The 112,750-nt window shown below is 67.5% G+C and carries 102 protein-coding genes, 3 tRNA genes and 1 pseudogene (1 of these 106 only partly in view); 51 read left to right on the top strand and 55 right to left on the bottom strand.

Annotated elements, in window-relative coordinates; genetic code table 11:
- Positions 1-126: 126 nt before the first annotated feature.
- A complete protein-coding gene (locus HWX09_RS16610; RefSeq protein WP_027784669.1) occupies positions 127-2,268 on the top strand; it encodes a hypothetical protein in 2,142 nt (713 codons plus the stop codon).
- A gap of 97 nt (positions 2,269-2,365) precedes the next feature.
- On the opposite strand, the gene HWX09_RS16605 is transcribed toward HWX09_RS16610, so the two are convergent.
- From HWX09_RS16605 to HWX09_RS16585, 5 genes are all read right to left on the bottom strand, one after another.
- Positions 2,366-3,766, bottom strand: a complete 1,401-nt coding sequence (locus tag HWX09_RS16605; protein WP_027784670.1) for a sensor domain-containing diguanylate cyclase — start codon at positions 3,764-3,766, stop codon at positions 2,366-2,368.
- Between the two features lie 258 nt (positions 3,767-4,024).
- Positions 4,025-5,203, bottom strand: coding sequence for an acetyl-CoA C-acyltransferase (locus HWX09_RS16600; RefSeq protein WP_027784671.1), 1,179 nt, complete (start codon positions 5,201-5,203; stop codon positions 4,025-4,027).
- Between the two features lie 50 nt (positions 5,204-5,253).
- On the bottom strand, positions 5,254-5,886 hold the full coding sequence (pncA, locus tag HWX09_RS16595) for a bifunctional nicotinamidase/pyrazinamidase (RefSeq protein ID WP_027784672.1): 633 nt from the start codon (positions 5,884-5,886) through the stop codon (positions 5,254-5,256).
- A 44-nt stretch (positions 5,887-5,930) separates the two neighbouring features.
- Positions 5,931-8,015, bottom strand: a complete 2,085-nt coding sequence (locus tag HWX09_RS16590; protein ID WP_027784673.1) for a 3-hydroxyacyl-CoA dehydrogenase NAD-binding domain-containing protein — start codon at positions 8,013-8,015, stop codon at positions 5,931-5,933.
- Positions 8,016-8,206: 191 nt separating this feature from the next.
- Positions 8,207-9,850, bottom strand: coding sequence for a 3-(methylthio)propionyl-CoA ligase (locus HWX09_RS16585; RefSeq protein ID WP_027784674.1), 1,644 nt, complete (start codon positions 9,848-9,850; stop codon positions 8,207-8,209).
- A gap of 178 nt (positions 9,851-10,028) precedes the next feature.
- Here HWX09_RS16585 and HWX09_RS16580 point away from each other — a divergent pair, with 178 nt between their 5' ends.
- The 5 genes from HWX09_RS16580 (at position 10,029) to HWX09_RS16560 (ending at position 13,844) form a co-directional block, all read left to right on the top strand.
- The gene (locus HWX09_RS16580; RefSeq protein ID WP_027784675.1) at positions 10,029-11,597 is read left to right on the top strand and encodes a protein adenylyltransferase SelO; all 1,569 of its coding nucleotides are present in this window, start codon (positions 10,029-10,031) and stop codon (positions 11,595-11,597) included.
- 43 nt (positions 11,598-11,640) lie between these two features.
- Positions 11,641-12,072: a peptide-methionine (R)-S-oxide reductase MsrB gene (gene msrB / locus HWX09_RS16575; protein ID WP_027784676.1), complete on the top strand. Its 432-nt coding sequence runs from the start codon at positions 11,641-11,643 to the stop codon at positions 12,070-12,072.
- A gap of 130 nt (positions 12,073-12,202) precedes the next feature.
- The gene (locus tag HWX09_RS16570; RefSeq protein WP_027784677.1) at positions 12,203-12,733 is read left to right on the top strand and encodes a septation protein A; all 531 of its coding nucleotides are present in this window, start codon (positions 12,203-12,205) and stop codon (positions 12,731-12,733) included.
- A gap of 1 nt (position 12,734) precedes the next feature.
- A complete protein-coding gene (locus tag HWX09_RS16565; RefSeq protein ID WP_027784678.1) occupies positions 12,735-13,043 on the top strand; it encodes a BolA family protein in 309 nt (102 codons plus the stop codon).
- Positions 13,044-13,061: 18 nt separating this feature from the next.
- Positions 13,062-13,844, top strand: coding sequence for a peptidylprolyl isomerase (locus HWX09_RS16560; RefSeq protein ID WP_027784679.1), 783 nt, complete (start codon positions 13,062-13,064; stop codon positions 13,842-13,844).
- Positions 13,845-14,015: 171 nt separating this feature from the next.
- Here the strand turns inward: HWX09_RS16560 and HWX09_RS16555 are convergent, their stop codons facing one another.
- Both HWX09_RS16555 and purL read right to left on the bottom strand, forming a co-directional pair.
- Positions 14,016-14,561, bottom strand: a complete 546-nt coding sequence (locus HWX09_RS16555) for an N-acetyltransferase (protein ID WP_034185421.1) — start codon at positions 14,559-14,561, stop codon at positions 14,016-14,018.
- 5 nt (positions 14,562-14,566) lie between these two features.
- Entirely contained in the window at positions 14,567-18,631 is a 4,065-nt protein-coding gene (gene purL / locus HWX09_RS16550) for a phosphoribosylformylglycinamidine synthase (RefSeq protein ID WP_027784681.1), read from the bottom strand.
- A gap of 329 nt (positions 18,632-18,960) precedes the next feature.
- On the opposite strand from purL, the gene HWX09_RS16545 reads away from it, so the two are divergent.
- From HWX09_RS16545 to pgi, 3 genes are all read left to right on the top strand, one after another.
- On the top strand, positions 18,961-20,262 hold the full coding sequence (locus tag HWX09_RS16545) for an FAD-dependent oxidoreductase (RefSeq protein WP_027784682.1): 1,302 nt from the start codon (positions 18,961-18,963) through the stop codon (positions 20,260-20,262).
- 52 nt (positions 20,263-20,314) lie between these two features.
- Positions 20,315-21,859 carry an NAD(P)H-hydrate dehydratase gene (locus HWX09_RS16540; protein WP_027784683.1) on the top strand — a complete coding sequence of 515 codons (1,545 nt, stop codon included), beginning with the start codon at positions 20,315-20,317 and terminating at the stop codon, positions 21,857-21,859.
- A gap of 111 nt (positions 21,860-21,970) precedes the next feature.
- Positions 21,971-23,593: a glucose-6-phosphate isomerase gene (pgi, locus tag HWX09_RS16535; RefSeq protein WP_027784684.1), complete on the top strand. Its 1,623-nt coding sequence runs from the start codon at positions 21,971-21,973 to the stop codon at positions 23,591-23,593.
- 116 nt (positions 23,594-23,709) lie between these two features.
- Here pgi and HWX09_RS16530 read toward each other — a convergent pair whose 3' ends face one another.
- Positions 23,710-24,411 (bottom strand): ABC transporter ATP-binding protein, encoded by a 702-nt coding sequence (locus HWX09_RS16530; protein ID WP_027784685.1) that lies wholly within the window; start codon positions 24,409-24,411, stop codon positions 23,710-23,712.
- Here HWX09_RS16530 and HWX09_RS16525 point away from each other — a divergent pair.
- The gene (locus tag HWX09_RS16525; RefSeq protein WP_027784686.1) at positions 24,410-25,084 is read left to right on the top strand and encodes an arylesterase; all 675 of its coding nucleotides are present in this window, start codon (positions 24,410-24,412) and stop codon (positions 25,082-25,084) included. The two genes, HWX09_RS16530 and HWX09_RS16525, sit on opposite strands and share 2 nt — an antisense overlap.
- A 71-nt stretch (positions 25,085-25,155) precedes the next feature.
- Here HWX09_RS16525 and HWX09_RS16520 read toward each other — a convergent pair whose 3' ends face one another.
- From HWX09_RS16520 to tig, 7 genes are all read right to left on the bottom strand, one after another.
- Positions 25,156-27,093 (bottom strand): SurA N-terminal domain-containing protein, encoded by a 1,938-nt coding sequence (locus HWX09_RS16520; RefSeq protein WP_027784687.1) that lies wholly within the window; start codon positions 27,091-27,093, stop codon positions 25,156-25,158.
- Positions 27,094-27,276: 183 nt separating this feature from the next.
- Positions 27,277-27,353: transfer RNA gene (locus HWX09_RS16515), tRNA-Asp, on the bottom strand.
- Positions 27,354-27,376: 23 nt separating this feature from the next.
- Positions 27,377-27,452, bottom strand: a tRNA-Val gene (locus HWX09_RS16510).
- A 220-nt stretch (positions 27,453-27,672) separates the two neighbouring features.
- Positions 27,673-30,096 (bottom strand): endopeptidase La, encoded by a 2,424-nt coding sequence (lon, locus tag HWX09_RS16505; RefSeq protein WP_006489349.1) that lies wholly within the window; start codon positions 30,094-30,096, stop codon positions 27,673-27,675.
- 197 nt (positions 30,097-30,293) lie between these two features.
- Positions 30,294-31,565, bottom strand: coding sequence for an ATP-dependent Clp protease ATP-binding subunit ClpX (gene clpX / locus HWX09_RS16500; RefSeq protein ID WP_027784688.1), 1,272 nt, complete (start codon positions 31,563-31,565; stop codon positions 30,294-30,296).
- 164 nt (positions 31,566-31,729) lie between these two features.
- The gene (clpP, locus tag HWX09_RS16495; protein ID WP_006496351.1) at positions 31,730-32,383 is read right to left on the bottom strand and encodes an ATP-dependent Clp endopeptidase proteolytic subunit ClpP; all 654 of its coding nucleotides are present in this window, start codon (positions 32,381-32,383) and stop codon (positions 31,730-31,732) included.
- 140 nt (positions 32,384-32,523) lie between these two features.
- A complete protein-coding gene (gene tig / locus HWX09_RS16490; protein ID WP_027784689.1) occupies positions 32,524-33,870 on the bottom strand; it encodes a trigger factor in 1,347 nt (448 codons plus the stop codon).
- Positions 33,871-34,261: 391 nt separating this feature from the next.
- Here tig and HWX09_RS16485 point away from each other — a divergent pair, with 391 nt between their 5' ends.
- Positions 34,262-35,407 (top strand): glycerate kinase, encoded by a 1,146-nt coding sequence (locus tag HWX09_RS16485; RefSeq protein WP_027784690.1) that lies wholly within the window; start codon positions 34,262-34,264, stop codon positions 35,405-35,407.
- Positions 35,408-35,469: 62 nt separating this feature from the next.
- Positions 35,470-35,919 carry a MarR family transcriptional regulator gene (locus tag HWX09_RS16480; protein ID WP_027784691.1) on the top strand — a complete coding sequence of 150 codons (450 nt, stop codon included), beginning with the start codon at positions 35,470-35,472 and terminating at the stop codon, positions 35,917-35,919.
- 206 nt (positions 35,920-36,125) lie between these two features.
- Here the strand turns inward: HWX09_RS16480 and HWX09_RS16475 are convergent, their stop codons facing one another.
- Positions 36,126-37,124, bottom strand: a complete 999-nt coding sequence (locus tag HWX09_RS16475; protein WP_027784692.1) for a 2-dehydropantoate 2-reductase — start codon at positions 37,122-37,124, stop codon at positions 36,126-36,128.
- A gap of 105 nt (positions 37,125-37,229) precedes the next feature.
- Entirely contained in the window at positions 37,230-38,381 is a 1,152-nt protein-coding gene (locus HWX09_RS16470; protein ID WP_027784693.1) for a LuxR C-terminal-related transcriptional regulator, read from the bottom strand.
- Between the two features lie 302 nt (positions 38,382-38,683).
- Between HWX09_RS16470 and HWX09_RS16465 the strand changes: the two genes are divergently transcribed.
- From HWX09_RS16465 to HWX09_RS16450, 4 genes are all read left to right on the top strand, one after another.
- A complete protein-coding gene (locus HWX09_RS16465; protein ID WP_027784694.1) occupies positions 38,684-39,730 on the top strand; it encodes a porin in 1,047 nt (348 codons plus the stop codon).
- A 21-nt stretch (positions 39,731-39,751) separates the two neighbouring features.
- The gene (locus tag HWX09_RS16460; protein WP_027784695.1) at positions 39,752-40,960 is read left to right on the top strand and encodes an MFS transporter; all 1,209 of its coding nucleotides are present in this window, start codon (positions 39,752-39,754) and stop codon (positions 40,958-40,960) included.
- Between the two features lie 14 nt (positions 40,961-40,974).
- Entirely contained in the window at positions 40,975-42,084 is a 1,110-nt protein-coding gene (locus HWX09_RS16455) for a class II histone deacetylase (protein ID WP_027784696.1), read from the top strand.
- 111 nt (positions 42,085-42,195) lie between these two features.
- Positions 42,196-42,426, top strand: coding sequence for a membrane protein (locus HWX09_RS16450; RefSeq protein ID WP_027784697.1), 231 nt, complete (start codon positions 42,196-42,198; stop codon positions 42,424-42,426).
- A 106-nt stretch (positions 42,427-42,532) separates the two neighbouring features.
- Here the strand turns inward: HWX09_RS16450 and HWX09_RS33955 are convergent.
- Positions 42,533-42,823 (bottom strand): annotated as a pseudogene (locus tag HWX09_RS33955) (hypothetical protein); the annotation flags it as partial.
- Positions 42,824-43,004: 181 nt separating this feature from the next.
- Positions 43,005-43,091, bottom strand: a tRNA-Leu gene (locus HWX09_RS16445).
- 246 nt (positions 43,092-43,337) lie between these two features.
- Here HWX09_RS16445 and hpnD point away from each other — a divergent pair.
- Positions 43,338-44,171 (top strand): presqualene diphosphate synthase HpnD, encoded by an 834-nt coding sequence (gene hpnD / locus HWX09_RS16440; RefSeq protein ID WP_027784698.1) that lies wholly within the window; start codon positions 43,338-43,340, stop codon positions 44,169-44,171.
- Between the two features lie 10 nt (positions 44,172-44,181).
- On the opposite strand, the gene HWX09_RS16435 is transcribed toward hpnD, so the two are convergent.
- The 3 genes from HWX09_RS16435 to HWX09_RS16425 all read right to left on the bottom strand — a co-directional run bounded on the left by HWX09_RS16435 (position 44,182) and on the right by HWX09_RS16425 (position 47,385).
- Positions 44,182-45,402, bottom strand: coding sequence for a DUF1501 domain-containing protein (locus tag HWX09_RS16435; protein WP_027784699.1), 1,221 nt, complete (start codon positions 45,400-45,402; stop codon positions 44,182-44,184).
- 67 nt (positions 45,403-45,469) lie between these two features.
- Entirely contained in the window at positions 45,470-46,972 is a 1,503-nt protein-coding gene (locus tag HWX09_RS16430) for a DUF1800 domain-containing protein (protein WP_027784700.1), read from the bottom strand.
- Positions 46,973-47,106: 134 nt separating this feature from the next.
- Complete coding sequence (locus HWX09_RS16425; RefSeq protein ID WP_027784701.1) at positions 47,107-47,385, bottom strand: hypothetical protein; 279 nt, start codon at positions 47,383-47,385, stop codon at positions 47,107-47,109.
- 267 nt (positions 47,386-47,652) lie between these two features.
- On the opposite strand from HWX09_RS16425, the gene ompR reads away from it, so the two are divergent.
- The 4 genes from ompR (at position 47,653) to HWX09_RS16405 (ending at position 51,123) form a co-directional block, all read left to right on the top strand.
- Complete coding sequence (gene ompR / locus HWX09_RS16420) at positions 47,653-48,378, top strand: two-component system response regulator OmpR (RefSeq protein WP_004199523.1); 726 nt, start codon at positions 47,653-47,655, stop codon at positions 48,376-48,378.
- 41 nt (positions 48,379-48,419) lie between these two features.
- Positions 48,420-49,781 carry an ATP-binding protein gene (locus HWX09_RS16415; protein ID WP_027784702.1) on the top strand — a complete coding sequence of 454 codons (1,362 nt, stop codon included), beginning with the start codon at positions 48,420-48,422 and terminating at the stop codon, positions 49,779-49,781.
- Positions 49,782-49,970: 189 nt separating this feature from the next.
- Positions 49,971-50,519: a peroxiredoxin gene (locus tag HWX09_RS16410; protein ID WP_006478563.1), complete on the top strand. Its 549-nt coding sequence runs from the start codon at positions 49,971-49,973 to the stop codon at positions 50,517-50,519.
- Between the two features lie 76 nt (positions 50,520-50,595).
- The gene (locus HWX09_RS16405) at positions 50,596-51,123 is read left to right on the top strand and encodes a carboxymuconolactone decarboxylase family protein (protein ID WP_006478562.1); all 528 of its coding nucleotides are present in this window, start codon (positions 50,596-50,598) and stop codon (positions 51,121-51,123) included.
- Positions 51,124-51,246: 123 nt separating this feature from the next.
- On the opposite strand, the gene ispF is transcribed toward HWX09_RS16405, so the two are convergent.
- Both ispF and ispD read right to left on the bottom strand, forming a co-directional pair.
- Entirely contained in the window at positions 51,247-51,732 is a 486-nt protein-coding gene (gene ispF / locus HWX09_RS16400; RefSeq protein WP_027784703.1) for a 2-C-methyl-D-erythritol 2,4-cyclodiphosphate synthase, read from the bottom strand.
- A 29-nt stretch (positions 51,733-51,761) separates the two neighbouring features.
- Positions 51,762-52,472 carry a 2-C-methyl-D-erythritol 4-phosphate cytidylyltransferase gene (gene ispD, locus HWX09_RS16395; RefSeq protein WP_027784704.1) on the bottom strand — a complete coding sequence of 237 codons (711 nt, stop codon included), beginning with the start codon at positions 52,470-52,472 and terminating at the stop codon, positions 51,762-51,764.
- 20 nt (positions 52,473-52,492) lie between these two features.
- Here ispD and mfd point away from each other — a divergent pair, with 20 nt between their 5' ends.
- The 4 genes from mfd (at position 52,493) to HWX09_RS16375 (ending at position 59,034) form a co-directional block, all read left to right on the top strand.
- On the top strand, positions 52,493-56,050 hold the full coding sequence (mfd, locus tag HWX09_RS16390) for a transcription-repair coupling factor (protein WP_089500304.1): 3,558 nt from the start codon (positions 52,493-52,495) through the stop codon (positions 56,048-56,050).
- Between the two features lie 104 nt (positions 56,051-56,154).
- Complete coding sequence (gene argE, locus HWX09_RS16385; protein ID WP_027784706.1) at positions 56,155-57,375, top strand: acetylornithine deacetylase; 1,221 nt, start codon at positions 56,155-56,157, stop codon at positions 57,373-57,375.
- Between the two features lie 60 nt (positions 57,376-57,435).
- On the top strand, positions 57,436-58,455 hold the full coding sequence (locus tag HWX09_RS16380; RefSeq protein ID WP_027784707.1) for a threonine/serine dehydratase: 1,020 nt from the start codon (positions 57,436-57,438) through the stop codon (positions 58,453-58,455).
- 144 nt (positions 58,456-58,599) lie between these two features.
- Positions 58,600-59,034, top strand: coding sequence for a DUF3574 domain-containing protein (locus HWX09_RS16375; RefSeq protein ID WP_027784708.1), 435 nt, complete (start codon positions 58,600-58,602; stop codon positions 59,032-59,034).
- Between the two features lie 85 nt (positions 59,035-59,119).
- On the opposite strand, the gene HWX09_RS16370 is transcribed toward HWX09_RS16375, so the two are convergent.
- Positions 59,120-61,642 carry a penicillin-binding protein 1A gene (locus tag HWX09_RS16370; protein WP_027784709.1) on the bottom strand — a complete coding sequence of 841 codons (2,523 nt, stop codon included), beginning with the start codon at positions 61,640-61,642 and terminating at the stop codon, positions 59,120-59,122.
- 443 nt (positions 61,643-62,085) lie between these two features.
- Here HWX09_RS16370 and HWX09_RS16365 point away from each other — a divergent pair, with 443 nt between their 5' ends.
- The 4 genes from HWX09_RS16365 (at position 62,086) to HWX09_RS16350 (ending at position 65,494) form a co-directional block, all read left to right on the top strand.
- Entirely contained in the window at positions 62,086-62,766 is a 681-nt protein-coding gene (locus HWX09_RS16365) for a PspA/IM30 family protein (RefSeq protein WP_027784710.1), read from the top strand.
- 89 nt (positions 62,767-62,855) lie between these two features.
- Positions 62,856-64,046, top strand: a complete 1,191-nt coding sequence (locus HWX09_RS16360) for a tetratricopeptide repeat protein (protein WP_027784711.1) — start codon at positions 62,856-62,858, stop codon at positions 64,044-64,046.
- 238 nt (positions 64,047-64,284) lie between these two features.
- A complete protein-coding gene (mscL, locus tag HWX09_RS16355; protein ID WP_027784712.1) occupies positions 64,285-64,716 on the top strand; it encodes a large conductance mechanosensitive channel protein MscL in 432 nt (143 codons plus the stop codon).
- A 331-nt stretch (positions 64,717-65,047) separates the two neighbouring features.
- The gene (locus HWX09_RS16350; protein WP_027784713.1) at positions 65,048-65,494 is read left to right on the top strand and encodes a hypothetical protein; all 447 of its coding nucleotides are present in this window, start codon (positions 65,048-65,050) and stop codon (positions 65,492-65,494) included.
- A gap of 66 nt (positions 65,495-65,560) precedes the next feature.
- On the opposite strand, the gene HWX09_RS16345 is transcribed toward HWX09_RS16350, so the two are convergent.
- A complete protein-coding gene (locus tag HWX09_RS16345; RefSeq protein ID WP_027784714.1) occupies positions 65,561-66,454 on the bottom strand; it encodes an NAD(P)-dependent oxidoreductase in 894 nt (297 codons plus the stop codon).
- A 146-nt stretch (positions 66,455-66,600) separates the two neighbouring features.
- On the opposite strand from HWX09_RS16345, the gene HWX09_RS16340 reads away from it, so the two are divergent.
- Together HWX09_RS16340 and HWX09_RS16335 are read left to right on the top strand one after the other, a co-directional pair.
- A complete protein-coding gene (locus HWX09_RS16340) occupies positions 66,601-66,810 on the top strand; it encodes a dodecin (RefSeq protein WP_006493215.1) in 210 nt (69 codons plus the stop codon).
- A gap of 217 nt (positions 66,811-67,027) precedes the next feature.
- Positions 67,028-67,957: a LysR substrate-binding domain-containing protein gene (locus HWX09_RS16335; protein WP_006478550.1), complete on the top strand. Its 930-nt coding sequence runs from the start codon at positions 67,028-67,030 to the stop codon at positions 67,955-67,957.
- A gap of 91 nt (positions 67,958-68,048) precedes the next feature.
- Here HWX09_RS16335 and HWX09_RS16330 read toward each other — a convergent pair whose 3' ends face one another.
- Positions 68,049-69,461 carry an 8-oxoguanine deaminase gene (locus tag HWX09_RS16330; protein WP_027784715.1) on the bottom strand — a complete coding sequence of 471 codons (1,413 nt, stop codon included), beginning with the start codon at positions 69,459-69,461 and terminating at the stop codon, positions 68,049-68,051.
- 508 nt (positions 69,462-69,969) lie between these two features.
- Here HWX09_RS16330 and uraH point away from each other — a divergent pair.
- On the top strand, positions 69,970-70,323 hold the full coding sequence (uraH, locus tag HWX09_RS16325; RefSeq protein WP_027784716.1) for a hydroxyisourate hydrolase: 354 nt from the start codon (positions 69,970-69,972) through the stop codon (positions 70,321-70,323).
- Positions 70,324-70,376: 53 nt separating this feature from the next.
- Positions 70,377-71,570 carry a urate hydroxylase PuuD gene (locus HWX09_RS16320; protein WP_027784717.1) on the top strand — a complete coding sequence of 398 codons (1,194 nt, stop codon included), beginning with the start codon at positions 70,377-70,379 and terminating at the stop codon, positions 71,568-71,570.
- A 99-nt stretch (positions 71,571-71,669) separates the two neighbouring features.
- On the opposite strand, the gene HWX09_RS16315 is transcribed toward HWX09_RS16320, so the two are convergent.
- Positions 71,670-72,080, bottom strand: coding sequence for an ACT domain-containing protein (locus tag HWX09_RS16315; RefSeq protein ID WP_027784718.1), 411 nt, complete (start codon positions 72,078-72,080; stop codon positions 71,670-71,672).
- A 177-nt stretch (positions 72,081-72,257) separates the two neighbouring features.
- Here HWX09_RS16315 and HWX09_RS16310 point away from each other — a divergent pair, with 177 nt between their 5' ends.
- Positions 72,258-72,422 carry a hypothetical protein gene (locus tag HWX09_RS16310; RefSeq protein ID WP_227789485.1) on the top strand — a complete coding sequence of 55 codons (165 nt, stop codon included), beginning with the start codon at positions 72,258-72,260 and terminating at the stop codon, positions 72,420-72,422.
- A gap of 76 nt (positions 72,423-72,498) precedes the next feature.
- On the opposite strand, the gene HWX09_RS16305 is transcribed toward HWX09_RS16310, so the two are convergent.
- The 11 genes from HWX09_RS16305 to HWX09_RS16255 all read right to left on the bottom strand — a co-directional run bounded on the left by HWX09_RS16305 (position 72,499) and on the right by HWX09_RS16255 (position 82,713).
- Positions 72,499-73,011: an ureidoglycolate lyase gene (locus HWX09_RS16305; protein ID WP_027784720.1), complete on the bottom strand. Its 513-nt coding sequence runs from the start codon at positions 73,009-73,011 to the stop codon at positions 72,499-72,501.
- Entirely contained in the window at positions 73,008-74,021 is a 1,014-nt protein-coding gene (gene alc, locus HWX09_RS16300) for an allantoicase (protein WP_027784721.1), read from the bottom strand. The genes HWX09_RS16305 and alc overlap by 4 nt, the downstream gene beginning before the upstream one ends.
- Positions 74,022-74,083: 62 nt before the next feature.
- A complete protein-coding gene (uraD, locus tag HWX09_RS16295) occupies positions 74,084-74,605 on the bottom strand; it encodes a 2-oxo-4-hydroxy-4-carboxy-5-ureidoimidazoline decarboxylase (RefSeq protein ID WP_027784722.1) in 522 nt (173 codons plus the stop codon).
- Entirely contained in the window at positions 74,602-75,555 is a 954-nt protein-coding gene (gene puuE, locus HWX09_RS16290) for an allantoinase PuuE (protein WP_027784723.1), read from the bottom strand. Before puuE ends, uraD begins: the two co-directional genes overlap by 4 nt.
- A gap of 147 nt (positions 75,556-75,702) precedes the next feature.
- Positions 75,703-76,494, bottom strand: a complete 792-nt coding sequence (locus HWX09_RS16285; RefSeq protein WP_027784724.1) for an aspartate/glutamate racemase family protein — start codon at positions 76,492-76,494, stop codon at positions 75,703-75,705.
- A gap of 10 nt (positions 76,495-76,504) precedes the next feature.
- Positions 76,505-77,989 (bottom strand): NCS1 family nucleobase:cation symporter-1, encoded by a 1,485-nt coding sequence (locus HWX09_RS16280; RefSeq protein ID WP_027784725.1) that lies wholly within the window; start codon positions 77,987-77,989, stop codon positions 76,505-76,507.
- Between the two features lie 149 nt (positions 77,990-78,138).
- A complete protein-coding gene (locus HWX09_RS16275; RefSeq protein WP_027784726.1) occupies positions 78,139-78,843 on the bottom strand; it encodes a GntR family transcriptional regulator in 705 nt (234 codons plus the stop codon).
- Positions 78,844-79,163: 320 nt separating this feature from the next.
- On the bottom strand, positions 79,164-80,102 hold the full coding sequence (gene ldcA, locus HWX09_RS16270; protein WP_027784727.1) for a muramoyltetrapeptide carboxypeptidase: 939 nt from the start codon (positions 80,100-80,102) through the stop codon (positions 79,164-79,166).
- Positions 80,103-80,202: 100 nt separating this feature from the next.
- Complete coding sequence (gene tadA, locus HWX09_RS16265; protein ID WP_027784728.1) at positions 80,203-80,799, bottom strand: tRNA adenosine(34) deaminase TadA; 597 nt, start codon at positions 80,797-80,799, stop codon at positions 80,203-80,205.
- Positions 80,796-81,197 carry a DnaJ family domain-containing protein gene (locus tag HWX09_RS16260; RefSeq protein ID WP_027784729.1) on the bottom strand — a complete coding sequence of 134 codons (402 nt, stop codon included), beginning with the start codon at positions 81,195-81,197 and terminating at the stop codon, positions 80,796-80,798. The genes tadA and HWX09_RS16260 overlap by 4 nt, the downstream gene beginning before the upstream one ends.
- A 280-nt stretch (positions 81,198-81,477) precedes the next feature.
- A complete protein-coding gene (locus HWX09_RS16255) occupies positions 81,478-82,713 on the bottom strand; it encodes an MFS transporter (RefSeq protein ID WP_152777301.1) in 1,236 nt (411 codons plus the stop codon).
- A 303-nt stretch (positions 82,714-83,016) separates the two neighbouring features.
- Between HWX09_RS16255 and HWX09_RS16250 the strand changes: the two genes are divergently transcribed.
- The 11 genes from HWX09_RS16250 to HWX09_RS16195 all read left to right on the top strand — a co-directional run bounded on the left by HWX09_RS16250 (position 83,017) and on the right by HWX09_RS16195 (position 91,662).
- The gene (locus tag HWX09_RS16250) at positions 83,017-83,787 is read left to right on the top strand and encodes a GntR family transcriptional regulator (protein ID WP_027784731.1); all 771 of its coding nucleotides are present in this window, start codon (positions 83,017-83,019) and stop codon (positions 83,785-83,787) included.
- Positions 83,784-85,523, top strand: coding sequence for a fumarate reductase/succinate dehydrogenase flavoprotein subunit (locus HWX09_RS16245; RefSeq protein ID WP_027784732.1), 1,740 nt, complete (start codon positions 83,784-83,786; stop codon positions 85,521-85,523). Before HWX09_RS16250 ends, HWX09_RS16245 begins: the two co-directional genes overlap by 4 nt.
- A gap of 11 nt (positions 85,524-85,534) precedes the next feature.
- Complete coding sequence (locus tag HWX09_RS16240) at positions 85,535-85,780, top strand: ferredoxin family protein (protein WP_027784733.1); 246 nt, start codon at positions 85,535-85,537, stop codon at positions 85,778-85,780.
- Between the two features lie 48 nt (positions 85,781-85,828).
- Positions 85,829-87,253: an ABC transporter substrate-binding protein gene (locus HWX09_RS16235; protein WP_027784734.1), complete on the top strand. Its 1,425-nt coding sequence runs from the start codon at positions 85,829-85,831 to the stop codon at positions 87,251-87,253.
- Between the two features lie 45 nt (positions 87,254-87,298).
- Positions 87,299-88,174 carry an ABC transporter permease gene (locus tag HWX09_RS16230; RefSeq protein ID WP_027784735.1) on the top strand — a complete coding sequence of 292 codons (876 nt, stop codon included), beginning with the start codon at positions 87,299-87,301 and terminating at the stop codon, positions 88,172-88,174.
- A complete protein-coding gene (locus tag HWX09_RS16225) occupies positions 88,171-88,959 on the top strand; it encodes an ABC transporter ATP-binding protein (RefSeq protein ID WP_027784736.1) in 789 nt (262 codons plus the stop codon). The genes HWX09_RS16230 and HWX09_RS16225 overlap by 4 nt, the downstream gene beginning before the upstream one ends.
- Before the next feature lie 39 nt (positions 88,960-88,998).
- Complete coding sequence (locus HWX09_RS16220; protein WP_027784737.1) at positions 88,999-89,994, top strand: HEAT repeat domain-containing protein; 996 nt, start codon at positions 88,999-89,001, stop codon at positions 89,992-89,994.
- Positions 89,991-90,269, top strand: coding sequence for a gamma-butyrobetaine hydroxylase-like domain-containing protein (locus tag HWX09_RS16215; protein WP_027784738.1), 279 nt, complete (start codon positions 89,991-89,993; stop codon positions 90,267-90,269). Before HWX09_RS16220 ends, HWX09_RS16215 begins: the two co-directional genes overlap by 4 nt.
- Before the next feature lie 104 nt (positions 90,270-90,373).
- Entirely contained in the window at positions 90,374-90,598 is a 225-nt protein-coding gene (locus tag HWX09_RS33630; RefSeq protein WP_227789486.1) for an NAD(P)-binding domain-containing protein, read from the top strand.
- 49 nt (positions 90,599-90,647) lie between these two features.
- Positions 90,648-91,121, top strand: coding sequence for an NUDIX hydrolase (locus tag HWX09_RS16200; RefSeq protein WP_089500434.1), 474 nt, complete (start codon positions 90,648-90,650; stop codon positions 91,119-91,121).
- Between the two features lie 91 nt (positions 91,122-91,212).
- Entirely contained in the window at positions 91,213-91,662 is a 450-nt protein-coding gene (locus HWX09_RS16195) for an acetyltransferase (protein WP_027784741.1), read from the top strand.
- An 82-nt stretch (positions 91,663-91,744) separates the two neighbouring features.
- On the opposite strand, the gene HWX09_RS16190 is transcribed toward HWX09_RS16195, so the two are convergent.
- A complete protein-coding gene (locus HWX09_RS16190; protein WP_051421400.1) occupies positions 91,745-92,368 on the bottom strand; it encodes a 2'-5' RNA ligase family protein in 624 nt (207 codons plus the stop codon).
- A gap of 117 nt (positions 92,369-92,485) precedes the next feature.
- On the opposite strand from HWX09_RS16190, the gene HWX09_RS16185 reads away from it, so the two are divergent.
- A complete protein-coding gene (locus HWX09_RS16185; protein WP_027784743.1) occupies positions 92,486-93,103 on the top strand; it encodes a 3'-5' exonuclease in 618 nt (205 codons plus the stop codon).
- A 212-nt stretch (positions 93,104-93,315) separates the two neighbouring features.
- Here HWX09_RS16185 and guaA read toward each other — a convergent pair whose 3' ends face one another.
- The 5 genes from guaA to HWX09_RS16160 form a co-directional block, all read right to left on the bottom strand.
- Positions 93,316-94,935 (bottom strand): glutamine-hydrolyzing GMP synthase, encoded by a 1,620-nt coding sequence (gene guaA, locus HWX09_RS16180; protein ID WP_027784744.1) that lies wholly within the window; start codon positions 94,933-94,935, stop codon positions 93,316-93,318.
- Positions 94,936-95,041: 106 nt separating this feature from the next.
- Positions 95,042-95,650, bottom strand: coding sequence for a hypothetical protein (locus HWX09_RS16175; protein WP_027784745.1), 609 nt, complete (start codon positions 95,648-95,650; stop codon positions 95,042-95,044).
- A 6-nt stretch (positions 95,651-95,656) separates the two neighbouring features.
- On the bottom strand, positions 95,657-97,117 hold the full coding sequence (guaB, locus tag HWX09_RS16170; protein WP_027784746.1) for an IMP dehydrogenase: 1,461 nt from the start codon (positions 97,115-97,117) through the stop codon (positions 95,657-95,659).
- A 297-nt stretch (positions 97,118-97,414) separates the two neighbouring features.
- On the bottom strand, positions 97,415-98,227 hold the full coding sequence (locus HWX09_RS16165; RefSeq protein WP_027784747.1) for a DUF2182 domain-containing protein: 813 nt from the start codon (positions 98,225-98,227) through the stop codon (positions 97,415-97,417).
- Positions 98,228-98,254: 27 nt separating this feature from the next.
- Positions 98,255-99,019: a DUF899 domain-containing protein gene (locus HWX09_RS16160; RefSeq protein ID WP_027784748.1), complete on the bottom strand. Its 765-nt coding sequence runs from the start codon at positions 99,017-99,019 to the stop codon at positions 98,255-98,257.
- 114 nt (positions 99,020-99,133) lie between these two features.
- Between HWX09_RS16160 and HWX09_RS16155 the strand changes: the two genes are divergently transcribed.
- From HWX09_RS16155 to HWX09_RS16145, 3 genes are all read left to right on the top strand, one after another.
- A complete protein-coding gene (locus HWX09_RS16155) occupies positions 99,134-100,354 on the top strand; it encodes a hypothetical protein (protein WP_027784749.1) in 1,221 nt (406 codons plus the stop codon).
- Positions 100,355-100,385: 31 nt separating this feature from the next.
- The gene (locus HWX09_RS16150) at positions 100,386-101,072 is read left to right on the top strand and encodes a hypothetical protein (protein ID WP_027784750.1); all 687 of its coding nucleotides are present in this window, start codon (positions 100,386-100,388) and stop codon (positions 101,070-101,072) included.
- 122 nt (positions 101,073-101,194) lie between these two features.
- Positions 101,195-102,160, top strand: coding sequence for a DMT family transporter (locus tag HWX09_RS16145; protein WP_027784751.1), 966 nt, complete (start codon positions 101,195-101,197; stop codon positions 102,158-102,160).
- A gap of 42 nt (positions 102,161-102,202) precedes the next feature.
- On the opposite strand, the gene HWX09_RS16140 is transcribed toward HWX09_RS16145, so the two are convergent.
- Both HWX09_RS16140 and HWX09_RS16135 read right to left on the bottom strand, forming a co-directional pair.
- The gene (locus tag HWX09_RS16140) at positions 102,203-102,526 is read right to left on the bottom strand and encodes an RnfH family protein (RefSeq protein WP_027784752.1); all 324 of its coding nucleotides are present in this window, start codon (positions 102,524-102,526) and stop codon (positions 102,203-102,205) included.
- A gap of 4 nt (positions 102,527-102,530) precedes the next feature.
- The gene (locus HWX09_RS16135; RefSeq protein ID WP_027784753.1) at positions 102,531-102,968 is read right to left on the bottom strand and encodes a type II toxin-antitoxin system RatA family toxin; all 438 of its coding nucleotides are present in this window, start codon (positions 102,966-102,968) and stop codon (positions 102,531-102,533) included.
- A 99-nt stretch (positions 102,969-103,067) separates the two neighbouring features.
- On the opposite strand from HWX09_RS16135, the gene smpB reads away from it, so the two are divergent.
- Positions 103,068-103,514: an SsrA-binding protein SmpB gene (gene smpB, locus HWX09_RS16130; protein WP_027784754.1), complete on the top strand. Its 447-nt coding sequence runs from the start codon at positions 103,068-103,070 to the stop codon at positions 103,512-103,514.
- 154 nt (positions 103,515-103,668) lie between these two features.
- Here the strand turns inward: smpB and HWX09_RS16125 are convergent, their stop codons facing one another.
- From HWX09_RS16125 to ppsA, 3 genes are all read right to left on the bottom strand, one after another.
- Complete coding sequence (locus HWX09_RS16125; protein WP_027784755.1) at positions 103,669-104,604, bottom strand: SPFH domain-containing protein; 936 nt, start codon at positions 104,602-104,604, stop codon at positions 103,669-103,671.
- Between the two features lie 32 nt (positions 104,605-104,636).
- Complete coding sequence (locus HWX09_RS16120; RefSeq protein ID WP_027784756.1) at positions 104,637-105,071, bottom strand: NfeD family protein; 435 nt, start codon at positions 105,069-105,071, stop codon at positions 104,637-104,639.
- A gap of 203 nt (positions 105,072-105,274) precedes the next feature.
- On the bottom strand, positions 105,275-107,674 hold the full coding sequence (gene ppsA / locus HWX09_RS16115) for a phosphoenolpyruvate synthase (RefSeq protein WP_027784757.1): 2,400 nt from the start codon (positions 107,672-107,674) through the stop codon (positions 105,275-105,277).
- A gap of 377 nt (positions 107,675-108,051) precedes the next feature.
- On the opposite strand from ppsA, the gene HWX09_RS16110 reads away from it, so the two are divergent.
- Entirely contained in the window at positions 108,052-108,867 is an 816-nt protein-coding gene (locus tag HWX09_RS16110; RefSeq protein ID WP_027784758.1) for a pyruvate, water dikinase regulatory protein, read from the top strand.
- Between the two features lie 97 nt (positions 108,868-108,964).
- Here the strand turns inward: HWX09_RS16110 and HWX09_RS16105 are convergent, their stop codons facing one another.
- The 5 genes from HWX09_RS16105 to fabZ all read right to left on the bottom strand — a co-directional run.
- Positions 108,965-109,747 carry an RNA methyltransferase gene (locus HWX09_RS16105; protein WP_027784759.1) on the bottom strand — a complete coding sequence of 261 codons (783 nt, stop codon included), beginning with the start codon at positions 109,745-109,747 and terminating at the stop codon, positions 108,965-108,967.
- Positions 109,744-110,388 carry a ribonuclease HII gene (gene rnhB, locus HWX09_RS16100; protein WP_027784760.1) on the bottom strand — a complete coding sequence of 215 codons (645 nt, stop codon included), beginning with the start codon at positions 110,386-110,388 and terminating at the stop codon, positions 109,744-109,746. Before rnhB ends, HWX09_RS16105 begins: the two co-directional genes overlap by 4 nt.
- Positions 110,385-111,554, bottom strand: a complete 1,170-nt coding sequence (gene lpxB / locus HWX09_RS16095) for a lipid-A-disaccharide synthase (protein ID WP_027784761.1) — start codon at positions 111,552-111,554, stop codon at positions 110,385-110,387. The genes rnhB and lpxB overlap by 4 nt, the downstream gene beginning before the upstream one ends.
- 3 nt (positions 111,555-111,557) lie before the next feature.
- Entirely contained in the window at positions 111,558-112,346 is a 789-nt protein-coding gene (gene lpxA / locus HWX09_RS16090) for an acyl-ACP--UDP-N-acetylglucosamine O-acyltransferase (protein ID WP_027784762.1), read from the bottom strand.
- Positions 112,347-112,413: 67 nt separating this feature from the next.
- Positions 112,414-112,750, bottom strand: partial view of a 3-hydroxyacyl-ACP dehydratase FabZ gene (gene fabZ / locus HWX09_RS16085; RefSeq protein ID WP_027784763.1) — the 3' portion only. 131 nt of this gene lie beyond the right edge of the window; only the last 337 of its 468 coding nucleotides appear in the window; the start codon falls outside the window, past its right edge; its stop codon occupies positions 112,414-112,416.

The raw sequence follows: 112,750 nt of genomic DNA, 5'->3' as shown, positions 1-112,750 counted from the left end.
ATCGCAACATCCCGATTAATTCCCGTCATTCGCCGGAATGAATTCAAACCGGGATCAAGCGATCCAAGATCCGCCGATCAGAACATCCGGATATAAAAATCGCCATTCATCAGGAGGGACATCAACATGCATCGCCTTGCGAAGTCGCTGTGTCTCGGGCTCGTCTGCGCCGGTCTGCTGTCGGCCTGCAACGACGACGACGTCAAATCGAACAGCCCGCCGTCGAACACCGCCGCGTTGTCGTTCCGTATGGATACCGGCGGCCAGATCAACGCGTTCTACCGGCAGGACAAGGTCGCCGCGCACCTGCTCGTGCGCTCGTCGACGAAGCCGCGCCTGCTCGTGGTCTTCCCCGCCGGCAACAGCGGCACCGGGCTGTGGTTCGACGACACCGCGCAGCCGGTGAACTGGAGCCTCGACACGCCGCCGTCCGCGCTGTCGGCGCCGGACGCACACGGCCGCCCGCTGTACGGCATCGGCGCCGACGTGTCGGTCGACACCGGTACGCTGACGATCCGCCAGGGCGTGCTCAGCAACGTGCGCTTCCTGCGCGACTTCAACGGCGGCGCCACGATTCCGCAACAGATCCTCACCGCGCCGACGGTCCAGGGCAGCACCGCGCAATGGCAACGCGACCGGATCGACGGCGCGCCGGGCTATGCGCTGCGCATCACGCTGCGCGACGGCGGCAGCATCGCGCCGGCAGCGGGCGGCAAGCTCGTGCTGAGCGCGCCGGCGGGCTCGCACACGCTGAAGCTGCACATCGATGCGCTAACGGGCGAGACGCCGCTGTCGCCGATCGCGCACGCCGACCTGTTCGCCCCGTCCGTGAATCCCGACCCGGTCAGCCAGAACGTGCTCGAATTCCTGAGCTTCAACGACAAGCTGCTGGCCGGCTCGTGGCAGTACGACACGTACTTCGGCCGCGACACGCTGATCTCGGTCCGCATGCTGATGCCCGTGCTCGAACCCGCGGCGATCGAGGCCGGGCTGTCGTCGGTGCTGAGCAGGCTGTCCGCCGACGGCAAGGTCGCGCACGAGGAAGGCATCGGCGAATTCGCGCTGATCGACAACCAGAAGAACGGGCGGCCGAACGATCCGACACCGACCTACGACTACAAGATGATCGACAGCGACTACCTGCTCGCGCCGATCGCGGCCGCGTGGCTGGTCGACGATACGCGCGGCCAGGCCCGCGCGGCCGCGTATCTGGCGCAGCGCGGCAGCGACGGGCAGACCAACGGCAGCCGTCTCGTCGTCAATCTGCTGCACGTCGCGACGACCGCGCAGCCGTTCGCGCAGCAGCCGTCGGTCGCGAACCTGATCCACCTGCGGCCCGGCGAAATCGTCGGCAACTGGCGCGACAGCACCGACGGCCTCGGCGGCGGCGTCTACCCGTACGACGTGAACGCGGTGCTCGTGCCGGCCGCGCTGCGCGCGGCGAATGCGTTCCTCGCCCGTGGCCTGCTCGATCCGTACCTCGACGCGGGGCAGCGCGCGACGCTCGCCAACACGGCGAACGAAGCGGCCGTCTGGGAAACGCAGGCGCCGCCGCTGTTCCAGGTCAGCGTGCCGGCCGCGCAGGCAGCCACCGACGTGTCGGCTTATGCGCCGTCCGCCGGCGTGCCGGCCGGCGCCGCGCCCAACGCACCGCTGGCCTTCTACGCGCTGTCGCTCGACCAGCAGGGCAACCCGATTCCGGTGATGAATTCCGACGGCGGCTTCGCGCTGCTGTTCGGCACGCCGCCGGACGATCAGCTTCAGCGGATCGTCGCCGACGTCACGCGGCCGTTCCCGAGCGGGCTCGTGACCGATGCCGGGATGCTGATCGCGAACCCCGCGTATGCGAACCCGTCGCTGTGGCCGAAGTTCACGAGTTCCGCGTATCACGGCACGGTGATCTGGTCGTGGCAGCAGGCGATGTGGGTGGCCGGGCTCGATCGCCAGCTCGCGCGTCAGGACCTGTCGGCCACGACACGCACGCTGCTCACGCAGGCGCGGCAGACGATCTGGCAGGTGATCTCGAACGGGCGCGACATGCGCACCTCGGAAATGTGGACGTGGTCCTACGTGAACGGCAAATATCAGACCGACGCATTCGGCACGCGCAGCGCCGATGCGACCGAAGCCAACGCGGCGCAGCTCTGGAGTACGACGTATCTCGCGATCCGCGATCCGCAGCAGCGCGCGGGCAAGTACTGGTGGCAGGCGTCGCAGCCGATACAGGACGAACGGCCGAAGCAGGCGACCGCGGTGGCGTCGCGCTAGCGCGTCGCCGCGCGCGTGCCGACCGGCACCGGCATCGGCGCTGGTCTGCAAAAGCCCCGGCGGCGCGCCCGCCGCCGGGGCGTCGGTGGAATGCGGATCATCGCGACACCACGCGGTTGCGCCCTTCCCGCTTCGCCTGGTACAGCCGCTCGTCGACCACCCGCAGCAGCGCATCGACCGTGCTGCCGTCGACGCCGTATTGCGCGACGCCGACGCTGACCGTCACCTGCACGCGCTTGAAGTCGAGCCCGAACGGCGCACTCGCGATCGACGAACGCACGCGCTCGGCCGTCATCCGCGCGCCCTCGAGCGGCATGTCCGGCAAGAGCGCCATGAACTCCTCGCCGCCGACCCGCGCAAGCGCGCCCGCCGGCCGGATCGCCTCGAGGCACTGGCGCACGACGCCGCGCAGCACCTCGTCGCCGATCTGGTGCCCGTATGCATCGTTGATATTCTTGAAATTGTCGAGATCGAGCGCGAGCAGGCAGAACGGCGTGCCGTCGCGCTCGGCCCGCACGATCTCGCGCTCGACCTGCGCGATGAACTGGCGGCGGTTCGACGCGCCCGTCATCGGGTCGGTCGCGGCCATGTACTCGAGCTTCTGGTTCGTGCGCCGCAGCTCCTGCAGCGCGCTTTCGGTGCGCGCCATCGATTCCGACAGCCGGCTCATCAGATCTTCCTGGCTGTAGATCGCCGAGAACGAGCGCGTCGTCTGCAGCGCCTGCACGACGCCGTAACTGAGCAGGAAGAAGCCGCCCGCGAAGATCGCATGCGCGAGCCACCACATGTGATTCCACGGCTTGCCGAGGATGAACGCGAGCGACGACAGCGCGAACGCCATGATCGACACGCCGTAGATCACCATCAGCGGCGAGCGGATCCGCCGCGCGAGCAGCAGCCCCACGTTCAGCAGCGAGAACACCAGCGCGCCGCCTTCCATCGACAGCCGCGTGCCGAGCGCGCCCGCGACCGGCGAATACGCGATGTACGCGACCGCCACGTTGACGATCACGAAGAACACGATCCACGGCAGCCACGTCCGCGCGCTCGTGCGCTTGTCGATCCGGTCGGGCGGACGCGAATACGACAGCAGGCCCGTGAGCAGCAGCGCCGACATCACGAAGCGCGATGCGGGCCCGTACAGCAGGAACAGCCAGATATTGTGGTGCGCCATCCCGGTGAATGCACCGTGCAGCGCATAGATCATCGCGAAGCCGAGAAAGCCGAGCGTCAGCCAGCGCAACAGCGGCTCGCCGGACGACCGGTAGCACACCCACGTCACGTAGGTGACGAACGCGCCTTCGAGGGTCGCCGCCGCGATCGCGATTTCATGGAAGGCGTGGCTCTCGAACACGACGCTCCGGTCGCTGAAGAACCACAGATAGGCAATCAGATACGCAGGCAGCAGCGCGAATCCGACCAGCAGGCATTTCGCGTAGAGCCTCGCGGCCGCGCTGACGACGCGCGGCGGTTCCCCGGCTGCATGGGTCGTACTCATTCGGTCCCCGGTCGGTCTGCTGTGATGATTCGAATCTTCGCGGCACGGATCGCACGACGCACGATCCGGCCCATCGTGCCGAAAGGCAAATGTCAGAGCAAGTATAGGTGGGGCAATTCGTTTGACAAGTCAGGGGAAACGGCATTGCCGGGTGCATGCCTTTTGCTTCCCGATCGTTGCGAATGGCGCGGGGCCGCGCCGATTCGCCGCGGCGGCGTGCGGTGACGCCGAAGCGCGACCGCGGCCGCCGCTCAAAGATCAGAGGATTTCGAACAGGCCGGCCGCGCCCTGCCCGCCGCCGATGCACATCGTGACGACCACGTACTTCACGCCGCGCCGCTTGCCTTCGATCAGCGCATGGCCCGTCAGGCGCGCGCCCGACACGCCGTACGGATGACCGACCGCGATCGCGCCGCCGTTCACGTTCAGGCGGTCCTCGGGAATCCCGAGCGTGTCGCGGCAGTACAGCACCTGCACCGCGAACGCCTCGTTCAGTTCCCACAGGCCGATGTCGTCGACTTTCAGCCCCGCCTGCTTCAGCAGCTTGGGCACCGCGAACACCGGGCCGATGCCCATTTCGTCCGGTTCGCAGCCGGCCACCGCGAAGCCGCGGAACGCGCCGAGCGGCTGCAGCCCGTCGCGCTGGGCGGCCTCGGCGCTCATCACGACGCACGCCGACGCGCCGTCCGAGAACTGGCTCGCATTGCCCGCGGTGATCACGCCGCCCGGCACGGCCGAGCGGATCTTCGACACGCCTTCGAGCGTCGTGTCGGGGCGGATGCCCTCGTCGGCCGATACCGTCACTTCCTGCGTGAACAGGCGCCCCGTCGCCTTGTCGGCGATGCCCGCGAGCACGGTGATCGGTACGATCTCGTCGCGGAAGCGCCCGGCTTCCTGCGCGGCCGCGGCGCGCAGTTGCGACTGCACGCCGTACGCGTCCTGCCGCTCCTTCGAGATGCCGTAGCGCTGCGCGACGTTCTCGGCCGTCTGCAGCATGTTCCAGTAGATCTCGGGCTTGTGCTGGACGAGCCAGCCTTCCTGGATCATGTGCCGGTTCATCTCGTTCTGCACGCACGAGATCGATTCGACGCCGCCGGCCACATAGATGTCGCCTTCGCCCGCGATGATCCGCTGCGCGGCCAGCGCGATGGTCTGCAGCCCCGACGAACAGAAACGGTTCACCGTCATCCCCGGCACGCTCACCGGCAGCCCGGCGCGCAGCGCGATCTGCCGCGCGATGTTCGCGCCCGTCGCGCCTTCGGGGTTCGCGCAGCCCATGATCACGTCCTCGACGCGCGCCGGGTCGAGCTTCGCGCGTTCGAGCGCCGCCGCGACCACGTGGCCGCCGAGCGTCGCGCCGTGCGTCATGTTGAAGGCGCCGCGCCAGGATTTCGCCAGCGGCGTGCGTGCGGTCGATACGATTACGGCTTCGGTCATGCGAGTCTCCTTCGGTCCTGCTTCATGTCCTGAATCGGATGGGGAATGCGCTACGCCGCCGGGCGCGCGCCGGCGGACGTCGCATGCGCGACGCCCGCTGCCTGCATCTGCTGCCATGCGCGTGCCAGCGACCCGTTCAGGTCGATCGCACGGCACGCATCGTTGATCACCGCGGCTTCGAAACCGGCCGCGCGCGCATCGAGCGCCGACCACGCGACGCAATAGTCGGTCGCGAGCCCGCAGCACCACACGCGCTTCGCGCCGAGTTCGCGCAGGTAGCCCGCGAGCCCCGTGCGCGTCGTGCGGTCGGCTTCGACGAACGCGGAATAGCTGTCGACCTGCGCGTCGCCGCCCTTGCGGATCACGAGCCGCGCGTGCGGGATGTCGAGGTCGCGATGCAGCGCCGCGCCGTCGGTGTCCTGCACGCAATGCACGGGCCACAGCACCTGCTCGCCGTACGGCAGGGCGAGCGTCGAGAACGGCTCGCGGCCCGGATGGTTCGCCGCGAACGACACGTGCTCGCTCGGGTGCCAGTCCTGCGTGAGCACGACCTGGTCGAAACGTTGCGCGAGCGCGTTGATCACGGGCACGACCGCATCGCCGTCGGGCACCGCGAGCGCGCCGCCCGGCATGAAGTCGTATTGCACGTCGATCACGAGCAGGACGTCGTCGGTGCGTTTCATTGCATGTCTCCAGACAGGATCGGCCGCGCCGCGAGGCGGCGCCGTCAGCCGTTGAACCCGCGGCCGGCCTTCGCCAGTTCCGCGATCGACGGCGCGAGTTGCCACGCGTCGCCGTTCGGCGCCGCCGCATAGCGGCGAATCGCGCGCTCGACGTTGTAGAGGCCGACCGCGTCCGCATACAGCATCGGGCCGCCGCGCCACAGCGGGAAGCCATAGCCGGTCAGATAGACCATGTCGATGTCGGACGCCTTCGACGCGATCTTCTCCTCGAGGATCTTCGCGCCTTCGTTGACGAGCGCGAACACCAGCCGCTCGACGATCTCGTCGTCGCCGATCTTGCGCCGCTCGACGCCGCGCTCCTTCGAATACGCGACGACCATCTCGTCGACGAGCGACGACGGCTTCGCCTTGCGATCGCCCGGCACGTAGTCGTACCAGCCGGCGCCCGTCTTCTGGCCGAAGCGACCCTGTTCGCACAGGCGGTCGGCGATCTTCGAATACTGCAGCCCGGGCTGCTCGACGTAGCGCCGCTTGCGGATCGCCCAGCCGATGTCGTTGCCGGCGAGGTCGCTCATCCGGAACGGCCCCATCGCGAACCCGAACTTCTCGATCGCGCGGTCGACCTGCGCGGGCAGCGCGCCTTCCTCGAGCATGAACAGCGCCTGGCGGATGTACTGCTCGATCATCCGGTTGCCGATGAAGCCGTCGCACACGCCCGACACGACCGCCGTCTTGCGGATTTTCTTCGCGACGGCCATCACGGTCGCGAGCACGTCCTTCGCAGTCTGTGCGCCGCGCACGACCTCGAGCAGCTTCATCACGTTCGCCGGGCTGAAGAAGTGCATGCCGACCACGTCCTGCGGACGCTTCGTGAACGCGGCGATCTTGTCGACGTCGAGCGTCGACGTGTTCGACGCGAGGATCGCGCCCGGCTTCGCGACTTCGTCGAGCTTGCGGAACACCTGCTCCTTCACGCCGAGCTCCTCGAATACGGCCTCGACGATCAGGTCGGCGTCCTTCAGGTCGTCGTAGGACAGCGTCGGCGCGATCAGCGCCATGCGCGCGTCGAGCTTCTCCTGCGTGAGCTTGCCCTTCTTCACCTGCGCGTCGTAATTCTTGCGGATCGTCGCGAGGCCGCGCTCGAGCGCCTCCTCCTTCGTCTCGAGCAGCGTGACGGGCAGCCCCGCGTTGATGAAGTTCATCGCGATCCCGCCGCCCATCGTGCCCGCGCCGATCACGCCGACCCGGCGGATCTCGCGCAGCGGCGTGTCGGCCGGCACGTCGGGAATCTTGCTAGCCGCCCGCTCGCCGAAGAACGCATGACGCAGCGCGCGGCTTTCCGGCGTCATCATCAGCGCGACGAAACCTTCGCGCTCGGCGATGCTGCCCTTGTCGAAACCGTTCAGCACGCCGGCCTCGATCGCGTCGATGCACTTGTGCGGCGCGGGGAAATTCGGCGCGGCGGCCCGCGCGGAATTGCGTGCGAACTGGATGAAGCCCGCCGCGTTCTCGTGGACGATCTTGCGATCGCGCACGCGCGGATGCGGCCCCTTCTGCGCGCCGACCGTGCGGGCGAACGCGACGGCCGCGTCGAGCGGATCGCCGTCGGCCATTTCGTCGAACAGCCCGCTCTTCGCGAGTTGCTCCGACGGCACCGGCGCGCCCGACACGATCATGTTCAGCGCGGTTTCGAGCCCGACCGCGCGCGGCAGGCGTTGCGTGCCGCCCGCGCCCGGCAGCAGCCCGAGCTTCACTTCGGGCAGCGCGACCTGCGCGCCGGGCGCCGCGACGCGGTAATGCGCGCCGAGCGCAAGCTCCAGGCCGCCGCCCATCACGACGCTGTGCAGCGCCGCGACGACCGGCTTCGCGCTCGCCTCCACCGCGCGGATCACGGTGTGCAGCGTCGGCTCCTGCAGGGCCTTCGGCGTATTGAATTCGGTGATGTCGGCGCCGCCCGAGAACGCGCGGCCCGCGCCGGTCAGCACGATGGCCGTGACCGACGGATCCTGCGCGGCGCGATCGAGCGCGTCCATGACGCCCTGGCGGGTCGACAGGCCGAGCCCGTTGACGGGCGGATTGTTGAGCGTGATGACGGCCACGCCGTCGCGAGTCGAGTAATCCACTGCCATCTGCCTGCCTCCATGCATCGCGCGCCGGATTGGCTGCGCTTCATTGTGCGCGGTCGAACGGCCGCATGTCCGGATGAACGGAGGCAGCATACAACGAAAAAGCACGGTCGTTCAATTTGAATTTTGCTCCCGATCCGGGGACGGATCGGGAGACCGATTCGCAGGCCGGCGGCGGCGGCCCGGCACGGGGCTTACGGCTCGCACACCGCCGTCGGCAGCACGTAATCGCGGAACGTCTCGCGCAGCTTCAGCTTCTGCAGCTTGCCGGTCGCCGTGTGCGGCAGAGATTCGACGAACACGACGTCGTCGGGAATCCACCATTTCGCGACCTTGCCCTCGTAGAACGCGAGCAGCGTGTCGCGGCTCAGGTTCGCGCCTTCGCGCGGCACCACGACGAGCAGCGGGCGCTCGGTCCATTTCGGGTGCGCGCAGGCGATGCAGGCGGCTTCGGCCACCCCCGGATGCGCGATCGCGACGTTCTCGATGTCGATCGAGCTGATCCACTCGCCGCCCGACTTGATCACGTCCTTGCTGCGGTCGGTGATCTGCAGGAAGCCGTCGGGGTCGATCGTCGCGACGTCGCCGGTCGGAAACCAGCCGTCCGACAGCGGCGACGCATCGCCGCGAAAGTAGTGGTCGATCACCCACGGCCCGCGCACCTGCAGTTCGCCGAACGCGATGCCGTCCCACGGCAGCTCGCGGCCGTCGTCGCCGACGATGCGCATGTCGACGCCGCAGATCACGCGCCCCTGCTTCTCGAGCAGCCGGCGCTGCGCGTCGAGCGGCCGCTGCGACTGCGCCCAGTTGAGCTTCGCGAGCGTGCCGAGCGGCGACAGTTCGGTCATCCCCCACGCATGGATCACGCGCACGCCGTATTCGTCCTCGAACGTACGCAGCATCGCGGGCGGGCACGCGGAGCCGCCGATCACCGTGCGGTTCAGCGTCGAGAAACGCACGCCGGCTTCGCGCATGTAGTTCAGCAGGCCGAGCCACACGGTCGGCACGCCCGCGGAGAACGTCACGCGCTCGGCCTCCATCAGCGCGTACAGCGATTTCCCGTCGAGATCCTTGCCGGGCAGCACCAGCTTGCCGCCCGTCAGCGGCACCGCGTACGGCAGCCCCCAGGCGTTGACGTGGAACATCGGCACGACGGGCAGCACGGCGTCCATCGCGGACAGGTTCATCGCGTCGGGCAGCGCGGCGCCGTACGCGTGCAGCACGGTCGAGCGATTCGAATACAGCACGCCCTTCGGGTTGCCGGTCGTGCCGGACGTGTAGCAGAGCCCCGACGCCTGCCGCTCGTCGAGACGCGGCCAGTCGTAGCGGCCGTCCTCGGCTTCGACGAGCGTTTCGTAGCAGAGGAACGGCGTGGCGCCGGACGGCAGGTGCGCGGCGTCCGTCATCGCGATCCAGCCCTTCACGTGCGGGCATTGCGGCGCGATCGCGTCGACCAGCGGCGCGAAATTGATGTCGAACAGGACGTAACGGTCTTCCGCGTGATTGACGATGTACGCGATCTGTTCGGGAAACAGGCGCGGGTTGATCGTGTGGCACACGGCGCCCATCCCGCCGATCGCGTAATACGCCTCCAGATGCCGGTAGCCGTTCCACGCCAGCGTGCCGACGCGCTCGCCGGTTTCGACGCCGAGCCGCGCGAGCGCCTGCGCCAGCTGCTTCGCGCGGCGTTCGCAATCGCGGTACGTGTAGCGATGCAGGTCGCCTTCCACGCGCTTCGACACGATCTCCGTGTCGCCGGCGTGCCGCGCGGCATGCGAAATCAGCGACGACACCAGCAGCGGCACATCCATCATCTGGCCCAGCAACGGCTTACCCATCGTCTTGTTCTCCCTGAGGATGCGAATCGGTGACCAGCCTGGGGGCCGTTTCCGTACGGAAGCGGTCCCGGTGCGCGCCCGTCAGCGGCCCCGGACGGGCGTGGCGCGCGATGCGCGGGCCGCCATGCGGGCGGCGCGACGCCGCCTTACAATATCGGCTTACCCAGAGGCGCTCAACATGTCGTTTTCCCGAAGCGCAGCCGATGCGGCTGACACTCTCCCCGACCTCCCCGCGACGCTCGGCGCGCCCGCCGAACGCGCGTTCGTCACGCTCGGCGACGCGTTTCATACGCGACTGCCGGCCGCGCCGCTTGCCGCGCCGTACGTCGTCGGCTGTTCCGACGAAGTCATGCAATTGCTTGGCCTGCCGCCCGCGATCGCCGCGCAGCCCGGTTTCGCCGAACTGTTCGCCGGCAACCCGACGCGCGACTGGCCCGCGCACGCGATGCCGTACGCGTCGGTCTATTCCGGCCACCAGTTCGGCGTGTGGGCCGGCCAGCTCGGCGACGGCCGCGCGCTGACGATCGGCGAATTGCCGGGCACCGACGGCCGGCGCTACGAACTGCAGCTCAAGGGCGGCGGCCGCACGCCGTACTCGCGGATGGGCGACGGCCGCGCGGTGCTGCGCTCGTCGATCCGCGAATTCCTGTGCTCGGAAGCGATGCATCACCTCGGCATCCCGACCACGCGCGCGTTGACGGTGGTCGGCTCCGACCAGCCGGTGGTGCGCGAGGAGATCGAAACGGCGGCCGTCGTCACGCGCGTGTCGGAGAGCTTCGTGCGCTTCGGCCACTTCGAGCACTTCTTCTCGAACGATCGCCCCGACCTGCTGCGCCAACTTGCCGATCACGTGATCGACCGCTTCTATCCGGCCTGCCGCGACGCGGACGATCCGTACCTCGCGCTGCTCGAGGCCGCGACGCTGCGCACTGCCGACCTCGTCGCGCAGTGGCAGGCCGTCGGCTTCTGCCACGGCGTGATGAACACCGACAACATGTCGATCCTCGGCGTGACGATCGACTACGGCCCGTTCGGCTTCGTCGACGCGTTCGACGCGAACCACATCTGCAACCACTCCGATACCGGCGGCCGCTATGCGTACCGGATGCAGCCGCGCATCGCGCACTGGAACTGCTACTGCCTCGCGCAGGCGCTGCTGCCGCTGATCGGGCTGCAGCACGGCATCGCCGACGACGATGCGCGCGCCGAGCGCGCGGTGGACGATGCCCAGGCCGTGCTCGCGAAGTTTCCGGAGCGCTTCGGTCCCGCACTCGAACGCGCGATGCGTGCGAAGCTCGGCCTCGAGCTCGAACGCGAGCACGACGCCGACCTCGCGAACAAGCTGCTCGAGACGATGCACGCGAGCCACGCGGATTTCACGTTGACGTTCCGCCGGCTCGCGCAGATCTCGAAGCACGACGCGAGCCGCGACGCACCCGTGCGCGACCTGTTCATCGACCGCGAAGCGTTCGACGCATGGGCGAACCTCTACCGCGCGCGGCTGTCCGAGGAAACGCGCGACGACGCGGCGCGCGCGATTGCAATGAACCGCGCGAACCCGAAATACGTGCTTCGCAACCATCTGGCCGAAGTCGCGATCCGGCGCGCGAAGGAAAAGGATTTTTCGGAAGTCGAGCGGCTCGCGCAAATCCTGCGCCGTCCGTTCGACGAACAACCGGAGCATGAAGCGTACGCGGCGTTGCCGCCCGACTGGGCCGGCTCGCTCGAAGTGAGCTGCTCGTCCTGAGCCTGCAACCCGCGCATCTCGACCGACCGATCAGGAGAACCCCATGTCACACGATTCCGACGATAAGACCTTCCCGTACCAGAAGGACGACGCCGAGCTGCGCCGCCGGCTCACGCCGATGCAGTACGAGGTCACGCAGCACGCGGCGACCGAGCGCGCGTTCACCGGCGAATACACCGACACCGAGGATGCCGGCATCTACAAGTGCGTCGTCTGCAGCACGCCGCTGTTCGAATCCGGCGCCAAGTTCCACTCGGGCTGCGGCTGGCCCAGCTACTTCAAGCCGCTCGACGGCGAAGTGATCGACGAGAAGGTCGACTACTCGCACGGGATGGTGCGCGTCGAGGTGCGCTGCAACCACTGCGGCGCGCATCTGGGCCACGTCTTCGAGGACGGCCCGCGCGATCAGACCGGTTTGCGGTACTGCATCAATTCGGCTGCGTTAAACTTCGAGTCCCGACCCGAAAACGAATGAGCGGCGCCGGGCGGATCTGCCGGGCGGCCAGCCTCGGGCCGGACCGCCCCGATCCGCGACGGCGATGCCTGGCGGGTCCCTACAACGATGACAGGCCGCGCCAGCGGCCCGTCACGCAGCTGCGAGCGCCATGAAATTCCTGTTCGATCTGTTTCCGATCATCCTGTTTTTTGTCGCCTTCAAGGTCTGGGGCATCTTTACCGCCACCGCGGTCGCGATCGTCGCGACGCTGGCCCAGGTCGCCTGGGTCGCCTTCCGGCACCGGAAGGTCGACACGATGCTGTGGGTCAGCCTCGGCGTGATCGTCGTGTTCGGCGGCGCCACCCTCGTCCTGCATGACGAGAAATTCATACAATGGAAACCGACCGTGCTGTACTGGCTGTTTGCGATCGGGTTGCTCGCCGCGCGTTATGCGTTCAGCAAGAACCTGATCGAGAAGATGATGGGCAAGCAGCTCACGCTGCCGTCGCCCGTGTGGGACAAGCTGAACGTCGCGTGGGCGATGTTCTTCGCGGTGCTCGGCGTCGCGAACCTGTACGTGGTGCACAACTTCACCGAATCGCAATGGGTGAACTTCAAGCTGTTCGGTACGACGGGCGCGATGGTCGTATTCATCATCCTGCAGAGCCTGTGGCTCACGAAGTACCTGAAGGACGAATGACATGAGCGACGCCTTTCTCCACGCCTCCCCCGACGAACGCATCGCGCTGATCGAAGCGCGCCTCACCGCGTCGCTCGCCCCGCTGTCGCTCGCCGTGCGCGACGACAGCGCGCAGCACGCAGGCCACGCGGGTGCCTCCGCCGGCGGTCATTTCACGGTCACGATCGTGTCGTCCGCGTTCGCGGGCAAGCCGCGCGTCGCGCGGCACCGGCTGGTGTATGATGCGCTCGCTGATGCGATGCAGCGCGGCATTCACGCGCTCGCGATCGTGGCTTACACGCCCGAAGAATTCAACGAATCTTCAATCTAGTCTCATTAGGAATTCCCGATGATCCTGAAATCCCCCCGCCTGTGGGTCGCGGCGGCTGCATTTGCAGCGGCACCGGCATTCGCCCAGAACATCGCCGTCGTCAACGGCACGCCGATTCCGAAGTCGCGCGCCGACGCGATGGTCGCGCAGCTCGTTCAGCAAGGCCAGACCGACGGCCCGCAACTGCAGCAGGCCGTGCGCCAGGAACTCGTGAACCGCGAAATCCTGATGCAGGAAGCGATCCGCGAAGGCATCCCGAATCGTCCGGACGTGAAGGCGCAAGTCGCCGTCGCGCAGCAGACCGTCGTGCTGCGCTCGATGATCGAGAGCTTCCTGAAGAAGAACCAGCCGACCGACGCCGAAGTGAAGGCGCGTTACGACAACCTCGTCAAGGGCGCCGGCGGCAACCGCGAATACCACCTGCACCACATCCTCGTCAGCGACGAGCAGCAGGCGAAGGACCTGATCGCGAAGATCAAGGCCGGCGCGAAGTTCGAGGATCTCGCGAAGCAATACTCGAAGGATCCGGGTTCGGGCAAGAACGGCGGCGATCTCGACTGGTCCGACCCGAAGGCGTACGTGCCGGAATTCGCGGCCGCCGCGCAGAAGCTGCAGAAAGGCCAGATGACCGATACGCCGGTGAAGACGCAGTTCGGCTGGCACATCATCCGCGTCGACGACATCCGCGACATCGCACCGCCGCCGTTCGAGCAGGTGAAGGCGCAGATCGCCCAGCAGCTCGTGCAGCAGAAGCTGCAGGCGTTCGAGGAAGGTCTGCGCCAGCAGGCCAAGATCCAGTAACGCCGGCGCGCGTCGCACGCGCATCGAAAAGCCGCTCTTCGGAGCGGCTTTTTCTTTTGGCGCGCACGAACACGTGTCTCGCGACGCGACGGCGCTCAACCGGCGCGCAATAAAAAACCGCTCCGAAGAGCGGTTTTTCCCGTGTCGGGCATCGCCTGCCCGCAGGGTTCGCTACGCGGGATAAAACACGTCGTGATAACGCGCTTCGCCCGACGGCAGCGGCGCCGATTCGTCGAACGGCAGCGCGAGAAAATACTCGGGCGGCACGCCCGGAAACACGATGCCGCCGTGCGGTTCGAACCCGAAACGCGCGTAATACGCCGGCTCGCCGAGCACCACGCAGCCGCGCGCGCCGAGCCGCCGCAACGCGTCGAGCCCCGTGCGCGCGAGCCCCGCGCCGATGCTCTGCCGCTGGCAATCGGGCCGCACCGCGAGCGGCGCGAGTCCGTACCACTGCTGGCTGCCGGCCGGCTCGCCGCCGATCGCGACGGGCGAAAACGCGACGTGCCCGACGATACGCCCGTCGCGCTCCGCGACGAGCGATACGCTCAGCGCGCCGTCTGCGCGCAGTGTCTCGACGATGCGCTGCTCGAACGCCCCGCCCTGCGGCTCGCCCGCGAACGCCGCCCGGATCACGCGGCCGATCGCGTCGGCCTCGCCCGCCCGTTCGTCACGCAGCGTGACGACCTCGACCGGTGCGTTCGGGTCGAACATCATCCGGATCAGCCGATCCAGCGGCGCGCGTTGCGGAACACCCGCATCCACGGGCTCGCTTCGCCCCAGCCTTCCGGGTGCCAGCTCATCGTGACCGTGCGATGCACGCGCTCCATGTGCGGCATCAGCACCGAGAAGCGGCCGTCCGCCGTCGTGACCGACGTGATGCCGGCCGGCGAACCGTTCGGGTTGAACGGATAGCGCTCGGTCGCTTCGCCGCGGTGATCGACGTAACGCATCGCGACCGCGACGCGATCGATGTCGCCCTGCTGCGAAAAGTCCGCATAGCCTTCGCCGTGCGCGACCGCGACCGGAATCCGCGAGCCTTCCATGCCCGCGAAGAAGATCGACGGCGACTTCTCCACTTCGACGAACGAGAAGCGCGCCTCGAACTGCTCGGACTTGTTGCGCGTGAACTTCGGCCACGCTTCGGCGCCCGGGATCATCGACGCGATGCTCGACAGCATCTGGCAGCCGTTGCAGATACCGAGTGCGAACGTATCGGGACGCGCGAAGAAGGCCGAGAACATGTCGGCGAGGTTCGCGTTGAAACGGATCGTCTTCGCCCAGCCTTCGCCCGCGCCCAGCACGTCGCCGTACGAGAAACCGCCGCACGCGACCGCGCCCGCGAAATCGGCCAGCGTCGCGCGGCCCGCGAGCAGGTCGCTCATGTGCACGTCGTGCGCGTCGAAGCCCGCGCGATCGAACGCATACGCCGTTTCCAGATGCGAGTTCACGCCCTGTTCGCGCAGGATCGCGACGCGCGGCCGTGCGCCCGTCGCGATGAACGGCGCGGCGATGTCGTCGGCCGGATCGAACGTCAGCACCGGCGAGATGCCCGGATCGGCCGCGTCGAGCAGCGCGTCGTATTCGGCATCCGCGCAGGCGGGGTTGTCGCGCAGGCGCGCGATGCGCCAGCTCACTTCGCTCCATGCGCGATGGAGTTCGGTACGCGGCGCGCCGAAGATCTTCTTCGCATCGCGGTACACCTCGATCACGTCGCGATCGTTGACCGAGCCGATCACGTGCGAACAGGTCGACAGGCCGAACTCGCGCAGCGCACCGAGCACCGCGTCGCGGTCGGACGCGCGCACCTGCACGATGGCGCCGAGCTCTTCGGAGAACAGCGCGCGCAGCGTGCGATCGTCGCGACGGCCGCTCGTCTGCTTCGCCCAGTCCTTCGCGTCGCCGTAGTCGGATTCGTGGTTCGGGTCGAGCGTCAGCATGTCGACGTTCAACGACACGCCCGCACGGCCCGCGAACGCCATTTCGCACACGGTCGCCCACAGGCCGCCGTCCGAGCGGTCGTGGTACGCGAGCAGCTTGTCTTGTGCATTGAGCGACTGGATCGCGTTGAAGAAGCGCTTCAGGTCTTCCGCGTCGTCGACGTCCGGCGTCGCATTGCCGACCTGCTGCGTGACCTGCGCGAAGATGCTGCCGCCCATCCGGTTCTTGCCGCGGCCCAGATCGATCGCGATCAGCACGCTGTCGCCCGCGTCCGCCACGCGGCGCAGTTGCGGCGTGAGATGGCGGCGCACGTCATCGACCGGCGCGAACGCGGAGATGATCAGCGACACCGGCGACACCACTTCCTTCGCGACGCCCTGCTCGTCCCACTTCGTCTTCATCGACAGCGAGTCCTTGCCGACCGGGATGCCGATCCCGAGCGCCGGGCACAGCTCCATGCCGATCGCCTTGACCGTGTCGAACAGCGCGGCGTCCTCGCCGGCCGTGCCGCATGCGGCCATCCAGTTCGCCGACAGCTTCAGCTTGTCGAGCGACGCGATCGGCGCGCTCGCGATGTTCGTGATCGCTTCGCCGACGGCCATGCGGCCCGATGCCGGCGCGTCGATCACCGCGAGCGGCGTACGCTCGGCCATCGTCATCGCCTCGCCCTTGAAGCCCGCGTAGTCGAGCGCGGTGATCGCGCAGTCGGCCACCGGCACTTGCCACGGGCCGACCATCTGGTCGCGCACCGACGTACCGCCGACCGAACGGTCGCCGATCGTGATCAGGAACGACTTGCTGCCGACCGTCGGGTGCTTCAGCACGTCGAGCGCGACTTCCGACAGCGCGATGCCCGTCACGTCCACCGGCGCACGCTCGGTGCTCACGCGCACGACGTCGCGGTGCATGCGCGGCGGCTTGCCGAGCAGCACTTCCATCGGCATGTCGACCGGGTATTCGTCGGCGCCCGTCGCTTCGTCGTCGACGAGCTTCAGCTGGCGTTCGTCGGTCGCGACACCGACCACCGCGAACGGGCAGCGCTCGCGCGCGCAGATCGCCTCGAAGCGCGGCAGGTCGGCCGGCGCGATCGCCAGCACGTAACGCTCCTGCGCCTCGTTCGACCAGATTTCGCGCGGCGACAGGCCCGATTCCTCGAGCGCGACCTTGCGCAGTTCGAAGCGCGCGCCCTTGCCCGCGCCGTCGACGATCTCGGGGAACGCGTTCGACAGGCCGCCCGCGCCGACGTCGTGGATGCTCAGGATCGGGTTTTCCGCGCCGAGCTGCCAGCAGCCGTTGATCACTTCCTGCGCGCGCCGCTCGATTTCCGGGTTGCCGCGCTGCACCGAGTCGAAATCGAGCTCGGCCGTGTTCGCGCCGGTCGCCATCGAGCTGGCCGCGCCGCCGCCCATGCCGATCCGCATGCCGGGGCCGCCGATCTGGATCAGCAGCGAGCCCGCCGGCACGTCGTGCTTGTGCGTATGCTGATCCGCGATGTTGCCGAGGCCGCCCGCGATCATGATCGGCTTGTGATAGCCGTGCACCGTGCCGCCGACGTTCTGCTCGTACACGCGGAAGTAGCCGCCGAGGTTCGGGCGGCCGAATTCGTTGTTGAACGCGGCGCCGCCGAGCGGGCCGTCGATCATGATCTGCAGCGGCGACGCGATGCGGTCCGGACGGCCGTAGGGGCCGTGCTGCTCGTTCGGGTTGCGCTCGGCCACCGGCTGCGCCGCGTCGCGTGCGCTTTCCCACGGCTGGCGGGCGTCGGGCAGGTCGAGGTTCGACACGGTGAAGCCCGTGAGGCCGGCCTTCGGACGCGCGCCGCGGCCCGTCGCGCCTTCGTCGCGGATCTCGCCGCCCGCGCCGGTCGCCGCACCCGGGAACGGCGAGATCGCCGTCGGATGATTGTGCGTCTCGACCTTCATCAGCGTGTGCGTGAGCTCGGTGTGGCGGGCATAACGCTCGCCCGGCTCGCCGGCCGCACCCGCGTTGCGCGGGAACCAGCGTTCGGCTTCGGCGCCGACCATGATCGACGAGTTGTCCGAATACGCGACGATCGTGCCCTGCGGGCTCAGCTTCTCGGTGTTGCGGATCATCGCGAACAGCGACATGTCCTGCGCTTCGCCGTCGATCGTCCACTGCGCATTGAAGATCTTGTGGCGGCAGTGTTCGCTGTTCGCCTGCGCGAACATCATCAGTTCGACGTCGGTCGGGTTGCGTTCGAGCTTGCGGAACGCGTCGACCAGGTAGTCGATCTCGTCGTCGGCGAGCGCGAGGCCCAGCTCGACGTTCGCGCGCTCCAGCGCGCCGCGGCCGACGCCCAGCACGTCGACGCTCGCGAGCGGCTTGGCCGGCAGTTCGTCGAACAGGTGCTTCGCGTCGTCGCGCGCCGCGACCACGCTTTCGGTCATCCGGTCATGCAGCGCGGCCGCGACGGCCGCGCGTGCGTCGTCCGACAGCACCTTCTTGCCGCCGAGCAGGCCCGACTTCAGCGTGACCGTGAATTCGACGCCGCGCTCGATGCGGCGCACCTGCGTGAGGCCGCAGTGCTGCGCGATGTCGGTCGCCTTGCTCGCCCACGGCGAAACCGTGCCGAAGCGCGGCAGCACGACGAAGGTCTCGGTCGCGCCCTTCTCGCCCGCCGGCTGGAACGGCTCGCCGTAGTGCATCAGCGCGTCGATGCGCGCGCTGTCGTCGGCCGACAGCGGCTCGGCCGCATTGACGAAGTGCAGGAACTGGCCGCGCACCGCGACGATGTTGGCGTCGATTTGCCTGAGCGTGTCGAGCAGACGGGTTTGACGGAAATCGGAGAGGGCCGAAGCGCCGGGAAAACACGAGAAGTGAGCCATGGGCTGGACTGACGTCGATGAGTCGCGCGAGGTGGCGACGTGGGGCGAAAGGAAGGCCGTAATTATACCCGGAAGTCGGCCGCCCAAGACCGCCGATCGGTAGTCCGCGTGCACCGCCCCGGTGCCCGGGCGCACGGCGCGCACGGCCGCCCGCCGGAGCGGCCCGCGGCGGCCCGCGCGCCGGCCGCCGCGGCGCGAGCGCACGACCTGGTGCTCGGCCGGCGCCGGCTAGCGCACTTTTGGCGCTATCATTCCGGGTTGACCGGGCCTCGGCCCTCAGCGAATTCTCACCGGGCGGCGTGCGCGCCGCCCGTCATCGAAGCAATCCAATGGATGTCATCGTCATCGGCGGCGGAATCAGCGGCGTCGCCACCGCCTACCAGCTGCGCGCGGCCGGCCATCGCGTGTGCGTGGTCGAACGCCACGCGACCGTCGCGCAAGGTGCGACCTACGGCGACGGCGGCGCGCTGCTGCCGAGCCCGCTCGACGTCTGGTTCGGCCCGACTTTCATGCGCCAGCGCCAGTCGCGCGACAGCGGCGTCGTCTACAAGCCGGGCTTCAACGGCGGCGTGCGCCACTTCGTCAAGCAGCTCGGCACGCTGCGCGAGCCCGACGCGTTCGCCGCGCAGTACGCGCGGCTGCGCCCGCTGATCGACGTGTCGCGCGACACGCTCGCCGATATCGAGGCGCGCCTCGAGCTCGAATTCGAGCAGAAGCCCGGCATCCTGCACGTCGTGCGCGATCCGCGCGACTGGGACGCGCTGCAACCGGCGCTCGACCTGCTGCGCACGCTCGACCAGCCGTACCGCACGCTCACCGCCGACGAATGCGCGGCGCTCGAACCGTCGGTGCCGGCCGAGCCCGGCTTTGCCGGCGGCGTGCTGCTCGAAACCGAGCGCACCGGCAACTGCCCGCTGTTCGCGAAACTGGTCAAGCAGACGCTCGACGAGCACGGCGTGCAGTTCCGCTTCGGCGCGGACGTCGCCGCGATCCGCGTCGACAACGGCCGCGCGGCGGTCGAGCTCGTGCCGCCGGGCAACCGGAGCGCGGCGAAGGCGCGCGAGGTCGACGTGATTTCCGCCGACGCGATCGTGGTCGCCGCCGGCGCCGGCAGCATCGCGCTGCTCGAACGGCTCGGCTGGCGCCTGCCGCTGCACCCGGTGCGCGTCCATACGCTCACCGCGCCAGTCGCGTACGAAGAACACGCACCGCACCTGAGCGTCGTCGATTCGATCAAGCGGATCTCGATCACGCGCACCCATCAGCGGCTGCGCGTCGGCGGGGCCGCGGTGCTGCAGAGCCAGGCCGACACCGCGAAACCGCTCGCCGAGCCGCTGTCCGAAGCCGCGCTCGCGCTCCTCGGCCAGGCCGTCCATGACTGGGTACCGGGTGCCGCGAAGATCTCGGCCGCGCTGTCGTGGCAAGGCACGCAACTGCTGTCGCCCGACGGTCTGCCCGTCGTGGGTCCGACCCCGCATCCGCGCGTGTTCGTCAATTTCGGCCATGGCCCGGCCGGCTGGGGCCTCGCGTGCGGGTCTGCTAAAGTGGTGACCGACTATCTGGGCGGCAACGTCCAGCACTGGCCCGCCGACACGCTCGCCGCGCTGAGCGCCGGCCGCTTCACGACCTGACCGCCGCGGGCCGGCCCGTGGCGGCATCCTTGCCAGCCGCCACGATCCCGCGATGACCGTTACCCGCCCGCTTCCCGATTCCGATCCGATCGCGCTGCTGCGCGTCGCCGACCTGCGCGCGGCCGAAGCCGATGCAACCGCCGCGCTGCCGCCGCACACGTTGATGGGCCGCGCCGGCGCCGCCGCCGCGCGCTGGCTGTCCGAGCGCGTCGCCGGCGACGATCGCCCCGTCTGGTTCGCGGTCGGCCCCGGCAACAACGGCGGCGACGCGCTGGTGGCCGCCGCGCAGCTCCAGCAGCTCGGCGTCGCGACGCATGCTTGGATGCCGGTGCCGGTCAAACCGGACGACGCGCAATGGGCACTCGGTGTCGCGCGCACGGCAGGCGTGCCGTTGTCGGCCGCCCCGCCCGCGTCGCTGGAAGGCTATGCGTGGGTCGTCGACGGGCTGTTCGGCATCGGTCTCGGCCGCGCGCTCGACGGCACGTTCGCCGAGCAGGCCGCACGCATCGCCGCCCATGCGCGCGACGGCGGCCGCGTGCTCGCGCTCGACGTGCCGAGCGGGCTCGACAGCGACACGGGCCGGATCGTCGGCGCGGGCGTCGCCGTCGCAGCCACCCATACACTCACCTTCATCGGCGCGAAGCCCGGCCTCTACACGGGCGACGGCCGCGATCTCGCCGGCGAGATCCACGTCGCGTCGCTCGACGTCGCGCCGCCCGCCGCCCCGGCCATCGTGCTGAACGCGCCCTCGCTGTTCGCCGCGGCGCTGCCCGCGCGCGCGTTCGCGTCCCACAAGGGCACGTACGGCAGCCTCGCGGTGCTCGGCGGCGACACGGGCATGTGCGGCGCACCGATCCTCGCCGCGCGCGCCGCGCTGTTCGCGGGCGCCGGCAAGGTGCACGTCGGCTTTCTGGGCGCGGGCGCGCCGCCGTACGATCCGCCCTTCCCCGAGCTGATGCTGCATCCGGCCGACACCCTCGGCCTCGGCACGATGACCGCAATCGCGGCCGGTTGCGGGCTCGGCACGCGCGAGGCCGCGGCGACGCTCGTACGCGACGTGCTCGCGCAAGACATCGCGACGCTGCTCGATGCCGACGCGCTGAACCTCGTCGCGACGCACGCGGACCTCGCGGCCGCCGTCGTCAGGCGCGGCGCGCGCGGCAATCCGTGCGTACTGACACCGCATCCACTCGAAGCCGCGCGCCTGCTCGGCGGCGACACGGCAGCCGTGCAGCGCGACCGCGTCGCGGCCGCGCAGGCGCTCGCCGCCCGTTACGCGGGCGTCGTCGTGCTGAAAGGCTCGGGCACGGTGATTGCAGCGCCCGACGGGCGGGTGGCGATCAACCCGACCGGCAATGCGGCGCTCGCCACCGGCGGCACCGGCGACGTGCTCGGCGGCCTGATCGGCGCGCTGCTCGCGCAGCGGGTCGCACCGTATGAGGCGGCGCTGGCGGGCGTCTATCTGCACGGCCTCGCGGCCGACACGCTGACCGCAAACGGCACCGGCCCGGCCGGGCTCACCGCGGGCGAGCTCGCGCCGATGGTGCGCACGCTGATCAATCGCCTTTTTTATCCGTCGCCGCGCGCCGACACGTAACGCCGCTATACTGACTGCCCCGCCGCACGGCGGGCCTTCTCGTCCGCCGGCTTTCCGATCCCGATGAGCCGGCGCGGCATTCCTCCCGATTCACGCTTCACTCGAACCGCCATGACGCTGAAATCGCTCCCCGCCTGGACTGCCCTTCAATCCCACTTCGAACAGATCCGCCACGCGCGGCTGCGCGACTGGTTCGCGCCGGAAAACGACCGCGCGCCGACCCGCGCCGAACGCTTCACGATTCCGGGCGGCGGTCTCGCGGCCGATTTCTCGAAGAACCGCATCGACGACGAAACGCTGCGCCTGCTCGTGCAGCTCGCGCGCGATGCGGGCGTCGAAGCGCGCCGCGACGCGATGTTCGCGGGCGAGATCGTCAATCCGACCGAAGGCCGCGCCGCGCTGCACACCGCGCTGCGCGCGACCGACCCGCAGGCGCCGTTCCACGCGCAGGTGAGCGCCGAGCGCGCGAAGATGGCGACGTTCGCGCGCGCCGTGCGCAGCGGCACGTGGACGGGCCATACGGGCAAGCGCATCCGCCACGTGATCAACATCGGCATCGGCGGCTCCGATCTCGGGCCGAAGATGGTCGTGCATGCACTGCACCACGTCGCCACGCCCGACATCACGACCCACTTCGTGTCGAACGTCGACGGCGCCGATCTCGCACGCGTGCTCGAACAGGTCGATCCCGAGGAAACGCTCGCGATCATCGTGTCGAAGACCTTCACGACGCTCGAGACGATGACGAACGCACGTTCGCTGCGCGACTGGTTCGTCGCGCGCGGCTGCCCCGAGGATGCGCTCGCGAAGCACTTCGTCGGCGTGTCGGCGAACCCGGCCGAAGTCGTGAAGTTCGGCATCGCCGCCGACAACGTGTTCGAAATGTGGGATTGGGTCGGCGGCCGCTATTCGCTGTGGTCGGCGGTCGGCTTGTCGATCATGATCGCGGTCGGCCCCGAACAGTTCGACGAGCTGCTGGCCGGCGCGAACGACATGGACCGTCACTTCCGCGAAGCGCCGCTCGAGCGCAACCTGCCGGTGCTGCTCGGCCTGATCGGCATCTGGTACCGGAATTTCTTCGGCTCGCAGAGCTATCTCGTCGCGCCGTATTCGGAAGCGCTGCATTACCTGCCGTCGTACCTGCAGCAGCTCGAAATGGAGAGCAACGGCAAATCCGCGCGCCTGGACGGCACCTTCGTCGACTACCCGACCTCGGCCGTCACGTGGGGCGAGCCGGGCACCAACGGCCAGCATGCGTTCTTCCAGATGCTGCACCAGGGGCCGACGATCGTGCCGATCGACTTCATCGCGGTGCTGACGCCCGAGCATCCGCTCGCGAGCCATCACCCGAAGCTGCTCGCGAACTGCTTCGCGCAGAGCGAGGCGCTGATGCTCGGCCGCACGCTCGAGGAAGCGCGCAAGGTCGCCGGGCCCGGCAAGGAAGCGCTCGCGCCGCACCTGACGTTCCCCGGCAACCGCCCGACCACGACGCTGCTCGTCGATGCGCTGACGCCGCGCACGCTCGGTGCGCTGATCGCGCTTTACGAGCACAAGGTGCTCGTGCAGGCGACGGTGTGGGACATCAATCCGTTCGACCAGTGGGGCGTCGAGCTCGGCAAGATTCTCGGCAAGGTCGTCGAAGCCGACCTGTCGGCCGAATCGGTCGATCCGGCGAAGCACGACTCGTCGACCACGGCGCTGATCGAGCGCGCCCGCGCGGCGCTCAAGCGTTGAAGCCGTTAAAGCCGTTAAAGCCGTTGAAGCCGTTGAAGCGCTGACGCGACGGCGTCATGCCCGTGCCGGCCGCGCAATCCACGCCGCGCGGCCGGCACGAACATTCACGCGCTGCGCTAAGCCGCGTGCGGCGCGACGATGCGCCCGGCGTCGATGGTCACCGTCGTTGCGCAGCGGCGCGCGAGTTCGGCATCGTGCGTGACGAGCACCAGCGTCGCGCCATGCGTGCGGTTCAGTTCGAACATCAGGTCGATGACCGCGTGTCCGGTTGCAGCATCGAGGCTGCCGGTCGGCTCGTCGGCGAACAGGATCGCCGGGCGCGTGACGAACGCGCGTGCGAGTGCGACGCGCTGCTGTTCGCCGCCCGACAGCAGCTTCGGATAATGCGCGGTACGCTCGCCGAGCCCCACCTGCACGAGCAGCGCCCGCGCGCGGTCGGCTGCGTCGCGCGCGCTGATGCCGCCCTGCAGTTCGAGCGGCAGCATCACGTTCTCGAGCGCCGTCAGGTGCGGCATCAACTGGAACGACTGGAATACGAATCCGACCGCGCCGTTGCGCAGCGCCGCGCGTTCGTCCTCGTCGAGCTGGTCGAGCGCGCGACCGAGCAGGCGAACCGTGCCGCTCGTCGCGCTGTCCAACCCCGCAAGCAGGCCGAGCAGCGTCGATTTGCCCGAGCCCGACGCGCCGACGATCGCGAGGCTGCTGCCCGACTGCACGGCGAGCGTGATGCCGTCGAGGATCGTCAGCTCGCCCGTTGCATCGGCAACCCGTTTGCACACGTCATGGACTTCGATGATCGGATCGGTAATCTTGAACATGGACACGACATTTCGCTGGAAAAGACGCGCGGCGGCCGCCGCGCTGCTGGGCACCCTGCTGGCCGTCACCGTCACCGTGCCCGCGCGCGCCGCGACGGCACCGGCATCGAGCCCGCCCGTGATCGTCGTGCTCGGCGACAGCCTGTCGGCCGAATACGGATTGCCGCGCGACACCGGCTGGGTGTCGCTGCTGCGGCAACGGCTTTCGACCGAGCGAATCGATTATAGCGTCGCGAACGCCAGCGTCAGCGGCGACACCACGAGCGGCGGCCGTGCGCGGTTGCCCGCGGTGCTGCAGCGGCTCAAGCCCTCGATCGTCGTCGTCGAGCTCGGTTCGAACGATGCGCTGCGCGGCGTGCCGCTCGCGACGACCGAGCAGAATCTGCGCGACATCATCGCGAGCGCGCGGCGCACCCAGGCGAAAGTCGTGCTGGTCGGCATGTACGTGCCGCCCAATTACGGCCCCGATTACACGCAGAAGTTCCATGCGGTCTATACGCGGCTGTCGAAAGATCTCGGCGTGCCGCTCGTGCCGTTCCTGCTGGCCGGCATCGAGAACAAGCCCGAAATGTTCCAGGCCGACCAGATGCATCCCGCGCAGCAGGCCCAGCGCATTCTGCTCGACAACGTGTGGCCGGCGCTGAAGCCGTTGCTCGGCAAGCCGCACGGCTGAGCGCGGCGCACCGGAAAACAAAAAGCCCCGCTTCGAGCGGGGCTTTTTGATGGTTGCGGGCAAAACGATGCTCAGTTGTCGCCGTCCTGCTGCTGGCCGGCCGTCGTGCTGCCGTACAGCTTCACCTTCGAGCGATCGCGCAGCGCGGCGAGGTACGCTTCGCCTTCGCTCTGCGCGTCGACCTGCGCCATCTGCTGCTGCGCGGCCGCCAGTTGCTGCGGATCGACCGCCGAACCGGGGATCACCGCGTTCACACGGTAGATCGCATAGCCGTCCGCGCCGAGGTCGACACCGACGTAAGCCGGCAGCGTCTTCGCATCGACCTTGTAGACCGCGCTCAGCGCAGCCGGCGTCAAGCCCTGCGCCTGCGTGCGCGACACCTTCTGCGCGGCCGCGAGCCCGTCGGTCGACTTCGACTTCTGCAGTTCGGCCAGCTTCGCCGCACCGTCCTTCTTCGCGAGTTCCGCGGCCTGCTCGGCGATGACCTTCTGGCGCACGACGTCCTTGATCGTGTCGAGCGCGGGCACCGCCGCCGGCTTGTGCTCGGTCACGCGCGCCGAGATCAGCGTGTTGTTGCCGACGTCGATCGCCTGCGTGTTGTTCTGGTTCTTCACCGCGTCGTTCGCGAACACGGCGGCCAGGAACTTCGGATTGTTCAACGGGCTCGTCGGCGGCAACTGCGGATTCGGCACCGGCGTGACGGTGGCCGTCTGGATCGTCAGCTTGTACTTGTCCGCGGCCGGCTGCAGCGTCTTCGCCTTTTCGTAGACGGTCGACGTGAAGCCTTCCGCGTTGTCCGAGAACGCCTTCGATGCGTACTGCTGCTTCAGGTCGACCGCGATCTGGTCCTTCACGTCCGCGAACGGCTTGACGATCGCCGGCTTCACTTCGGTTGCCTTCAGGATGTGGAAACCGAGATCCGACTGCACGATCCCGCTCACGTCGCCCTGCTTGAGCGAGAACGCCGCATCGTCGAACGCCTTGCCGCCCGCGGTCGAGCCGCGCGTGATGAAGCCGAGGTCGCCGCCCTTCGCTGCCGACGGCGCGTCCTGCGAGTTCTTCTGCGCGATCTGCGCGAACTGGTCCGGGTGCGCCTTCACGTCGGCGAGCAGTTGCTCGGCCTTCGCCTTCGCGGCCGCCTTGTCGGCCGCGCTGGCGCTGCCCGGCGCGGCGATGAAGATGTGGCTCACGCGCACCTGTGCTTCGGTACGGAAGTGCGTCGGATTGTCGTCGTAGAACTTCTTGATGTCCGCCTCGGTCGGCTGCGCGCTCGCGGCCGCCGCGGCCGGCGAATAGACGAGGTACTGGATCGTCGCGGTTTCCGGCGTCGCGAAGCTCTGCTTGTGTGCGTCGTAGTACGCGGTGAGCTGCGCGTCGGTCGGCTGGACCTTCGCCGCGAAGTCGCTCGCCTTCAACACGAGCGCCTGCACTTCACGCTGCTGCGCGGCGAGTTCGGACAGGCGTTGCGCGAGGCTCTTCGGCGTGAACGCGCTCGACACGATGCTCGCCGGAATCTGCTGGAGCGAGAGGCTGTAACGCACGCGCTCCTGGTACTGCTCGGGTGTCATCCCCTGGAACGACAGCAGTTGCGCGTAGCGTTCGACGTCGATCGTGCCGTCGGGCTTCTTCAGCGACGCGATCATCGGGTCGCTCATCAGCGCGTCGCGCACGGCGTTGTCGGATGCGGTCAGGTGCAGGCGTTGCGTCTCGTCGGCCAGCACGCGTTGCTGGATCAGGCCATCGAGCACCTGCTTGCGATGCTCGGGCGTGTCGAACATCTTCATGTCGAACTGCCCGCCGAGCGCCTGGCGCGCCTGGTCGATCTGCTGGCGGAACGCGCCGTCGAATTCGACCCGCGTGATCTTGTGCCCGTTGACTGCCGCGACGTTCGCACTGTCGTCGAAGAAGCCGCGGAAGCCTTGGATCCCGACGAAACCCAGCCCCGGCAATACGATCAAGAGCAGGAGCGCCATCATCAGGCGCTGGTGATTACGGAAGAAATCGAGCATGCGTGACGGGAAAATTGGACAAAACGTCCGATATTACAACATACGGGGTGGGACGGGCGAAAAGCGGGCACGGAACGAACCCGCAAGCGGCTTCCTCCACTCCGCAGTCACGCGCCCGCAAGCGGGCGCAAAACCGAACGCACAAACAACAATGCCCGCACGAGGCGGGCATTGTTGTTTGTTTGGCGGAGCGGACGGGACTCGAACCCGCGACCCCCGGCGTGACAGGCCGGTATTCTAACCGACTGAACTACCGCTCCTTGGTCTGGCTGAATCGTGAAACTGGTGGGTGCTGAGGGGTTCGAACCCCCGACCTACGCCTTGTAAGGGCGCCGCTCTACCAGCTGAGCTAAGCACCCGTTTCCGATTCGTTCCGACTGCGATCTGCGTTTCCGCATCAACAATCAGCGAGCCCGCAAGTTTAATTCATCCCCGATCATTTTGCCAAGCCTGCTGCGTGATTTTTTTAACGCACGCGCTCGCACGATTCCCTCGCACGATTCCGATCCACATAAAAAAACCCGCGGACACCGCCGCGGGTTTCGTGAACAACCGTCGGCCACGACGGTGCTCAGGGCCTCAGTGCTTGACGACTTCCGTCGAGCCGGCATCCTTCGCCGCCTCGCCGACCGGCGCTGCTGCCTTCGCTTCTTCTTCCGGCGGCAGCGGAGTCGGCGAACGCTCGAGCGCGAGCTCCAGCACCTTGTCGATCCAGCGGACCGGCACGATCTCGATCGCGTTCTTCACGTTGTCCGGAATGTCCGCGAGATCCTTCACGTTCTCTTCCGGAATCAGCACGAGCTTGATGCCGCCGCGGTGAGCCGCCAGCAACTTTTCCTTCAGCCCGCCGATCGGCAGCACTTCGCCACGCAACGTGATTTCGCCCGTCATCGCGACATCGGCCCGCACGGGAATACCCGTCAGCACCGACACCAGCGCGGTCGTCATCGCACCGCCGGCGGACGGACCGTCCTTCGGCGTCGCACCTTCCGGCACGTGGATGTGGATGTCCTGCTTCTCGAACGCCTCGTCCTTGATACCGAGACGACGCGAACGCGAGCGCACGACCGAACGTGCGGCCTCGACCGACTCCTTCATCACGTCGCCGAGCGAACCCGTGCGGATCACGTTGCCCTTGCCCGGCATCACCGCGGCTTCGATCGTCAGCAGATCGCCGCCGACTTCCGTCCACGCGAGGCCCGTCACCTGACCGACCTGGTTTTCCTTCGCCGCGAGGCCGAAGTCGTACTTGCGCACGCCGAGGAACGTATCGAGGTTCTCGCCATCGACCTTGATCGCGCCCGATGCCTTCTTCAGCAGCAGCATCTTCACGACCTTGCGGCAGATCTTCGACACTTCCCGCTCGAGCGAACGCACACCGGCTTCGCGCGTGTAGTAGCGGATGATGTCGCGGATCGCCTGCTCGGTGACGTCGATCTCGCCTTCCTTCAGCCCGTTGTTCTTCTTCTGCTTCGGCAGCAGGTAACGCTGCGCGATGCTGACCTTCTCGTCTTCCGTATAGCCCGACAGACGAATCACTTCCATCCGGTCGAGCAGCGGCGGCGGGATGTTCAGCGAGTTCGACGTCGCGACGAACATCACGTCCGACAGGTCGAAGTCGACTTCGATGTAGTGGTCGGCGAACGTGTGGTTCTGTTCCGGATCGAGCACTTCGAGCAGGGCCGACGACGGATCGCCGCGGAAATCCATGCCCATCTTGTCGACTTCGTCGAGCAGGAAGAGCGGATTGCGCACGCCGACCTTCGCGAGGCTTTGCAGGATCTTGCCCGGCATCGAACCGATATACGTGCGGCGGTGGCCGCGGATCTCGGCTTCGTCACGCACGCCGCCGAGCGCCATCCGGACGAACTTGCGGTTCGTCGCACGGGCGATCGACTGACCGAGCGAGGTCTTGCCGACGCCCGGAGGCCCGACGAGGCACAGGATCGGCGCCTTGACCTTGTCCACGCGCTGTTGCACCGCGAGATACTCGAGGATCCGTTCCTTGACCTTCTCGAGGCCGAAGTGATCCTCGTCGAGCACCTGCTCGGCGTTCGACAGGTCGTTGTTGACCTTGCTCTTCTTGCGCCACGGCAGGCCGATCAGCGTGTCGATGTAGTTGCGCACGACGGTGGCTTCCGCCGACATCGGCGACATCAGCTTCAGCTTCTTCAGCTCGGCGTCGGCCTTCTTCTTGGCTTCCTTCGGCATGCGCGCGGCGTTGATGCGCTTCTCGAGTTCCTCGAGATCCGCGCCTTCCTCGCCTTCGCCCAGTTCCTTCTGGATCGCCTTGACCTGCTCGTTCAGGTAGTACTCGCGCTGGCTCTTTTCCATCTGGCGCTTCACGCGCCCGCGGATGCGCTTTTCGACCTGCAGGATGTCGATCTCGGCTTCGAGTTGCGCGAGCAGGTGCTCGAGGCGCTCGATGACCGGGAACATTTCGAGGATGTGCTGCTTCTGGTCGAGCTTCAGCGGCAGGCGCTCGGCGATCATGTCGGCGAGACGGCCCGCTTCGTCGATGCCCGACAGCGACGTGAGGATCTCCGGCGGGATCTTCTTGTTCAGCTTCACGTACTGGTCGAACTGCGACACGATCGCGCGACGCAGCGCTTCCGTCTCGGCGCTGTCGGCGTGATCGGGCTCGAGCGGCATCACTTCGCAGGAGAACTGCGTCTCCTGTTCTTCGATGGACAACGCCTTCGCGCGCTGCAGGCCCTCGACGAGCACCTTCACGGTGCCGTCCGGCAGCTTCAGCATCTGCAGAATGTTGGCGATACAACCGACCTCGTACATGTCCTTTTCGGTCGGTTCGTCCTTGGCCGCGGTTTTCTGGGCGACGAGCATGATGTGCTTGCCGCCTTCCATCGCTGCTTCGAGGGCCTTGATCGATTTCGGCCGGCCCACGAAGAGCGGAATGACCATGTGCGGGAAAACGACGACGTCCCGCAGCGGCAGCAGCGGGAGCGTGATGCGTTCCGGCGGGAGAAGTTGGGTGCCTGACATTTCATTTCCCCATGAGTGGAATCAATTGTTCGGTAATTGAGGCCGCCACAACGAATTGCAAGCCTTCAAGTGCGGGAAATATTCGGTAAGAAAGTAACCACCGCGTGTCGAGTCAGAGTTACCCACAAGATAAACGAAAAAAAGCCGCCCACGGACTCATGAACGGCCTTTTTCGCTGAACATCGTCGGCAAGCCGGTCAGTTCGAACCCGCCACCTTCGGCGTGTCCTCGTAGATCAGCAAGGGCTTGCCGTCCCCATCGATGACGTTCTCGTCGATGATGACTTTGCTGACCCCTTTCATCGTCGGCAGCTCGTACATCACGTCGAGCAACGCCTGTTCGATGATCGAACGCAAACCGCGCGCGCCGGTCTTGCGGCGGATCGCCTTGCGGGCGACTGCCTGCAATGCGCCCGGCCGGATTTCCAGCTCGACGCGCTCCATCGCGAACAGCTTGTGATACTGCTTGACGAGCGCATTCTTCGGCTCGACCAGGATCTTCATCAGCGCGACTTCGTCGAGCTTGCCGAGCGTCGCGACCACCGGCAGGCGGCCGATCAATTCGGGGATCAGACCGAATTTGATCAGATCTTCCGGTTCCGTTTCGCGCAGCACTTCGCCCGCGTCGCGTTCCTGCTTGCTCTTGACCGTCGCGCCGAAGCCGATGCCGGTTTTCTCGGTACGATCGGTGATCACCTTTTCGAGACCGTCGAACGCGCCGCCGCAGATGAACAGGATGTTGGTCGTGTCGACCTGGATGAAATCCTGGTTCGGATGCTTGCGGCCGCCCTGCGGCGGCACCGACGCCATCGTGCCCTCGACGAGCTTCAGCAGCGCCTGCTGGACGCCCTCGCCCGACACGTCGCGCGTGATCGACGGGTTGTCCGACTTGCGGCTGATCTTGTCGATTTCGTCGATGTAGACGATCCCGCGCTGGGCCTTGTCGACCTCGTAGTTGCAGTTCTGCAACAGCTTCTGGATGATGTTCTCGACGTCCTCGCCGACGTAGCCGGCTTCGGTCAGCGTCGTCGCATCGGCGATCACGAACGGCACGTTGAGCAACCGCGCGAGCGTCTGCGCGAGCAGCGTCTTGCCGGAGCCCGTCGGGCCGATCAGCAGGATGTTGCTCTTCGACAGCTCGACGTCGTCCTTCTTGTCGAGATGCTTCAGGCGCTTGTAGTGGTTGTACACGGCCACCGCGAGGATCTTCTTCGCGCGCTCCTGGCCGATCACGTACTGATCGAGGATGTCGCGAATTTCCTGCGGGCTCGGCAGATCCGACCGGGACAGGCTGGCCTCGACGCCGGCGGCAGCCGCTTCGTCGCGAATGATCTCGTTGCAAAGGTCGATACATTCATCGCAGATGAACACCGACGGGCCCGCGATGAGTTTTTTCACCTCATGCTGGCTTTTCCCGCAAAACGAGCAATACAACAGCTTCTCGCTGTTCGAACCTTTTTTGTCCGCCATGAATGTAGAGCCTCCGGACAGGTAAATGACATGATACGCCGAATGCTCCGAACGCCGCGCCTAGGGCGCGACCGGAGCCGGCCGGATGCGCTTGCCGCAGAGGCTCGGGGCGTGCGGAACATAGCAGGGGCGCCGCGCGAATCGGGGCGGCACCCCACTTAAGTTTACGGGCGCTTCAGCAGCACCTGATCGATCAGCCCGTACGCCTTCGCGTCCTCGCTCGACATGAAGTTATCACGGTCGGTGTCGCGCGCGATGCGCTCGACGTCCTGGCCCGTATGCTGCGCGAGCAGGTTGTTCAACCGTTCCTTCAGGTAGAGGATCTCGCGCGCCTGGATCTCGATGTCGGATGCCTGGCCGCGCGCGCCGCCCAGCGGCTGGTGAATCATCACGCGCGAATTCGGCAGCGCGAAGCGCTTGCCCTTCGCACCCGACGCGAGCAGGAACGCGCCCATGCTGGCCGCGAGGCCCATGCACAGGGTCGACACGTCCGGCTTGATGAACTGCATCGTGTCGTAGATCGCCATCCCGGCCGACACCGAGCCGCCCGGGCTGTTGATGTAGAGGCTGATGTCCTTGTCGGGATTCTCGCTCTCGAGGAACAGCAATTGCGCGACCACGAGATTGGCGGTCTGGTCGTTCACTTCGCCGACCATGAACACCAGGCGCTCCTTCAGGAGACGCGAATAGATATCGTACGAACGCTCGCCGCGGCCGCTCGTTTCGACGACGATCGGCACCAGCCCCAGCGCTTGCGCCTCGAAACCCTGCGGCGCGTTCGAAGCAAGCATGTCCAGCAATTCAGCGCGAGTGATCATTCAATGAACCTTGTTCGAATGGAAAATTGAACGGTAGGAAGCCGCCCGCTCAATCGCCATATTAATGGCAACCGTGCGCTTGACGTAAAAACGGCGTGCGGGCCGTCGCTCCGACAGCCGGCACGCCGCTAGAGCGACACTTACGCTTGCGCCGATGCGCTCGCGAGTGCCTCGAAGCTCACTTCCTTGTCCGTCACCTTGGCCTTGCCCAGCACGAAATCGACGACGTTGCTTTCAACGACGAACGCTTCCATCTCGGCGAGGCGCTGCTGGTTGGAATAATACCAGCGGACCACTTCCTTCGGGTCTTCGTAGCTCTTCGCGAACTCGTCGACTTCCGCGCGGATCTGTTCCGGCTTCGCTTCGAGGCCGTTCGACTTCACCAGCTCGGCCAGCACGAGGCCCAGCTTCACGCGGCGCTCCGCCTGCTCGGCGAACATCTCGGCCGGGATCGGTGCGTCCTTCGCGTTCGGCACGCCGCGCTGCGCCAGGTCCTGGCGAGCCATTTCGACGAGACGTTGCTGGTCCTGCTCGATCAGCGCCTTCGGCACGTCGAGTTCGGAAATCTTCAGCAGCGCGTCCATCACCTGGTTCTTGACGATCGACTGCGTGCGGCGCTTCGCTTCGCGCTCGAGGTTTTCCTTGATCTCGGCGCGCATCTTCGTGAGGTCGCCGTCTTCGATACCGAGCGACTTCGCGAATTCGGCGTCGATTTCCGGCAGGTGCGGCCACTCGATCTTCTTCATCGTGACCGTGAACTGCGCCGTTTTGCCGGCGACGTCCTTGCCGTGGTAGTCATCCGGGAACTTGAGGTCGAACGTACGCTGTTCGCCGACCTTCAGGCCCAGCGCCGCCGTTTCGAATTCCGGCAGCATGCGGCCTTCGCCGAGCACGAACGGGAAATCTTCGGCCGTGCCGCCCTGGAACGCGACGTCGTCGATCTTGCCGACGAAGTCGACCGTCACGCGGTCGCCGTCCGTCGCCGCGGTGTCAGCACCGCCGTCGCCGTGCTCGCCGGCTTCGCCGCGTGCGTGGTAGTGCACGCGCTGCTTGCGCAGGATGTCCAGCGTGCGGTCGATTTCGGCGTCGCCGATCGACGTCGTCGAGCGTTCGACTTCAGCCGTCGCCAGATCGCCGATCTTCACTTCCGGGTAGACCTCGAACGTCGCGTCGAACGCGTACGCATCTTCGGCTTGTTCCTGCTTCGGCTCGAAGCTCGGCTGGCCGGCGACGCGCAGGTTTTCCGCGCGGCTGATCGTGAAGAATTCCTGGCCGATCTTGTCGCTCAGCACTTCCGCCTCGACCTGACCCGAGTACTGTTGCGCGACCATCTTCAGCGGCACCTTGCCCGGGCGGAAACCCGGCATGCGAACGTTCTTCGCGAGTTTCTGGATGCGGGCGTCGATTTCCTTCTGCACGGTGTCTTTCGGCAAAGAAATCGTCACGCGGCGTTCAAGCTTGCCGAGGTTCTCAACAACGTTAGCCATGGCTTCAATCGTCCTAAAATTATTCGAGCGAATCGGGTTTTCCTTGCCGTGCCTGCCTGCAGCGTGAGGTGCGTCGCACTCACACGCCGCGCCGGAGCGCCACGCCATCCCTGCACGCGCCGAATGGCTAGCGCAAGCGGCTCGGAGCACGGCTTTGGCCGGAAGAATCGACTATTCTAGCAAACAATTTTCCTCGTACCGCCAGATCGGCGCGACTCGCGTGTGTCCCGCTCCATCGACGGCCCGTCGCACGACCCTGCACGCGGATCGCCGCTATGCCGAACGGCGTATCCACCCCGGGCCCACCATCCTGTAAGCTCCGATAGCGTGTGAGCCACCTGCGTGGCCCGACTCTTCTTTCTTCACACCAATCACGCCTTCCGGAGACACCATGCCGCAACACCCGTCCGCGCCTGTCGTCGTCATCGCGCCCGATTCGTTCAAAGGCTCGCTTTCCGCCGAGCAGGTCGCGGACGCGATCGCCACCGGCATTCGCCGCGCCCGGCCCGACGCCGTGGTGCGCTGCTGCCCGATGGCCGACGGCGGCGAAGGCACGCTCGACGCGATGCTGGCGGGCGGCGGCACGCGGCGCACGCTGCGGGTGGCCGGCGCGTCGCTGGCGGCGCGCGACGCGGCGGTGGGCGTGATCGATGCGCGCACCGCGATCGTCGAGACGGCCGAGATCGTCGGCATTACCGACCCGGTCGGCATGAGCGTGCCGGTCGACGCGCGCAGCACGCGCGGAATGGGCGAGGCGATCCGCGCGCTGCTCGACGACGGCGTGCGCCGCTTCTTCGTCGCGCTCGGCGGCAGCAGCACCAACGACGCGGGCGCCGGGCTGCTCGCGGGCCTCGGCCTGCAGTGCTTCGACGCGGGCGACCAGCCGGTCGAGCCCGTGCCGTCGCGGCTCGCCGACATTGCGCGGATCGACGCGTCGGGGCTCGATCCGCGTCTGAAGGAAACGGAATTCGTCGGCATGTCCGACGTGGACAACCCGCTGACGGGCGCGCATGGCGCCACCGCCGTGTTCGGTCCGCAAAAGGGCGTGACGGCCGCGCAGGTCGCGCTCCTCGATGCGGCCCTCGCCTGCTTCGCCGACCTGCTCGAAGCCGCGCTCGACCGCCGCGGCCGCGATCTGCCGGGCGCGGGCGCCGCGGGGGGCCTCGGTTTCGCGCTGCACATGCTCGGTGCACGCTTCGAGGCCGGTGCCGAAGTGGTGGCGCGCCAGGTCGGGCTCGACGCCGCCCTGGCCGGCGCCGATTGGCTGATCACCGGCGAAGGCCGCTCCGATGTGCAGACGCTGCACGGCAAGGCGCCGTTCATCGCGTGCCGCCACGCGCGGGCCGCCGGCGTGAGCGCATCGCTGCTGTCGGGCGCGGTCGACCCGGCCGCGCTGCCGCGCCTGTCCGAGCATTTCGCCGGCTGTTTTTCGCCGGCGCCCGGGCCGATCACGCTCGACGTCGCGATCCGCGACGCGGCCAACCTGCTCGCGAACGAAGCAGAACAGTTGACACGCCTGAAGTACGGTGCACACTGACCGTTGACCCGAGCGCGCGATACAGGAACAATCGGGCCCGCCCTTTTTCTTCAGGATTCGACATGAAAGGCCGTTCAGCCGGGCTCGATCAGTTTCTGACCTATCGCCTCCATGCGCTCACGAAGCGTTCCGACCGCGGGATCGGCGAGGTGTACCGGCACAAGCTCGACATCTCGCTGCCCGAGGCGCGCGTGATCGCCGCCGTCGGCGCGTTCGGCCCGTTCTCGATCATGGATCTCGCGCGCCACACCAATCTCGACAAGAGCCAGGCAAGCCGCGCGGCCGAAGCCCTGCTGCGTCAGGGGCTGCTAGAGCGCAGCGCGAGCGAGGAAGACGGCCGGATCGTGCTGATCGCGCTGACCCCTGACGGCCGCGCGCTGCATCGCAAGATCATGCCGATCGTGCGCAAGTGGAACGACGGCTTGCTCGCGTGCCTGTCCGACAGCGAACGTCAGACGTTCGAGCGGCTGCTCGACAAGGTCGTTGCGCACGCAGTCGAACGCGACGACTGAGCCGAATGTCGGCCTCGGCATCGCCGGTTCGCCGGTTTGCCGAGCACTGCCGGCAGCATTGATCCGAGGAATCGTACAGGTCGCCCGGGTCGCGTCACGCGCGATCCGGGCGGCCTGTCTTGCATCATGCGGCGGCATCGCGCGAAGCGCGCGGGGTCACGTTGCCGGCGTTGCCGACGGCCGCTAATTCAGCGGCCTCGTGTGCATTACAACCCGCTGTTCGCCGCGCGCTGACGCAACAATCCGAGCACCGCGTCGCAGTACGGCGTCGGCACGCCAAGCTTGCGGCCGAGTTCCGGAAACACGCCGAGGATCGGCCCGATCTCGAGCGAGCGCCCCGCCTCGAAATCCTGCAGCATCGACGTCTTGAACGCGCCGAGCTTGCGCGTGACCGCGATCCGCTCGGGGCCGCTCATCCCGGTGGACAAGCCGAGCTTCGCGCCGATCGAAGCCGCCTCCTCCATCATCCGCAGCGCGAGATCCTGCGTGAACGGATCGTCGAGCAACTGCTCGGCCGTCGACCCGGTCAATGCGCTCAGCGGGTTCATGTTCATGTTGCCCCACAGCTTCGTCCAGATCTCGGTCCGGATCGCGGGCGTCGACTCGACGTCGAAACCGCCGGCCGTGAGCGCCGCGGCGAACCGCGCCGTGGCCGTATCGAGCCGCGGATCGGGCGTGCCGACGATCAGCCGGTTGCCGCGCCCGCGGCGCACGACGCCCGGCGCGTCGGTACTCGACGACAGGTGCACGACGCAGCCGATCGCCTGCGCGGGCGGCAACGCGGCCGACACCGCACCGGCCGGATCGACCGCATCGAGCGGCACGCCGTCGAGCGCCCCTTCGAGCCCGTGCGTGAACCACCACGGCAGCCCGTTCATCGCCGCGACGATCACCGTATCCGGCCCGACCAGCGGCGCAATGCGCGCGGCCAGCGCCGGCAGCGCCTGCGCCTTCAGCGCGATCACCACGTAGTCCTGCACACCGAGCGCGGCCGCATCGTCGCTCGCGCGCACCGGCACCGACGCGGTTGCGCCCGCCTCGTCGATCACGCGCACGCCGTGCGTATTCAGCGCATCGAGCGTCGCACCGCGTGCGTATGCGCTCACGGTCATGCCGGCTTTCGACAACGCGGCCGCGAGCAATCCGCCGATCGCGCCGACCCCGACCACCGCCGCGCGCACCGACCCTGAATTCGTGTCGTTCATGATGAAATTCCGTCTCCCGGGAGCTGACGAGCATAACGCTCAATGGTTGCGGGCACAACCTTTCAGGCGGCGTACCGCGGATCGTGCGGTACGCGCTCGTGCCTCTCAGCGCGGCATGCCGCCCGCTTCCACCGCTTCGTCGTCGATCGCGCCGCTGCTCGCGCCGAGCACGCCGGCGATCTGGCTCTTGTCGTGCATGCCGAGCTTGCGGTACGCGCAGCGCAGATAGTGGCGCACGGTCGTCGGCGAGATCGCCATCTGCTGCGCGACTTCCTTGTGCGAACGGCCGGTGCCGTAATAGCGGATCGCCGCGAGCTCGCGCGGGCTCAGCCGGTCGAGCAGCGAGCGCGGCCGCGCCTCGATCTGGAACAGCCCCGCGACGGGCACGCACTGGATGCGCAGTGCGTCGCCGACGAACGGCCGGCCCGGCTGGCGCCGCAGGTGCGCGACGAGCGGCTCCGGCACGCGTGCACCGACCCAGGCCGGCCATTCGGTGCGCAGCACGTCGTCGAAACCGTGATCGGCATGGTGCAGCACACCGAAGTTGTCGCACAGCGCACGCGCCGCCGGCGCGACCGTGTCGGCGCGCTCGCGTTCGCGCGTGAGCTGCGCGGCGCGATTGATCGTCAAGGCGGCCGCGAGATGCGGAATGACTTCCTCGAAACGATGCGCGTCGTCGTCGCTGAACGGCCGGTTCAGGCCCTGACGGTAGATCGACACGAACGTCGTCAGGCCGAAGCGGCGATCGAGCGTACACACAAACATCAGTTGCGCGAGCCCGTACTTCACGCACCAGTCGCGAAACCGCCCATCGAGCCCCGGCTCGACGACCGACAGCCGCACCGCGCGGCCGTGCGCGCCGTGCAACGTGCGGTGCGCGAGCGGGTCGCAATCGCGCACGCGCTTCCAGTCGGTGAAGAACGCGTGCGGCAACCGGTACAAAAAGCTGTTGTGCATCACCGGGCCGGTCGGCACATGGGTCGCGACGCCCGTCCACGCGGCATCGAACGGAACGAGCGCCTGCAGCAGCGAAAAGAACCGGTATTCGAATTCGCCGATGGCGGACTGCGCGGCCACCGCGTACAGGTCGAGCAGCATCAGCCCGAGTGCGCGCTGCGCTGCGTCGCCGCGCGTGACGCCATCGAAATCGGCACGCCGGGACGGCAGCGGCGGCCACGCGCGTTCGTCGAGCACGATGGCGGCCGGCACGTCGCGCAGCGCGTCGAGATCCTGCCCGATATCCGTCGTGATCCTCACCTTCCGCTCTCCTGTCCGGTCGGGCTGCTGATGTGCGCAACGACACCGGCCGATTATAGCGAGCGACTTTTTTGGCGGGCCACGACGCCGGAACGCTCGCCAGCCCCATCCATTTGAACGGTACATCGCACGTTGCTGCTGCGCAGCACGGCGCGCGGCGGCATCGCGCGGCGTTCACGCCGCGCACCGCGGGTTTTCCGCACCGTTCATCTGGACGACTGTTCGACGGTTTTCCCGCTGCGGACACTGCGTCGCGATGACACCAACGACGCACCGATGCAGGAAGGTATGGAGAACCCCACGTGACGAGACCCCACTTCATCCGCACGGCCGCGGCCGCCGCGACGCTTGCCGTGTGCGGTGCCGCCGCGCATGCGCAGTCCACCCTCACGCTGTACGGCGCGCTCGACGCCGGCGTGCAATACCTGACGCACGCCGACGGGCACCATTCGGCCGTGCAGTTGCAGAACTACGGCATCCTGCCTTCGCAGTTCGGGATCAAGGGCCGTGAGGATCTCGGCGGCGGGTGGCGGGCGCTGTTCAAGCTCGAACAGGGCTTCAACGTCAACGACGGCGCCCCGACCGTGCGCGGCTACGCGTTCTTCCGCGGTGCATACGTGGGCATCGCTGGGCCGGTGGGCACCGTCACGCTCGGCCGCCAGTTCAGCGTGCTGTTCGACAAGACACTGTTCTACGACCCGCTCTGGTATGGGTCGTACAGCGGCCAGGGCGTGCTCGTGCCGATGAACGCGAACTTCATCGACCACTCGGTCAAATACCAGTCGCCGACGTTCGCCGGCTTCGACGTCGAAGCGCTCGCCGCGACCTCCGGCGTCGCGGGCAATACGCGCGCCGGGCGCGTGCTCGAGCTCGGCGGCCAGTACACGAGCAACGGCCTGTCGGCGAGCGCGGTGCTGCATCAGGCGCACGGCGACGTATCGGCGGCGGCCGATGCGTCCGCGCGGCGCCGCGAACTCGGCACGCTCGCCGCACGTTATGCGTTCGCCACGCTGCCGCTCACCGTGTATGCGGGCGTCGAACGCCTGACCGGCGACCTCGACGCGGCCCGCACGATCGTCTGGGGCGGTGCGCGCTACCTGACGTCGAGCGGGATCGGCCTGAACGCGGGCGTCTACCACACCGATTCGCGCACGCCGGCGATCGGCCACCCGACGCTGTTCATCGCGAGCACCACGTACGCGCTGTCCAAACGCACCGTCGCATACGTGAACCTCGGCTATGCGCGCAACAGCGGCCAGAGCTCGCAGACCGTCTACGAATACGACCCGACGCCGCTCGCCGGTGCGTCGCAGTTCGGCGCGATGGTCGGCATGTACCACCTGTTCTGATTCCCCCAACGAGATCCCGCCATGAAAACCCTCTCCCCCGATGCCGCCCTCCCGCCCGACGGCCGCGCGTCGACGTTCGCGCGCTCGACGCTCGTCGCGCTCGTCGTGTTCGCGGCCATCACGCCGCTGTTGCTGCTCGTGGCGCCCGCCGTCGCCGGTCAGCTCGCCACGCAGCTCGGCTTGTCCGCGTCGCAGATCGGCACCTACTTCTTCGTCGAACTCGGCGCGTTCAGCCTCGCGACCGTGCCGTCGTACCTGTGGCTCGGACGAGTCGACGCACGCCGCGTAGCGGCGTTCGCCGTCGCGCTGTTCGGCGCTGGCAACCTGCTGACTGCGCTGTGGATGCCGGGGTTTGCCGCGCTGCTCGCGCTGCGCGCCATCACCGCGCTCGGCGGCGGCTCGCTGATGGTGCTCTGCATGACGAGCGCGGCGACGAGCAGGAACAGCGACCGCGTGTACGGCCTGTGGGTCGTCGGCCAGTTGATCGCGGGCGCGATCGGCCTGTTCGTGCTGCCGCACGTGTTCGCCGCGTTCGGGCTGCGCGCGCTGTACATCGCGCTCGCCGTGCTCGCGCTGCTCGCGGCGCCGCTGTCGCGCGGCTTTCCGTCGTCGCTCGGCACGCGGACGGCATCCGCATATACGGCGCGCGGCGACGCGCCGCCGACGCCGCGCCGCTTCGTCGTGCTCGCCATCGGCGCGGTGCTGACGTTCTATCTCGCGATCGGCAGCGTATGGACGTTCGCGAGCCGCGCGGCGGCCGAGGCCGGGCTCGATCCGCAGTCGACCGGCAACGTGCTCGCAATCGCGAGCGTGATGGGGATCGCCGGCGCGGCGCTCGCGTCGTGCGCGGGCGGCCGGCTCGCGCGGCGCGCGATGCTGGCGGCGGGCTACGCGCTGCTCGCGGCGTCGCTCGTCGCGCTCGCCGCGATGCGTGACACCGGCGGCTACAGCGCGGCGATCTTCGCGTTCAAGTTCGCGTGGACCTTCGTGCTGCCGTTCGTTCTCGCGACGGTCGCGCAGATCGACACGTCGGGCCGCCTCGTCGCGACACTGAACTTCGTGATCGGCGCGGCGCTCGCCGCCGGCCCGCTGCTGGCCGGGCTGATGCTCGACGCCGGCGGCACGATGCGCGCGCTGTTCGCGGCCGCGACGGCCGTCGCGATCGTGTCGTTCGCCGCGCTGCGCCACATCGATCGCCGCGCGCGCCCTTCCGTTTCCTCCCAACCGTGACAGGTCACGCATCCATGAATCGCACTGCCTTTTTCACCGACGAACGCACTTTCTGGCATACCGGCGGCACGCACGCGTTGTTCTTCCCGGTCGGCGGCTGGGTCCAGCCCCCGTCGAGCGCGGGCTACGCGGAATCGCCCGATTCGAAGCGCCGCTTCCTGTCGCTCGTGCAGGCGTCGGGCCTGGCCGCGCGGCTCGACCTGCACGGCGCCGAACCCGCGACCACCACCGACCTGCTGCGCATTCATCCGGCGCACTATCTCGACGCGTTCCGCGCGCTGAGCGACGCGAACGGCGGCGACCTCGGCGATCTCGCGCCATTCGGCAAGGGCAGCTACGAGATCGCCGCGCTGTCGGCCGGTCTCGCGATCGCGGCGGTCGATGCGGTCGTCGGCGAGCGCGCGGCGAATGCGTTCTCGCTGTCGCGGCCGCCCGGCCATCACTGCCTGCGCGACCGCCCGATGGGCTTCTGCATGCTCGCGAACATCCCGATCGCGATCGAGGCTGCCCGCGCGAAGTACGGCATCGAGCGCGTCGCGGTGATCGACTGGGACGTGCATCACGGCAACGGCACGCAGTCGATCTACTACGACGATCCGGATACGCTGACGATCTCGCTGCACCAGGACCGCTGCTTCCCGCCCGGCTACAGCGGCGCGGACGATCGCGGCGAAGGCGCCGGCGTCGGCGCGAACCTGAACGTGCCGCTGCTCGCGGGCAGCGGCGACGACGCATACCGGTATGCGTTCGAGCGGATCGTGCTGCCGGCGCTGGCGCGTTTCCGCCCCGAGCTGATCGTCATCGCGAGCGGCCTCGACGCGAGCGCGGTCGATCCGCTCGCGCGCATGCAGTTGCATACCGACAGCTACCGGTTCATGACCCGTGCGGTGAAAGAAGCCGCACAACGCCATTGCGGCGGGCGGCTCGTGATCGTTCACGAAGGCGGCTATTCGGAGGCGTACGTACCGTTCTGCGGGCTGGCGATCGTCGAGGAACTGGCCGGCGTGCGCACCGAGGTCGCCGATCCGATGCTCGACCTGGCGATCGCGCAGCAGCCGGGCGAGCGGTTCGTCGCGTTCCAGCGCGAGCTGCTCGACGAACTGGCCGTGTCGTTCGGGTTGTAACGCGCGCTGACAAACGATACCGGGCCGGCATGCGCCGGCCCTTGCGCGATCGGTACGGATGGGGTTTCCTGTGTCTTTACCCCTGTTCCGGCCCGAGGCCGCACTTTTCCGATGAAATCGTCCCCGCGCGATAACAACGACACCGCCAAAACGCGCCGCCAGCCGTCGAAGCTGGCCCTGAACATCGCCGCCGTGACGGTCGGCCTCATCACGTTCGCGATCGGCGCGGCGTGGGTGATCTATAGCTGGATCGTCGATCGCGAAGCGCAGTATTTCGCGATTCCGCTGGTGTTCTCGGTGCCGGTGATCGTGGCCGTCGCGATTCGCAGCTTCTGGGAATAGGCGTGCCGGAAACGACGAAGCGCCGCGGTCGAGCGACGCGAGGCGCTTCGTATCGCGCTCGTTTCAACCGAAGCGGTACGCTCCGCGATCCGCGTGCCAGCGAGCACAGGCCGGGACGCGGGCACGGATTGGGGGCTGCGCCCTGATATCCGCCGGCGACGGCACCTAGCGCGGCGCCCGCCAGCGACGTGCCGAGCGCTTTCAACACACCCTCCGTCGACAGCGGCTCGCCGCTCGACATCACACGCCCCGAGTACGCGGAGCATGCGGACGACGATGCAACCGTCTTCACGGGTGTGGCGCTCCACGCGACGTTGTCGGCAGGCGTATTGGCGAAGGCCGGCGCGGCCAGCAGCAGCGCGAGAACGGAAATCGGGATGCGTACGGTGTGTTTCATCGGCGGCCCCTTGTGTCGTTGTACTGCTTGTACGAAAAGTGGCCACGATATTACACGCGGCCGGCTTGTCGGACGAGGCCGGATGCCGGGCGACGAAACCGGCGTCAATAAAAAAGCGCTGCGGTCAGCCGACCGGCAGCGCTTTTTCGCGAACGCCCCCGACGGGGACACGTTCGACTTCTGGTGCGTGAGGCCGGACTCGAACCGGCACACCCTTGCGGGCGTCAGGACCTAAACCTGGTGCGTCTACCAATTTCGCCACTCACGCGCATTTCCGTCGCCTGACCGCACGGGACGCAAGATGCGTGCTCCACGCGCCCGGGACCGCTCGGGACACGTCAGCCAGCCCGAAAACCGGCACGCCCGATCAGGCGAGCGCGAGATTCTACCCGATCCGTGCGGCCTTGTCTCGCCCCGCCGGCGCCCGTCGTGCCGCGGTGCTAGAATGCCGCGCTCGACGTTTCGGCAGCGCGCCGCCGCGCGTCCCCCGAACCCGCCCCACCCGATTGAGCCCGTGAACTTCGACGACTACTGTCAGCAAAAGGCCGCCCCCGCAGGTTCCAGCGTCTACTACGCGCTGCGCCAGGCGCCGCTCGCCACGCAGCCGCGCCTGACCGCGCTGTTCGCGCTGCGCCGCGAACTCGAGGAAACCGTCAAGGAAACCAGCGATCCGACCATCGGGCACACGAAGCTCGCGTGGTGGCACAAGGAACTCGCGGCGCTGGCCGACGGACAACCGTCGCACCCCGTCACGAAGGCGCTCGCACAGCATCACCCGGCGATCGCCGTCGAGGCCGATGCGCTGCGCACGCTCGTCAACGGTTACGGGATGGACCTCGAACAGGCGCGCTACCTCGATTTCGCGAACCTGCAGCGCTATATCGCGCAGGTCGGCGGCACCTTCGCGTCGCTGGTCGCCCGCGCCAGTTCGGCGAACCCGGCCGCCCCGCAACCGTGGGCCGCGGACGTCGGCCGCGCGCTGATGCTCGCGCAATTCGTGCAGGAACTCGGCAACGACGCGCGCCACGGCCGCATCTATCTGCCGATCGACGAACTGCAGCGCTACGACGTGACCGCGGCCGATCTGCTGAACCGCCGCTACAGCCCGGCATTCACCGAATTGCTGCAATTCCAGACGACCCGCGCGCGCGACGCGCTCGCGGCAGCCGATGCGGCGATTCCCGCCGCCGAACGCCGCGCGCAGCGCACGCTGCGCGCGCAGATCGCGCTGGCCGGCGCGCTGCTCGACGAAATCGCGCGCGACGGCTACCAGGTGCTGCACCAGCGCATCGCGCTGACGCCGATCCGCAAGCTGTGGATCGCGTGGCGCGCCGCGCGCCGCCGTTAAGCGGCGCGCATCACGCCTTCAGCAGCGGCAGCGTGTCGAAACGCTGCTGCAGCACGCGCGTCGCGTCGAGCCCCCACCACGGCCCGAGCACGGTCGCGTAAAGCTGGCGGAAATCGACCGCGACCGGCAGGTTGCCGTTGCCGTCGAGCCGCCCGAGCGCCGGCGGCGCACCGTACAGCCCGCCCGCCACGCGGCCGCCCATCACGAAATGCGGGGCGGCCGTGCCGTGATCGGTGCCGTTGCTCTGGTTCTCGCGCACGCGCCGCCCGAATTCCGCATACGTCATCACGAGCGTCTCGTTCCAGCGCCCCAGTTCGATCAGCGCTGCGCGCATCGCGCTCATCCCTTCCGCGAACTGCTTGAGCAGCGCGGCGTGCTGCCCCGGCTGGTTCTGATGCGTGTCGAAGCCGTTGAGCGTCAGGCGCAGCACCGCGACACCGTCCTGCGCGCCGGGCCCGGACGCTTCGCACGCGGCCAGCACCTGCATCGCGGTCTTCACCGACGTGCCGAACGCACCGGCCGGAAACGCCGTCCTGAATTCCCGCATGCCGCCGCGCGGGCGCAGCCGGTCGGCCGCCTTCACGATGTCGTTCTCGACGTCGATGATGTGCGCGAGCGCCGGGTTCTGCTCGCGCAGCGACGACGGCTCGGCGAGCCGGGCCGCACGGATGAACTGCGCGGGATTGACGAGCGCGATCGCGCGCGCGCCATTCGACAGCGGCCCCATCTCGGCGCTGCCGAGCACGACGCCGTCCGCCGCGAAACCGGGCGGCACGGGCGCCTGCGCGAACGTGCGCGTGAGCCAGCCTTCGTGCAGGTACTGATCCGAGCGCGATGCGGTGTCCCAGATCTCGATCGAGCGGAAATGCGACAGGTTCGGCTGCGGATAGCCGACACCCTGCACGACCGCGACCTGCCCGTCGCGCCACAGCGGCATCAGCGGCGCGAGCGACGGGTGCAGCCCCGTCTGCGCGTCGAGCTGCAGCACCTGCTCGCGCTTGATGCCGATGCCGCGCCGGAACGAGTAGTACAGCGGGTCCGCGTACGGCACCACCGTGTTGAGGCCGTCGTTGCCGCCCTTCAGCTCGACGAGGATCAGCACGTTCGCATACCCGGCCGCCGGCTTTCGCCCGGCCTGCGGCGCGGCGGCCGCCATCGCGGGCGCCTGCCACATCGACACGCCGGCCGCCGCCGCGGCGCCCGTCAGCGTCAGAAAATCACGTCGGTTCATCGCACGTCCTTTGGTTCGCCGCCCGGCGCCTTTGCCGCGGCGGCCGCCCGCTTCGTCGTTGTTCGGATCATTTCAGTTGATAGGCCGGATCCATCAGCAGCGCCTCGAGATACGCGCTGCCGGTCGAATCCGTGTCGATCGCCGCGACCGGCGAGAGTTGCAGCACCGCGTGCTGCAACTGCAGCTCGGTCGATAACCCCGCGATCGCCTGCGGCCGCGCACGATACTGGGCGAGCCAGCGCTCGAGGTCGAAACGCAAGCCGCCGCGCGCCGGCTTCGCGGGCATGCCGCGCTGGCCGGCGGCGGACGCCGCGCTGGCCACCGGCATCGCATGCGCATGCGCGTTCGGCGACGGCGGAATCCCACGGGCCGGCGGGCGCATGCCGGCCGTCTCGGTCGCGCGGAACAACTGCTCGACGAACTGCTTGCGCGACAGCAGCGTGGTGCTGTTGATCCACAGCGCGCCGCCCGGCCAGCCCTTCACGTTCGGCGGATAGAACAGGTTCTGTCCGAGCGTGCGCACGGTGTTCGCGAGCATCTGCGGATCGCCGTACGCCACGTCGAACAGTCGCACCGACCCGACCACGAATTCCGCCGGCGACTTGACCAGCACGCCGCGGTTGCGCGGATCCCAGAACGCGTCGGTCGACCACAGCGCGGCGAGCGCCGCGCGAATATCGTAGCCGCTCGCGCGAAACCGCTCGGCCACCGCGTCGAGCGCACGCGGCTCCGGCGTATCGGACACGAACTCGCGCCACAGCTTGCCGGCGATGAAGCGCGCGGTGCCCGGCCGCTTCAGCAGGATGTCGAGAAAGCCGTCGCCGTCGAACGGCCCGGTTTCGCCGAGGATCGTCTTGTCGCCGGCATCGTGCCATTCGGGCCGCACCGCGAAGCGCAGCGTGTCGGGATCGACCGTCCAGCCCGTCATCGCGCGCGCGGCCTCGGTCACGTCGTATTGCGTGTAATGCCCTTCGCCGAGCGTGAACAGCTCCATCACCTCGCGCGCGAAATTCTCGTTCGGACGACCCTTGCGATTGCTCGCGCCGTCGAGATACTGCAGCATCGCCGGATCCTTCGCGACCGCGTGCAGCAGCGTGCCGAAGTTGCCGAGCGCCTCGCGGCGAAACAGCGCGTTCTGCGCGGCCATCGTCTGCGGATAAGACACCTTGTCCTGCCCGGACGTGAAATGCCCGTGCCAGAACAGCGTCATGCGCTCGGTGAGCGGCGACGGCGTCGCGACCATCTCGTTGACCCAGGCCGCACGCAACGTGTCGTAGCGGCGATTGCGCTCGCGCTGCTCGTCGCGCCGCATCTCGGGCGTCAGTGCCTGGCGCTGCGCACGCGTCGGCGGCGGCTCGGCGAGCCAGTCGGGCCACGTCGTGACGGGTTCGCGTCGCGCGCTGCCGAGCGTATCGGCCACGACCTGCGCACGCGTCATGCCGACGATGCGCGCGACCTCGGCGGGAGCGGGAGAGAAACCGGTGCGACTGAGGAAAAACAGCGCGTCGTCGGCATCGAGCGGCGACTGCATGGCAGGCGACGGCGCCGGTGCGGCAGCGTTCGCTTTCATCGTCATGGACTCCCGGAACGCACCGGCGGTGCGGATGCCCGTACAACGGCATTCGGCAGCCGAAAGTTGACGGAAAAAGTGCTACGAATTCTTTCCGCGCGGAGATTTCCGCGCAAGGCGAACGACGGCACGGATCAGCGCTTGTACAACTCGCGAACGGCGTCTTCGATGTGCTGGCGCAACAGGTGTCGCTCTTCGGGCGTCATGTGCCCGTCGCGACGGCGCTGTTCGAGATCGGGAGGCACGGCGGAACGGACCGTCATGTCGGCGGCGCGATCGGGCTGCGGCGCCTTGCCGCGCGGCAGCTTGCGCGACGATGCGCCCTGCTCGGGGCGCTGCGCATAGGCGGGGTTCGACGCATACGGACCGGCAAGTGCGATCGTCAGCATCAGTGCAATCCGGGCAGATCGCATGACCGTCCTCGCTTCTTTGGTCGATTTGTTCCCTTCGTCACGCGGCAACCGGCTACCTCTGGTACTTGAAAAACCCTGCGGAATTCGGGTGTGCAAAGATGAAAGATGGAGTGCTGGGGAGTATCTAACGAATTTCGGCTTCGAGTAAAGGAATCTCTATAGCGTGCCTTTACTCGGTGCGACACTACGGGTAAATTTTGTAACCGACTGTAACGCACGAAAACACGCGGCCGTGCGCCAATTCCCATTCGCGATAAGATGCCGATCATGGAAACGAAAAACCCCTCGAAGATTCTCGTTGTCGACGACGACCCCCGCCTGCGCGACCTGCTGCGCCGCTATCTCGGCGAACAGGGTTTCAACGTCTATGTCGCGGAAAACGCAACCGCGATGAACAAGCTCTGGGTACGCGAGCGTTTCGACCTGCTCGTGCTCGACCTGATGCTGCCCGGCGAAGACGGCCTGTCGATCTGCCGCCGGCTGCGCGGCAGCAACGACCGCACGCCGATCATCATGCTCACCGCGAAGGGCGAGGATGTCGATCGCATCGTCGGCCTCGAGATGGGCGCCGACGATTACCTGCCGAAGCCGTTCAACCCCCGCGAACTGGTCGCGCGCATTCATGCGGTGCTGCGCCGCCAGGCGCCGGCCGAACTGCCGGGTGCGCCGTCGGAAACCACCGAGGTGTTCGAGTTCGGCGAATTCTCGCTGAATCTCGCCACGCGCACGCTGACCAAGTCCGGCCAGGAAATTCCGCTGACCACCGGCGAATTCTCGGTGCTGAAAGTGTTCGCGCGTCACCCGCGCCAGCCGCTGTCGCGTGAGAAGCTGATGGAGCTCGCACGCGGCCGCGAATACGAAGTGTTCGACCGCAGCCTCGACGTGCAGATCTCGCGCCTGCGCAAGCTGATCGAACCGGATCCGGGCAGCCCGCGCTTCATCCAGACCGTCTGGGGTCTCGGCTACGTGTTCATTCCGGACGGCGCCGCCTGAGCTTTTTCCTTCCCGGTTTCGCCCCGCCCACGGCCCGTCCCATGCGTATCGACCGGCGCCTTCTGCAGCTCGCGTTCGGCGGGCTGTTCTGGCGCACCTTCCTGCTGATCGCGCTGCTGATCTCGGTCAGTCTCGCCGCGTGGTTCCAGAGCTTTCGCGTGATCGAACGCGAGCCGCGTGCGCAGCGCGTCGCGCTCCAGCTCGTCGCGGTCGTGAAGCTTACGCGCACCGCCCTGCTCTATTCCGATCCCGACTTGCGGCGCGCGCTGCTGCAGGATCTCGAGAGCAACGAGGGCGTGCGCGTGTACCCGCGCGAGAAAACCGACAAGTTCAAGCTGCAGCCCGACGAATCGCTGAACCGCCTGATCGAACACGATATCCGCAGCCGCCTCGGCGACGATACCGTGATCGCGCAGTCGGTCAACGACATTCCCGGCGTATGGATCAGCTTCAAGATCGACGACGACGATTACTGGGTCGCACTCGATCGCGACCAGCTCGACAACGTCACGGGCCTGCAGTGGGCCGGCTGGGGGCTGTTCGCGCTCGCGTTGTCGCTGTTCGGCTCCGCGTTCATCACGAGCCTCGTGAACCGGCCGTTCTCGCGGCTCGCGCTCGCCGCGCGCCAGGTCGGTTCGGGTCAGGCGCCCGAGCCGCTGCCCGAGCGCGGGATGGGCGTCGCGGCCGATACCAACCGCAGCTTCAACCAGATGGTGCGCGACCTCGAACAGCTCGAGGCCGATCGCGCGCTGATGCTCGCGGGCATCTCGCACGACCTGCGCACGCCGCTCGCGCGGCTGCGGCTCGAAACCGAGATGAGCCCGTCCGACCAGGCGACCAAGGACGCGATGGTCGACGACATCGAACAGATGGACCGCATCATCGCGGCCTTCATCGACTATGCGCGCCCGTCGCAGCGCAAGCCCGAGCCCGTCGACCTGTCGTCGGTCGCGCAGGACGTCGCCGCGCGCGTGTCGGGCGAGGACGGCGTCGAGATCCGCACGCGGCTCGCGCCGAGCGCGATCATCGAAGCCGACGAGACCGACATGCGGCGCGTGATCGGCAACCTCGTCGAGAACGCGCGCAAGTACGGCCAGAGCAAGCAGGACGGCATCTCGCGCATCACGCTCGAGACGCGCGTGTCGCATGCGCGCGTCGAGCTGTCGGTAAGCGACGAAGGCCCCGGCATCCCCGAGGATCAACTGCCGCTCGTGATGCGGCCGTTCTATCGCGTCGACACCGCGCGCACCAAGGCGGACGGCACGGGCCTCGGAATGGCGATCGTGCTGCGGCTCGTCGGCCGCTACCGCGGCGCGCTGCGCCTGCGCAACCGCCACCCGGAAGCCGGCCTCGAAGTCACGCTCGAATTCCCCGGCGCCGGCAAGGCGCGTGCGACCGCATGACACGTTCGCGCACGCATCTTGCGCGTCACACTATCGATCCGGTTGACAAAAGCTATGAGGATCGTTAGTCAAAATCTATTGAAGCGCTACTTTAATAGTGTTATAGTCGTACCCATGCTGTCACATCATCGTTGCAGCACCGAGGTAGTTTGACTCAGTCTTCTTCCCAACTCACACAGGAGTATCCGCATGAAAACCGTGGGCGATAAACTCGAAGCTTTCACCGTCGTAGCCGCGAAGCCGGGCTTCAATAATCACGAGGAAAACGGCCAGTCGGCGTTCGAGACCGTCACCGAAGCGTCGTTCCCGGGCAAGTGGAAGATCATCTACTTCTATCCGAAGGATTTCACGTTCGTGTGCCCGACGGAAATCGTCGAGTTCGCGAAGCTCACGAAGCAGTTCGAAGAGCGCGACGCCGTCCTGCTCGGCGGCAGCTCGGACAACGAATTCGTCAAGCTCGCATGGCGCCGTGAGCACAAGGACCTCGACAAGCTGAACCACTACTCGTTCGGCGACGTCAAGGGCGAGCTGATCGACCAGCTCGGCGTGCGCGACAAGGAAGCCGGCGTGGCCCTGCGTGCAACGTTCATCGTCGATCCGGACAACACGATCCAGCACGTTTCGGTGAACAACCTGAACGTCGGCCGCAGCCCGGAAGAAGTCCTGCGCATTCTGGACGGCCTGCAAACGGACGAACTGTGCCCGTGCAACCGTGCAGTCGGCGGCGCAACGCTGTAAGCGCATCGATGCACGAAGCCCGCGGCGCACGTCCTGCCTGCGGGCTTTTTTAACGGCCAACCCATAGGAGATATCAATGGAATTCATCGACTCGATTAAGGCACGTATCCCCGACTACGCGAAGGACATTCGCCTGAATCTCGACGGCACGATCTCGCGCTCGTCGCTCGAAGGCACCGACGCGGTCGGCGTGGCGCTGGCGGCGGCCATCGCGGCGAAGAGCACGGTGCTGGTCAAGACGATCCGCGAAGCCGGCGTGCTGTCGCCCGAGGAGACGAACGCCGTGCTGACGGCGGCCGCGCTGATGGGGATGAACAACACCTGGTATCCGTATGTCGAGATGGCCGACGACGCCGACCTGAAGACGCAGCGCGCCGAATTGCGGATGGGCGCGTATGCGACGCACGGCGGCGTCGACAAGCGCAAGTTCGAGATGTACGCGCTGGCCGCGTCGATCGTCGGCAAGTGCCACTTCTGCGTGAAGTCGCACTATGCGCTGCTGAAGAACGAGCAAGGGATGACCGTCACGCAGCTGCGCGACGTCGGTCGCATCGCGTCGGTGATCAACGCCGCCGCGCAGGTGATCGCCGCCGAAGGCGAATGAGCGATCCGGCCGCGCGGCCATGAGCCGCGCCGGCTGCCAACGAAAATGCCACGCATTCGCGTGGCATTTTTCATTTCGGCGGCACGGCGGGCAGCGCGAACCGGACGCCGCCACGGCCGGACGTCAGTCGCCCTGCCTCACCAGCAGCGCGGCGGCCTGTGCCTCGATACCCTCGCCGCGGCCGAGATAGCCGAGCTTCTCGTTGGTCTTCGCCTTCACGTTCACGCGATCGAGCGGCAGCCCGAGATCCGCCGCGATGTTCGCGCGCATCCCGTCGATATGCGGTGCGAGCTTCGGCGCCTGCGCGATCACGGTGCTGTCGACGTTCTGGATCGCGAAGCCGGCCGCTTTCACGCGGGCGACGCACTCGCGCAGCAGCACGCGGCTGTCCGCGCCCTTGAACGCCGCATCCGTGTCGGAGAAATGGCGGCCGATGTCGCCCAGCGCGGCCGCACCGAACAGCGCGTCGGTGATCGCGTGCAGCAGCACGTCCGCGTCCGAGTGGCCGAGCAGGCCGCGCTCGTACGGAATCGTCACGCCGCCGATGATGAGGGGGCGCCCCTCGACGAGCTGGTGCACGTCGTAGCCTTGTCCGATTCTGAAATCCATGCGTAATCCGGTTTGAGATGAGGTGAAAGTCAGGAAGCGTTCGCGGGGCGCTCGAGAATCGCTTCCGCGAGCGCGAAATCTTCCGGGTACGTGACCTTGAAGTTGCGCAGGCTGCCCTGCACGACGCGCGGCGTGTGGCCGGCCCATTCGATCGCGCTCGCTTCGTCGGTCAGGTCGTGCCCTTCGCGCTGCGCCTGCAGGATCGCGTCGCGCAGCATGCCGATGCGGAACATCTGCGGGGTCTGCGCCTGCCACAGCGCGTCGCGCGACTCCGTGCGCGCGATCGCGTCGCCGCCGGCCGGCACGCGCTTGAGCGTGTCCGCCACCGGCAGCGCGACGATGCCGCCGACCGGATCGTCCTTCAGCGTCGCGACGAGCGTGCGGATCAGCGCCGGCGTGATGCCCGGGCGCGCGGCGTCGTGCACGAGCACCCAGTCGTGGTCGGTCGCGCCGAATTCGGCCAGCTCCAGCAGCCCGTTCAGCACCGACGCCTGGCGCGAGCCGCCACCGCAGCGGCGCACCGCGAAGCGCAGGCCCGCGAAGCGGCGGGCGTCGAAATGGGAATCGTCGGGCGCGAGCACGACAAGCGTCTGCGCGAACTCGCTGCACGCGTCGAACGCGGCGAGCGTGTAGTGCAGCAGCGCGCGGCCGGCCAGCGTGCGGTATTGCTTCGGCACGGCCGAGCCGGAACGGCTGCCCGTGCCGGCACAGGGAATCAGGGCGAAAAGTCGGGGAGTCACGAAGGGGAAACGCCGGAAAGATGAAATCGAGAAGCGGATTTTATAATAGGTCTTTCGTCTCGACCGGCGCACCGCGTGCGCCCGTGCACGCCACCCCTGCCGTCCCTATGCCAGATAACGCTTCCACCCCGTCCGCTTCACCCGTTGCCCGCGTCAAGCCCGGCCAGCGTTTCGCCTTCGACGGCGCGCACGGCTCCGCCGATGCGCTCGCCATCGCCCGTTATCTCGCCGACAACCGCCCGGACGTGCCGCTCCTCGCGGTGATCTGCGCGAACGCGGCCGACGCGCAGCGGCTGTCCCAGGAAATCCCCTATTTCTCGCCCGATGCGCGCGTGCGCCTGCTGCCCGACTGGGAAACGCTGCCGTACGACACCTTCTCGCCGCACCAGGACCTCGTGTCCGAGCGGCTCGCGACGCTGCACGACCTCGGCGAGGGCCGCTGCGACATCCTGCTCGTGCCCGCCACCACCGCGCTGTACCGGATGCCGCCGGCCTCGTTCATGGCCGCGTACACGTTCGCGTTCGCGCAGGGCGAGCGGCTCGACGAGGCGAAGCTGAAGGCGCAGCTCACGCTGGCCGGCTACGAGCACGTGAGCCAGGTCGTGCGACCCGGCGAATACTGCGTGCGCGGCTCGCTGATCGACCTGTACCCGATGGGCTCGCCGCTGCCGTACCGGATCGACCTGTTCGACGACCAGGTCGATTCGATCCGCGCGTTCGATCCCGACACGCAGCGCAGCCTCTACCCGGTGCGCGACGTGCGCCTGCTGCCCGGCCGCGAGTTCCCGTTCGACGAAGCCGCGCGCACGGCCTTCCGCAGCCGCTGGCGCGAAACCTTCGAAGGCGACCCGAGCCGCGCGCCGATCTACAAGGACATCGGCAACGGCGTGCCGTCGGCCGGCATCGAGTATTACCTGCCGCTGTTCTTCGACGAGACGGCCACGCTGTTCCACTACCTGCCGCAGAACGCGCATCTCGTGTTCACCGGCGATCTCGACGCATCGATCCGCCGCTTCACGGCCGATACGAAGCAGCGTCACGCGTTCCTCGCGCACGATCGCGAGCGGCCGATCCTCGAGCCGCGGCGGCTGTTCCTGTCCGACGAGGATTTCTTCGCGTTCGCGAAGCCGTTCGCGCGCGTCGTGCTGCCCGCGCAGCCGGCCGGCGGCTGGGCGACCGCGCTGCCCGAGCTCACGGTCGACCGCCATGCCGACGATCCGCTCGCCTCGCTGCGCACGTTCGTCGAAGCGTCGGGCAAGCGCGTGCTGCTGACCGTCGAATCGGCCGGCCGCCGCGAGACGATCCTGCAACTGCTCGCCGAGCACCACCTGCGCCCCGCGTCGAACGACCACTTCGCGGGCTGGCTCGCGAGCGACGAACGCTTCGCGCTCGGCGTCGCGCCGCTCGCGAGCGGCTTCGCGGTGCCGGGCGAAGGCTATGCGATCGTCACCGAGACCGAGCTGTACGGCGCACTCGGCCGCCGCGCGGGCCGCCGCCGGCAGGAACAGGCGAGCAACGTCGACGCGATGGTGCGCGACCTGTCGGAGCTGAAGGTCGGCGACCCGGTCGTCCACGCGCAGCACGGCATCGGCCGCTACATGGGCCTGGTGTCGATGGATCTCGGCGAGGGCGAGACCGAATTCCTGCATCTCGAATACTCGGGCGACAGCAAGCTCTACGTGCCCGTCGCGCAACTGCACGTGATCTCGCGCTACAGCGGCGCCGATCCCGACAGCGCGCCGCTGCACGCGCTCGGCTCCGGCCAGTGGGAGCGCGCGAAGCGCAAGGCCGCGCAGCAGATCCGCGATACGGCCGCCGAGCTGCTGAACCTGTACGCGCGCCGCGCGGCCCGCGAAGGCCACGCGTTCTCGCTCGACCCGCGCGACTACGTGAAATTCGCGGAAAGCTTCGGCTTCGAGGAAACCCCCGACCAGGCCGCGGCGATCGCGGCCGTGATCGGCGACATGACGAGCGGCAAGCCGATGGACCGCCTCGTGTGCGGCGACGTCGGCTTCGGCAAGACCGAGGTCGCGCTGCGCGCGGCGTTCATCGCGGTGCTGGGCGGCAAGCAGGTCGCGCTGCTGTCGCCGACCACGCTGCTCGCCGAGCAGCACACGCAGACCTTCATCGACCGCTTCGCGGACTGGCCGGTGCGGATCGTCGAGCTGTCGCGCTTCAAGACCACGAAGGAAATCAACGCGGCGATCGCGCAGATCAACGAAGGCACGGTCGACATCGTGATCGGCACGCACAAGCTGCTGTCGTCGGACGTGCAGTTCAAGCGCCTCGGCCTCGTGATCATCGACGAGGAGCACCGCTTCGGCGTGCGCCAGAAGGAAGCGCTGAAGGCGCTGCGCGCGGAAGTCGACGTGCTGACGCTCACCGCGACGCCGATCCCGCGCACGCTCGGGATGGCGCTCGAAGGGCTCCGCGATTTCTCGGTGATCGCGACCGCGCCGCAGAAGCGACTCGCGATCAAGACCTTCGTGCGCCGCGAGGAAGAAAGCGTGATCCGCGAGGCGATGCTGCGCGAGCTGAAGCGCGGCGGCCAGGTGTACTTCCTGCACAACGAGGTCGAGACGATCGAGAACCGCAAGGCGATGCTCGAGGCGCTCGTGCCCGAGGCACGCATCGTGATCGCGCACGGCCAGATGCACGAACGCGAACTCGAACGCGTGATGCGCGATTTCGTCGCGCAGCGCGCGAACGTGCTGCTGTGCACGACCATCATCGAGACCGGCATCGACGTGCCGAGCGCGAACACGATCATCATGCACCGCGCGGACAAGTTCGGCCTCGCGCAGCTTCACCAGTTGCGCGGCCGCGTCGGCCGCTCGCACCACCAGGCCTATGCGTACCTGCTGGTCCACGATCCGCAGTCGCTGACCAAGCAGGCGCAGCGCCGGCTGGAAGCGATCCAGCAGATGGAGGAACTCGGCTCGGGCTTCTATCTCGCGATGCACGACCTCGAGATCCGCGGCACCGGCGAAGTGCTCGGCGACAAGCAGTCGGGCGAAATCCACGAGATCGGCTTCCAGCTCTATACGGACATGCTGAACGACGCGGTGAAGGCGCTGAAGAACGGCAAGGAGCCCGACCTCACCGCCCCGCTCGCCGCGACGACCGAAATCAACCTGCATGCGCCCGCGATCCTGCCGGCCGACTACTGCGCGGACGTACAGGAGCGGCTGTCGCTGTACAAGCGGCTCGCGAACTGCGAGCACGGCGACGCGATCGACGGCATCCAGGAGGAACTGATCGACCGCTTCGGCAAGCTGCCGCCGCAGGCGCACGCGCTCGTCGAGACGCACCGGCTGCGGATCGCCGCGAAGCCGCTCGGCATCGTGAAGATCGACGCGAGCGAGGTCGCGATCGGGCTGCAGTTCGAGCCGAATCCGCCGATCGACCCGATGCGAATCATCGAGATGGTGCAGAAGCATCGCCACATCAAGCTCGCGGGCCAGGACAAGCTGCGCATCGAGACGCGCTCGCCCGACCTCGCGATCCGCGTGTCGACGATCAAGGAAACGCTGCGTGCGCTCGGCCCGAAACAGGGAGCGGCCGTCGCGGCCCGTTGATGCGATCCTGACGGGCGCGACGTTGCTGCACCGCATCGCGCCCGACGAAGGCGGGCCGGCGCGTTTTTGAGTATGATTTCCCATTCATCAGACGGAGTTTTGCCATGTCCACTCTCGACGCGACGGCGCCGTCCGCCGCAACCGAAGGCGACGCATCGCTCGTCAGCCTGCCCTGGGTCAAGCAACTCGTGTCGATGGACACGACGAGCCGCGTGCCGAACCTCGGCCTGATCGAAACGGTGCGCGACGCGCTCGCCGCGAAGGGCATCGCGTCGACGATCACGCACGATCCGCGCGAAGGCTGGGCGAACCTGTTTGCCACCGTGCCCGCGCACGACGGCTCGACGAACGGCGGCATCGTGCTGTCGGGCCACACCGACGTCGTGCCGGTCGACGGCCAGCAGTGGGACAGCAATCCGTTCGCGCCGGAAATCCGCGACGGCCGCCTGTACGGCCGCGGCACCTGCGACATGAAAGGCTTCATCGGCACGGCGCTCGCGCTGCTGCCCGAGATGCAGGCGACGAAGCTCGCGAAGCCGATCCATTTCGCGCTGTCCTACGACGAGGAAATCGGCTGCGCGGGCGCACCGCTGATGATCGCCGATCTGGTGAAGCGTGGCGTGCAGCCGTCCGGCTGCATCGTCGGCGAGCCGACCAGCATGCGGCCGATCATCGCGCACAAGGGCATCAACGCCTACCGCTGCTGCGTGCGCGGCCACGCGGCGCATTCGTCGCTGACGCCGAAGGGGCTCAACGCGATCGAGTATGCGGCGCGCCTCATCTGCCACATCCGCGACATCGCCGAGCGCTTTCGCGCCGAAGGCCCGTTCGACGAACTGTACGACGTGCCGTTCACCACCGCGCAAACGAGCACGATCCAGGGCGGCAACGCGATCAACACGGTGCCGGCCGAGTGCCGGTTCGACTTCGAATTCCGCAACCTGCCGACGCTCGATCCCGAGCAGATCTTCACGCGCATCGAAGCGTATGCGCGGGAAACGCTGTTGCCGCAGATGCTTCGCGAACATCCGAACGCCGCGATCGAGTTCTCGAAGATCGCCGCGGCGCCCGGCCTCGACGCGACCGAACAGGCCGCGATCACGCAGCTCGTGCGTGCGCTGACGGCCGACCAGGACAAGCGCAAGGTCGCGTACGGCACCGAGGCCGGCCTGTTCGAACGCGCGGGCATCCCGAGCGTCGTGTGCGGGCCCGGCAACATCGAGCAGGCGCACAAGCCGAACGAATATGTCGAGCTCGCGCAGCTCGCCGGCTGCGAGCAGTTCCTGCGCAAGTTCATCCGCAGCATGTCGGTCGACGCGCACTGACTGCCTCCCGCCACGCCGGCCCGCGTGTGCGGGCCGGCCCACTCCGCTACCCGCCACGTCATGTCGACTGAACAACAGGGCACCGCCCATACGACGATCGACGGCGAGCCGATTCCGACGCTCGACGAAATCGCCGCGCAGCATTTCGCGTTGTCGCCCTGGGTCGCGCGCACGCCCGTGTTCGAGCGCGCCGATCTGCCTTCCCTCGAAGGCACGCACGTCAACTTCAAGTTCGAACTGCTGCAGGCGAGCGGCAGCTTCAAGGCGCGCGGCGCGTTCACGCACCTGCTCGCGCTCGACGAAGGCCGCAAGAACGCCGGCGTCACCTGCGTGTCGGCCGGCAATCACGCGGCGGCCGTCGCGTATGCGGCGATGCGGCTCGGCAGCAGCGCGAAGGTCGTGATGTTCCATACCGCGAGCCCGACGCGCATCGCGCAGTGCAAGCAGTACCGTGCGGAAGTCGTGCTGGCGGGCAGCGCGTCGCAGGCGTTCGATCTCGTGCGGCGCATCGAGGCCGAGGAAGGCCGCTTCTTCATTCATCCGTTCAACGGCTATCACACGATCCTCGGCACCGCGACGCTCGGCTACGAATGGGCGACGCAGACGCCGGATCTCGACGCGGTGATCGTGCCGATCGGCGGCGGCGGCCTCGCGGCCGGCATGGCGACCGCCCTGCGGCTCGCGAATCCGCGCGTGCACGTGTACGGCGTCGAGCCGGAAGGCGCCGACGCAATGAGCCGCAGTTTCGCGGCCAATCACACGATCAAGATGAGCGCGATGCAGACGATCGCGGATTCGCTGATGGCGCCGCATACCGAGGAATACAGCTACCAGCTGTGCCGGCGCCACGTCGATCGCATCGTGACCGTGTCCGACGACGCGCTGCGTGCCGCGATGCTGTTCCTGTTCTCGCATCTGAAGCTGTCGGTCGAACCGGCGTGTGCGGCCGCGCTCGCCGCGCTGCTCGGCCCGCTGCGCGAAACGCTGCAGGGCAAGCGCGTCGGCGTGCTGCTGTCGGGCACGAATACCGACCCCGCCACGCTCGGCATGCATCTCGCGCACGCGAAATTGCAGCACTGACCCGCACCGGGCGTCGACGGACCACCCTAGGGTTATCCCCAGATTATGTTGACAGCCCTGTTGATAACCCGCCGGACACGTACGCAAGTGGTTGAGCGCGCAGCGTTTTGCGCGCGCGAAGGTCGATCGACGCGAAATGGGCAGATGCGGCGGCTGGCCGCATGCGCGGCGGCGCTCGCACTGCTCGCCGGTTGCGCCGCGCCGCCCTCGTTCACATCGAACGCGCAACCTGTGTCCTGCACGCAACCGGGCGAAAGCCGCATGTTGCAGGCCGACCTGCTGTTCGGTCGCGACATCGCGGGGCGCGGCCCCGTCACCGATGCCGAACGCGCGGCCTTCCTCGCCGACACGGTCACGCCGCGGTTTCCCGACGGCCTCACCTACTGGGACACGCACGGCCAATGGCGCGATCGCACGACCGGCGCGGTCACGCGCGAAGACAGCTTCGTGATCCGTATCATTGCCGACGACACGGCCGACACGCGCGCACGGCTCGCTGCGATCCGGCAAGCGTACGTCCAGCGGTTTCACCAGCAATCGGTCGGCATGACCGTCGTGCCGGCCTGCGCGTCGTTCTGATTCACCGTCTTCCGCTGCCTGCCGCGTGCAAAAAAAAACGGGCGCCCGAAGGCGCCCGTCGCATGGGTGAAGAACAGCGTACCGCTTACTTGTTCTCGAACATGTCCATGATCTGCTGCTTCTCCTGCGGCGTGACGGGCGGCGGCGCCAGCCCTGCCGCGCCGGCCGAGCCGAGTGCGTCGTTCGCGCTGATCGCGTTCTCGGCCGGGTTGATGTCGACGTTCGCGACGAAGCCGTTGCCCGGCGTGCGATCGGCGTAGTACAGCTCGCCGTCGATCGAGGTCAGGCCGTCCGGCATCGGCATCTGCTGCTCGGGCACGCCGTTCAGCGCGGTGCGCATGTAGTTCACCCAGATCGGCAACGCGAGCTGCGCGCCGAATTCGCGGCTACCGAGGCTCTTCGGCTGGTCGAAGCCCATCCACGCGACCGCGACGAGCGATTGCTGATAGCCGGCGAACCAGCCGTCCTTCGCGTCGTTCGTGGTACCCGTCTTGCCTTGCAGGTCGTTGCGGCCCAGCGCGTTGGTGCCCGCGCCCGTGCCGGCCGTCGCGACCGAATGCAGCAGGCTGTTCATCACATACGCGTTGCGGCCTTCGATCGTGCGCGGCGCCGTGCCGCCCGCGACCACCGGCTGCGACTTCTGCAACGCCTGGCCGCGCGCGTCGTCGACTTCGGCGATCAGGTACGGATCGACCTTGTAACCGCCGTTCGCGAACACCGCATAGCCGGTCGCGAGCTGCAGCGGCGTCACGAGGCCCGCGCCGAGCGCCATCGGCAGGTAAGGCGGCGTCTTCGCCGGATCGAAGCCGAAGCGCTGCGTCACGTACTGCTGCGCATACTGCGTGCCGATCGACGCGAGGATCCGGATCGATACCAGGTTCTTCGAACGCTGCAGGCCGGTGCGCATCGTCATCGGGCCGTCCGGCTGGTCGTCGTCCTTCGGCTCCCATGCGGTGCCGCCCGGCACGCTCGGCGGGAAGTACAGCGGCGCGTCGTTGATCATCGTCGCCGGCCCCAGCCCCTTGTCGAGCGACGCCGAGTAGATGAACGGCTTGAACGAGGAGCCCGGCTGCCGCCATGCCTGCGTCACGTGGTTGAACTTGCTCTTGTTGAAGTCGAAACCGCCGACGAGCGAGCGGATCGCGCCATCCTGCGGCGCGATCGCGACGAGCGCGCCTTCGACCTGCGGCAACTGCACGACCTGCCAGCCCGTCTTGCCGTCCTTCAGCACGCGCACGACCGAGCCCGGCTTGATGCGCAGCGTGTTGTTCGCGCGCGGCCCCAGCGCGGCCGACACGAAGCGCAGCCCGGCCGGCCCGATCGTCGTGGTCGCCCCGCCGACGAACTGCACCTCGACCGCGTTCGGCGATGCCGACAGCACGACCGCCGACTGCAGGTCGCCGTTGTCCGGATGATCGGCGAGCGCGTCGTCGATCGCCTCGTCGCGCTCGTCGCCGGCCGCCGGCAGGTTGATCGACGCTTCGGGGCCGCGATAGCCGTGACGGCGCTCGTAGTCGAGAATGCCGCGACGCACGGCCTGATACGCGGCTTCCTGGTCGGCCGAGTTGATCGTCGTCGTGACGGTCAGGCCGCGCGTGTAGGTTTCGTCCTTGTATTGCTGGTACATCATCTGCCGCACCATTTCGGCGACGTACTCGCCGTGCACCGCGTACTGGTTGCCCGGCGTGCGCACGTGAATCTCTTCCTTGATCGCTTCGTCGTACTGCGGCTGCGTGATGTAGCCGATGTCGAGCATGCGCTTCAGGATGTATTCCTGACGCACCTTCGCGCGCTTCGGATTGACGACCGGGTTGTACGCGGACGGCGCCTTCGGCAGCCCCGCGAGCATCGCCGCTTCCGCGAGCGTGATGTCCTTCAGGTCCTTGCCGAAATACACGCGCGCCGCGGCCGCGAAGCCGTACGAGCGCTGGCCGAGATAGATCTGGTTCATGTACAGCTCGAGGATCTGGTCCTTCGTCAGGGCCTTCTCGATCTTGTACGCGAGCAGCATTTCGTAGATCTTGCGCGTGTAGGTCTTCTCGCTCGACAGGAAGAAGTTGCGCGCGACCTGCATCGTGATCGTGCTCGCGCCCTGGCGCGCGCCGCCGTGCATCAGGTCGGCCACGCCCGCGCGCAGGATGCCGAGGAAATCGACGCCGCCGTGCTCGTAGAAGCGGTAGTCCTCGATCGCGAGCACGGCCTTCTTCATCACGTCGGGGATGTCCTGGAAGCGCACGAGGCTGCGGCGCTCCTCGCCGAACTCGCCGATCAGCACGTGATCGGCGGTGAACACGCGCAGCGGCACCTTCGGCTGGTAGTTGGTCAGCGCATCGAGCGACGGCAGTTGCGGCGCCATCACGACCAGCGCGTAACCGACGATCAGCGCGCCGACGACCGCCAGTGTCGCGAACAGGCCGACGAACCACAGCGCGACGCGCGAGCCGAACGTGCGGCGGCGCCCTCCGCCACCTCCGCTGCGCTGCTGCGCGCGGCGGCCGTCGTCGTGATCGTCGTCATCGGGGTAATAGGCTCCGGACGGCGAACGGCGCAGCGTGTAGTGGGGTTCGTTCCTGTCGGAAGAAGAAGGCGGTCGTTTGATAATTGGCATGTCGGAATGGCGGGCGTACATCGCGCCCTCGGACGCATGCGGAAATGCAAGCGGATGAATCAGAGTGGGTGCATCGAGATGCGGCTGTCACGTCGACAGACCCCGCCGCGCGGCGATCCGTTCCCGCGACGTGACAGCGCATTTTAATGAAATCGATCGGGGGCCTTCGCGATTTTTTGTAAAAATTCCCGCAATGCCGTGATTTCCGGAACGTATTGTCGGCATCCTCGGCCTATGATGGACACGCAACACGGCACGCGCGGGCGAATTTCTTTCAGCGGCGAAAGGTTGGGCGTCCCGATGCGCGAGCCGCTTGAACTCGCGCGTTTAAGCCGTATTTAAGTGAACCGGTGGTGTAATATCCGCCGGCTCACGCGGGTCGGAATCGGCTCGCGGCGGGCACTGCCGCGGTCACGCGGCGCCTTTCAACCACGGAGGATTTCATGTCGCTTTTCGACTCTATTTCGCGCACGATCAAAGGCCTGCTGAACGATGCGGCCGATTCGGTACAGGATCCGTCGCGCGACGCACGGCAGATCGTGCGGGAGCTCGACGACAGCATCGGCCGTGCCGAGAATTCGCTGATCGAGATCGAGGCACAGGTCGCGACCCAACGCAGCAAGCGCGATGCGGCCGACGACAAGGTGAAGAAGTACGAGGACGGCGCGAAGCGCGCGCTGCAGGGCGGCGACGAAGCGCTCGCCCGCGAGGCGCTCGCCGCCCAGTCGAACGCGGAAGCCGAGCGCGATGCGCTCGCGGCCGAGCTGACGACGCTCGAGCCGTCGGTCGAGAAGCTGAAGGGGCAGATCGCCGACATGCGTCAGCGCCGCAACGACCTGAATGCGCGCTCGAACATCCTGCAGGCCAAGCAGGAAATCGCGCAGGCGAAGGACGTGGCCGCCAGCGCGCTGGGCGGTATCGGCGGCAAGAACCTGTCAGAGGACTTCCAGAAGCTCGAGGACAAGGTCGCGCTGCAGAACGCACGCTCGGATGCGCGCATCAATTCGGCCGATGCGTCGAGCGGCAAGGCGCTCGACGACAAGCTCGCGGCGTTGAACAAGGGCCCGTCGGTCGAGGATCGCCTCGCCGCGCTGAAGAAGCAGCTCGATACGCCCGCGCAGTAACCGCCGCGCGGGCAACCGCGCCGCGCCCCGGCCCGGGTGCGCGGCGCGAACCGATCGTCAGGAGACGGGCGCCTGCGCCCGGTTCGACCATGAAGAAATCCCTCGCCGCACTCGGCCTCTCGCTGATGTTGCTGTCGTCCGCCGCGTTTGCGGTCCCGTCGCTGCAGCAGGTCGAGCAATCGATCGCGCAGCGCGACTGGCAACGCGCCGACACGCAGCTGTCGCAAGTCATCGACGCCCATCCGAACAACGCGCACGCGCGCTACCTGTATGCGCAGGTGCTGGACCGCGAAGGCCGCGCGTCCGACGCGCTCGCGCAACTGCAGCGCGCGAAATCGCTCGATCCGCAGCTGCGCTTCACCGACGCGTCGCATTTCGCGCAGACGGAGTCGCGCATTCGCGCCGACGCCGCGCGCGTGAGCGGCAACACGCCGTCGGCCACGCAGGCCGGCACGCTGCAGCCGGGGCTCGCCCCCGCCGTCGCGCCGGCGGAAAAGCACGGCCCGTCGACCGGCATGTGGATCGGCCTCGGGCTGATCGTCGCCGTGATCGCGCTGGTGCTGCGCTGGACGCTCCGGCGCGCGCGCACGGCCGACAACGGCCGCGCCGACGACGAACGCCGCACGCAGCTCAAGCGCGCGACCGACGTGCTGAACGACATCCGGCCGCTGAAGCTCGATGCGAAACTGTCGACGGCGCCCGGCGCCGCGGCGCTGACCGGCGAACTCGAAGCGATCGAGAACGACGCGCGCACGCTCGTCGAGACGCTGTCGAACGGCAAGAATCCGGTGCCGCCGTATCGCGTCGACGAACTCGAACAGCGTCACGCCAGCGTGAAGGCACGCGTCGAAGGCCGCCCCGACCCGGCCGCGCAGCCCGCGGCGCCGGCGAACGGCAGCGGCTCCGTGTACGCGCAGGAAGCCGACCGCATGACGGGCGCCCAGGGCCAGCCGTATCAGCAACAGCCCTACCCGCCGCAACAACCCTATCCGCAACAGCAGCCGCCCGTCGTGATCCAGCAAGGCGGCGGTTTCGGCGGCGGGATGGGCGGCCTGCTGACCGGCGTGCTGCTCGGCGAAGCGATGTCCGGCGGCCGCGAACGCGTGGTCGAACGCGACGTGATCGTCGACGGCGAGCGCCGCCGGCAGGAAGCCGACCCGGGCTTCGATCTCGGCCGCGGCGACGATTCGAACTGGAGCGACGGTAGCAGCGGCGGCGGCGGCGGCGGCGGGATGGACCTCGGCAGCAACGACGACGGCTGGACCGACGACAACACCTGAACACCCGCGCACCGGGCGTCGACGTGCGTGTCGACACCCGGTGCGCGCACGCCAGGCCCTGCTGCATGGCCGGTCGCGCCGACGCGCGGATTTGTCAATCATTTCAAGATGGACTACCGGCAATGGGGTGCGTTCGCTATCATGCGGCCATCGGCGTGCCTCCGACCTTCATTCGACGCAAAGCAATCCTGCGCGTCGCGGCACGCCTCCCTCGCCCCCAACCAGGAGAAAGCCGCTCATGAGCATCATCAAGGAATTCAAGGAGTTCGCCGTCAAGGGCAACGTGATGGATCTCGCCGTCGGCGTGATCATCGGCGGCGCGTTCTCGAAGATCGTCGACTCGGTCGTGAAAGACCTCATCATGCCGGTCATCGGCGTGGCGACCGGCGGTCTGGATTTCTCGAACAAGTTCGTTCTGCTCGGCACCATCCCCCCGTCGTTCAAGGGTAATCCCGATTCGTTCAAGGACCTGCAGGCCGCGGGCGTCGCCGCATTCGGCTATGGCTCGTTCATTACCGTGGCGATCAATTTCGTGATCCTCGCGTTCATCATTTTCCTGATGGTGAAATTCATCAACAAGCTGCGCAAGCCGGACGAAGCCGCGCCGGCCGCGACGCCGGAAGACATCGTGCTGCTGCGCGAGATCCGCGATTCGCTCAAGCAGCGCTGATCGCCGCGTCGCGCCAGCCAGGCCCGCCTCGAGCGGGCCTTTTTATTGCGCACGCGATGCACCGCCGCATGCGGCCCATCTCATTTTTTTGTGACGAGCGAATGCACGCGCGGGAAAAGCAGGTCTATGATGGAGACTAAACGACAGTACGGGCGCCAAGACGCTGGCTGTGTCGATCATGGCGAGCAGGTCGACGGGAGACATTGATCGTCGTACTGCACGAATGCAGCATTTTCGTGTGCTATAAAGGATCGACATGCGGCGTACATAGCCGGGAGTGGGTCGCATGAAAGTGCCGCATTTCTTGCAATTGTTTTTGAGGCGAGTGTTTATGTCCTTCCCGAAAAAACGTCGGCGTGCGCAGCAGGACGGCCAGGAGTCATTCCTCGCGGTCTTGCGCCACTCGAAACCGTTTGCCCAACTCGACACCAAGATTGCCCGCGCCCGCGCGCAGGACGAACCCGTCCTCTATGCGCACGTGCTGCCCGGCCTCGACGTGCTCCTGTGCAGCGTCCGCGGCGCGCAGCCGCCCTATCCGGCCATCGCCGAGCTGCGCAAGCGCTGCATCGAATCGATCGCCAACGCACTCGAGCAGCCGCTCGACGGCCTCGAAAACGGCGGATACTGGTACGAAGCGAACGGCTTCGGCTTCCTCGTCTTCGCGAGCCGTGCGCGGGCGCGCATCCTGCCCGAGTTTGGTGCAGGCACGAAAGCGAGCCTGCGCGGCGGCCTCGGCCGCCAGAACGCCGGCGACACGACACCCCGCTCGCTCGGCTGATCCGCCAGCCCTTCGATGGGCCGCCTCCGGGCGGCCCATTTGTCATTCACGCGCCCCGCTTGCCCGTCACGACGCCTGCCGACGGCCGTTGTTCGGCCGCACGATGTCGACGAACGCGGCGAAATCGGCGCCGGCGAGCCCCTGCGCGGCGCCGAGCCTCAGCACCTGCTGCACGGTGGCCGACACGGGCATCACCGCGCCCGTATCGCGCGCGGCGTCCGCGATTGCATCGACATCCTTCTGGAACGTACCGAGCGCGCCGATCGGTGGATGACCGCCCGACGTCATGCGCGGCACGAACGTCTGCAGCAGCACCGAATCGGCCCAGCCGCCGGCCAGCGCCTCGGCCAGGCGCGCGGCGTCGATGCCGCTCGCCTGCGCCAGGCCGACCGCCTCGGCGATCGCGGTGACCGTCGCGGTGACGATCGCCTGGTTGCACAGCTTCGCCGTCTGGCCCGCGCCTGCGTCGCCCATGTGGGTGATGCGCGACGCATACGTATCGATCAGCGGGCGCACCGCGTCGAGATCCGCCGCGCGGCCGCCCGCCATCACCGCGAGCGTGCCGGCCTGCGCGCCCGGCACGCCGCCGGACACCGGCGCATCGACCCAGCCGACTCCCAGTGCGGCCGCGCGCGTCGCGTAGTCGCGCGTGGCGGCCGGCGGAATGCTCGAATGATCGACGATGCGCAGCAGGCGGCGCGCGCCCGCGTCACCGGAAAGCAGCCCGTGCTCGCCGAACACGACGTCGCCGACCGCACGGCCGTCGAGCACGCACACGAATACCGTATCGACGCGCTCGGCCAGCTCGCGCGGCGTGCCGACCACCTGCGCGCCGTCCTTCACCAGCGCGTCGGCCTTGTCGCGCGAGCGATTCCACACGCTGACGCGATGCCCGGCCGCCAGCAGATGCCGAATCATCGGCGCGCCCATCAATCCCGGTCCGCAAAATCCGACTTCCACGATGTTCCTCGTCTCCGATATGGGTTGCACTTGCCGCCCATCATACCTATCACTCAAGAAGCCGGGCATGCACGGCACCGTTGCGGGACCGTTGCGGGACCGCGCCTTGCACCGGCCCACCATACGAACGTCCCAGGGAGCGCATCATGAGCGACCACGTGTACAAGATGATCGAGCTGACCGGTTCGTCGCGGCAATCGAGCGACGACGCGATCCGCAACGCGATCTCGAAAGCCGGCAAGACGTTGCACAACCTGCACTGGTTCCAGGTGACCGAAACGCGCGGCCACATCGAAGGCGATCAGGTCGTGCACTGGCAAGTCACGCTGAAGGTCGGCATGCGCATCGACGACTGACGCACCCGCCGCCTCGCCCGCCGCGCCGCGATCCGGTCCGCGCGATTCGGATCCGCGCGGCGCCACGCCCCCGTCTTTCCCCGTTCAGGCCCCCTGTCGCGGCCCGGCCGGCGGATGCCTGCGGGTATCCATCCCTTGACGCTGATTTTCGTTCATATTAAAAACGATATACCCCACCGACCCCTCGATCAGCCCAGCCATATAAACCGGAGATAACATGAGTCAGCAACGCGAGGCGATCGACACGTACCTCTTGCGCGTCTTGCACACCTTGTTGATGGAGCGCAGCGTCACGCGCGCGGCCGTCAAACTGAACCAGTCGCAACCGGCGATCAGCGCCGCGCTGCGGCGCCTGCGCGACATCACCGGCGATCCGCTGCTGGTGCGCGGCAAATCCGGCATGGTGCCGACCGAATACGGGCTGCGCCTGCTCGAGCCTGTGCAGAACGCGCTGCGTGAAATCGAGCGCATCAAGTTCCAGCAGCACAATTTCGACCCGGCCACGTCGATCCGCTGCTACCGGATCGGCTGCCCCGACTACCTGAACGTGCTGTTCGTGCCGACCGTCGTCGAACGCTTTCGGCTGGCCGCGCCGAACGCGACGCTCGAGTTCCACTCGCTCGGCCCCGCGTTCGACTACGAGCTCGCGCTGGAAGACGGCAAGCTCGACATCGTCGTGGGCAACTGGCCCGAGCCGCCCGAGCAACTGCACCTGTCGAACCTGTTCGTCGATGAAATCGTCTGCCTGATGAGCAACACGCACCCGTTCGCGAAGCGCGGCGGGCTCACGCTCGACCAGTACCTGAACGCGCCGCATCTCGCGCCGACGCCGTATTCGGTCGGCCAGCGCGGCGCGATCGACGTGCATCTCGCGCGCGAGCGGCTCAAGCGTCATGTGGTCGTCACGCTGCCGTACTTCAACCTCGCGCCTTACGTGCTCGTGAAGTCGGACCTGATCTTCACGACCACGCGGCTGTTCGCCGATCACTACGCGAAGTTCCTGCCGCTGTCGGTCGTGCCCGCACCGCTCGACTTCCCGCCGATGCAGTACTACCAGCTGTGGCACGAGCGCTGCCATTACTCCGACGAAGTGCGCTGGCTGCGCAGCCTCGTCGCCGAAGCCACCCGCACGCTGATCGAGGCGTAGCGGCTCACGCCGCCCGCGCCGTCACGGCGCGGTGCGGCGATGGCCGGCGGCACGCCCGCCAACGCGGCGGCCGCACGGCTTCAACATGGCTTCAGCGCGATGCGTCGACGAGTGCGTGCGCCAGCGCGTTGTGACGCTCGATCACGGGCGGCAGATCGAGCGTCGCGAGCCGCCCTTCCCGCACCACCACCTTGCCGTTCACCACCGTGTACGCCGTCTGCGACGGCGCGCAGAACACGAGCGCCGCGACCGGATCGTGCAGCGCGCCCGCGAACAGCGGCTGACGCAGGTCGAACGCGGCGAAGTCCGCGGCCATGCCGGGTTTCAGCGCACCGATGTCGTCGCGGTTCAGCACCTTCGCGCCGCCGAGCGTCGCGATTTCGAGCGCTTCGCGCGCGGTCATCGCGTCGGGCCCGAAGCCGACCCGCTGCAGCAGCAGCGCCTGGCGCACTTCCGCCACCATCTGCGCGCCGTCGTTCGACGCGGAGCCGTCGACGCCGAGGCCAACCGGCACGCCCGCGAGCCGCATCTTCTTCACCGGCGCGATACCGGACGCCAACCGCATGTTCGAACAGGGGCAGTGCGCGACACCCGTGCCGGTACGCGCGAACAGACCGATGCCCGCATCGTCGAGCTGCACGCAGTGCGCATGCCACACGTCGTGGCCGACCCAGCCGAGATCTTCCGCGTATTCGGCGGGCGTCATCCCGAACTTCTCGCGGCTGTACGCGATATCGTTGACGTTCTCCGCAAGGTGCGTGTGCAGCGACACGCCGTACTCGCGCGCGAGCACGGCCGCGTCGCGCATCAGCTCGCGGCTCACCGAGAACGGCGAGCACGGCGCGACCACCATGCGCAGCATCGCGTAGCGGCCTTCGTCGTGATAGGTCTCGATCAGGCGCTGCGTGTCGCGCAGGATGTCGGGTTCGCGCTCGACGACCGAATCGGGCGGCAGCCCGCCGTCGCGCTGGCCGACACTCATCGCGCCGCGGCTCGCGTGAAAGCGCATGCCGATCCGCTGCGCGGCGCCGATGCTGTCGTCGAGCCGGCTGCCGTTCGGGTAGATGTACAGATGGTCGCTCGACGTCGTGCAGCCCGACTGCAGCAGCTCGGCCATCGCGGTGAGCGTCGACACCTCGATCATCTCGGGCGTGAGATGCGCCCAGATCCGGTACAGGTTCGTGAGCCAGCCGAACAGCTCGGCGTTCTGCGCGGCCGGCACCGCGCGCGTGAGGCTCTGATACATGTGGTGGTGCGTGTTCACGAGCCCCGGGATCACGAGGTGGCCGCGCAGGTCGAGCACTTCGTCGGCCGTGTCGGGCAGCTCGGCGCTCGGGCCGACCGCGACGATCCGGTTGTCTTCGATGTAGAGCCCCGCGTCGCGCAGCTCGCGGCGCGTGTCGTCCATGGTCACGAGCACGTCGGCGTGCTTGACCAGCAGGGTCGTCGGGCGGGATGAAGAGGAGTTCGGCGCGCGTGCGCCAGCGTGCTGCTCGAGATTCATGCGTTCTCCGCGTCGGTCAGCCTCCAGGGGCTGTCCTGGAAGCGGTCACACAGCCGTTCGAACGCTGAATCGCGGCACGCCCCGGTGCCTGCGTCCGTTCGAACGCCCTGGCCCGGTTACCCGGCGTGCTCGCCGTCTTCGGGGTACGCGCCGGCCACGGGCCGATGCGCACGGCGGGAGGATCGCCCAAGCGCGCGCCGCGCACAATGCGCGATCCGGAATACCGCCCTTCAGGGATTCGATATGGTACGCCGCGCGACGCCCCGCCGGGCGGCCGGAACCCTCGCTCGAAGCCGTATCCGGCGTGCCGTCGACAGCCGCTCATGCGCGGCGCATTATCTTTGATATCGCGCCCGTATTTGCGTGGGGAACCTTTTTACAATGCCTGCACGGCGCTCGCTTCAATCTCGCCGACGGGTATGTAGCCACGTGACGTGGAGCCTCGATCCGCCGCACAGTCAATGGATCGAGTCGCCGCCGAACCTCGCATTCACACAGGGAACAACGAATGGGAAAGCTCACTACCCACGTACTCGATACGGCGCACGGCCGCCCCGGCGCTGCCATCAAGGTGGACCTCTACGCGCTGGACGGCGATTCGCGCCGCGCGATCAAGACCGTGCTGACCAATAGCGACGGCCGCTGCGACGAACCGCTGCTCGAAGGCGCCGCGCTCGCCGCCGGCGAATACGAACTCGTGTTCCATGCCGGCGACTACTTCGCGGCGCTCGGCGTGAAGGTGCCCGAACCCCGCTTCGTCGACCGCGTCGTCCTGCGCTTCGGCATCGCCGACACCGGCTCGCACTACCACGTGCCGCTGCTCGTGTCGCCGTGGTCGTACAGCACCTATCGCGGCAGCTGACACACGTATCGGCGCCTGCATCAAGACAAACGATCTGAGTCTGGAGGAGTTTCATGGAAGGCTTCATCACCGACTGGCTGAACCTCGCGCTGCGATGGCTGCACGTCATCGTCGCCATTGCGTGGATCGGCGAGTCGTTCTATTTCGTCGCGCTCGACAACAGCCTGAAACCGCCGACCGACCCGAACCAGCGCAAGCGCGGTGTGTTCGGCGAGCTGTGGCACGTCCACGGCGGCGGTTTCTACAACATGCAGAAGTACACGGTCGCCCCGCCGGAAATGCCCGACGACCTGCACTGGTCGAAGTGGCCGTCGTACACGACCTGGCTGTCGGGCTTCACGCTGTTCTTCGTGCTGTACCTGCTCGCACCGAACACGTACCTGATCGACAAGAACGTGCTCGACATGGGGCCGGTGGTCGCCGTCGCCTCCGCACTCGGCTTCCTCGCCGCCGGCTGGATCGTCTACGACTCGCTGTGCCGCATCCTCGGCACCAACGATCGCGTGCTCGGCATCTGCGTGGGCCTCTACGTCGTGATCGCGGCATACCTCGCGTGCCACATCTTCTCGGGCCGTGCCGCCTACCTGATCGTCGGCGCGATGCTCGCGACGATCATGTCGGCAAACGTGTTCTTCGTGATCATCCCCGGCCAGCGCAAGATGGTCGACAAGATGCTCAAGGGCGAGGAACCGAACCCGATCTACGGCAAGCGCGGCAAGCAGCGTTCGGTGCACAACACGTACTTCACGCTGCCGGTCGTGTTCGCGATGCTGTCGAACCACTATGCGATGACGTACACGAACAAGTTCAACTGGGTCGTGCTCGTGCTGATCATGCTGGCCGGTGCGCTGATTCGCCAGTTCTTCGTGATGCGTCACCGCGGCAAGCAGCTGTGGTATCTGCCGATCGGCGGCGTCGCGCTGCTGTCGGGCGCGCTGGTGTGGACGATGCCCAAGCCGGTCGCCCCGGAAGCGCAAGCGGCCAACGCACCGAAGATCGTGATCAACGACATCATGCCGGTCCTGCAGCAGCGCTGCGTCGAGTGCCACTCGGCCAAGCCGACGCTGATGGGCAGCGCGCCCGCGGGCGTGATGTTCGACACGCCGGATGAAGTGTCGAAGAACGCGCAACGTATCTACGATCAGGCCGTGCGCCTGAAGGCGATGCCGATCGGCAACGTCACGCACATGACCGACGACGAGCGGATGAAGCTCGCGGCCTGGTTCGAGGGCGGCGCGGTCAAGTAAGCCGCCGCGCGCCGGAAGTCGTTCGCCGGCGCCATCCTCTCCGTTCGCGGGCCCGGTGACGGGCCCGTTTTTTTGCCTGCGCGCAATACCCTTCTCGCGTCAGCCGTGCATCGCGTCGCGCTGTAGTGCGACGAGCGCATCGAGCGCGCGCGGGCCGTCGTCGAACGGCACGAAGATGTGATCGTGATACGCGGCGGCCATCACGTTGCAACTGATGCCGGCCGCGCCGAGCGCTCGCGCGAATGCCGCGGTGAGCCCGACGGCGGCAAGATCGGAATGCACGGTCAGCGTGATCCACGCGGCGCGGAACAGCACGGGCCAGCCGCGACGCACGGCCGTCTCCTCGCCGACCACGACCGTCAGCCCTTCCGCTTCGCGGAAGGTCGCAATCGTGTCGGACAACGACACGTCTCCCTCTTTGGGCAGTGACACGAACGCGAACGCACCCGGATGCAGTTCGGGTTGCATCGTGCGCAGCAGGATCGCGAGGTCGTTTTCAGGTTGGCTCATCGAAGGAACACGTCCGGAACCGGACGTCGTGCGGTGAAGGTGCACGCACCATAGCACGCGCGAGGAACGGCGCCATGCACGCCCCGCCGCGATTTCGTCCGCAAGCCAGCGTCGGAACGCGGGTACGCTTCGGGTCACCTCACTTCGTCGACGGATGCCGGCAGCCGGGCAATCGCCTTGATCTCGAACTGGAAGCCGCACAGCCAGGTCACGCCGACGGCAGCGAAGCTGCGCGTGTGCGTCGACTGGGTCGCCGAGTTGATGGCGCGGCATGCGCCGGTCGCGAACCGGCGGCGCGGCAGCCGTGGTTCGCGCGATACCGGCAAGACCGCGTCGACCTGATTCGCGAGCCGGCCAGCGCACATAAAAAAACCCGCGCGGATTGCGCGGGTTTCGACGGACGGACGGACGGCCCGACTCAGGCCGTCAGCGCATGCAGCGCGTCGTCGGTCAGCCACAGCGATTCCTGCAGATCCTGCTCGTTCAGGTTCAGCCCGTCGCCGCCACGATCGACGACGATGAAGTCGCTGACGCCGCCGAGCGCGATCAGCGGGTGATGCCACACGCCTTTCGCATAGTTGACGCCCTGCCAGCCGCTCGTCACGAACGCGCGGATCTTCGCCGGATCGAGATCGCCCGCGGGCGCGACGACGACGAGATACGGCTGGTCGTTCAGCGGCACGAACGCCTGGCTGCCGAGCGGATGCCGCTCCAGCATCTTCACCTCGAACGGCAGCGTACGCGGCTGGCCGCGGAACAGGTTGACGAGCGTGCGACCGCCTTCATCGGTCACGTCGACTTTCGCGAGATCGTGAAAGCGGATCGTCGTGCCGAGGTTGATCGGAATCTGCTTCGCCCCTTCCGTTTCGATCACGTCGCCGAACGGCGCAAACGCTTCCTTGGTCAGCGGTTCGATGGCAAGCGTCTTCATTTGTCGAGCGTCCCCCACAGACGCAGGCGCGACACGCCGCCGTCAGGAATGATGTTCAGTCGCACGTGCGTGACGGGGCCGAGCGACGCGATGTCGTGTTCGAAGTAGTGCTGCTTGTCCATCTGCAGCTTCTGTTCGCCGAGCAGCACCGGCCAGAACATCGACTGCGTGATCAACGAGCTGTCGGTGCCGCCCGACACGTAGGCGGCCTGGATCGAGCAGCGATCCGGGTAGTTGCCCTTGAAGAACGCGGTATCGACTTCGATCTTGCGGATCACGCCCGGCTGTGCGAGCGCGATGATCGCCCAGTCGTTGCCCGGCTCGCGGCGGCGGCGGGTTTCCCAGCCGTCGCCCATGTTCACGCCGCGGCCCGGCAGCAGCAGGTTCGACGCGACGCCGAAGTGCTGGTTGTTCGCCGCCACCACGTAACCGCCGTTTTCCATCGCCGCGAGGTCGAACTGCTCGGTCGCGCTCGCGCCTGCCCAGTCGAGCTGCGGCTGGCCGTACACGCGCAGGCGCGCGATGCCGCCATCCGGGTAGATGTTCACGCGCAGGTGCGTAAACGCCCGCGCGTCGCTCGCTTCGACGTAGTGATGACTGTTGCCTTGCAGCGTGGTCGACGCGACGATCTCGACCCACTCGGTCGCCTGCGTCGGCGCGCCGTCGGCCACGAACGCGGCCTCGATCGACGCGGCCGGCGGGAAGTTGCCGGTGAAGTGGCTCGTGTCGATGTCGAAGCCCTTGATCACGCCGGGGCGCGCGAGCTTGACGATGCACCAGTCGTAGCCGGTCGTGCGCTTGCGGCGCGTCTCCCAGCCGTCCATCCACTTGCCGTGGTCGTCGTACTTGCCGGGGATGAAGACGGCCGGCTCGGGGTTCAGCATCCGGTCCTTCGGCGCGAAGAAATCGTCGCTGGCCTCGAGCGCCTGCGCACCGAGACGCGGGTCGGCAAGATTCACGTAGCGCCGCGTGAAATCGGGTGCGTTCGGATCGAGAAGCGGAACAGCCATGATGTTTCCTTGTTTCAGTGAGGCGATCGGGCCGCTGCGACGCAGCAGGCCGTATTGCGGTGTCAGGCGTCGATCAGGTCGTCGAGGCGAAAGCGCGCGATCCGGTAGATCTGGTCGAGGCTCGCGCGCAGCTCCTCGGCGCGCGAATGATTCACGCGCGACTCGAAGTTCGCGATGATGCCGTGGCGGTCATAGCCGCGCACCGCGAGGATGAACGGGAAGCCGAACTTCTCGCGATACGTGCGGTTCAGCGTCAGCAGCTTGTCGAATTCTTCCTGCGTGCACTGGTCGAGGCCCGCGCCGCTTTGCTCGCGGGTCGACTCGGCCGTCAGTTCGCCGCGCACGGCGGCCTTGCCGGCCAGCTCCGGGTGGGCGTTGATCAGGGCGAGCTGGCGCGCTTCGCCGCCGGTTTCCACCGCATCCGACATCGTCTTGTGCAGCGCGTCGATGCTCGCGAACGGCCGCTCGCCCGCGGCGACTTCGGCCACCCACGGCGAATGTTCGAAAATCCCCGACAGCGCCGCGACAAATGCGCTCGGCGCCATCGTGTTCAGTTGTTCCAACGTATAGCGCATCGCCTTCATGCTTTCCCTTCGTTTCGATGATTGGGCTGATACGGATGATGTTCACGCCAGTGACGCGCGATATCGACACGGCGCGTCACCCATACGCGATCGTGCTTCTCGATGTGATCGAGGAACCGCTGCAGCCCGCGGAACCGGCCCGGCCGGCCGAGCAGCCGGCAGTGCATGCCGATCGACAGCATCTTCGGCGCCTCGTCGCCCTCCGCGTACAGCACGTCGAATGCGTCGCGCAGGTAGTCGAAGAAGTGATCGCCGGTGTTGAAGCCCTGCGGCGTCGCGAAACGCATGTCGTTCGTGTCCAGCGTGTACGGCACGATCAGTTGCGGCGACGTGCGGCCGCCCGACACCTCCACGTCCATCCAGAACGGCAGGTCGTCGCCGTAGTTGTCGGAGTCGTACAGGAAGCCGCCGTATTCGGCGACCAGGCGGTGCGTGTTGGGGCTGTCGCGGCCGGTATACCAGCCGAGCGGACGCTCGCCCGTCACGCGCTCGATCGCTTCCATCCCGAGGCGCATGTGCTCGGCTTCGAGTTCCGGCGTCATGCTCTGGTAGTGAATCCAGCGCCAGCCGTGGCACGCGATTTCGTGGCCGAGCTCGACGAATGCACGGGCAAGCTCCGGATGGCGCTCGATCGCCATGCCGACGCCGAATACCGTCAGCGGCATCCCGCGCTTCTCGAATTCGCGCAGGATGCGCCACACGCCGGCGCGCGACCCGTATTCGTAAATCGACTCCATGCTCATGTGGCGGTCCGGATACGCGGCCGCGCCGACGATTTCGGACAGGAACTGCTCGGAGCCCGGATCGCCGTGCAGCACGCAGTTCTCGCCGCCCTCCTCGTAATTCAGCACGAATTGCACGGCGACGCGGGCGCGCCCCGGCCAGTTCGCCTGAACGGGATGGCGGCCGTAGCCGATCAGGTCGCGAGGATAGTTGGGATCGAGTGACATGGTTCGAAATGCAACGAAAGCGGGCTGAAACAACGGGTTCGCACCGACCGCGCGGTGCCGGAGGCTGGCCGCGCAAGCCGATGCGATGACGGCCCAGTGTAGCGAAAAGGTTCATACGCGCCCATACAGCGGCGCAGATAGTGCGTGTCAGACGGTGTGTATGTGCGGTTGCGGCAAATCGGGGGCCGAATCCGCCGCATCCCCGTCCGGCGGGCTGAAGCGGGCGAACGCGCCGTCGTAGCGCTTCGGCAGCGGCCGCGCGTAGTCGCCGCGCTTCGCGGTCGCGAGGCGCAGCGCGACGAGCGCCTCGGCCCACTTGACGGCCGCCGTGACGCCCTCGACCACCGGCGCGCCGATCTGCTGCTCGATCTCGTGCGCGAATTCGGCCATCCCCGCGCAGCCGAGCACGATCGCGTCGGCGCCGTCCTCGTCGAGCGCGCGCCGGCATTCGTCGACGATGATCCGGCGCGCGGCCGAACCGGGCCGGTCGAGTTCGAGCACCGCGACGTCGGTCGCACGCACGTTGCGGCAGAACCGCTTCATCCCGTACCGCTCCGCGAGGTGCCATGCCATCCCGCAAGTGCGCGCGAGCGTCGTGACGACCGAGAAGCCCGGCGCGAGCACGCTCGCCGCATGCATCGCGGCCTCGGCGATGCCGATCACCGGCCCGCGCGCGAGCTCGCGCGCCGCATACAGGCCCGGATCGCCGAAACATGCGATCACGTACGCGTCGCAGCCGTCGCGCTCGCCCAGTGCGATCTCGGCGAGCAGCCCCGGCGTCGCGAGCGCCTCGTCGTAATACCCTTCGATCGACGGCGGCCCCATCGGCGGGCTCACGGCCACGATCTCCGTGCCGGCCGCCGCGACCTCGCGCGCGCACCGGCCCATCGCGTCGGTCATCCGCTGCGTCGTATTCGGATTGATCAGTCGGATCTTCATTGCACGCTCCTTACGCCTTCGCGCTCACGAGCAGCCGGTAGAACACGAAGCCGAGCCCCGCGCCGATGAACCACGAGAAATTCGCGACGCCCTGCCAGCCCGGCACCATCACGCAGACGACCGCGATCACCGCGGCCGGCAACAGCGCGGCGAGCGCGCGGCGGTTCACGCCGCCCGTGTACCAGTAGGTGCCGCTTTCCGACATCGTGTACAGGTCGTCGCGCACGAGGCGGCCGCGCTTGACGAGGTAGAAGTCCGCGATCAGCACGCCGTACAGCGGACCGATGAACGCGCCGAGCACATCGAGCGTGTAATGGATCACGGCCGGATTGTTGAACAGGTTCCACGGCGTGATGAAGATCGACGCGACGGCCGCGAGCATCCCGCCCGCGCGCCAACTGATCAGGCGCGGCGCGACGTTCGAGAAATCGAACGCGGGCGACACGAAGTTCGCGACGATGTTGATGCCGATCGTCGCGATCGTGAACGTCAGTGCGCCGAGGATCACCGCGGTCGGATGGTCGATGCGGCCGACCGTCTCGACCGGGTCGGTGATCAGTTCGCCGAACACCGGCAGCGTCGCGGCGGTGGTAATCACCGTGACGAGCGAGAACGCGAGGAAGTTGACGGGCAGCCCCCAGAAATTGCCGCGCTTCACCTCGCCGAACGAGCGGCAGTAGCGCGAGAAATCGCCGAAGTTGAGCATCGGCCCGGAGAAGTACGACACGACGAGCGACACGGCGGTGATCATCACAGGGATCACTTCCGCGCCGTGATACTTGACGCCGCCGAGGTTGATGCCGATGTTGCGCCAGCCCGCGCGCCACACCATGTAGCCCGCCAGGATGAACATCACGACATAGACGGCCGGGCCCGCGAAGTCGATGAACTTCTTGATCGTCTCCATCCCGTTCCAGAACACGAACGCCTGGAGCACCCACAGCAGCATGAAGCCGGCCCAGCCGACCGCCGACAGCCCGAGGAAGCCGTAGCGATGGACGTCCGCATACGGCAGCCATTGCGGGAAGAATTTCAGCACGACGATCACGAGCGCGCTCGACGCGAGATAAGTCTGGATGCCGTACCAGGCGATCGCGATCAGCCCGCGGATCACGGCCGGCACGTTCGCGCCGAGCACGCCGAAGGTCGCGCGGCACGCGACCGGATACGGCACGCCGATCTGCTGGCTCGGTCGCGCGATCAGGTTGCACAGCCCGTTCACGAGGCCGATGCCGACGATCAGCGCGATCAGCACCTGCCAGCTCGTCAGCCCGAGTGCGAACAGGCTGCCCGCGAACACGTAGCCGCCGACGCTGTGCACGTCCGACATCCAGAACGCGAAGATGTTGTACGCACCCCATGTCTGATTTTTAAGGGGTGCCAAATCTTCGTTGTACAGACGTTCGCTGTAACCATCCGGCAGTGCCGGGTCGCCGCCCTCGCCGCCTTCTTCCGCCGGATAGGCGCTGTCGTGCGCCACACTGAACTGAGCCATGACTTCTCCTTGACGCGGCCGGGTGGCCGCTCCACCGTCATCGATATCGCTCCGGATCGTCGCCCGGAGTCGGACCAGCGGCCCGCGGCAAACACCGCAGGCCTGCATTGCTCTCGTCGTGTGGCGCGCGGCCGGGTTCGCGTCGCCGTTCAGGCGCCGCCGAACACTTCGCGCAAATCGACCTGCCCTTGCGCGGGCCGGTCCAGCATCTTCAGTTCGACATGCTGCAGGTGGCGCGCCATCAGCGTCACCGCCCGCTTCGGATCGCCCGCCTCCAGTGCGGCGAGGATCTCGTCGTGGTCGTCGCACGAGCACGGGCTGCGCCCGTGCGATTCGTACAGCGCCGACATCAGCGTCGAACGTGCGACGAGCCCTTCGAGGCACTCGCTGAGCGTCGCATTGCCCATCAGCGTCGCGAGCGCCGTATGGAATTCGCCCGACAGCCGGATCCACGCCGCGAAATCGTGCCGCTCGAACGCCTTGCGCTCCTTGTCGATCAGCGCCGCGACGCCCTTCAGCCGCCTGGCGCCGGGGCCGGTCGCGAGCCGCTCGACCACGGCAAGCTCGATGATCCGGCGCATCTCGAACACTTCATGCACGTCCTGCAGCGTCGGGCTCGCGACGAACGCGCCGCGGTTCGGCTCGAGGTCGACCAGCTTGTCGGTCGCGAGCTGCGCGAGCGCCTGGCGGATCGTCCCGCGCTTCACGCCGAACACGTCGCAGAGCTGCGCCTCCGTCAGCTTCGCGCCGGGCGCGAGCCGATGCTCGAGGATCGCGGTACGGATGCGCTCGGCGATCGCTTCGGGACCGGCTGCACCGGACGGATGGGAATCGGGCTCGTTCATGATCTGCATCGTGTGATGATCCTCATCCTAGGACGGACATAAAGATTGTCAACAATTCTTTTGCAGGATTTCGCACAATTGGCGCGCGGCGGCATGTCTCCATTCGGTGCGCCGCGCACAGAATTCATGCGCAGCAAGCCGAACAGGCAATATGGAGGCGCTTCTCGTCGTATACCCGTCCGGTCATTTTGTTGACAAAAATGGTGCACAACCGGATGAAGATCGGGCAGACGTCGATGAAAAATATGGACCGTTAGTTGCGCATTTACATAAAGAAAAAGGCGGGAAACGATGAACCGACCCCGCCCTTTCGATCGATCGTCCCGCCCTCAGCTGAGGTGCGGATAGTCCGACAGCGTGAGCCGGAACCCGTGCGCATTCGCGACCAGTTGCGCCTGGGCGCCGAACGGCAGCGTCAGCAGGTCGGGCACATGGCCGAACTGGAGCCCCGTGACGACCGGAATCCCGACCACCGCGCGCACTTGATCGATCATCGCCTGCATGTCGTAGCCGTTGTCGTACTCGAACGGCCGCGCTCCGGTGAACTGGCCGAGCACGAGCGCCTGCTGGCGTGCGAGCAGCCCCGACAGATGCAATTGATAGATCATCCGTTCGATCCGGAACGGCTGCTCGTTGACGTCTTCGATGAACAGGATGCCGCCCTCGATGTCGGGCATGTACGGCGTGCCGATCAGCGACGTGAGGATCGCCAGGTTGCCGCCCCACAGCGTGCCCGTCACGTTCACCGTCTGCACCTGCGGTGCGTCGGCGACGATCGTCGTGCTCGGCTGCGTCAGCGTCTGCCAGAAATGTTGCATCGTGAAGTCGCTCGGCGTTTCCGCGCCGAAATCCGCCGACAGCATCGGGCCGCCGAACGTCTTGATGCGCGCCTTCGCGTACAGCGCCAGCTGGATCGCCGTGAAGTCGCTGTGACCGACGAGCGCGACCGGCTGATCGCGCAACCGGCGTTCGAGCCCGCGATAGTCGAGCCCGTGCAGGATGCGCGCGGCGCCGTAGCCGCCGCGCACCGCGAGCGCGATGTCCGGCAGCGGCCGCTCGGGATCGGCGAGGCGGTTCAGATCGCCCGCCCGCTCGCCGTCGGTGCCGCCGAAACGCTGGAAGCGCCGCTGCGTCGCCTCGATGTTCTCGATGCGCTGCTGCGCGGTGCTGAGGCGCTCGAGCGCGCGATTGATCGCCTCGGGGTCGTGCGGATAGCCGGACGGCGCCAGCAGACGGATGGTGTAGGACGCGGCGGGCTGGAAGGACATGGCGAAAGGTGTCGGGGTCGTCAAACCTGCTTAGAGGGTCCGAACCGTGCCCGGTTCACGAAAAACCATGCATACGCGCCATGACGGGCGCGGCGGACGCCTATGACGCGCCGGATTCGGCGTCGCGGGCGAGCCGCGCTTCGCGCAGCGCGCGACGGCGCTCGGCGAAAAACGACTTCAGCGCGGCGCCGCACTCGTCGGCGAGCACGCCGCCGGTCACTTCGGTGTGGTGGTTGAGCTGCGGATTCGCGAATGCGTCGATCACGCTGCCGCACGCGCCCGTCTTCGGATCGGCGGCGCCATAGACGACCCGCGCAATGCGCGCATGCATGATCGCGCCTGCGCACATCAGGCACGGCTCGAGCGTCACGTACAACTCGCAGCCGGGCATCCGGTAATTCTGCAGTTGCCGGGCGGCCATGCGCAGCGCGGCCATTTCGGCATGCGCGGACGGGTCGTGCCCGCCGATCGGATGGTTGAAGCCGCGTGCGATCACTTCGTCGCCGCGCACGAGCACCGCGCCGACCGGCACTTCGCCGGCCGCGCGCGCCTCTTCGGCGGCGGCTTGGGCAAGACGCATGAAATGCAGGTCGCGCGCCGATACGGGCGCGGTTTCGTGAACGGGAGAATCGGCGGCGGGGTCAGCGGCCGCGGCGGCTGCCGAGCAGGCTGCGTCGTGCAGCGCGTCCGACGTCACATCGTCCCCGCTTCGGCGGGCGCGTCGTCGAGCCCGCGCTCGCACAGGCGTTCCGCGATGCGCCGACAGTAGTCGCGCGGCATCACCATCGGGCCGCCGCGCAGCGATTCGAGCGCCATGTCGAGCGCGAGGATCTTCGCCTGCAGCCGGCAGCGCGCGGCACGGTCGCTGACTGCCTGCACTTCGTCGTGCAGGTTGCGCAGCGCGCGCAGTTGCTCGACGGCCGGCGGCACGAAGCCCGCGTTCTTCAGGATACGGTTGGCCACCCGCACCTCCTCGGGCACGAGCAGGTCGTCATCCAGCGCCTGCGGCGCGCCGGTACCCGGCAAATCGTCGAACTCGCCCCGCGCGGCGGCGGCGGCAATACGTTGTTCGACCAGGGCGTCAAGCAATCTCATCAGTCAATGGGAACAATGCGGCAGGCCGAATTCTAGCAGGGTGACGCCGGTATGACAGGCTCTTCGAATATATGCTCGATATTGCATTTTTAGGGGCCGAATCGCAGCGCATGCGCGCCGATCGCCACCACTTGCCGCTCTGCTGCGCCGCAGCAGGCTGAGCGCCGTCCGGACGCTTTCAGACGGAGGCAATATCCGCACCCATTTTTTATCCACGACGTTCCCACTGGCCGCTGCCGACTCGACGAAAACGCCAGCCGCCCCCGCCTGCGCTGCCCGATTACGCTGCCGCCGTTTCCGGCCGCGCTTTCGCGAACGGGCGGAACATCGTCGCGATCAGGAACGCGCCGATCCCGATCGCGAACGATCCGAGGTACAGCCAGCCGTAGCTGCCGAGCGTGTCGACGATCAGGCCGCCCGCGACCGGGCCCGTGGCCATCCCGAGGCTGCCGGCCATCGCGCAGCCGCCGATCACGGTGCCCATCATCCGCAGCGGGAAATTCTCGCGCGCGAGCACCGAATACAGCGGCATCACGCCCGCATAGATGAAGCCGAACAGCGTCGCGACCGCGTAGAAGCCGTCGAGCGTGCGCACGAAGTAATAGCCGAGCGCGCCGAGCGCCTGCGCGAGCAGCCCCGCCACCAGCATGCGCTTCGCGCCGAGGCGGTCGCCGAGGATCCCGAACGCGATCCGGCCGCCCATGCCCGCGAGCCCTTCGACGCTGTAGATCGACACTGCGGCGATCAGCGGAATCCCGCAGGTCACCGCGTAGCTGACCGTATGAAAGATCGGGCCCGAATGCGTCGCGCAGCAGAAGAAATTGGTCAGCAGCAGCACCCTGAACTGCGGCGAGCGCAGCGCATCGGCGACCGACATCGCGGCGGGCGTGCCGGCGGACGCAGGCGTGGGCACAGTGCGCGCGGGTGCCGCGTCGAGCGCCGGCGCCCGACGCACCAGCAGCGACACCGGAATCATCACGACGGCCGCCAGCGCGGCGATCAGCAGCATCGACGTGCGCCAGTCGCGCACCGACACGAGCCATGCGGCCAGCGGCGCCATCGTCATCGGCGCCATCCCCATGCCTGCCGACACGAGCGATACCGCGAGGCTGCGGTGCGTGTCGAACCAGCCGGTCACGCACGCCATCATCGGCGCGAATATCGCGGCCGTCGCGCTGCCCACGGCCAGGCCGAAGGTCAGCTGAAACACGAGCAGCGACGGCGCGCGGCTCGCCAGCGCCAGGCTCGCCGACAGCAGCACGGCGCCCGCGATGACGACCGGCCGCGTGCCGACGCGGTCCGACAGGCTGCCCCATGCCATGCTCGCAAACGCCATCGCGATGAAGCCGAGCGTCATCGCGCCGGAAATGCCGGTCATCGACCAGCCCGTATCGCGCGCGATGGACCGCAGGAACACCGGTAACGAAAACATCGCGCCGATCGCGACGCAGCCCATCAGGCCGCCCGCGGCGACGATCACCCAGCGGTATCGGGAATCCGGTATGTGGCGTGTCATGTGGCATCTCCTCGTTCGTTGCGCCATTCGCGGCAATCGGGCGCCAGCCGCATGGCGCGGCGTGCTGCCCGCTCGATATCGATACGACGGGCGACGCAGCGGGAAATCGACATGTGCGGCGCATGGGCCGTGGAATTTTTATTGTCGGCGATTCAGCGCGACTCGCAAGGGTCGAATCATCCGGGCGCCCGCCAGCTGCCGCGCCGCTTTTCCGAAACGGGAAATTCGAAAGCAGAAATGGTTGGTTGGGGCACGCACTGGCGCTGGCTACACTCGCCCCATCTTGTCATAACAAGTTGACCGATGACTTCACCCAACGTCGTGCCGCTGTCCGGGGCCCCGCTCTACGTGCAGATCAAGGACACGCTACGCGCGCGCATTCTCGACGGCACCTATGCACCGCACAGCCGGATGCCGTCCGAGCACGAACTCTGCGCGATGTTCGACGTCAGCCGCATCACGGTGCGCCAGGCGCTCGGCGACCTGCAGAAGGAAGGCCTGCTGTTCAAGCTGCACGGCAAGGGCACGTTCGTGTCGAAGCCGAAGGCCTTCCAGAACGTGACGTCGCTGCAGGGGTTCGCCGAGGCGATGTCGTCGATGGGCTACGAGATCGTCAACCAGTTGCGCAGCCTGCGCACCGTGAAGGCCGATCGCCATCTCGCGACGAAGCTGAACGTGCCCGAAGGCGCGCCGCTCGTCGAGATCCACCGCGTGCGGCTGCTGAACCGCGAACCCGTGTCGCTCGAACAGACCTGGGTGCCCGAAGCGCTCGGCAAGCGCCTCGCCGGCGCCGATCTCGCGACCCGCGACATCTTCCTGATCCTGGAGAACGACTGCGGCATTCCGCTCGGCCATGCCGACGTGTCGATCGACGCGATCCTCGCCGACGACGAAATCGTCGACGCGTTGCACGTCGAGGAAAGCAGCCCCGTCCTGCGTATCGAGCGTCTCACGCACGACGCATCGGGTGCGCCGATCGACTACGAATACCTCTACTTCCGCGGCGACGCCTTCCAGTACCGGCTGCGCGTCGATCGGCAGAAGGCGCGCAAACCTGCAAGGAACCCGCGATGAATACCCATGTGCACGAATACGACGTCGTCGTGGTCGGCGGCGGCACGGCCGGCCCGATGGCGGCCATCAAGGCGAAGGAGCGCGATCCGTCCCTGCGCGTGCTGCTGCTCGAGAAGGCCAACGTGAAACGCAGCGGCGCGATCTCGATGGGGATGGACGGCCTGAACAACGCGGTGATTCCCGGTCATGCGACGCCCGAGCAGTACACGCGCGAGATCACGATCGCCAACGACGGGATCGTCGACCAGGAAGCCGTGTACACGTACGCGACGCACAGCTTCGCGACGATCGAGCAGCTCGACCGCTGGGGCGTGAAGTTCGAGAAGGACGGCACCGGCGACTACGCGGTGAAGAAAGTCCATCACATGGGCTCGTACGTGCTGCCGATGCCGGAGGGCCACGACATCAAGAAGGTGCTGTACCGGCAACTCAAGCGCGCACGCATCGCGATCACGAACCGGATCGTCGCGACGCGCGTGCTGACCGATGCGCAGGGCCGCGCGAGCGGCGTGCTCGGCTTCGATTGCCGCACCGCCGAATTCCACGTGATCCGCGCGAAGGCCGTGATCCTCTGCTGCGGCGCGGCCGGCCGCCTCGGTCTGCCGGCATCGGGCTACCTGATGGGCACGTACGAGAACCCGACCAACGCGGGCGACGGCTACGCGATGGCCTATCACGCGGGCGCGGCGCTCGCGAACCTCGAATGCTTCCAGATCAATCCGTTGATCAAGGATTACAACGGCCCGGCGTGCGCGTACGTGACGGGCCCGCTCGGCGGCTTCACCGCGAACGGCAAGGGCGAGCGCTTCATCGAATGCGACTACTGGAGCGGCCAGATGATGTGGGAGTTCTACCAGGAACTGCAGAGCGGCAACGGCCCCGTGTTCCTGAAGCTCGATCATCTCGCGGAAGAAACGATCCGGACCATCGAGCAGATCCTGCATACGAACGAACGGCCGAGCCGCGGCCGTTTCCATGCGGGGCGCGGCACCGACTACCGCAGCCAGATGGTCGAGATGCACATCTCGGAGATCGGCTTCTGCAGCGGCCACAGCGCATCGGGCGTGTACGTGAACGCGCGCGCGGAGACGACCGTGCCGGGGCTGTACGCAGCCGGCGACATGGCGGCCGTTCCGCACAACTACATGCTCGGCGCCTTCACGTACGGCTGGTTCGCCGGGCAAAACGCGGCCGACTACGTGGCCGGCCGCGAACACGCGCCGGTGGACGATCAGCAGGTCGATGCCGAGCGCTCGCGCGTGCTCGCGCCGTTGCTGCGCGAGCGCGGCCTGGCGCCGGCGCAGGTCGAGTACAAGCTGCGCCGCATGGTGAACGACTACCTGCAACCGCCGAAGGTGACGCGCAAGATGGAAATCGGGCTTCAACGTTTTGACGGAATTACTGAGGATATCGAAGAAATCAAGGCGGACAATCCACATGAACTGATGCGTGCGGCCGAAGTACGCGCGATCCGCGATTGCGCGGAAATGGCCGCACGCGCGTCGCTGTTCCGCACCGAGAGCCGCTGGGGGCTGTACCACCATCGCGTCGATTTTCCGCACCGCAACGACGCCGAATGGTTCTGCCACACGTGGCTGCGCAAGGATGCCGCGGGCGCGATGCGCAGCGAGAAGCGGCCGGTCGAACCGTACGTCGTGCCGCTTGCCGACGACGAACGCGGCGCCTATGCGCAGTTGCGCATCCGCGAACCGGCCGCGCTCGCGGCCGCCCTTTGAGGAACCTTGCCATGCCCCATACCCCGCACGACATCTTCCAGCGCGGCAGCGCGCCCGTGACGATCGACGAGGCGCTGTGCATCGCCGACAAGGGCTGCACCGTCTGCGTCGACGTGTGCCCGCTCGACCTGCTCGCGATCGACGTCACCAAGGGCAAGGCGTACATGCAGTTCGACGAATGCTGGTACTGCATGCCGTGCGAACGCGACTGCCCGACCGGCGCGGTCAAGGTCGACATCCCTTACCTGCTGCGCTGACACGGCGCGCCACCCGCGCACTGCCCCCCACTACCGGACTCACGACACATGAAGAGAACGCTACGGATGTTCCGCCTGCTCGCCGCGTCGATCGCGGTCGCGGCCACCGGTTTCGCGCATGCGGAGACGATCCGCATCGCGATCGGCACGCAGGACACGACGATCAATTGCGCGACCGGCGGCCTGCTGATCCGCGAACTGCATCTGCTCGACAAGTACCTGCCGCGCACCGGCAAGTACCAGGACGTGAAGTACGACGTGCAGTGGAAGGATTTCACGTCCGGCGCGCCGCTGACCAACGAGATGGTCGCCGGCAAGCTCGACTTCGGCGCGATGGCCGATTTCCCCGGCGCGCTGAACGGCGCGGCGTTCCGCAAGGCCGGCCGCCGCAGCGTGTTCATCACCGTGCTCGACGGCAGCATCGACGGCAGCGGCAACGGGATCGTCGTGCCGTCGAATTCGACGGTGCGCGGGCTGGCCGACCTGAAGGGCAAGACGATCTCGGTGCCGTTCGCATCGACCGCGCACGGCATGCTGCTGCGCGCGATCAAGGCCCAGGGCTGGAACCCCGATACCGACGTGAACATCGTCACGCAGGCGCCCGAAGTGGCCGGCAGCGCGCTGAAGGCGAACAAGATTGACGCACATGCGGACTTCGTGCCGTTCGCCGATCTGTTCCCGTACCGCGGCATCGCGCGCAAGATCTACGACGGCGCGCAGACCCACGCGCCGACCTTCCACGGCGCGCTCGTCGACGCGGATTACGCGCGGCGCTATCCGGAAATCGTGGTGGCCTATCTGCGCGCCGCGATCGAAGCGAACCGCTTGCTCGCGCAGAACCCGGAAAAGTACAGCCTGCTGATCGAGAAGGTCACCGGCATCGAGGCGCCAGTCGACTACCTGTATCACGGGCCGCTCGGCATCCAGACCCGCGACCTGACGTGGAAGCCCGAATACCGGCAAGCGGTCGCGACGGCCATCGACACGCTGAAGCTGCTGAAGAAGACCGACACCGCGCCCGACCCCGCGACGTTCGTCGACGATCGCTATATCCGTGCGGCATTCAAGGCGTCCGGGCTCGACTACGACGCGGCGCTCAAGCACTCCGGCAAGCAGCCGCTCGTCGCGAACGACGCGTCGACCGGCAAGCCGATCCACGACTTCAACGATGTCGCACAGGTCTGGCTCGCCGGCGACGACGCCGTGCGCCACTATGCCAGCCCCGCCGCCGCGTTTGCGGCGCTCGGCAAGCTCGGCCCGTCCGCGAAGGTGCGCGCCGTGTTCGTGCATGACCACGGAAGCGGCCTGAAGCTGTTCGCCGACCAGGCGTGGTACGTGAAGGACGCGCACGGCGTGCTCACCGCGTTCCTGCTGAAGTCGGGCGCCGACGCGTACGCGCAGCAGGTATCGGGCGCGGTGGTCGACTATGCGGCCGCGAAGACCGTCACCGCGCAGGCGCTCGCCGCGCGCTGAGCGTCGCACGCCCCCTCTTTCCCTTCGTCGACACCGGACTTCCGCATGGCTGCCACCCTCGACCTCGTCAAACGCCGCGTCACCGACGCACCGCGCAGCGGTGATGCCCGCTCGCCGCATTTCGCCGCGCGCCGCCGCCCGACACCGATGCGCCGCCGCGCATGGCGTATCGCATCGCTCGCCGCCTGCATCGCGCTGTGGCAAGCGGCCGTCCACTGGCGGCTGTCGCTCGGCATCGTCACGTTCGCGAACGTACCCGCGCCGGCCGACGTCGGCCCCGCGCTGGCATCGTTCCTGCAATCGCCGAAGCTGCCGATGCACTTGTTCGCGAGCATCACGCGCGTGCTGGCCGGCTTCGTCGCGGCGGCCGTCGCCGGCATCGGCCTCGGGCTCGCGATCGGCCGCTATCGCGCGCTCGAGGACACGCTGCTGCCGCCGCTCGAGATGCTGCGGCCGATTCCGGCCGTCGCGTGGATTCCGCTCGCGATCCTGATGTTTCCGTCGTCGGAGCTGAGCATGATGTTCATCACGTTCGTCGGCGCGCTGTTCCCGATCCTGCTCAATACCGTGCATGGCGCCGAAGCCGTCGACCCCCGGCTCGTCGCGACCGCGCGCAGCCTCGGCACGCGCGGCCTCGCGCTCTATGCGGAAGTGATCCTGCCCGGCGCCGCGCCGTCGATCTTCACGGGCCTGTCGATCGGGATGGGCACCGCGTGGTTCTGCCTCGTCACGGCCGAGATGATCGCCGGTCAGTACGGCATCGGCTATTTCACGTGGGAATCCTATACGTTGCAGAACTACCCGGACATCGTGGTCGGCATGGCGCTGATCGGCCTGCTCGGGATGGGCAGCAGCCTGCTCGTCAAGCGCATCGGCGCGGCGCTCACGCCGTGGTACGCACCGCGCGGAGGCCGGCCATGAGCGCAGCGGACACGACCTCGGCCGCACCCGGCCGCGTCGGCGTGCGCGCGCTGACGATCGAACTCGGCCCGCCGCATGCGCGCTTCGCGGCGCTCGATGCGCTCGACGTCGACATCGCGCCCGGCGAATTCGTCTGCGTGCTCGGGCCGTCCGGCTGCGGAAAATCGACGCTGCTCGGCGCGCTCGCCGGCCACCTCGCGGCCACGCACGGCGAGATCGTCGTCGATGGCGAACCGGTCGACCGCCCGCATCCCGATCGCGGGCTCGTGTTCCAGCAGCACACGCTGTTTCCGTGGAAGCGCGTGATCGACAACGTCGCGTTCGGCCTGAAGATGAAAGGCGTGAGCGCACACGAACGCCGCCGCGAAGCGGCCGAACTGCTCGAACTCGTCGGGCTCGGCGGCTTCGGCGCGCACTACCCCGCGCAGCTTTCCGGCGGCATGCAGCAGCGCGTCGAGATCGCCCGCGTGCTGATCAACCGGCCACGCGTGCTGCTGATGGACGAGCCGTTCGGCGCGCTCGACGCGCAGACGCGCCGGATGATGCAGACGCTGCTGCTCGACATCTGGTCGCGCATCGGCACGACCGTGCTGTTCGTCACGCACGACATCGAGGAAGCGCTGTTTCTCGGCGACCGCATCCTGATGCTGTCGCCGCGGCCCGCGCGCATCGTCGCCGACATCCGCGTGCCGCTCGCGCGCCCCCGCACCGACGACAGCACGACCGAGCCCTCGTTCGTCGACATCAAGCGCCGCTGTCTCGCGCTGTTGCGCAACGCCGCGTGAGCGTGCGTGCCTGCCCCTTCACCGCACCGATTTTTTTCCATGACCGCTTCTTCCTCCGCTTTCCCGCTGCCCGGCGTGCCGGCCGCCGAACATGCCGCGCTCGTCGCGCGCTTCGCCGCGGCCGATGCATCGGTGCGTCGCATCGCGCTGCTCGAACTCGCCGATCTCGAGGCGCCCGAACTCGTGCCGTCGTTCGTCGCGGCGCTGCGCGACGATCCGTCGGCCGACGTGCGCAGCGAGGCCGCGCGCGTGCTCGACGCATGGGAGCAGCCCGATGTCGTCGACGCGCTGTGCCACGCGCTGCTCGATCCGGACGACGGCGTGCGCGCGACGGCCGCGCAGAGCCTGTCCGAACTGAAGAACGCGGCATCGGGCGCCGTGCTTTGCCGCTGGGCCGACCGGCCCGAGCCGTTCGTGCGCGGTGCCGTACTGCGCGGCTTGCGCGAATTGCGCGACCCCGACGCATTCGCGCCCGCGCTGCGCGCGCTCGACGCGAGCGCCGCTGCCGTACGCGCCGAGGCAGTCGTCGTGCTCGGCTGGCTCAAGGACGGCCGCGCGCTGCCGCCGCTCGCCCGCGTCGCGACCACCGACGCCGATGCCGACGTGCGGCGCGCCGCGGTCGGCGCGATCGGATTTGCCGCGGCCGGCGATACCGCCGTCGTCACCGCGTTGCTCGCGGCGCTGCGCGACGTCGAATGGCAGGTGCGCGAAGAAGCGGCTGCCACACTCGGCAAGCTGCGCGCCGCCGTTGCGCGCGATCCGCTCGTCGCCGCGCTCGACGACGATTACTGGCAAGTGCGCCTGCGTGCCGTACGCGCACTTGGCCAATTGCGCGACGCGGCCGCGGCATCGGCCGTCGTCGCGCTGCTCTCTCATGCGATCAGCAACCTGCGCAAGGAAGCCGCGCTCGCGCTCGGCGAATTGCGCGACCGGGCGACGCTGCCCGCGCTGCACGACGCGCTCGACGATCGCGACCCCGAAGTCCGCAAGGCCGTGCGGATCGCGATCGGACAGATCGACGAGGCGTCGCGATGATCGCGCCGACCGAAATCGCACTCGATCACCGGGCACGCGCACTGACGCTTCATTGGCCCGACGGCGCCACGCAACGCATCGGCTATGCACGGTTGCGCAGCGATTGCCCGTGCGCGGAATGCCGAAAAGTCCGGTTCGACGGCGGCCACATCGACGCGCGGCCGGGCCTGACGCTCGACGGCGTGGAAGCGCTCGGCTACGGCGTACGCTTCCTGTTCGGCGACGGCCATGCACGCGGTATTTATCCGTGGCCTTACCTGGCGGGCCTCGCGTAGTGGCGATGACGCGGCGTTCGCGGTCGCGGGACAGATGGCAGGCATGCGAAAACGCTGCGATACTGACGCCCACGATCGTCGCCACCTACCGTGGGAGCAGCACCATGCAAACCGCAGTCGGATTTATCGGCCTCGGCGTGATGGGCACGCCGATGGCGCTCAATCTCGCACGGGCCGGCATGCCGCTCGTCGCGCGGAGCATCGGCATCGCGTCGCCGCCGCTCGACATCCGCCACGCGTTTTACGGCGAAACCAAGCAGGCCGGACATGGCGCGGCCGACATGGTCGTGATCCGTGCGATCGAACGACGTTCTGGAAACGCCCGGTGAGCCGCGTGCACACCCGCGCGTTCGTTCGAACCAACGGATACGCATGACCATGTCCGCAACCGGCCACGCTGCTTCCTTGCGCCCCGTTCCCGCCGTGATCGGCATCGTGCTGCGCGAACGCGACGTGCTGCTCGTGCGCCGCGCGAATCCGCCCGATGCGGGCTGCTGGGGCTTCCCCGGCGGTAAGATCGAGCCGGGCGAGCCGCTCGCGGATGCGGTCGTGCGCGAGATCGCGGAAGAGACGACGGTCGACGTGGAAGCGCTCGACATCTTCACCGCGCTGGATGCCTTCGATTACGATGCGCACGGCGCAGTGCGCCAGCATTTCATCATGGTCGCGGTGCTGTGCAGATGGCTGCGCGGCACGCCTGCCGCCGGCGACGATGCACTCGACGCACGCTGGTTCGGCATCGACGAACTCGACCGCGACGATTTGCCGATGAGCGCGGGCGTGCGCGACGTCACGCTGAGGGCAATCGAGCGAGCGGCGGTGCTGGGCAACGCGCGTCCGCCATTCGCCTGACACTTCGCTGTCGCTTGTGCATCAGCGCGATGCATTCGTTCCGTCACGGAGCAAGCTACCTGCCGAGCGCAGAATCACAACGTATCAAACCATGATCAGAATTCGACAATCCACCGAGGCCGACGGCGCACGCGCGCTGAATATCTGGCGCAACGCCGTCGACGCCACGCATCACTTCCTGAGCGACGACGATCGTCGTTCAATCGAATCCGAAGTCGTCGCGTTTCCGCCGCGCGCACCGCTCGACCTGGCCGTCGACGAGAGCGATCGTCCGATCGGTTTCATGCTGCTCGACGGTAGTCACATGGAAGCGCTGTTCGTCGATCCCGCCCACCACGGCGCGGGAGTCGGGCGGCGGCTGGTCGAGGAAGCGCTCAAGCGCCATCCCGATCTGTCGACCGACGTCAACGAACAGAACGAAGCGGCGGCGGGATTTTATGAGCGGCTCGGATTCGAGCGCTGCGGGCGATCGGAGCGGGATGGACAAGGGCGCCCTTATCCGCTGATTCACCTTCGTTATCGCGGTGGCGATCGGGACTAAGCTGGCGGCCCGGCGGGCACGGGACACTGCACCGGCCCGGTCAGGATGCGCAGAAAACGACACCACACTTGCGGCATCACGATCATCCCGACGGGCCACCGGTCGTCAGCGGCCAGCGCCCCAACACGTCGTAGTGCGACTTGCCGAGCCAGCTATCGATCAGGACGAAGTCGAACGCGGTCCAGGTAATCGGCTCGACCCTGTACTCGTCTGGCCTCCCCGCGCCGTACAGCAGCGTCACGTGCGGGGTGAAACTCGACGGAAAAACGCGCACGCCCGCTCGTTTCAGCGCGTCTCGCAACCGCCGTCGAAAATCGATCAAGTCTTCCAGACCGGCCCGCCCCGTCAGCACCAGCGGCTGATGCCCGGGCCGCCCATTGAAGCTGATGATCTTGTCGAACCTCACGGAGAAAGACGGCACAGCCACGCGGTCCGCCACCGCACGTGCCCGCGCAAGGGTGGCACCCGGCACATAAGCGAAATCGCCCAGAGAACCCAGCGTGACATGCAGACGCTCGGTATCCATCGGGCTGTCCTTCTCGAGTTGCAAGCTTTTGGCCATGCCGGCAATGCGCACGGCCGCAGCCGGATCCGGCATCACGGCGAAAAAGAAGCGGTGCACGGGAACCGGCGGCGGCGTATCGAATCCGGGTAGCGTCAGTTGAGTCACGGTGGCATCTCCGACAGGCCGGGAGCGTAATTTCATTATCGTCAATCGGAAGCCGGTCCGCTCGCCGCTCGATGAATCCGCCGTTCGCGAGCACGAAAATGCTACCCTCTCGGCCAAACTCGACATCCTCTGATGAAGCATCCGAATTCAACCATGCAAACCGTCGCGGTACTGGACTTCGAAACAACCGGGCTGTCGCCGAATCTGGGCGACCGTGCGACCGAAATTGCCGTCATCCTGCTACGCGACGGGCAAGTCGTCGACCGTTTCCAGAGTTTGATGAATGCAGGCAGACGCATCCCGTCCGATGTCGTTGCGCTCACCGGCATCACGAACGACATGATCGCGACGGCGCCGCCGGCGTCCGACGTCATGAAGGAAGCGGCGGCGTTCGTCGGCAAGCATGCGATCGTGGCCCACAACGCCGGGTTCGACAAGCGCTTCTGGCAGTCGGAACTCGGGGCGCTCGGCATGTCGGCCGACCATGCGTTTGCGTGCACGATGCTGGTGGCGAGACGGATCTACCCGGACGCCAGGAGTCACCGCCTGTCGAGCCTGGCCGAGATGCTGCGGTTGCCGCAAACGGGCCGTGCGCACCGCGCGATGGTCGATGCCGAGATGGCTGGCCATCTGTGGTGCAGGTTGCAGCACGATATTTCGCGGACTTATGGACTGGATCGGATCGATCACGCGTTGATGTCGCGAGTCCAGGCGACGACCAAGGCGAAGGTGCCGATGTATCTGCGGTCGCTCGTGCGTGCGCATGCGTGATGTATCCGAGACCGGAACGGAAAACACCACGCTCGCTGACTGACGTCGCGCGTTAACGCAAAACGGCCTGGCAATTGCCAGGCCGCTTCTTGCCCCGACGTCAGCCGGAACAGCAATCCAGCCGAACCGGCAAGCCGCTTCCGACCTATCGCGACATCAAACGATACGCAACGCGACGCAAGCGGAATCGAATGCCGATTCGGCCGGAATGCTTACTCCCACTCGATCGTCGCCGGCGGCTTCCCCGAGATGTCGTACACGACCCGGTTGATCCCGCGCACCTCGTTGATGATCCGATTCGACGCGCGGCCGAGCAGCGCGTACGGCAGGTGCGCCCAATGCGCGGTCATGAAGTCGGTCGTCTGCACCGCGCGCAGCGACGTCACGTAGTCGTACGTGCGGCCATCGCCCATCACGCCGACCGACTTGACCGGCAGGAACACCGCGAACGCCTGGCTCGTCAGGTCGTACCAGCTCTTGCCGACATCGGCCTCGCCGCACAGGCCGGCAGCCGCATCGTGCGCGGTCGCGGTCGTGTTGCGCAGCTCCTCGATGAAGATCGCGTCCGCACGGCGCAGCAGGTCCGCGTACTCGCGCTTCACTTCGCCGAGAATCCGCACGCCCAGGCCCGGGCCCGGGAACGGATGACGGTACACCATCTCCGGCGGCAGGCCGAGCGCGACGCCCAGCTCGCGCACTTCGTCCTTGAACAGGTCGCGCAGCGGCTCGAGCAGCTTCAGGCCGAGCGTTTCCGGCAGGCCGCCGACGTTGTGGTGGCTCTTGATCGTCGTCGCCTTCTTCGTCTTCGTGCCGCCCGATTCGACCACGTCCGGGTAGATCGTGCCCTGCGCGAGCCACTTCGCCTTCGCCAGCTTCTTCGCCTCGGCCTGGAACACCTCGACGAACTCGCGGCCGATGATCTTGCGCTTCGCTTCCGGATCGGTCACGCCGGCCAGATGACCGAGGAACTGGTCGGACGCATCGACGTGCACGACCTTCGCATGCAGGCGGCCCTCGAACATGTCGAGCACCATCTTGCCTTCGTTCAGGCGCAGCAGGCCGTGGTCGACGAACACGCACGTCAACTGATCGCCGATCGCACGATGGATCAGCGCGGCCGCGACGCTCGAATCGACGCCGCCCGACAGGCCGAGAATCACTTCCTCGTCACCGACCTGCTCGCGGATCTTCGCGACGGCTTCCTCGATGTGGTTCTTCATGATCCAGTCGGGCTTCGCGCCGGCGATCTGCAGCACGAAGCGTTCGATGATCTGGCGGCCCTTCACGGTGTGCGTGACTTCCGGGTGGAACTGCACCGCGTAGTAGCCGCGCGCCTCGTCGGCCATGCCGGCGATCGGGCAGCTCGGCGTCGACGCCATCAGCGCGAAGCCCGGCGGCAGCTCGGCAACCTTGTCGCCGTGGCTCATCCAGACCTTCAGCATCCCGTGGCCTTCGGCCGTCGTGAAATCCTCGATGCCGTCGAGCAGGCGCGTATGGCCGTGCGCACGCATTTCCGCGTAGCCGAATTCGCGATGGTCGCTCCACTCGACCTTGCCGCCGAGCTGCACGGCCATCGTCTGCATGCCGTAGCAGATGCCGAGCACCGGCACGCCGAGATCCCACACCGCCTGCGGCGCGCGCAGCTGATGGTCTTCGTACGTGCTCGCGTGGCTGCCCGACAGGATCACGGCCTTCGGCGCGAACTCGCGGACGAAGTCGTCGGACACATCGTTCGGATGGATTTCGCAGTAGACGTGCGCTTCACGCACGCGCCGTGCAATCAGTTGGGTGACTTGCGAACCGAAGTCGAGAATCAGGATTTTGTCGTGCATGGCTGCGGACGGGATGAAGAGAATAAGAAAAGCAGCGCATCGAGCGCTGCGTCAAAAGCATGGACAGCGGCGTCGGGCGGCGGCGGCACGCGCGACGCATCGCCGGTCAATCCTGCGACGGCGGGCGCGCGTCGAACGCGACGCTGCCTGACGCGCGCTCGGACGCGGCCGATGGGGTCGCCGCGGCCGGCGCCGCCGAAGGCGCCACCGGACGGCCGACGACCGGCTCGACCCGCGGCTGCGCTGCGGAGGCGGAGGCCGGCGCCGGTTCGACCGGACGCTTCGCGTCCCGGCCCTCGAGCGCCTGCACTTTCTCGCGCCGGCGCACGGCCGATGCGAGCCGCACGCCGCCGAGGCCGAGCACGATCAGCGCGACCCCGGCCACGGCCGACAGCACCCGGCCGGCGGCGGCGAGCGCGGGCCCGTTGCCGGTGCCGATCGACCACACGACCGTCAGCACGCCGGTCAGCCAGTACACGTGGCCGACCGACCGTGCGACGGGCGCCGTGAGATCGCCGTTGAACGCCGCATGAAACGCGAGCCACGCGAGCCCGAGCAGCGCGATACCGAACGCCTGGCCGAGCATCGCCGGCTGGATGTTCGCCAGTTGCAGCGCGTTGAACAGCGCCTGCCAGGGCGTCAGCACGAACAGCACGCCGAACGCCAGCAGCAGCACGGCATCGACGATCAGCACGGCTCGCAGCAGCGGTTTCATCGGCGATCAGTCCACGTGATAGTTCGGTGCTTCCTTCGTGATCTGCACGTCGTGCACGTGCGACTCGCGCATGCCCGCCGCGGTGATCTGGACGAATTCGGCCTTCTCGTGCAGCTCGTCGATCGTCTTGCAGCCGCAGTAGCCCATGCTGGCGCGCACGCCGCCGACCAGCTGGAACAGGATCGCGTTGACCGAACCCTTGTACGCGACGCGGCCTTCGATGCCTTCCGGCACGAGCTTGTCGATGTTCGCCGAGTTGTCCTGGAAGTAGCGGTCTGCCGCGCCGTCCTTCATCGCGCCGACCGAACCCATGCCGCGATACGACTTGTACTGGCGGCCCTGGTACAGGAACACGTCGCCCGGCGCCTCTTCGGTGCCCGCGAACATGCTGCCCATCATCACCGCGTTCGCGCCGGCCGCGAGGGCCTTCGACACGTCGCCCGAGAAGCGCACGCCGCCGTCGGCGATGCACGGCACGCCGGTGCCCTTCAGCGCTTCCGACACGTTCGCGATCGCGCTGATCTGCGGCACGCCGACGCCCGCGACGATCCGCGTCGTGCAGATCGAACCCGGGCCGATACCGACCTTGACCGCGTCCGCGCCGTATTCGACGAGCGCCTTCGCGGCGGCGGCCGTCGCGATGTTGCCGCCGATCACCTCGACGTGCGGGAAGTTCTGCTTGACCCAGCGCACGCGCTCGAGCACGCCCTTGCTGTGACCGTGCGCGGTATCGACGACGATCACGTCGACGCCGGCCTGCACCAGCAGCTCGACGCGCTCTTCGTTGTCCGGACCGACGCCGACCGCCGCGCCTGCGCGCAGCTTGCCGTGTTCGTCCTTGCACGCGTCCGGGTGCTCGGTCTGCTTCGTGATGTCCTTGACGGTCATCAGGCCGCGCAGTTCGAACGCGTCGTTGACGACCAGCACGCGCTCGAGGCGGTGGCTGTGCATCAGCGCCTTCGCTTCGGCAAGCGGCGTGCCTTCCTTGACCGTGACGAGGCGCTCGCGCGGCGTCATGATCGACTTGACCGGCTCGTCGAGGCGCGTTTCGAAACGCAGGTCGCGGTTCGTAACGATGCCGACGAGCTGCGGGCCTTCGACGACCGGGAAGCCCGAGATGCCATGCTGGCGCGACAGCGCGATCACGTCGCGCACCTTCATTTGCGGCGGCACCGTGATCGGGTCGCGGACGACGCCCGACTCGAAACGCTTGACCTTCGCGACTTCGCGGGCCTGTTCGGCCGGCGTGAGGTTCTTGTGGACGATACCGACGCCACCCTGCTGCGCCATCGCGATCGCGAGGCGACCTTCGGTGACCGTGTCCATCGCGGCGGACACGAGCGGCATGTTCAGGGAGATGTTGCGGGTCAGCTTGGTCTTGAGGCTGGTGTCGCGCGGGAGAACGTCGGAGAAGGCGGGAACGAGGAGCACGTCATCGAAAGTGAGTGCTTTTTGGATCAGACGCATGGCAAATCCTATGGGCGCAAAAGCGAATTATACGCGAAGCGCCACGAATTTTCACAACACGAACAACGGCTTAGCCGGTTCCGGCCGTTCGGGGGCCGAATCGTTCGGATCGCCGTTCGGTTCGCTTTCGATCGCTTTTCGTTTCATCGCCGCATCGAGCCATTCGCGCAACCGGCGGCTGGGCGGCAAGTGCCCGCGTCGCGGCAGGGCCGCAGGGCCGCGGCGGAAGCGGCCGCGGCGGAAGCGGCCGCGCACGGCGCGCCCGGCGACCCGCCGAAGCGGCTTGCCTGCCGTGCGTCACGCCAGCCCGGCCGCGCGGACGATCATCGCCATGCCGCCCGCCGCCGCCCCGCAACCGACGACCCTCGCGACGCGCCCGCCGGCCGGCGCAACGCGTTCGGCGGCGATCGCCGCCGTCACGGCGGCCATCACGCGCAGATCCATCATGCCGGCCGCCAGCGCGATCGCCATCAGGTTGCCGCAACACGCCCCGCACCGGATGGCAGCGCGCACGCCGTACCACCATGCCGTGACGGACGACGCTCGCGACTGGTGTGCGTGCGCCGCCGCCTGCCGGCCGTGCCCGCAGCACGCCAGCCGGCGCGCCTTCCATCCGGAGAATTGCAACGCGCCCGCGGCCAGCACGATGGCGCCGGCCACGAAGGGCATCGCACGGGCGAGCGCCGGTAGCCGGGCGGCGGCCGCCGTCAGTGCGAGGCCGGCCGGAAACACGAGCGCTCCGAGCGCCATCCAGACCGAGAAATATCCCGCCCCCGCGACGACGACGAGCCAGGCCGAGCGCGCCGTCCGCGGGCCGATGCGCTGCCGGTAATGCCAGAGCTGCGGCGCGAGCACGGGCAGCATCATCGTCACCGTCATCGCGCCCCACATTCCGGCGAACGCCGCGAACGCGCGCCCGGCGCCCTGACCGCACGGCCGCAGCCAGGCGGCCGAGGCCATCCAGCCGCCGGGCATCGGCTCGCCGCCCATCGCGGCCATCGATGCGTGCTGCCCCAGCCACGCCATCGCGGCGACCGCGAACACGGCCGCGACCGCCACGCCGAATGCCCGCGGATCGGCGGCCGTCTCGCCGGTTGTCGGCCGTGTCATCGCGTGCTCCCGCTCGCAGCCGGCCGATCAGCCGCGCGCGTACTCGTCGTGACGGCGCCACCACGGGCCGGCCTCGTTGCGGCCGCGCGGCGCGCGATCGAGCCACTGGTACATCCCCCACAATCCGTCGAGGCCACGCGCGTAGGTCGAATACGTGTGATAGACGGCGCCGTCCTCGCGCACGAACGCGCTCATCCCCGGCCGGTCGCGCGAATACGTGGCCGCATCGGTGCCGCACGTGGCCGCGAACTGCACGACGGGCGCCGGCGGCGGATCCATGTCCATCGCGTGGCCGGCCCGCGCATAGTTGTATTCGACGTCGCCCGCGCGCTGCTGCGTTTCGGTGAACGACACGTTGAAGTCGAAGTTGAAATCGCTGCCGACCGACGACGCCCACGGAAACGTCCACCCCATCCGCTGCCGGTACGCGAGCAGTTTCGCGAGCGGCGCGCGCGACACGGCTGCGAGCGTCACGTCGTGGTGCGCCAGATGCACGGCGAAGCCGTCGAAGCCGTCGGCGAGCGCCGAGCACGACGGGCAGCCCGCCTTGTAGTCGGGACCGAACATGAAGTGATAGACGAGCAGTTGCGAACGGCCGCGAAACAGGTCGTCGAGCGTCGCCTGTCCGGCTTCGGTATCGAATCGGTAGGTCTTGTCGACGCGCACCCACGGCAGCGCCTGGCGCCGCCGCGCGAGTTCGTCGCTTTGCCGCGTCAGCGCCTTTTCCGCGTCGAGCAGCGCGCGGCGTTCGACCAGCCATGCGTCGCGTGTTCCGGTGAGATGAGTCGTCATTGCGGGTTGCTCCTTCCGATGGGTATCCGGGCACGGCGTACGGAGCCGTGTGCGTGGTGCTAGATTAGTGCCGGGCATCGGACCGGAGGGAGTGACAAGTGTGTCGGGATTCGAATGGATTCGCTGATCACGGCGGCCGCGCGCGCGCTCGCGGCCGGTGACGCGCTCGGTGCGCTGAACCGCGTCGCGCTGCGCGACGATGCGCCGGCGCTCGCGCTACGCGGAATCGCGCTCGCGCAACTCGGCGATTTCGAACGGGCGCGAGCGCTCGTGCGCGGCGCCGCACGGGCATTCGGCGCGAAGGAAGCGATCGCACGGGCGCGCTGCGTCGTCGCGGAGGCCGAGATCGCGCTCGCGTCGCGCGACCTGCACTGGCCGACGCGTGCGCTCGATGCGGCCTGCGCGACGCTCGACGCGCACGGCGACCGCGCGAACGCCGCGCATGCCCGCTATCTCGGCGTGCGCCGGTTGCTGCTGATCGGTCATCTCGACGAGGCCGAGCGGCTGCTCGCGCATCTCGATCCCGCACCGCTGCCGCCCGCGTCGCGCGCCGCCCATGAATTGATCGCGGCCGGCATCGCGATGCGCCGCATTCGCACGCAGGCGGCCCGCGCGGCACTTGCCCGGGCGCGGACGGCCGCCCGCGCCGCCGGCATCGCCGCGCTGACGGCCGAGGTCGACACCGCGGCGCGCGTGCTCGACGCACCGGCCGCGCGGCTCATCGCACGCGGCACGTCGCGGCTCGTCCCGCTCGACGAAGTCGAGGCGCTGTTCGAGTCGAATGCGCTCGTCGTCGACGCGTGCCGCCACACGGTGCGCGACGCGCGCACGACCGTATCGCTCGCGCGGCGTCCAGTGCTGTTCGTGCTCGCGCGTGCGCTCGGCGAGGCGTGGCCGGCCGACGTGTCGAGAAACGCACTCGTCGCCGCCGCGTTCCGTGCGAAACAGGCCGACGAATCGCATCGCGCGCGGCTGCGGGTCGAAATGGGCCGGCTGCGCGCGGTGCTGCGCCCGCTCGCGAACGTCGTCGCGACGCCGCGCGGCTTCGCGCTCGAACCGCTCGGCGTGCGCGAAACCATCGTCCTCGCGCGCCCGGTCGACGATCGCCATGCGGCCGTGCTCGCGCTTCTCGCCGACGGCGAAGCGTGGTCGAGCTCCGCGCTGGCGCTCGCACTTGGCGCCAGCCAGCGCACCGTGCAACGCGCGCTCGATGCGCTCGCGGAAACCGGCAAGGTTCAGGCGCTCGGCCGCGGGCGCGCGCGCCGCTGGATGACGCCGCCGCTGCCCGGATTCGCGACGACCTTGTTACTCCCGGTTGCGCTGCCGGGAGATTAGGATGGCCCCATCGAACAACGAGGTGACGAACATGAAACGCTCCACTGCAGACATCCTTCGCGAGTACGGCCCGTTTCCGGGTGTCGACGGCGTGCACGGCGTCACGTTCGACGGGCAGCACGTGTGGTACGCGTCCGGCGACAAGCTGAATGCGCTCGACCCCGAGCGCGGCACGACAGTCCGTTCGCTCGACGTCGCCGCGCACGCGGGCACCGCGTTCGACGGCCGCCACCTGTTCCAGATCGTCGAGGACCGCATCGAGAAGATCGATCCCGAATCGGGCCGCGTGCTCGCGACGATTCCGGCGCCCGGCGGCGGCGCCGATTCGGGGCTCGCGTGGGCGGAAGGCACGCTGTGGGTCGGCCAGTACCGCGAACGCAAGATTCATCAGGTGGATCCGCAATCGGGCGCCGTGCTGCGCACGATCGAATCGAACCGCTTCGTCACCGGCGTGACGTGGGTCGACGGCGAGCTGTGGCACGGCACGTGGGAAGCCGACCAGAGCGACCTGCGGCGCATCGATCCGCGCACGGGCCAGGTGCTCGAGCAGATCGACATGCCGGCCGGCGTCGGCGTCGCGGGGCTTGAATCCGACGGTCATGACCGCTTCTACTGCGGCGGCGGCAACAGCGGCAAGCTGCGTACCGTGCGCCGCCCGGCGCGCACGCGTGCCGCCACCGACGGCACAGAAGCGACACCCGATCCGGTAGAGGACTGATTCGCCGCCCGTCGAAGCCGCGCGACGCGCCGAACCATGCTCCGAGTGCAGGAATGAACAAGACGCCGCCGTGGCGGCATCGCTAAGATGCGCGCACCTCGGTCATTTGTTCGGAGCGGTCGATGCGGCGCGGCGTGGTGTACGGTGTCCTGGCAGGCGCCCTGTGGGGCATGGTGTTTCTCGTTCCGCGGCTGCTGACCGATTTCTCGCCGCTGCTGCTGAGCGCCGGCCGCTACGCGATGTACGGCCTCGTGTCGCTCGCGGCCGCGTTGCCCGCCACCCGCTCGCTGCTCGCACGGCTGACTCGCGAGGATCTCGCCGCACTGGTGAAGCTCGCCATCGTCGGCAACGTCGCGTATTACGTGCTGCTGTCCGGCGCCGTGCACCTGATCGGCATCGCGCCCAGTTCGCTGATCGTCGGCGTGCTGCCCGTGACCGTCACGCTCGCGGGCCTCGGCGAGCGCGGCGCCGTGCCGCTGCGGCGGCTCGCCGCCCCGCTCGCGCTGGTGATCGCGGGCATCGTCTGCATCAACGTCGACCTGTTTACGTCCGACGCCGCGCACGCGACGACGCTCGCTCGGAAGCTCGCGGGCATCGCCTGCGCGGCGGGCGCGCTCGCGAGCTGGACCTGGTATGCGGTAGCGAACACACGATACCTGCAACGCCATCACCGCTTCGGCGGCAACGAATGGTCGGTGCTGTGGGGTGTCGTGACGGGCCTGCTCGGCGGGCTCTGCTGGCTGGCGATCCTCGCGCTGCCGGCCGGCATGGTGCAGGCGGCCGTCCCGGCATCGCGCTGGCAGTTGTTCTGGCTGCTGAATCTCGTGCTCGCGATCGGCGCGTCGTGGCTCGGCAACGGGCTGTGGAACGCCGCGTCGAAGCGGCTGCCGCTCACGCTGTCGGGTCAGTTGATCGTGTTCGAAACCGTGTTCGCGATGCTGTACGCGTTCGTGTACGACCGGCGGATGCCGCATGCGCTCGAGATCGCCGCACTCGTGCTGCTGCTCGCCGGCGTATACGGCTCGGTGCGACGGCATGGCGACACGCCGGGCAGCGCGCCCACAAACGCAAACGCCGCGGCCCACTGAGCGCCGCGGCGTTCGATCCGACCAATCCGGGCGAACAACGCGTCAGCGCGCGTCCTTGTGCAGCCACTTGCGGCCCTCGATCGAGCCGTCGCGGCGGGATTTGTCGACACGCCGCTGGCGCGCAAGCTTCGGATCGACGATCAGCGGACGGTAGATCTCGACACGGTCGTGATCGACGAGCGGCGCATCGAGCGGCGCGAGCTTGCCGTGGACGCCCGTCTTCGCGTGCGCGAGATCGATCTCCGGGTGCAGCGCGAGCACGCCGCTCGCGTCGATTGCCGAGCGCACGGTCGCCCCTTCGGGCAGCGACAGCGGAATCAGCGTCTGGCGCTCCGGCAGTGCGTAGCAGACTTCGATCGACAGCATCGCGTCACCCCTTTCCGTAGCGCTGGTCCGCGCGCTTCACGAACGAATCGACGAACGTGTTCGCGATGTGGCTGAACACCGGCCCGATGATCTTCTCGAGCAGGATGCTCGAAAACTCGTAGTGCAGCGCGAATTCGATCTTGCACGCATCAGCGCGCAGCACCGTGAAACGCCACGAGCCCGTGAATTTCTTGAACGGGCCGTCCGTGAACTCCATGTCGATCCGCGTCGGGCGCTGCTGCGTGTTGCGCGTCGCGAAATGCTGCTTGATGCCCTTGAAGTTGATGTCGATGCGCGCTTCCATTCCGCTCTCGTCCTGACGGCGAATCTCGACACCGCCGCACCAGGGCAGGAAATTGGGGTAATCGGCCACGTCGGTGACGAGGTCGAACATCTGTTCCGCCGAGTGACGGATCAATACGGTTTTCTGGACATCTGCCATAAATCGCGCGGCATCGCTTGAAGTGGGAAAGCCAAGCCGGGCGATTCTCGCCCCGCTTTGCTAAAATCGTGATTTTAAACGACTTGGCCCGATCCTTTCATGAGCATCATCGATAACAGGAAAGCGCACTTCGATTATCACATCGAGGAACGCTACGAGGCGGGGCTGGTGCTTGAGGGCTGGGAAGTCAAGGCGCTGCGCGCCGGACGCGGCCAGATCAAGGAAGGCTACGTCGTGGTGAAGAACGCCGAGATCTTTCTGATCGGGACCCATATCAGCCCGCTGCCCGAAGCCTCGACGCACATCCAGCCCGACCCGGTTCGCACGCGCAAGCTGCTGCTGCACCGCGAGGAAATCAAGAAGCTGATCGGCAAGGTCGAGCAGCGCGGCTACACGCTCGTGCCGCTGAACTTCCACTACAAGGGCGGTCGCGTGAAATGCGACATCGCGCTCGCGAAGGGCAAGAAGCTGCACGACAAACGCGAAACCGAGAAGAAACGCGACTGGGAACGCGAGAAGGCGCGCATCATGCGCGCCGGCACCTGACGCACGCAACGTTCATCGCAAACGACACGGCCCGCTCGAAGCGGGCCGTGTTGCTTTGGACTCCCTGAATCGCACCGGCTAGTCACCCGGCGGCGCGACGATTCGCCGCACGGCGCGGCGCACGCGGCAGCCGCGCGCGCATCGATCATCGGGCTCAGCCCTTCGCGCCGGACGCCGCCCCCGCGCTCTTGACGATCGTCAGCGCCGACGAGATCGCGGTGCCGAGATCCGACAGGTTCGACGGCACGATCAGCGTGTTGCCCTGCTTCGCGAGATTCGCGAACGCGCCGACATACTGCTCGGCGACCTTCAGGTTCACCGCGTCCATCCCGCCTTGCGACTGAATCGCGCTCGCGATCTTCTGGATCGCCTGCGCGTTCGCCTCGGCCACCGCCAGAATCGCGGCGGCTTCGCCCTGCGCCTGGTTGATCGCCGCCTGCCGCTCGCCTTCGGACTTCTGGATCGCGGCTTCGCGCGCACCCGACGCGAGGTTGATCTGCTCCTGCTTGCGGCCTTCGGACGCGGCAATCAGCGCACGCTTTTCGCGCTCCGCGGTGATCTGCGCCTGCATCGCGTGCAGGATCTCCTTCGGCGGCGTCAAATCCTTGATCTCGTAGCGCAGCACTTTCACGCCCCAGTTCGCCGCGGCGTCGTCGAGTGCCGACACGATGCTGTGGTTGATGAAATCGCGCTCCTCGAAGGTTTTGTCGAGCTCGAGCTTGCCGATCACCGAGCGCAGCATCGTCTGCGACAACTGCGTGATCGCGAGCACGAAGTTGCTCGACCCGTACGACGCCTTCATCGGATCCATCACCTGGAAATACAGCACGCCGTCGACCTGCAACTGCGTGTTGTCGCGCGTGATGCAGACCTGGCTCGGCACGTCGAGCGGAATCTCCTTCAGTATGTGCCGGTACGCGATGCGATCGACGAACGGCAGCACGATATTGAGGCCGGGCGACAGCGTCGCGTGGTAGCGCCCGAAGCGCTCGAGCACCCACGCATGCTGCTGCGGGACGATCTTCACCGTCTTCGACACGATCACGATCGCCATGACGAGCAGGACAACCCAGATGATCAGCGAATCCATGAATATTTCCTCCTTGTTGTATCAGCGGACGATCAGCCCGCGGGTTTCGCCACGACCACGAGGCAATTGCCGCGCACGGCGCTCACCTGGTACACGTGCGCATCGTCGCGCTCGCCGTGCGCGAGTTCGACGTCCCAGTCGGCCCCGCGATACTGCACGCGCGCGCGGCCGTCACGCCACGCGTCGACCGTGACGGTCGAGCCGATATCGAGATTGACGTCGGGATTCGTCGACGTGTCGCGCTTCTGCTTGCGGCCGAGCCCCGAGCGACGCAGCACGATCATCGCAACGATCGCGACCGCGGCCGCCGCGCCGAACTGCACGTGCGGCGCGAAACCGGCCAGGTGCAACAACCCGCCCGCGAGAAAGCCGAGCGCGATCATCAACAGATAGAACGTGCCCGTCAGCAACTCGGCGACGACCAGCACACCCACCCCGCCCCACCAGAACAGATGCCCCGACATCATTGTGGTCTCCCGGAAAACGGCCCCATGCTCACTCTCGTTCACTGCCCCGGAGGGGCGGCCGGTACGCCTGGGACGGTTCGACACGTACCGACAAACAAAAACACCCCGGTGCTTACCGGGGTGTTTATAGCATGAACCTTGCATTTTGCCTTCATTGAAGGAGCGATGGTGCCGCTCCTTCAATGAAAAGGCATGACCGACCGTTACTTCCGGTTGGCGAGCGCCTGCCACGTATCGATGATCGTGTCGGGGTTCAGCGAGATCGACGCGATGCCTTCGTCGGTCAGCCACTGCGCGAAGTCCGGGTGATCGGACGGGCCCTGGCCGCAGATACCGACGTACTTGCCCATCTTGCGGCAGGTATCGATCGCACGCTTCAGCAGGAACTTGACGGCCGGGTCGCGCTCGTCGAAGTCGACTGCCAGCAGTTCCATGCCCGAATCGCGGTCGAGGCCGAGCGTGAGCTGCGTGAGGTCGTTCGAGCCGATCGAGAAACCGTCGAAGTGTTCCAGGAACTCTTCGGCGAGGATCGCGTTGGTCGGGACTTCGCACATCATCACGAGACGCAGGCCGTTTTCGCCGCGCTTCAGGCCGAACTTGTCGAGCAGGCCGACGACGCGCTCCGCCTGCTTCACGGTCCGCACGAACGGCACCATGATCTCGACGTTGGTCAGGCCCATCTCGTCGCGCACGCGCTTCAGTGCACGGCATTCCATCTCGAACGCCTGCGCGAAATCGTCGGCGATGTAGCGCGACGCGCCGCGGAAGCCCAGCATCGGGTTTTCCTCGTCCGGCTCGTAACGCGAACCGCCGATCAGCTTCTTGTACTCGTTCGACTTGAAGTCGGACAGACGCACGATCACGGGCTTCGGATAGAACGCCGCCGCGATCGTCGCGACGCCTTCCGTCAGCTTGTCGACGTAGAACTGACGCGGCGACGCGTGGCCGCGCGCAACGCTCTCGACCGCCTTCTTCAGGTCCTGGTCGATGTTCGGGTACTCGAGAATCGCCTTCGGGTGAACGCCGATGTTGTTGTTGATGATGAACTCGAGACGCGCGAGGCCCACGCCGGCGTTCGGCAGTTGCGAGAAGTCGAACGCGAGCTGCGGGTTGCCGACGTTCATCATGATCTTGACCGGGATTTCCGGCAGTTCGCCGCGCTGCACTTCCGTGACTTCCGTCTCGAGCAGCCCGTCGTAGATCTTGCCTTCGTCGCCTTCCGCGCACGACACGGTGACGAGCGCGCCGTCCTTCAGGATGTCGGTCGCATCGCCGCAGCCGACGACTGCCGGCACGCCGAGCTCACGCGCGATGATCGCCGCGTGGCAGGTGCGGCCGCCACGGTTCGTGACGATCGCCGCCGCACGCTTCATCACCGGCTCCCAGTTCGGATCGGTCATGTCGGCCACCAGCACGTCGCCCGGCTGCACGCGTTCCATTTCCGACGGATCCTGGATCACGCGCACGGGGCCCGCACCGATCTTCTGGCCGATCGCACGACCCGTCGCGAGCACCTGCGACTGGCCCTTCAGCTTGAAGCGCTGCTCGGCCTTGCCCGTTGCCTGGCTCTTCACCGTTTCCGGACGTGCCTGCAGGATGAAGATCTTGCCGTCGCGGCCGTCCTTGCCCCACTCGATGTCCATCGGACGCTGGTAGTGCTTCTCGATGATGACCGCGTACTTCGCCAGCTCGATCACGTCCTCGTCGGTGATCGAGTAGCGGTTGCGCTGCTCGTGCGGCACGTCGACCGTCTTCACGCGGCCCGGCTCGCCCGGCTGCGTGAATTCCATCTTGATCAGCTTCGAGCCGATCGAGCGGCGGATGATCGGGTACTTGTCCTGCGCGAGCGTCGTCTTGAACACGTAGAACTCGTCCGGGTTCACCGCGCCCTGCACGACGGTTTCGCCCAGGCCGTAGCTCGACGTGATGAACACGGCGTCCTTGAAGCCCGATTCGGTATCGATCGTGAACATCACGCCGGCGGCGCCGACGTCCGAGCGGACCATGCGCTGCACACCGGCCGACAGCGCGACTTCGGCGTGAGTGAAGCCCTTGTGCACGCGGTAGGAGATCGCGCGGTCGTTGTACAGCGACGCGAATACGTGCTTCATGCGGTCGAGCACGTCGTCGATGCCGACGACGTTCAGATACGACTCCTGCTGGCCGGCGAACGACGCATCGGGCAGGTCTTCCGCGGTCGCGGACGAGCGCACGGCGAACGACAGCTCGCCCGGCGAGCCGTTCTTCAGCACTTCGAACTGCTCGCGGATTTCCTGCTCGAGGCGCGCCTGCAGCGGCGCATCGACGATCCACTTGCGGATTTCGGCGCCGGCTTCGGCGAGCGCCTTCACGTCGTCGATGTCGAGCGACTCGAGACGCTTGGCGATACGATCGGTCAGGTCGTTGTGCTTGAGGAAATCGCGGAACGCGAGCGCGGTCGTGGCGAAACCGGTGGGTACGCGAACGCCTGCTTCGGAAAGCTGGCTGATCATCTCGCCGAGCGACGCATTCTTGCCGCCCACGATCTCCACATCGGTCATCCGCAACTGCTCGAACGGAATTACATACGCCTGGTCCTTTGCGACGTTTGCTGCGTTAGTCATACAAGCCCCTAAGTGTGAAAAAAATACTCGATCGCGCAAGTGGGCTCGAACGCGGGCGCTTGCAAAAAGGCGCGGCGCGTCTTGCGCAACCTGTTAGATAAACACTCGCAGCGGCGGAAATCTCCCGACCCCGATTTGCAAAAATCCCGGCAGAAGGGCGATATTTGCAGACAAATCGCCAGACTTGCCGGGAATTCGGAAATCGCGCGGCCCAGCCACCGGGCGCCGTTCGCGCCCCGCCCCCGCAATTGCTTATCCAACAGGTTGCCGCTATTCTACCGTGCCGGCTGCCGGATGTGGCGCGACCTTGTCACTGGGTCTGGAGGCGCACCTCCAGCCGCCCGCGCAACCGCCCTTCACGCTCGACGTCCAGATTCATGCTGCCTACCGTATTCATCGTCTCCGACGGCACCGGGATCACTGCCGAAACCTTCGCGCATTCGATCCTCTCCCAGTTCGACCAGAAATTCCGCCTCGTGCGCGTGCCGTTCGTCGACTCGCTCGACAAGGCCTATGCGACCGTCGAGAAGATCAACGAGGCCGCCGTGCACGACGGCCGCCGCGCGATCGTGTTCACGACGCTCGTCGACAGCGAATCGAACGACATCGTCAAGCGCTCGAACGCGCTCGTGCTCGACATGTTCCAGCGCTTCGTCGAACCGCTCGAGCAGGAACTGGAACTCAAGTCGAGCCACGCGATGGGCCGTGGCCACCAGAATGCGGACACCGAGGAATACAAGACGCGAATCGAGGCGATCAACTTCTCGCTCGCGCACGACGACGGCCAGTCGAACCGCAACCTGTCGGAGGCCGACGTGATCCTCGTCGGCGTGTCGCGCAGCGGCAAGACGCCGACGAGCCTGTATCTCGCGATGCAGTACGGCGTGAAGGCAGCCAACTATCCGCTGATTCCGGAGGATTTCGAACGCGGCAAGCTGCCGTCGGCGCTGTCGGCGTACAGCGACAAGCTGTTCGGGCTGTCGATCGACCCGCAGCGCCTGTCGGAGATCCGCAACGAGCGCCGGCCGGGCAGCAAGTATGCAGCGCCCGAGAACTGCCGCTACGAGATCAACGAGGCCGAGGCGATGATGCGCCGCGAAGGGATCAAGTGGCTGTCGTCGACGCACAAGTCGATCGAGGAAATCGCGACGACGATCCTGCAGGAAATCCGCCTCGACCGGCAGTCCTACTGAGCGCGAGCGCGCCGACGGCCGTCCGGCCGTCGCCGAAAGCAACAAGGCCGCGTCAAACGCGGCCTTGTTTCGTTTTACGGCAAATGCGCGCGCGGCGTCACGCCGGTCGCTGCTGCCGCACCTGCTCGAACAGGCAAACTGCCGCCGCCGCGGCGACGTTCAGCGACTCCATCCCGCCCGGCTGCGGAATCGTCACGCGATGCGTGGCCGCGTCGCGCCAGAACGCCGACACGCCGGCGCCTTCGTTGCCGAACACCCATGCAACGGGCCCCGACAGGTCGCAGTCGTAGACCGCCTGCGCGCCGTGCGAGTCGGTCAGCGCGACCGGTACGGCGAGGCGCTCGGCAAGCGACGCGGCTTCGATATCCTCATGGATCGACAGCAGGAAATGCGCGCCCATGCCCGAACGCAGCACCTTCGACGACCACGCATAGGCCGTCCCCGGCGCGCAGAACACGTGACGCACGCCGGCCGCCGCCGCGCTGCGCAGGATCGAACCGACATTGCCGGCATCCTGCACGCCGTCGAGCACGACCGACGTGTGCGTCACGCGTGCGGGCAGCGGTTGCGCCGGCCGATCGACCAGCAGCAGGAAGCCGACGCCGTTGACGACGTTCGACAACTGCCCGAACAGCGCGTCCGGCAGCGTGACGATCCGCTGCGCGTCGATACGCGCGACGATCGCCTGCGCCTCGGCGTGGCCGAGCGCGCCTTCGGTCGTGACGCACAGCTCGGGTGTCGCACCCGTATCGAGGTACGCGCTCGCCAGGTGGAACCCTTCGAGCAGCGCCTGGCCGCTGCGGCGCTGATGGGGCGTCGAACCCGCGAGCGCCTTCAGGCGCTTGTACAGCGGGTTGTCGCGGGAAGTAATGCTTTTCATCGAATCAGATCGAGCGCTTCACGGACGGGCGCGAACGAGCGCCGATGCGCTTCGCACGGGCCGTGCTCGCGCAATGCGGCAAGATGTTTCGCGGTGCCGTAGCCCGCATGCACGTTGAAGCCGTACACCGGGAAGCGTTCGTGCAGGTCGACCAGCATCCGGTCGCGCGTGACCTTCGCGAGGATCGATGCGGCCGAGATGCTCGGCACGAGCGCGTCGCCGCTGACGATCGCCTCGGCACGCACGGTCAGCGTCGGGCACCGGTTGCCGTCGATCTGCGCGAGCGTCGGCAGCACCGACAGCCCCTCGACGGCCCGCTTCATCGCGAGCATCGTCGCGTGCAGGATGTTCAGCGTATCGATCTCGTCGACGCTCGCCGACGCGACGCAATACGCGTGCGAACGCGCGACGATCAGGTCGTACAGCATGTCGCGCTTCTTCGCCGACAGCACTTTCGAATCGTCGAGCCCGTCGATCGGCCGGGCCGGATCGAGAATCACCGCGGCGGCCACCACCGGACCCGCGAGCGGGCCGCGGCCTGCTTCGTCGACACCGCAGACGATCTCGTCCGGACGGCTGAAATCGAAACCGCCCTGCCCGTCGCTCGACGCGCGGCGGCGGGGTGCACGGACCGCGGTCATGCGCGCCCCTTGCGTTGTTCGAGCACGCGCACGACGGCCTCGGCCGCCTTCGCGGCCGTGTTCTGCCGCAGCGAAAGATGCATTTCGGTAAATACTTCGGTCAGCGTGCGGCGGTTCGCGTCGTCGCGCAGTTGCGTGAGCGTCGCATCGGCCAGCGCCTCGGGCGTCGCGAAATGCTGCAACAGTTCGGGCACGACGAAGCGCCCCGCCAGGATGTTCGGCAAGCCGACATACGGCAGGTAGCCCTGCCGACGCATGATCTGCCCGGTCAGCCAGGGCACCTTGTACGAGATCACCATCGGCTTCTTCAGCAGCGCGGCTTCCAGCGTGACGGTGCCGCTCTTCACGAGGATCGCGTCGGCGGCCGTCATCGCGACCTGCGAACGGCCGTCGGTGATCGTCAACGCGAGCTGCGGGTGCGCGTCGACGAGCGGCTGCAGCAGTTCGCGCAGTGCAGGCGTCGCGGCCGGCATCACGAACCGCACGCCGGGCTCGCGCTGCTGCATCAGCGCCATCGCCGCGAAGAACGTCGGGCCGATCAGCGCGATCTCCGAGCGCCGGCTGCCCGGCAGCACCGCGATCACGGGACCGTCGGCCGGCAGACCCAGCGCGATGCGCGCGCCGTGCGTGTCGGGTTCGAGCGGAATGTCGTCGGCGAGCGGATGGCCGACGTAGGTCGATGCGACGCCGGCCTTGTCGAGAATCGCCGGTTCGAACGGGAACAGGCACAGCATGTGATCGACGGACTTCGCGATCTTCTTGATCCGGCCGCCGCGCCACGCCCAGATCGACGGGCACACGAAGTGGATCGACGGGATGCCCGCGTCGCGCGCGGCCTGTTCGACGTTGAAGTTGAAATCGGGCGCATCGACGCCGATGAACGCATCCGGCCGCTCGGCGAGCAACTGGCGCTTCAGTTCGCCGCGAATCCGCAGGATCTCGGGAATCTGGCCCAGCGCCTCGACATAGCCGCGCACCGTCAGCTTGTCCATCTGCCAGTGCGAGTCGAAGCCCTGCGCGATCATGCGCGGCCCGCCGATCCCGTAATACTGGGCCGATTCGGGCAGCCGCTCGCGCAGGCCGCCGAGCAGCGACGCCGCGAGCAGGTCGCCCGACGGCTCGCCGGCCACCATCGCGAGCCGGAGCTGGTTGGTCGGGAGCGGCATCGCCTAGCGGATGATGCCGCGTTGCGACGCGACGACGAACTCGACGAGCGCCTTCACCGGTGCATCGCCTTCGCCGCCCGCTTGCGCGAGCTCGCTCAGTTGCACCTTCGCTTCCTCGAGCGACAGGCCGTTCTTGTACAGCACGCGGTACGCGCTGCGCAGCGCCGAGATCGCGTCGGCCGAGAAGCCGCGCCGGCGCAGCCCTTCGACGTTGATCCCGTGCGGCTCGGCCTTGTTGCCCGCCGCGATCACGAACGGCGGAATGTCCTGCACGAGCGCCGATGCGCCACCCAGCATCGAATGCGCGCCGATGCGCACGAACTGGTGCACGCCCGACATGCCGCCGACGATCGCCCAGTCGCCGATCTCGACGTGGCCCGCCATCTGCGCGTTGCTCGACAGGATCACGTGGCTGCCGACGGTGCAGTCGTGGCCGATGTGCACATAGGCCATGATCCAGTTGTCGTCGCCGAGCGTCGTCACGCCGACGTCCTGCACGGTGCCCGTGTGAATCGTCGTGAATTCGCGGATCGTGTTGCGATTGCCGATCACGAGCCGGGTCGGTTCGTCCTTGTACTTCATGTCCTGCGGACGGCCGCCGACCGACGCGTAATGGCCGATGCGGTTGTCCTCGCCGAGCGTCGTATGGCCTTCGATCACGCTGTGCGAGCCGATCGTCGTGCGCGCGCCGATCGTGACGTGCGGGCCCACGATCGCGTACGGGCCGATCTCGACCGATTCGTCGATCTGCGCGCCCGGCTCGACGATCGCGGTAGGATGAATCCTGGTCATGCGCCGTTGCCTCTCGATATGATGTGTCGCGTTGCTCGCGTTACGTTACCCATGCGTGCCGCGTCGCTCAGGGCGCCGCGTCGGCCGTCTTGACCGTGCACATCAGTTCGGCTTCCGCCGCCACCTTGCCGTCCACTTCCGCCACCGCCTTGAATTTCCAGATGCCGCGGATGTAGCGCTCGAACGTCACGTTCAGGATCAGCTGGTCGCCCGGTTCGACCACGCGCTTGAAGCGGGCACCGTCGATCCCGACGAAGTAATACAGCGTGTTTTCCGGATCCTTCGGCGTCTCTTCCGCGAACGTCAGCAGCGCCGCGGCCTGGGCGAGCGCCTCGAGGATCAGCACGCCCGGCATCACCGGCCGCTTCGGGAAGTGCCCCTGGAAGAACGGCTCGTTGATCGAC

This window comes from Burkholderia sp. BCC1208, from assembly GCF_902833095.1.
Classification (GTDB): Bacteria; Pseudomonadota; Gammaproteobacteria; order Burkholderiales; family Burkholderiaceae; genus Burkholderia.
Note: the sequence above shows the minus strand (reverse complement) of the source record. Positions and strands in the feature narration are given on the sequence as shown.

What these genes read in the sequence shown, in the direction of transcription:
- HWX09_RS16570 (WP_027784677.1), top strand. Translation starts at nt 12,203, where the DNA reads ATGAAATTCCTGTTCGATCTGTTTCCGATCATCCTGTTTTTTGTCGCC.
- pncA (WP_027784672.1), bottom strand. Translation starts at nt 5,886, where the DNA reads ATGAAACGCACCGACGACGTCCTGCTCGTGATCGACGTGCAATACGAC.
- HWX09_RS16485 (WP_027784690.1), top strand. Translation starts at nt 34,262, where the DNA reads ATGCCGCAACACCCGTCCGCGCCTGTCGTCGTCATCGCGCCCGATTCG.
- HWX09_RS16220 (WP_027784737.1), top strand. Translation starts at nt 88,999, where the DNA reads ATGACCGCTTCTTCCTCCGCTTTCCCGCTGCCCGGCGTGCCGGCCGCC.
- HWX09_RS16305 (WP_027784720.1), bottom strand. Translation starts at nt 73,011, where the DNA reads ATGAAGACGCTTGCCATCGAACCGCTGACCAAGGAAGCGTTTGCGCCG.
- HWX09_RS16275 (WP_027784726.1), bottom strand. Translation starts at nt 78,843, where the DNA reads ATGCAGATCATGAACGAGCCCGATTCCCATCCGTCCGGTGCAGCCGGT.
- ispF (WP_027784703.1), bottom strand. Translation starts at nt 51,732, where the DNA reads ATGGATTTCAGAATCGGACAAGGCTACGACGTGCACCAGCTCGTCGAG.
- HWX09_RS16360 (WP_027784711.1), top strand. Translation starts at nt 62,856, where the DNA reads ATGAAGAAATCCCTCGCCGCACTCGGCCTCTCGCTGATGTTGCTGTCG.
- alc (WP_027784721.1), bottom strand. Translation starts at nt 74,021, where the DNA reads ATGGCTGTTCCGCTTCTCGATCCGAACGCACCCGATTTCACGCGGCGC.
- smpB (WP_027784754.1), top strand. Translation starts at nt 103,068, where the DNA reads ATGAGCATCATCGATAACAGGAAAGCGCACTTCGATTATCACATCGAG.
- HWX09_RS16415 (WP_027784702.1), top strand. Translation starts at nt 48,420, where the DNA reads ATGCGTATCGACCGGCGCCTTCTGCAGCTCGCGTTCGGCGGGCTGTTC.
- HWX09_RS16530 (WP_027784685.1), bottom strand. Translation starts at nt 24,411, where the DNA reads ATGTTCAAGATTACCGATCCGATCATCGAAGTCCATGACGTGTGCAAA.
- rnhB (WP_027784760.1), bottom strand. Translation starts at nt 110,388, where the DNA reads ATGACCGCGGTCCGTGCACCCCGCCGCCGCGCGTCGAGCGACGGGCAG.
- HWX09_RS33630 (WP_227789486.1), top strand. Translation starts at nt 90,374, where the DNA reads ATGCAAACCGCAGTCGGATTTATCGGCCTCGGCGTGATGGGCACGCCG.
- HWX09_RS16250 (WP_027784731.1), top strand. Translation starts at nt 83,017, where the DNA reads ATGACTTCACCCAACGTCGTGCCGCTGTCCGGGGCCCCGCTCTACGTG.
- HWX09_RS16405 (WP_006478562.1), top strand. Translation starts at nt 50,596, where the DNA reads ATGGAATTCATCGACTCGATTAAGGCACGTATCCCCGACTACGCGAAG.
- ompR (WP_004199523.1), top strand. Translation starts at nt 47,653, where the DNA reads ATGGAAACGAAAAACCCCTCGAAGATTCTCGTTGTCGACGACGACCCC.
- HWX09_RS16475 (WP_027784692.1), bottom strand. Translation starts at nt 37,124, where the DNA reads ATGAACGACACGAATTCAGGGTCGGTGCGCGCGGCGGTGGTCGGGGTC.
- HWX09_RS16255 (WP_152777301.1), bottom strand. Translation starts at nt 82,713, where the DNA reads ATGACACGCCACATACCGGATTCCCGATACCGCTGGGTGATCGTCGCC.
- HWX09_RS16125 (WP_027784755.1), bottom strand. Translation starts at nt 104,604, where the DNA reads ATGGATTCGCTGATCATCTGGGTTGTCCTGCTCGTCATGGCGATCGTG.
- HWX09_RS16230 (WP_027784735.1), top strand. Translation starts at nt 87,299, where the DNA reads ATGGCTGCCACCCTCGACCTCGTCAAACGCCGCGTCACCGACGCACCG.
- uraD (WP_027784722.1), bottom strand. Translation starts at nt 74,605, where the DNA reads ATGAAGGCGATGCGCTATACGTTGGAACAACTGAACACGATGGCGCCG.
- HWX09_RS16335 (WP_006478550.1), top strand. Translation starts at nt 67,028, where the DNA reads ATGAGTCAGCAACGCGAGGCGATCGACACGTACCTCTTGCGCGTCTTG.
- ldcA (WP_027784727.1), bottom strand. Translation starts at nt 80,102, where the DNA reads ATGTCCTTCCAGCCCGCCGCGTCCTACACCATCCGTCTGCTGGCGCCG.
- HWX09_RS16480 (WP_027784691.1), top strand. Translation starts at nt 35,470, where the DNA reads ATGAAAGGCCGTTCAGCCGGGCTCGATCAGTTTCTGACCTATCGCCTC.
- lpxB (WP_027784761.1), bottom strand. Translation starts at nt 111,554, where the DNA reads ATGCCGCTCCCGACCAACCAGCTCCGGCTCGCGATGGTGGCCGGCGAG.
- HWX09_RS16340 (WP_006493215.1), top strand. Translation starts at nt 66,601, where the DNA reads ATGAGCGACCACGTGTACAAGATGATCGAGCTGACCGGTTCGTCGCGG.
- HWX09_RS16155 (WP_027784749.1), top strand. Translation starts at nt 99,134, where the DNA reads ATGGATTCGCTGATCACGGCGGCCGCGCGCGCGCTCGCGGCCGGTGAC.
- HWX09_RS16430 (WP_027784700.1), bottom strand. Translation starts at nt 46,972, where the DNA reads ATGAAAGCGAACGCTGCCGCACCGGCGCCGTCGCCTGCCATGCAGTCG.
- tig (WP_027784689.1), bottom strand. Translation starts at nt 33,870, where the DNA reads ATGGCTAACGTTGTTGAGAACCTCGGCAAGCTTGAACGCCGCGTGACG.
- HWX09_RS16120 (WP_027784756.1), bottom strand. Translation starts at nt 105,071, where the DNA reads ATGATGTCGGGGCATCTGTTCTGGTGGGGCGGGGTGGGTGTGCTGGTC.
- HWX09_RS16195 (WP_027784741.1), top strand. Translation starts at nt 91,213, where the DNA reads ATGATCAGAATTCGACAATCCACCGAGGCCGACGGCGCACGCGCGCTG.
- HWX09_RS16560 (WP_027784679.1), top strand. Translation starts at nt 13,062, where the DNA reads ATGATCCTGAAATCCCCCCGCCTGTGGGTCGCGGCGGCTGCATTTGCA.
- pgi (WP_027784684.1), top strand. Translation starts at nt 21,971, where the DNA reads ATGACGCTGAAATCGCTCCCCGCCTGGACTGCCCTTCAATCCCACTTC.
- HWX09_RS16600 (WP_027784671.1), bottom strand. Translation starts at nt 5,203, where the DNA reads ATGACCGAAGCCGTAATCGTATCGACCGCACGCACGCCGCTGGCGAAA.
- HWX09_RS16380 (WP_027784707.1), top strand. Translation starts at nt 57,436, where the DNA reads ATGTCGACTGAACAACAGGGCACCGCCCATACGACGATCGACGGCGAG.
- HWX09_RS16610 (WP_027784669.1), top strand. Translation starts at nt 127, where the DNA reads ATGCATCGCCTTGCGAAGTCGCTGTGTCTCGGGCTCGTCTGCGCCGGT.
- HWX09_RS16215 (WP_027784738.1), top strand. Translation starts at nt 89,991, where the DNA reads ATGATCGCGCCGACCGAAATCGCACTCGATCACCGGGCACGCGCACTG.
- HWX09_RS16565 (WP_027784678.1), top strand. Translation starts at nt 12,735, where the DNA reads ATGAGCGACGCCTTTCTCCACGCCTCCCCCGACGAACGCATCGCGCTG.
- mscL (WP_027784712.1), top strand. Translation starts at nt 64,285, where the DNA reads ATGAGCATCATCAAGGAATTCAAGGAGTTCGCCGTCAAGGGCAACGTG.
- HWX09_RS16370 (WP_027784709.1), bottom strand. Translation starts at nt 61,642, where the DNA reads ATGCCAATTATCAAACGACCGCCTTCTTCTTCCGACAGGAACGAACCC.
- HWX09_RS16425 (WP_027784701.1), bottom strand. Translation starts at nt 47,385, where the DNA reads ATGCGATCTGCCCGGATTGCACTGATGCTGACGATCGCACTTGCCGGT.
- purL (WP_027784681.1), bottom strand. Translation starts at nt 18,631, where the DNA reads ATGGCTCACTTCTCGTGTTTTCCCGGCGCTTCGGCCCTCTCCGATTTC.
- HWX09_RS16580 (WP_027784675.1), top strand. Translation starts at nt 10,029, where the DNA reads ATGTCGTTTTCCCGAAGCGCAGCCGATGCGGCTGACACTCTCCCCGAC.
- HWX09_RS16135 (WP_027784753.1), bottom strand. Translation starts at nt 102,968, where the DNA reads ATGGCAGATGTCCAGAAAACCGTATTGATCCGTCACTCGGCGGAACAG.
- HWX09_RS16540 (WP_027784683.1), top strand. Translation starts at nt 20,315, where the DNA reads ATGACCGTTACCCGCCCGCTTCCCGATTCCGATCCGATCGCGCTGCTG.
- argE (WP_027784706.1), top strand. Translation starts at nt 56,155, where the DNA reads ATGTCCACTCTCGACGCGACGGCGCCGTCCGCCGCAACCGAAGGCGAC.
- clpX (WP_027784688.1), bottom strand. Translation starts at nt 31,565, where the DNA reads ATGGCGGACAAAAAAGGTTCGAACAGCGAGAAGCTGTTGTATTGCTCG.
- HWX09_RS16520 (WP_027784687.1), bottom strand. Translation starts at nt 27,093, where the DNA reads ATGCTCGATTTCTTCCGTAATCACCAGCGCCTGATGATGGCGCTCCTG.
- HWX09_RS16555 (WP_034185421.1), bottom strand. Translation starts at nt 14,561, where the DNA reads ATGATGTTCGACCCGAACGCACCGGTCGAGGTCGTCACGCTGCGTGAC.
- HWX09_RS16315 (WP_027784718.1), bottom strand. Translation starts at nt 72,080, where the DNA reads ATGAGCCAACCTGAAAACGACCTCGCGATCCTGCTGCGCACGATGCAA.
- HWX09_RS16320 (WP_027784717.1), top strand. Translation starts at nt 70,377, where the DNA reads ATGGAAGGCTTCATCACCGACTGGCTGAACCTCGCGCTGCGATGGCTG.
- ppsA (WP_027784757.1), bottom strand. Translation starts at nt 107,674, where the DNA reads ATGACTAACGCAGCAAACGTCGCAAAGGACCAGGCGTATGTAATTCCG.
- HWX09_RS16160 (WP_027784748.1), bottom strand. Translation starts at nt 99,019, where the DNA reads ATGACGACTCATCTCACCGGAACACGCGACGCATGGCTGGTCGAACGC.
- HWX09_RS16525 (WP_027784686.1), top strand. Translation starts at nt 24,410, where the DNA reads ATGGACACGACATTTCGCTGGAAAAGACGCGCGGCGGCCGCCGCGCTG.
- HWX09_RS16260 (WP_027784729.1), bottom strand. Translation starts at nt 81,197, where the DNA reads ATGAGATTGCTTGACGCCCTGGTCGAACAACGTATTGCCGCCGCCGCC.
- HWX09_RS16190 (WP_051421400.1), bottom strand. Translation starts at nt 92,368, where the DNA reads ATGAAATTACGCTCCCGGCCTGTCGGAGATGCCACCGTGACTCAACTG.
- HWX09_RS16200 (WP_089500434.1), top strand. Translation starts at nt 90,648, where the DNA reads ATGTCCGCAACCGGCCACGCTGCTTCCTTGCGCCCCGTTCCCGCCGTG.
- HWX09_RS16435 (WP_027784699.1), bottom strand. Translation starts at nt 45,402, where the DNA reads ATGAACCGACGTGATTTTCTGACGCTGACGGGCGCCGCGGCGGCGGCC.
- lon (WP_006489349.1), bottom strand. Translation starts at nt 30,096, where the DNA reads ATGTCAGGCACCCAACTTCTCCCGCCGGAACGCATCACGCTCCCGCTG.
- HWX09_RS16365 (WP_027784710.1), top strand. Translation starts at nt 62,086, where the DNA reads ATGTCGCTTTTCGACTCTATTTCGCGCACGATCAAAGGCCTGCTGAAC.
- HWX09_RS16285 (WP_027784724.1), bottom strand. Translation starts at nt 76,494, where the DNA reads ATGAAGATCCGACTGATCAATCCGAATACGACGCAGCGGATGACCGAC.
- HWX09_RS16225 (WP_027784736.1), top strand. Translation starts at nt 88,171, where the DNA reads ATGAGCGCAGCGGACACGACCTCGGCCGCACCCGGCCGCGTCGGCGTG.
- mfd (WP_089500304.1), top strand. Translation starts at nt 52,493, where the DNA reads ATGAAATCGAGAAGCGGATTTTATAATAGGTCTTTCGTCTCGACCGGC.
- HWX09_RS16150 (WP_027784750.1), top strand. Translation starts at nt 100,386, where the DNA reads ATGAAACGCTCCACTGCAGACATCCTTCGCGAGTACGGCCCGTTTCCG.
- HWX09_RS16280 (WP_027784725.1), bottom strand. Translation starts at nt 77,989, where the DNA reads ATGGCTCAGTTCAGTGTGGCGCACGACAGCGCCTATCCGGCGGAAGAA.
- HWX09_RS16140 (WP_027784752.1), bottom strand. Translation starts at nt 102,526, where the DNA reads ATGCTGTCGATCGAAGTCTGCTACGCACTGCCGGAGCGCCAGACGCTG.
- HWX09_RS16375 (WP_027784708.1), top strand. Translation starts at nt 58,600, where the DNA reads ATGCGGCGGCTGGCCGCATGCGCGGCGGCGCTCGCACTGCTCGCCGGT.
- HWX09_RS16185 (WP_027784743.1), top strand. Translation starts at nt 92,486, where the DNA reads ATGCAAACCGTCGCGGTACTGGACTTCGAAACAACCGGGCTGTCGCCG.
- uraH (WP_027784716.1), top strand. Translation starts at nt 69,970, where the DNA reads ATGGGAAAGCTCACTACCCACGTACTCGATACGGCGCACGGCCGCCCC.
- lpxA (WP_027784762.1), bottom strand. Translation starts at nt 112,346, where the DNA reads ATGACCAGGATTCATCCTACCGCGATCGTCGAGCCGGGCGCGCAGATC.
- HWX09_RS16460 (WP_027784695.1), top strand. Translation starts at nt 39,752, where the DNA reads ATGAAAACCCTCTCCCCCGATGCCGCCCTCCCGCCCGACGGCCGCGCG.
- HWX09_RS16455 (WP_027784696.1), top strand. Translation starts at nt 40,975, where the DNA reads ATGAATCGCACTGCCTTTTTCACCGACGAACGCACTTTCTGGCATACC.
- HWX09_RS16450 (WP_027784697.1), top strand. Translation starts at nt 42,196, where the DNA reads ATGAAATCGTCCCCGCGCGATAACAACGACACCGCCAAAACGCGCCGC.
- clpP (WP_006496351.1), bottom strand. Translation starts at nt 32,383, where the DNA reads ATGATCACTCGCGCTGAATTGCTGGACATGCTTGCTTCGAACGCGCCG.
- HWX09_RS16330 (WP_027784715.1), bottom strand. Translation starts at nt 69,461, where the DNA reads ATGAATCTCGAGCAGCACGCTGGCGCACGCGCGCCGAACTCCTCTTCA.
- HWX09_RS16245 (WP_027784732.1), top strand. Translation starts at nt 83,784, where the DNA reads ATGAATACCCATGTGCACGAATACGACGTCGTCGTGGTCGGCGGCGGC.
- msrB (WP_027784676.1), top strand. Translation starts at nt 11,641, where the DNA reads ATGTCACACGATTCCGACGATAAGACCTTCCCGTACCAGAAGGACGAC.
- HWX09_RS16545 (WP_027784682.1), top strand. Translation starts at nt 18,961, where the DNA reads ATGGATGTCATCGTCATCGGCGGCGGAATCAGCGGCGTCGCCACCGCC.
- HWX09_RS16590 (WP_027784673.1), bottom strand. Translation starts at nt 8,015, where the DNA reads ATGGCAGTGGATTACTCGACTCGCGACGGCGTGGCCGTCATCACGCTC.
- puuE (WP_027784723.1), bottom strand. Translation starts at nt 75,555, where the DNA reads ATGTCACTCGATCCCAACTATCCTCGCGACCTGATCGGCTACGGCCGC.
- HWX09_RS16235 (WP_027784734.1), top strand. Translation starts at nt 85,829, where the DNA reads ATGAAGAGAACGCTACGGATGTTCCGCCTGCTCGCCGCGTCGATCGCG.
- HWX09_RS16605 (WP_027784670.1), bottom strand. Translation starts at nt 3,766, where the DNA reads ATGAGTACGACCCATGCAGCCGGGGAACCGCCGCGCGTCGTCAGCGCG.
- HWX09_RS16350 (WP_027784713.1), top strand. Translation starts at nt 65,048, where the DNA reads ATGTCCTTCCCGAAAAAACGTCGGCGTGCGCAGCAGGACGGCCAGGAG.
- HWX09_RS16110 (WP_027784758.1), top strand. Translation starts at nt 108,052, where the DNA reads ATGCTGCCTACCGTATTCATCGTCTCCGACGGCACCGGGATCACTGCC.
- HWX09_RS16240 (WP_027784733.1), top strand. Translation starts at nt 85,535, where the DNA reads ATGCCCCATACCCCGCACGACATCTTCCAGCGCGGCAGCGCGCCCGTG.
- HWX09_RS16145 (WP_027784751.1), top strand. Translation starts at nt 101,195, where the DNA reads ATGCGGCGCGGCGTGGTGTACGGTGTCCTGGCAGGCGCCCTGTGGGGC.
- guaA (WP_027784744.1), bottom strand. Translation starts at nt 94,935, where the DNA reads ATGCACGACAAAATCCTGATTCTCGACTTCGGTTCGCAAGTCACCCAA.
- HWX09_RS16175 (WP_027784745.1), bottom strand. Translation starts at nt 95,650, where the DNA reads ATGAAACCGCTGCTGCGAGCCGTGCTGATCGTCGATGCCGTGCTGCTG.
- HWX09_RS16585 (WP_027784674.1), bottom strand. Translation starts at nt 9,850, where the DNA reads ATGGGTAAGCCGTTGCTGGGCCAGATGATGGATGTGCCGCTGCTGGTG.
- HWX09_RS16105 (WP_027784759.1), bottom strand. Translation starts at nt 109,747, where the DNA reads ATGAAAAGCATTACTTCCCGCGACAACCCGCTGTACAAGCGCCTGAAG.
- HWX09_RS16165 (WP_027784747.1), bottom strand. Translation starts at nt 98,227, where the DNA reads ATGACACGGCCGACAACCGGCGAGACGGCCGCCGATCCGCGGGCATTC.
- HWX09_RS16410 (WP_006478563.1), top strand. Translation starts at nt 49,971, where the DNA reads ATGAAAACCGTGGGCGATAAACTCGAAGCTTTCACCGTCGTAGCCGCG.
- guaB (WP_027784746.1), bottom strand. Translation starts at nt 97,117, where the DNA reads ATGCGTCTGATCCAAAAAGCACTCACTTTCGATGACGTGCTCCTCGTT.